At 75.4% G+C, this 115,343-nt stretch carries 91 protein-coding genes, 1 pseudogene, 2 CRISPR repeat arrays and 5 riboswitches (1 of these 99 cut by a window edge); of the genes and pseudogenes, 47 read left to right on the top strand and 45 right to left on the bottom strand.

Annotation, left to right across the window (positions count from 1 at the left end):
• Both BUE45_RS03245 and purB read right to left on the bottom strand, forming a co-directional pair.
• Positions 1–1,053: the 5' portion of an alpha/beta fold hydrolase gene (locus BUE45_RS03245; RefSeq protein ID WP_073374673.1), read on the bottom strand. 429 nt of this gene lie to the left of the window's left edge; 1,053 of the gene's 1,482 nt are visible here — the first part of the coding sequence; it begins with the start codon at positions 1,051–1,053; its stop codon lies beyond the left edge, outside the window.
• A 517-nt stretch (positions 1,054–1,570) separates the two neighbouring features.
• The gene (gene purB / locus BUE45_RS03240) at positions 1,571–3,001 is read right to left on the bottom strand and encodes an adenylosuccinate lyase (RefSeq protein ID WP_073374671.1); all 1,431 of its coding nucleotides are present in this window, start codon (positions 2,999–3,001) and stop codon (positions 1,571–1,573) included.
• A gap of 281 nt (positions 3,002–3,282) precedes the next feature.
• Here purB and BUE45_RS03235 point away from each other — a divergent pair, with 281 nt between their 5' ends.
• From BUE45_RS03235 to BUE45_RS03215, 5 genes are all read left to right on the top strand, one after another.
• A complete protein-coding gene (locus BUE45_RS03235) occupies positions 3,283–4,674 on the top strand; it encodes a sensor histidine kinase (RefSeq protein ID WP_073374668.1) in 1,392 nt (463 codons plus the stop codon).
• On the top strand, positions 4,644–5,324 hold the full coding sequence (locus BUE45_RS03230; protein ID WP_073374666.1) for a response regulator: 681 nt from the start codon (positions 4,644–4,646) through the stop codon (positions 5,322–5,324). Before BUE45_RS03235 ends, BUE45_RS03230 begins: the two co-directional genes overlap by 31 nt.
• Positions 5,325–5,480: 156 nt before the next feature.
• Positions 5,481–6,404 carry an oxygenase MpaB family protein gene (locus BUE45_RS03225; RefSeq protein ID WP_073374664.1) on the top strand — a complete coding sequence of 308 codons (924 nt, stop codon included), beginning with the start codon at positions 5,481–5,483 and terminating at the stop codon, positions 6,402–6,404.
• A gap of 402 nt (positions 6,405–6,806) precedes the next feature.
• Positions 6,807–7,340 carry a GNAT family N-acetyltransferase gene (locus BUE45_RS03220; RefSeq protein ID WP_073374662.1) on the top strand — a complete coding sequence of 178 codons (534 nt, stop codon included), beginning with the start codon at positions 6,807–6,809 and terminating at the stop codon, positions 7,338–7,340.
• Between the two features lie 241 nt (positions 7,341–7,581).
• On the top strand, positions 7,582–9,075 hold the full coding sequence (locus BUE45_RS03215) for an aminopeptidase P family protein (RefSeq protein ID WP_073374660.1): 1,494 nt from the start codon (positions 7,582–7,584) through the stop codon (positions 9,073–9,075).
• Positions 9,076–9,347: 272 nt separating this feature from the next.
• Here the strand turns inward: BUE45_RS03215 and BUE45_RS03210 are convergent, their stop codons facing one another.
• Positions 9,348–10,721 carry a sensor histidine kinase gene (locus tag BUE45_RS03210; RefSeq protein WP_073374658.1) on the bottom strand — a complete coding sequence of 458 codons (1,374 nt, stop codon included), beginning with the start codon at positions 10,719–10,721 and terminating at the stop codon, positions 9,348–9,350.
• Positions 10,718–11,386: a response regulator transcription factor gene (locus BUE45_RS03205; protein WP_073374657.1), complete on the bottom strand. Its 669-nt coding sequence runs from the start codon at positions 11,384–11,386 to the stop codon at positions 10,718–10,720. Before BUE45_RS03205 ends, BUE45_RS03210 begins: the two co-directional genes overlap by 4 nt.
• 166 nt (positions 11,387–11,552) lie before the next feature.
• On the opposite strand from BUE45_RS03205, the gene BUE45_RS03200 reads away from it, so the two are divergent.
• The 9 genes from BUE45_RS03200 to cobM all read left to right on the top strand — a co-directional run bounded on the left by BUE45_RS03200 (position 11,553) and on the right by cobM (position 22,165).
• Entirely contained in the window at positions 11,553–12,293 is a 741-nt protein-coding gene (locus BUE45_RS03200) for a PepSY domain-containing protein (protein ID WP_073374654.1), read from the top strand.
• A gap of 278 nt (positions 12,294–12,571) precedes the next feature.
• A complete protein-coding gene (locus BUE45_RS03195; protein WP_073374652.1) occupies positions 12,572–13,570 on the top strand; it encodes a helix-turn-helix domain-containing protein in 999 nt (332 codons plus the stop codon).
• A gap of 273 nt (positions 13,571–13,843) precedes the next feature.
• Complete coding sequence (locus BUE45_RS03190; RefSeq protein WP_178378430.1) at positions 13,844–16,066, top strand: polyprenyl synthetase family protein; 2,223 nt, start codon at positions 13,844–13,846, stop codon at positions 16,064–16,066.
• An 80-nt stretch (positions 16,067–16,146) separates the two neighbouring features.
• Positions 16,147–16,785, top strand: a complete 639-nt coding sequence (locus tag BUE45_RS32370; protein ID WP_245832743.1) for an ABC transporter ATP-binding protein — start codon at positions 16,147–16,149, stop codon at positions 16,783–16,785.
• Complete coding sequence (locus BUE45_RS03180) at positions 16,782–17,606, top strand: ABC transporter permease (protein WP_245832741.1); 825 nt, start codon at positions 16,782–16,784, stop codon at positions 17,604–17,606. The genes BUE45_RS32370 and BUE45_RS03180 overlap by 4 nt, the downstream gene beginning before the upstream one ends.
• 478 nt (positions 17,607–18,084) lie before the next feature.
• Positions 18,085–18,292: riboswitch (cobalamin riboswitch) on the top strand.
• A gap of 54 nt (positions 18,293–18,346) precedes the next feature.
• Positions 18,347–19,225, top strand: coding sequence for a nitrite reductase (locus BUE45_RS03175; protein ID WP_073374650.1), 879 nt, complete (start codon positions 18,347–18,349; stop codon positions 19,223–19,225).
• Positions 19,222–19,887, top strand: a complete 666-nt coding sequence (locus BUE45_RS03170; RefSeq protein WP_073374648.1) for a precorrin-8X methylmutase — start codon at positions 19,222–19,224, stop codon at positions 19,885–19,887. The genes BUE45_RS03175 and BUE45_RS03170 overlap by 4 nt, the downstream gene beginning before the upstream one ends.
• Complete coding sequence (locus BUE45_RS03165) at positions 19,884–21,407, top strand: precorrin-2 C(20)-methyltransferase (RefSeq protein WP_073374645.1); 1,524 nt, start codon at positions 19,884–19,886, stop codon at positions 21,405–21,407. Before BUE45_RS03170 ends, BUE45_RS03165 begins: the two co-directional genes overlap by 4 nt.
• On the top strand, positions 21,392–22,165 hold the full coding sequence (cobM, locus tag BUE45_RS03160) for a precorrin-4 C(11)-methyltransferase (RefSeq protein ID WP_073374643.1): 774 nt from the start codon (positions 21,392–21,394) through the stop codon (positions 22,163–22,165). The genes BUE45_RS03165 and cobM overlap by 16 nt, the downstream gene beginning before the upstream one ends.
• Positions 22,166–22,409: 244 nt before the next feature.
• Here the strand turns inward: cobM and cbiE are convergent, their stop codons facing one another.
• A complete protein-coding gene (cbiE, locus tag BUE45_RS03155; RefSeq protein ID WP_073374641.1) occupies positions 22,410–23,642 on the bottom strand; it encodes a precorrin-6y C5,15-methyltransferase (decarboxylating) subunit CbiE in 1,233 nt (410 codons plus the stop codon).
• Between the two features lie 87 nt (positions 23,643–23,729).
• Positions 23,730–23,812: riboswitch (cobalamin riboswitch) on the top strand.
• A gap of 45 nt (positions 23,813–23,857) precedes the next feature.
• Between cbiE and BUE45_RS03150 the strand changes: the two genes are divergently transcribed.
• From BUE45_RS03150 to BUE45_RS33175, 3 genes are read left to right on the top strand one after another with little or no spacing between them, the layout of a single operon-like run.
• Positions 23,858–25,957, top strand: coding sequence for a VWA domain-containing protein (locus BUE45_RS03150; RefSeq protein WP_073374639.1), 2,100 nt, complete (start codon positions 23,858–23,860; stop codon positions 25,955–25,957).
• Positions 25,957–26,571 carry a cob(I)yrinic acid a,c-diamide adenosyltransferase gene (cobO, locus tag BUE45_RS03145; protein ID WP_073374638.1) on the top strand — a complete coding sequence of 205 codons (615 nt, stop codon included), beginning with the start codon at positions 25,957–25,959 and terminating at the stop codon, positions 26,569–26,571. Before BUE45_RS03150 ends, cobO begins: the two co-directional genes overlap by 1 nt.
• A gap of 17 nt (positions 26,572–26,588) precedes the next feature.
• Entirely contained in the window at positions 26,589–29,444 is a 2,856-nt protein-coding gene (locus tag BUE45_RS33175; protein WP_245832787.1) for a bifunctional hydrogenobyrinic acid a,c-diamide synthase/histidinol phosphate aminotransferase CobBC, read from the top strand.
• Between the two features lie 58 nt (positions 29,445–29,502).
• Here the strand turns inward: BUE45_RS33175 and BUE45_RS03130 are convergent, their stop codons facing one another.
• The 7 genes from BUE45_RS03130 to BUE45_RS03100 all read right to left on the bottom strand — a co-directional run bounded on the left by BUE45_RS03130 (position 29,503) and on the right by BUE45_RS03100 (position 39,389).
• On the bottom strand, positions 29,503–30,222 hold the full coding sequence (locus BUE45_RS03130; protein ID WP_073374636.1) for a cobalt-precorrin-6A reductase: 720 nt from the start codon (positions 30,220–30,222) through the stop codon (positions 29,503–29,505).
• On the bottom strand, positions 30,219–31,685 hold the full coding sequence (locus BUE45_RS03125; protein WP_245832739.1) for a cobyric acid synthase: 1,467 nt from the start codon (positions 31,683–31,685) through the stop codon (positions 30,219–30,221). The genes BUE45_RS03130 and BUE45_RS03125 overlap by 4 nt, the downstream gene beginning before the upstream one ends.
• A 185-nt stretch (positions 31,686–31,870) precedes the next feature.
• A complete protein-coding gene (gene cobF, locus BUE45_RS03120) occupies positions 31,871–32,593 on the bottom strand; it encodes a precorrin-6A synthase (deacetylating) (protein WP_073374634.1) in 723 nt (240 codons plus the stop codon).
• Entirely contained in the window at positions 32,590–36,180 is a 3,591-nt protein-coding gene (gene cobN, locus BUE45_RS03115; protein WP_073374633.1) for a cobaltochelatase subunit CobN, read from the bottom strand. Before cobN ends, cobF begins: the two co-directional genes overlap by 4 nt.
• Positions 36,181–36,215: 35 nt before the next feature.
• Positions 36,216–36,327: riboswitch (cobalamin riboswitch) on the bottom strand.
• A gap of 166 nt (positions 36,328–36,493) precedes the next feature.
• On the bottom strand, positions 36,494–37,324 hold the full coding sequence (locus tag BUE45_RS03110; protein ID WP_073375369.1) for an ABC transporter ATP-binding protein: 831 nt from the start codon (positions 37,322–37,324) through the stop codon (positions 36,494–36,496).
• 17 nt (positions 37,325–37,341) lie between these two features.
• Positions 37,342–38,358 carry a FecCD family ABC transporter permease gene (locus tag BUE45_RS03105; protein WP_073374631.1) on the bottom strand — a complete coding sequence of 339 codons (1,017 nt, stop codon included), beginning with the start codon at positions 38,356–38,358 and terminating at the stop codon, positions 37,342–37,344.
• Positions 38,355–39,389 carry an ABC transporter substrate-binding protein gene (locus BUE45_RS03100; RefSeq protein WP_073374629.1) on the bottom strand — a complete coding sequence of 345 codons (1,035 nt, stop codon included), beginning with the start codon at positions 39,387–39,389 and terminating at the stop codon, positions 38,355–38,357. Before BUE45_RS03100 ends, BUE45_RS03105 begins: the two co-directional genes overlap by 4 nt.
• Before the next feature lie 57 nt (positions 39,390–39,446).
• Positions 39,447–39,656, bottom strand: a riboswitch (cobalamin riboswitch).
• 80 nt (positions 39,657–39,736) lie between these two features.
• A riboswitch (cobalamin riboswitch) is annotated at positions 39,737–39,958 on the top strand.
• Positions 39,959–39,990: 32 nt separating this feature from the next.
• Here BUE45_RS03100 and BUE45_RS03095 point away from each other — a divergent pair.
• The 6 genes from BUE45_RS03095 to BUE45_RS03070 all read left to right on the top strand — a co-directional run bounded on the left by BUE45_RS03095 (position 39,991) and on the right by BUE45_RS03070 (position 44,504).
• The gene (locus BUE45_RS03095; RefSeq protein ID WP_073374627.1) at positions 39,991–40,776 is read left to right on the top strand and encodes an energy-coupling factor ABC transporter permease; all 786 of its coding nucleotides are present in this window, start codon (positions 39,991–39,993) and stop codon (positions 40,774–40,776) included.
• Positions 40,773–41,159 (top strand): energy-coupling factor ABC transporter substrate-binding protein, encoded by a 387-nt coding sequence (locus tag BUE45_RS03090; protein ID WP_073374625.1) that lies wholly within the window; start codon positions 40,773–40,775, stop codon positions 41,157–41,159. Before BUE45_RS03095 ends, BUE45_RS03090 begins: the two co-directional genes overlap by 4 nt.
• A complete protein-coding gene (cbiQ, locus tag BUE45_RS03085) occupies positions 41,156–41,896 on the top strand; it encodes a cobalt ECF transporter T component CbiQ (RefSeq protein WP_073374623.1) in 741 nt (246 codons plus the stop codon). The genes BUE45_RS03090 and cbiQ overlap by 4 nt, the downstream gene beginning before the upstream one ends.
• A 32-nt stretch (positions 41,897–41,928) precedes the next feature.
• The gene (locus tag BUE45_RS03080; RefSeq protein WP_073374621.1) at positions 41,929–42,786 is read left to right on the top strand and encodes an energy-coupling factor ABC transporter ATP-binding protein; all 858 of its coding nucleotides are present in this window, start codon (positions 41,929–41,931) and stop codon (positions 42,784–42,786) included.
• Between the two features lie 125 nt (positions 42,787–42,911).
• Positions 42,912–43,991, top strand: coding sequence for an RNA ligase (ATP) (locus BUE45_RS03075; RefSeq protein ID WP_073374619.1), 1,080 nt, complete (start codon positions 42,912–42,914; stop codon positions 43,989–43,991).
• Between the two features lie 303 nt (positions 43,992–44,294).
• Positions 44,295–44,504, top strand: coding sequence for a hypothetical protein (locus BUE45_RS03070; protein ID WP_073374617.1), 210 nt, complete (start codon positions 44,295–44,297; stop codon positions 44,502–44,504).
• A 106-nt stretch (positions 44,505–44,610) separates the two neighbouring features.
• Here BUE45_RS03070 and BUE45_RS03065 read toward each other — a convergent pair whose 3' ends face one another.
• The gene (locus BUE45_RS03065; RefSeq protein ID WP_073374615.1) at positions 44,611–47,205 is read right to left on the bottom strand and encodes a serine/threonine-protein kinase; all 2,595 of its coding nucleotides are present in this window, start codon (positions 47,203–47,205) and stop codon (positions 44,611–44,613) included.
• 455 nt (positions 47,206–47,660) lie between these two features.
• Here BUE45_RS03065 and BUE45_RS03060 point away from each other — a divergent pair, with 455 nt between their 5' ends.
• The 3 genes from BUE45_RS03060 (at position 47,661) to BUE45_RS03050 (ending at position 50,050) form a co-directional block, all read left to right on the top strand.
• On the top strand, positions 47,661–48,626 hold the full coding sequence (locus BUE45_RS03060) for a glycoside hydrolase family 16 protein (protein WP_073374613.1): 966 nt from the start codon (positions 47,661–47,663) through the stop codon (positions 48,624–48,626).
• A 119-nt stretch (positions 48,627–48,745) separates the two neighbouring features.
• A complete protein-coding gene (locus BUE45_RS03055) occupies positions 48,746–49,429 on the top strand; it encodes a hypothetical protein (RefSeq protein ID WP_218619477.1) in 684 nt (227 codons plus the stop codon).
• A gap of 81 nt (positions 49,430–49,510) precedes the next feature.
• Positions 49,511–50,050, top strand: coding sequence for an NUDIX hydrolase (locus BUE45_RS03050; RefSeq protein WP_245832737.1), 540 nt, complete (start codon positions 49,511–49,513; stop codon positions 50,048–50,050).
• 170 nt (positions 50,051–50,220) lie between these two features.
• Here BUE45_RS03050 and BUE45_RS03045 read toward each other — a convergent pair whose 3' ends face one another.
• Positions 50,221–51,621: a dihydrolipoyl dehydrogenase family protein gene (locus tag BUE45_RS03045; RefSeq protein WP_073375365.1), complete on the bottom strand. Its 1,401-nt coding sequence runs from the start codon at positions 51,619–51,621 to the stop codon at positions 50,221–50,223.
• Between the two features lie 188 nt (positions 51,622–51,809).
• Here BUE45_RS03045 and BUE45_RS03040 point away from each other — a divergent pair, with 188 nt between their 5' ends.
• The gene (locus BUE45_RS03040; RefSeq protein ID WP_073374610.1) at positions 51,810–52,586 is read left to right on the top strand and encodes a tyrosine-protein phosphatase; all 777 of its coding nucleotides are present in this window, start codon (positions 51,810–51,812) and stop codon (positions 52,584–52,586) included.
• Between the two features lie 196 nt (positions 52,587–52,782).
• On the opposite strand, the gene BUE45_RS03035 is transcribed toward BUE45_RS03040, so the two are convergent.
• From BUE45_RS03035 to BUE45_RS03020, 4 genes are all read right to left on the bottom strand, one after another.
• Positions 52,783–53,013 (bottom strand): hypothetical protein, encoded by a 231-nt coding sequence (locus BUE45_RS03035; protein WP_073374608.1) that lies wholly within the window; start codon positions 53,011–53,013, stop codon positions 52,783–52,785.
• A gap of 52 nt (positions 53,014–53,065) precedes the next feature.
• On the bottom strand, positions 53,066–54,886 hold the full coding sequence (locus BUE45_RS03030; RefSeq protein ID WP_073374606.1) for a BCCT family transporter: 1,821 nt from the start codon (positions 54,884–54,886) through the stop codon (positions 53,066–53,068).
• A 609-nt stretch (positions 54,887–55,495) separates the two neighbouring features.
• On the bottom strand, positions 55,496–55,684 hold the full coding sequence (locus BUE45_RS03025) for a CsbD family protein (RefSeq protein ID WP_073374604.1): 189 nt from the start codon (positions 55,682–55,684) through the stop codon (positions 55,496–55,498).
• 287 nt (positions 55,685–55,971) lie between these two features.
• Positions 55,972–56,355 (bottom strand): hypothetical protein, encoded by a 384-nt coding sequence (locus tag BUE45_RS03020; protein WP_073374602.1) that lies wholly within the window; start codon positions 56,353–56,355, stop codon positions 55,972–55,974.
• Positions 56,356–56,710: 355 nt separating this feature from the next.
• Between BUE45_RS03020 and BUE45_RS33740 the strand changes: the two genes are divergently transcribed.
• Positions 56,711–58,174, top strand: coding sequence for a hypothetical protein (locus tag BUE45_RS33740; protein ID WP_073374600.1), 1,464 nt, complete (start codon positions 56,711–56,713; stop codon positions 58,172–58,174).
• Between the two features lie 209 nt (positions 58,175–58,383).
• On the opposite strand, the gene BUE45_RS03010 is transcribed toward BUE45_RS33740, so the two are convergent.
• The 3 genes from BUE45_RS03010 to BUE45_RS03000 all read right to left on the bottom strand — a co-directional run bounded on the left by BUE45_RS03010 (position 58,384) and on the right by BUE45_RS03000 (position 62,268).
• A complete protein-coding gene (locus BUE45_RS03010; protein WP_342745997.1) occupies positions 58,384–59,538 on the bottom strand; it encodes an MFS transporter in 1,155 nt (384 codons plus the stop codon).
• A gap of 637 nt (positions 59,539–60,175) precedes the next feature.
• Positions 60,176–61,045: an alpha/beta hydrolase gene (locus BUE45_RS03005; RefSeq protein WP_073374596.1), complete on the bottom strand. Its 870-nt coding sequence runs from the start codon at positions 61,043–61,045 to the stop codon at positions 60,176–60,178.
• Positions 61,042–62,268, bottom strand: a complete 1,227-nt coding sequence (locus BUE45_RS03000; RefSeq protein WP_073374594.1) for a metal-dependent hydrolase family protein — start codon at positions 62,266–62,268, stop codon at positions 61,042–61,044. Before BUE45_RS03000 ends, BUE45_RS03005 begins: the two co-directional genes overlap by 4 nt.
• A gap of 100 nt (positions 62,269–62,368) precedes the next feature.
• Here BUE45_RS03000 and BUE45_RS02995 point away from each other — a divergent pair, with 100 nt between their 5' ends.
• Positions 62,369–62,947 (top strand): TetR/AcrR family transcriptional regulator, encoded by a 579-nt coding sequence (locus BUE45_RS02995; RefSeq protein ID WP_073374592.1) that lies wholly within the window; start codon positions 62,369–62,371, stop codon positions 62,945–62,947.
• 256 nt (positions 62,948–63,203) lie between these two features.
• Here BUE45_RS02995 and BUE45_RS02990 read toward each other — a convergent pair whose 3' ends face one another.
• The 4 genes from BUE45_RS02990 to BUE45_RS02970 form a co-directional block, all read right to left on the bottom strand.
• Positions 63,204–64,628: a DUF6177 family protein gene (locus BUE45_RS02990; RefSeq protein ID WP_073374590.1), complete on the bottom strand. Its 1,425-nt coding sequence runs from the start codon at positions 64,626–64,628 to the stop codon at positions 63,204–63,206.
• A gap of 102 nt (positions 64,629–64,730) precedes the next feature.
• A complete protein-coding gene (locus BUE45_RS02985) occupies positions 64,731–65,381 on the bottom strand; it encodes a hypothetical protein (RefSeq protein ID WP_143173241.1) in 651 nt (216 codons plus the stop codon).
• A 13-nt stretch (positions 65,382–65,394) separates the two neighbouring features.
• Entirely contained in the window at positions 65,395–67,167 is a 1,773-nt protein-coding gene (locus BUE45_RS02980) for an ICP22 family protein (protein ID WP_073374586.1), read from the bottom strand.
• A gap of 828 nt (positions 67,168–67,995) precedes the next feature.
• Positions 67,996–68,373, bottom strand: a complete 378-nt coding sequence (locus BUE45_RS02970) for a DUF6507 family protein (RefSeq protein WP_073374582.1) — start codon at positions 68,371–68,373, stop codon at positions 67,996–67,998.
• Positions 68,374–68,924: 551 nt separating this feature from the next.
• Here BUE45_RS02970 and BUE45_RS02965 point away from each other — a divergent pair.
• Positions 68,925–69,230: a hypothetical protein gene (locus tag BUE45_RS02965; protein ID WP_143173240.1), complete on the top strand. Its 306-nt coding sequence runs from the start codon at positions 68,925–68,927 to the stop codon at positions 69,228–69,230.
• Positions 69,231–69,500: 270 nt separating this feature from the next.
• Here BUE45_RS02965 and BUE45_RS02960 read toward each other — a convergent pair whose 3' ends face one another.
• Positions 69,501–70,319 carry a phosphotransferase family protein gene (locus BUE45_RS02960; protein WP_073374579.1) on the bottom strand — a complete coding sequence of 273 codons (819 nt, stop codon included), beginning with the start codon at positions 70,317–70,319 and terminating at the stop codon, positions 69,501–69,503.
• An 806-nt stretch (positions 70,320–71,125) separates the two neighbouring features.
• On the opposite strand from BUE45_RS02960, the gene BUE45_RS02955 reads away from it, so the two are divergent.
• Positions 71,126–72,142: an alpha/beta fold hydrolase gene (locus tag BUE45_RS02955; RefSeq protein ID WP_073374577.1), complete on the top strand. Its 1,017-nt coding sequence runs from the start codon at positions 71,126–71,128 to the stop codon at positions 72,140–72,142.
• A gap of 354 nt (positions 72,143–72,496) precedes the next feature.
• On the opposite strand, the gene BUE45_RS02950 is transcribed toward BUE45_RS02955, so the two are convergent.
• The 7 genes from BUE45_RS02950 to BUE45_RS02920 all read right to left on the bottom strand — a co-directional run bounded on the left by BUE45_RS02950 (position 72,497) and on the right by BUE45_RS02920 (position 82,320).
• Positions 72,497–74,566: a beta-galactosidase gene (locus BUE45_RS02950; protein WP_073374576.1), complete on the bottom strand. Its 2,070-nt coding sequence runs from the start codon at positions 74,564–74,566 to the stop codon at positions 72,497–72,499.
• 89 nt (positions 74,567–74,655) lie between these two features.
• Positions 74,656–76,008: an ABC transporter substrate-binding protein gene (locus BUE45_RS02945; RefSeq protein ID WP_073374574.1), complete on the bottom strand. Its 1,353-nt coding sequence runs from the start codon at positions 76,006–76,008 to the stop codon at positions 74,656–74,658.
• Between the two features lie 57 nt (positions 76,009–76,065).
• Positions 76,066–76,998 (bottom strand): carbohydrate ABC transporter permease, encoded by a 933-nt coding sequence (locus BUE45_RS33735; RefSeq protein WP_073374572.1) that lies wholly within the window; start codon positions 76,996–76,998, stop codon positions 76,066–76,068.
• Positions 76,999–77,001: 3 nt separating this feature from the next.
• On the bottom strand, positions 77,002–77,925 hold the full coding sequence (locus tag BUE45_RS02935) for a carbohydrate ABC transporter permease (protein WP_073374570.1): 924 nt from the start codon (positions 77,923–77,925) through the stop codon (positions 77,002–77,004).
• A 164-nt stretch (positions 77,926–78,089) separates the two neighbouring features.
• Positions 78,090–79,133 carry a LacI family DNA-binding transcriptional regulator gene (locus tag BUE45_RS02930; RefSeq protein WP_073374568.1) on the bottom strand — a complete coding sequence of 348 codons (1,044 nt, stop codon included), beginning with the start codon at positions 79,131–79,133 and terminating at the stop codon, positions 78,090–78,092.
• Positions 79,134–79,355: 222 nt separating this feature from the next.
• Complete coding sequence (locus tag BUE45_RS02925; protein WP_073374566.1) at positions 79,356–80,639, bottom strand: hemolysin family protein; 1,284 nt, start codon at positions 80,637–80,639, stop codon at positions 79,356–79,358.
• Between the two features lie 463 nt (positions 80,640–81,102).
• A complete protein-coding gene (locus BUE45_RS02920) occupies positions 81,103–82,320 on the bottom strand; it encodes a cysteine desulfurase-like protein (protein WP_073374565.1) in 1,218 nt (405 codons plus the stop codon).
• A gap of 322 nt (positions 82,321–82,642) precedes the next feature.
• On the opposite strand from BUE45_RS02920, the gene BUE45_RS02915 reads away from it, so the two are divergent.
• The 7 genes from BUE45_RS02915 (at position 82,643) to BUE45_RS02885 (ending at position 92,026) form a co-directional block, all read left to right on the top strand.
• The gene (locus BUE45_RS02915) at positions 82,643–83,449 is read left to right on the top strand and encodes a helix-turn-helix domain-containing protein (RefSeq protein ID WP_073374563.1); all 807 of its coding nucleotides are present in this window, start codon (positions 82,643–82,645) and stop codon (positions 83,447–83,449) included.
• A gap of 199 nt (positions 83,450–83,648) precedes the next feature.
• A complete protein-coding gene (locus BUE45_RS02910; protein WP_073374560.1) occupies positions 83,649–84,683 on the top strand; it encodes an iron-siderophore ABC transporter substrate-binding protein in 1,035 nt (344 codons plus the stop codon).
• On the top strand, positions 84,680–85,723 hold the full coding sequence (locus BUE45_RS02905) for a FecCD family ABC transporter permease (protein ID WP_084736807.1): 1,044 nt from the start codon (positions 84,680–84,682) through the stop codon (positions 85,721–85,723). The genes BUE45_RS02910 and BUE45_RS02905 overlap by 4 nt, the downstream gene beginning before the upstream one ends.
• 11 nt (positions 85,724–85,734) lie before the next feature.
• Positions 85,735–86,796, top strand: coding sequence for a FecCD family ABC transporter permease (locus BUE45_RS02900; RefSeq protein ID WP_178378451.1), 1,062 nt, complete (start codon positions 85,735–85,737; stop codon positions 86,794–86,796).
• Complete coding sequence (locus BUE45_RS02895; RefSeq protein WP_073374558.1) at positions 86,793–87,602, top strand: ABC transporter ATP-binding protein; 810 nt, start codon at positions 86,793–86,795, stop codon at positions 87,600–87,602. The genes BUE45_RS02900 and BUE45_RS02895 overlap by 4 nt, the downstream gene beginning before the upstream one ends.
• A 604-nt stretch (positions 87,603–88,206) precedes the next feature.
• On the top strand, positions 88,207–89,487 hold the full coding sequence (locus tag BUE45_RS02890) for an ABC transporter substrate-binding protein (RefSeq protein ID WP_073374556.1): 1,281 nt from the start codon (positions 88,207–88,209) through the stop codon (positions 89,485–89,487).
• Positions 89,488–89,728: 241 nt separating this feature from the next.
• Positions 89,729–92,026: an FdhF/YdeP family oxidoreductase gene (locus tag BUE45_RS02885; protein WP_073374554.1), complete on the top strand. Its 2,298-nt coding sequence runs from the start codon at positions 89,729–89,731 to the stop codon at positions 92,024–92,026.
• 249 nt (positions 92,027–92,275) lie between these two features.
• Here the strand turns inward: BUE45_RS02885 and BUE45_RS02880 are convergent, their stop codons facing one another.
• The 6 genes from BUE45_RS02880 to BUE45_RS02855 form a co-directional block, all read right to left on the bottom strand.
• Positions 92,276–92,911 (bottom strand): vitamin K epoxide reductase family protein, encoded by a 636-nt coding sequence (locus tag BUE45_RS02880; RefSeq protein ID WP_073374552.1) that lies wholly within the window; start codon positions 92,909–92,911, stop codon positions 92,276–92,278.
• Positions 92,908–93,609 carry a DsbA family protein gene (locus BUE45_RS02875; protein ID WP_073374550.1) on the bottom strand — a complete coding sequence of 234 codons (702 nt, stop codon included), beginning with the start codon at positions 93,607–93,609 and terminating at the stop codon, positions 92,908–92,910. Before BUE45_RS02875 ends, BUE45_RS02880 begins: the two co-directional genes overlap by 4 nt.
• A gap of 127 nt (positions 93,610–93,736) precedes the next feature.
• Positions 93,737–94,114: a hypothetical protein gene (locus tag BUE45_RS02870; RefSeq protein WP_143173239.1), complete on the bottom strand. Its 378-nt coding sequence runs from the start codon at positions 94,112–94,114 to the stop codon at positions 93,737–93,739.
• Between the two features lie 248 nt (positions 94,115–94,362).
• Positions 94,363–95,199 (bottom strand): citryl-CoA lyase, encoded by an 837-nt coding sequence (locus tag BUE45_RS02865; RefSeq protein ID WP_073374546.1) that lies wholly within the window; start codon positions 95,197–95,199, stop codon positions 94,363–94,365.
• Positions 95,196–96,419: a CaiB/BaiF CoA transferase family protein gene (locus BUE45_RS02860; RefSeq protein WP_073374544.1), complete on the bottom strand. Its 1,224-nt coding sequence runs from the start codon at positions 96,417–96,419 to the stop codon at positions 95,196–95,198. Before BUE45_RS02860 ends, BUE45_RS02865 begins: the two co-directional genes overlap by 4 nt.
• A complete protein-coding gene (locus tag BUE45_RS02855; protein ID WP_073374542.1) occupies positions 96,416–97,210 on the bottom strand; it encodes an IclR family transcriptional regulator in 795 nt (264 codons plus the stop codon). Before BUE45_RS02855 ends, BUE45_RS02860 begins: the two co-directional genes overlap by 4 nt.
• A gap of 306 nt (positions 97,211–97,516) precedes the next feature.
• On the opposite strand from BUE45_RS02855, the gene BUE45_RS02850 reads away from it, so the two are divergent.
• The 3 genes from BUE45_RS02850 to BUE45_RS02840 are packed head-to-tail and all read left to right on the top strand — an operon-like array spanning position 97,517 to position 100,675.
• Positions 97,517–98,509, top strand: coding sequence for a Bug family tripartite tricarboxylate transporter substrate binding protein (locus BUE45_RS02850; RefSeq protein ID WP_073374540.1), 993 nt, complete (start codon positions 97,517–97,519; stop codon positions 98,507–98,509).
• The gene (locus BUE45_RS02845) at positions 98,506–99,114 is read left to right on the top strand and encodes a tripartite tricarboxylate transporter TctB family protein (RefSeq protein WP_073374538.1); all 609 of its coding nucleotides are present in this window, start codon (positions 98,506–98,508) and stop codon (positions 99,112–99,114) included. Before BUE45_RS02850 ends, BUE45_RS02845 begins: the two co-directional genes overlap by 4 nt.
• A 1-nt stretch (position 99,115) precedes the next feature.
• Positions 99,116–100,675, top strand: a complete 1,560-nt coding sequence (locus BUE45_RS02840; protein WP_073374536.1) for a tripartite tricarboxylate transporter permease — start codon at positions 99,116–99,118, stop codon at positions 100,673–100,675.
• 537 nt (positions 100,676–101,212) lie between these two features.
• On the opposite strand, the gene BUE45_RS02835 is transcribed toward BUE45_RS02840, so the two are convergent.
• Complete coding sequence (locus BUE45_RS02835) at positions 101,213–102,229, bottom strand: ABC transporter substrate-binding protein (RefSeq protein ID WP_245832735.1); 1,017 nt, start codon at positions 102,227–102,229, stop codon at positions 101,213–101,215.
• 195 nt (positions 102,230–102,424) lie between these two features.
• Between BUE45_RS02835 and BUE45_RS02830 the strand changes: the two genes are divergently transcribed.
• Entirely contained in the window at positions 102,425–103,594 is a 1,170-nt protein-coding gene (locus BUE45_RS02830; RefSeq protein WP_073374534.1) for a PP2C family protein-serine/threonine phosphatase, read from the top strand.
• 147 nt (positions 103,595–103,741) lie between these two features.
• On the opposite strand, the gene BUE45_RS02825 is transcribed toward BUE45_RS02830, so the two are convergent.
• The 3 genes from BUE45_RS02825 to BUE45_RS02815 all read right to left on the bottom strand — a co-directional run bounded on the left by BUE45_RS02825 (position 103,742) and on the right by BUE45_RS02815 (position 107,225).
• On the bottom strand, positions 103,742–105,022 hold the full coding sequence (locus BUE45_RS02825) for an alpha/beta fold hydrolase (protein ID WP_073374532.1): 1,281 nt from the start codon (positions 105,020–105,022) through the stop codon (positions 103,742–103,744).
• Between the two features lie 243 nt (positions 105,023–105,265).
• Complete coding sequence (locus BUE45_RS02820; protein WP_073374530.1) at positions 105,266–105,949, bottom strand: DNA alkylation repair protein; 684 nt, start codon at positions 105,947–105,949, stop codon at positions 105,266–105,268.
• 31 nt (positions 105,950–105,980) lie between these two features.
• Complete coding sequence (locus BUE45_RS02815) at positions 105,981–107,225, bottom strand: MFS transporter (RefSeq protein WP_084736804.1); 1,245 nt, start codon at positions 107,223–107,225, stop codon at positions 105,981–105,983.
• 281 nt (positions 107,226–107,506) lie between these two features.
• On the opposite strand from BUE45_RS02815, the gene BUE45_RS02810 reads away from it, so the two are divergent.
• Complete coding sequence (locus tag BUE45_RS02810; RefSeq protein WP_245832734.1) at positions 107,507–108,073, top strand: Chromate resistance protein ChrB; 567 nt, start codon at positions 107,507–107,509, stop codon at positions 108,071–108,073.
• A gap of 166 nt (positions 108,074–108,239) precedes the next feature.
• Entirely contained in the window at positions 108,240–109,193 is a 954-nt protein-coding gene (locus BUE45_RS02805) for a GNAT family N-acetyltransferase (RefSeq protein ID WP_073374527.1), read from the top strand.
• Between the two features lie 60 nt (positions 109,194–109,253).
• Here BUE45_RS02805 and BUE45_RS34045 read toward each other — a convergent pair.
• Positions 109,254–109,622 (bottom strand): annotated as a pseudogene (locus BUE45_RS34045) (DUF4274 domain-containing protein); the annotation flags it as partial.
• Positions 109,623–109,988: 366 nt separating this feature from the next.
• Positions 109,989–110,444: direct repeats of the CRISPR family, unit length 29 nt; unit sequence CTGCTCCCCGCGCACGCGGGGATGGTCCC.
• Positions 110,445–110,515: 71 nt separating this feature from the next.
• Here BUE45_RS34045 and BUE45_RS02795 point away from each other — a divergent pair.
• Both BUE45_RS02795 and BUE45_RS02790 read left to right on the top strand, forming a co-directional pair.
• Positions 110,516–110,830, top strand: coding sequence for a 2-C-methyl-D-erythritol 2,4-cyclodiphosphate synthase (locus tag BUE45_RS02795; protein ID WP_073374525.1), 315 nt, complete (start codon positions 110,516–110,518; stop codon positions 110,828–110,830).
• Positions 110,831–110,954: 124 nt separating this feature from the next.
• Complete coding sequence (locus tag BUE45_RS02790) at positions 110,955–111,980, top strand: protein kinase (RefSeq protein WP_073374523.1); 1,026 nt, start codon at positions 110,955–110,957, stop codon at positions 111,978–111,980.
• A gap of 156 nt (positions 111,981–112,136) precedes the next feature.
• Positions 112,137–112,610: a CRISPR direct-repeat array (repeat unit 29 nt; unit sequence CTGCTCCCCGCGCACGCGGGGATGGTCCC).
• A 194-nt stretch (positions 112,611–112,804) separates the two neighbouring features.
• Here BUE45_RS02790 and BUE45_RS02785 read toward each other — a convergent pair.
• Positions 112,805–113,947, bottom strand: coding sequence for an epoxide hydrolase family protein (locus BUE45_RS02785; protein WP_073374521.1), 1,143 nt, complete (start codon positions 113,945–113,947; stop codon positions 112,805–112,807).
• Between the two features lie 63 nt (positions 113,948–114,010).
• Here BUE45_RS02785 and BUE45_RS02780 point away from each other — a divergent pair, with 63 nt between their 5' ends.
• A complete protein-coding gene (locus BUE45_RS02780; RefSeq protein WP_073375354.1) occupies positions 114,011–114,973 on the top strand; it encodes a helix-turn-helix transcriptional regulator in 963 nt (320 codons plus the stop codon).
• Positions 114,974–115,343 lie beyond the last annotated feature (370 nt).

Here is a 115,343-nt window from a genome sequence, read left to right as displayed (position 1 = left end):
CTCCCAGCCGAGCCCCGGCAGGCCCGGGTCCGCGGGCTCCGCGGTGCGCCCGGCCTCGGGGACGCCGCCGTCCAGCAGGGCGGCCAGTGCGGACGCGTTGCGCGGCCACTCGCGCTCGGGCGTGGCCAGCAGCGCCGTCACGGCGTCGTGGTCCACCACCGTCCCGTCGGGACCGGTGCGGGGATCCTCCTCCAGTTCCTCGCGCAGCTCCAGCACCCGCTCCCGCAGCGGCGCGGCCTCTGTGCCCAGGCCGTAGACGGCGTCGTGCGAGGCCGTCCACTCGCTGAACCGGTGGAACACCTCCTCGCCCGCCTCCGCCTGGCCCGCCTCCAGGGTGGAGACACTGGTGTCGGGGGAGACCACCGAGTCCAGCAGCATGGCCTCCACCCGGTCGTCGAACAGGGAGCGGTAGGCCGCGCCCAGCAGCGACCCCCACGAGACCCCGTAGAAGCCGACGGTCTCCGCGCCCAGCGCCTCCCGGACCAGGTCCATGTCGCGGGCGACGTTCTCCACGGTCAGGGACTCGACCAGCTCCGGGTCGGCGGCGTGGCACTCCCGGTTGATCCGGGCGTGCTCCTCCGCGACGCCGCGCGCCCGCTCCCGGGGGCTCAGCTCCGGCGAGGGGTCGGGCACGGCGAAGCCGTACTCGCACTCCAGGGCGTCGCTGTGCCCCACCCCGCGCGGGTCGAACCCGACGAGGTCGTGCCGCAGCCCCAGGTCCCGGGCCTCGCCGTCCAGGATGTGCCCGGGCGTGGCCACCCCCTGGTGCCCCGGACCGCCGGGGTTGAACAGCACCGGGTAGTCGTTGGACTCGGCGGCGGGCACCCGGGTCACCGCGATCCCGAGGGTGCGGCCGCCGGGGTCGGCGTGGTCGAGGGGCACGGTCACGGTCGTGCACAGGGTGCGCCGGTCGTCCTCGTCCCACCCGGCGGCCACCTCCGCGCAGAGCCGCCAGTCCGTCTCGGGGGAGGGCTCCGCGCCCGCCGGGGCGGGGGCGGTGGTGAGCAGCAGGCCGGACACCGCGGCCAGCGCGACACCGCGTACAAGGGGCATGGGGTCTCCACTCGTGGGGGAAGGGGGCGGGTCCGAGGGGGCCGGGGCCCGGAGCGGCCGGACCCGGTGCCTCGGAGTCGCCCCCATGCTACGTTCGGCCACCACGGCGGAACGTGCGCCCGCAGGACGAACCGCCCCGTCTCCGAAGTCCCGGAGCGGCGCCCGCGCGCCACACCCTTGGTCGGTGCCGCCCCCGACTTTCGTCGGCCCCGGGACCGCCGCCCACCGCCGCCGTGTCCGCGCGCGCCGCGTGCCCGGTCCCCGCTCGCCTTGCGCCCGGCCCTCGCCGGTGTGCGCCCGCGGTGCGCCGGGCTCCCGGCCTGTGCGTTGCCCGGCCCCCGGCCGGCGTGTGCCCGCTGTCCGACCGGCTCCCGGTCCGCGCGTGCCCCGTTCCCGGTCCGCGCGTGCGCGTCGGCGCGTGACGCCCCTCCGGCGTGCGCCGGTGCGGGGTGCCGCGCGCACACGAAGGGCCCGGGACCTCCCGGTCCCGGGCCCGAGCCCTCTGCGTGGGGGAGTGCTAGAGGATGGACCCCGGCGTGTACGCCGCCGCCCGCGGGTGCAGCGCCGTGAGCGCGTCGATCCGCTCCACCACCGCGGCGACCTGCTCGGCCGCCGCGCCCGTGAACGTGATCCGGTCCGCCAGCAGCGCCTCCAGCTCCGACCGGCCGAGCGGGAACCGCTCGTCGGCGCCCAGCCGCTCCAGCAGCAGGTTGCCCGCGCCCTCCTGGCGCATGGCCAGGGCCGAGCCCACGGCGTGCTCCTTGATCAGCTCGTGCGCCGTCTCGCGGCCCACGCCCACGCGCACCGCGGCCATGAGCATCTTGGTGGTCGCCAGGAAGGGCAGGTACCGGTCCAGCTCCGCCGAGATGACCGCGGGGAAGGCGCCGAACTCGTCCAGCACCGTCAGCATCGTCTCGACCAGGCCGTCGAAGGCGAAGAACGCGTCCGGCAGCGCCACCCGGCGCACCACCGAGCACGACACGTCGCCCTCGTTCCACTGGTCCCCGGCCAGCTCGCCGGCCATCGACGCGTAGCCGCGCAGGACCACCGTCAGCCCGTTGACCCGCTCGCACGAGCGCGTGTTCATCTTGTGCGGCATCGCGGAGGAGCCCACCTGGCCCTCGGCGAAGCCCTCGGTGACCAGCTCGTGCCCGGCCATCAGCCGGATCGTCTTGGCCAGCGACGACGGGCCCGCCGCCAGCTGCACCAGCGCCGTCAGCACCTCGAAGTCCAGCGAGCGCGGGTACACCTGGCCCACGCTGGTGAACCGGTGCGCGAACCCCAGGTGGGCCGCCACCTCGTCCTCCAGCTGCGCCAGCGCGGCGCGGTCGCCGCCCAGCAGGTCCAGCATGTCCTGGGCGGTGCCCACCGGGCCCTTGACGCCGCGCAGCGGGTACCGGGCGATCAGCTCCTCCAGCCGCCCGAACGCCACCAGCACCTCGTCGGCGATCGACGCGAACCGCTTGCCCAGGGTGGTGGCCTGCGCCGCCACGTTGTGGGAGCGCCCCGCCATCACCGCGGTGTCGTACTCGGCGGCCAGGCGGCCCAGCCGCGCCAGCAGTGCCACCGTGCGGTCGCGCACCAGCAGCAGGCTGTCGCGGACCTGGAGCTGCTCGACGTTCTCGGTCAGGTCGCGCGAGGTCATGCCCTTGTGGACGTGCTCGTGCCCGGCCAGGGCGTTGAACTCCTCGATGCGGGCCTTGACGTCGTGGCGGGTGACCCGCTCGCGGGCGGCGATCGACTCCAGGTCCACCTGCTCCAGGACCTTCTCGTAGTCGGCGGCCACGCCCTCGGGGACGTCCACGCCCAGGCGCTCCTGCGCCCGCAGGACGGCCAGCCACAGCCGCCGCTCGGCGACCACCTTGTACTCCGGGGACCACAGCCGGGTCAGCTCGGCCGAGGCGTACCGGGCGGCCAGGACATCGGGGATTACGGGTTTCGCGCTCACGTTCGTCCACCCTACCGTCCTGGTCAGGGGCGCCCGCGCGCAGAGCCTCCCTCTCGGGCCCCTCGGGGCGCGGACCGCCGGCCGCCGGGCACGTGGCGCCGGGTGCCGCCCCGCCCCCTCGGGGCGCGAACGCGGACGGGCGGCCCGGCCCGGTGCGCCCGCTCCCGCGGACTTCGGGGTGGCCTTCGGGCACGGGGGAGCGGGACGGTAGGGGCACCCCTACCCCCGACCCGGTGGCCGGGCGGATTCCGCTGGGCGTCTTAGCTTCCTAACGTGGAGCCATGACCACAGGCACCGTACGGCAGCGCCCCCCGGGCGCCCCAGCAGACCTCCTCCGGGCGATGGCCCGCCCCCGCTTCCCCTTCTCTCTCTGGTCGCTGCGGGCCCTCGCCTTCTCCGTCACCACGGTGGTGACCGGCGTGATCGCCATGATGCTCGCCTTCCCGCTGTACGCGCCCTGGCTGATGGTCGCCGTCGCCCTGGTGGACCCGCCCACGGGTTCCAACCAGCGGGTGTTCCTGCTGGTCTTCGGCATCCTGGCCGGGCTGTGCATGGTCGTCTGCTTCGGCCCGCTGCTGGCCCTGCCGCTGGGGGCGGTGGAGCGCCGCCGCCTGCGCCTGGTCTCGCCCGGCCCCGCCGACAGCGGCCACCGCGTGCCCCCGCCCGGGCTGTGGGGCTGGGCCCGGACCCGGTACACCGAGGCCGCCACCTGGCGCGAGGTCGCCTACCTGTTCCTGCTCCCGCTCATCTCCTTCTCCCTGCTCACGGTCGGGGGCGCGCTGGTGGCCTTCGCCGTCGTGCTGATGCTGGGCCCGCTCCTGGTCCAGGACGCCCCCGGCTCCCAGATCAGCCTGGGATTCGTCACCGCCACCACCGTCGAGGAGGCGCTGCCGCTGACCCTGCTCTCCCCGGTGGCCCTGCTGGTCGCCGTCTACCTGAGCGGCCTCACCTCCTACGGCCACGGCGTCCTGGGCCGCGCCCTGCTGGTCGGCCCGCCCAAGGAGGAGCTGCGCGCCGAACTCACCGAGGTCACCCACTCCCGGGCCCGCCTGGTCGACGCCTTCGAGTACGAGCGCCGCCGCATCGAGCGCGACCTGCACGACGGGGCCCAGCAGCGGCTGGTGGCCCTCAACATGGACCTGGGCATGGCCCGGCTGGACGTCGACGAGGGCTCGGAGGCCGACCGCCGCCTGTCCGCCGCCCAGCGCAAGGCCGACGACCTGATCACCGAACTGCGCGAACTCGTCCGCGGCATCCACCCGCGCGTGCTCACCGACCGCGGCCTGCCCGCCGCCCTGGGGGAGCTGGCCGACCACTCGCCGGTCCCCGTCACCGTCGAGGCCGACCTGCCCCGCAGGCTCCCCTCCCACGTGGAGGGCACCGCCTACTTCGTGGTCGCCGAGGCGCTCACCAACGTCTACAAGCACACCGAGGCCAACGCCGCCACCGTGCACGCCTCCCTGGCGCCCCGCCCCGGCGGCGAGGCCCTGGTGGTGGAGGTCACCGACTACGGCCCCGGCGGCGCCGATCCGGCCCGCGGCAGCGGCCTGACCGGGATGCGCGACCGGGTGTCCGTCATGGGCGGCACAATGGACCTGTCCAGCCCCCAGGGGGGTCCCACCCGCATCCGCGTGGAGCTGCCGTGCACGATCGACCGGACGGAACCGAGGTGACGCCCGTCCCCACCGTGCTCGCCGAGGACGGCGTGCTGCTGCGGGAGGGCCTGGTGGGCGTGCTGGAGCGCTTCGGGTTCCCCGTGGTGGCCGCCGTCGGCGACGGGGACGCCCTGCTCCGGGCCGTGGACGAATTCCGTCCGGGCCTGGTCGTCACCGACATCCGCATGCCCCCCGACTTCACCGACGAGGGGCTGCGTGCCGCCGTGGAGCTGCGCCGCCGCCACACCGGCCTGGCGGTGGTGGCCCTCAGCCAGTACGTCGAGCTCAGCTACGCCTCCGACCTGCTCGACTCCGGCGAGGGCCGAGGCGTGGGCTACCTGCTCAAGCAGCGGGTGGGCGACGTGCGCGAGTTCGCCTCGGTGCTGCGCCGGGTGGTGGAGGGCGCCACGTTCGTCGACCCCGAGGTGGTCCGCCAGCTGCTGCGCCGCCGCTCCGACCCCCTGGAGCGGCTCACCCCGCGCGAGCGCGAGGTCCTGGCGCTGATGGCCGAGGGGCACTCCAACGGCTCGATCGCCCGCCGCCTGGTGGTCAGCGACGCCGCCGTCGGCAAGCACGTGGGCAACATCCTCGCCAAGCTCGACCTGCCGCCCGACGAGGACGTGCACCGCCGCGTCCAGGCGGTCCTGGCCTACCTGCGCGGCCACTGACCGGGAGCGCCCGACCACCGGCGGCCCCGCCTCCGGCGGCTCCGGGCCGGGGCGCCGCGGGGCCCGCCGAGGGCCGACGTATCGTGGTCGTGCGGGCGTCCCCGGCCCGGCGGGCCGGGTGCCGTACCCCCCGCGCGCCGCCCCGGAGGAGAGCCGATGAGACCGACCGTCGCCGCCCCCGAGAGCGTCACCTGGGCCGTGCACCTGGACCGCGCCATGTGGGTGGCGGGGGTGCGCGCCCTCATGCTCCAGGCCCTGCACCCGGTGGCGATGCAGGGCGTGTGGCAGCGGTCGGACTTTCGCGTCGACCCCACCGGGCGGCTGCTGCGCACCGCCCACTTCGTCGCCGTCACCACCTACGGCTCCCCGGAGGAGGCCGACCGGCTGGGCGCGCACATCCGCCGCGTCCACGCCGCCCTGGCGTTCACCGACCCCGCCACCGGCCGCCGCCACCGCGTCGACGAGCGCGACCTGCTGGTGTGGGTGCACTGCGCCGAGGTGGCCTCCTACCTGGAGACCGCGGTGCGCGCCGGGGTGCCCCTGACCCCCGCCGAGTGCGACCGCTACCTGGACGAGCAGTCCGCCACCGCCGCCTACGTGGGCCTGTCCCGCGACGACGTCCCGCGCTCGGTCGCGGACATGCGCCGCTACCTCGCCGCGGTGCGGCCCGCCCTGCGCGCCACCCCCGAGGCACGCCGGGCGGTCCGGTTCCTGCTGTGGCCCGCGGTGCCCGAGCACCTGTCCGCGCTGGCCCCGCTGCGCCCCCTGTGGTTCCCGGTCGGCGCCCTGTCCTACGCCGTCCTGCCCGCCTGGGCGCGCCGCGAGTACGGTGTCCTGCCCGAGGTCCCGGGCCAGGAGGCCGCGGCCACCGCCGCGCTGCGCCTGCTGCGCGCGGGCCTGGAGGCCGTGCCCGAGCGGTACTACAACCTCGTCTTCGACGAGGCCACCGTCCGCAGCGCGGAGCAGGCCCGCGAACGGCTCCTGGCCGCCGGGTACCGGGTGGAGAACGGGTTCCGCGCGCTGCGCTCGCGCACCCGCTTCCGCGCCCCCGACGATGCGGGCGCCGCCGCCCGGGCGTGAACCCGCCCGCGGCCCGCACCCACGGCCCCGCGGAGGGCCCGCGCGCCTGGTCGGGGCGCCGTGCGCGGGGGTAGCGGGGACCGGTTCCACAGCGGGTTTCGCGTGGGCGGCGGCGCCCGCCGGACAGGCTTCGGACCGTGTGCACGGCCTGGCCGGGGAAGAGGGCCGGGCGGCGGGCGGGCGGCGGGCCCTGTGTGCATGCGATGCGGGGCGGGGAGAGGGGCGTCCGCCGGACAGGCTTCGGGCCCCTGCGCGGGCGGCGGCCTCCCGGTTCCGGGGCACGGCGCATCCCGGCGGATTCCGCCCCCCGGGGGTGACCTTCGACGCGTGGCGGGGCGGTCCGCCCTGTCGGTAGCATTCCCGGCGGGCGCCCGCCGGGCGCCCCGGGGAGGGGGAGCACCGATGACGCGGACGCGGACCGAGGGCGCGGCGGGGGCGACGGACACGGCGGGCGTGCGCGTGCACACCGTCCGCCACGACGACCCCCGGGTGCGCGGCCTGCTCGACGGCCTGCTGGAGGAGTACACCGAGCGCTACGGCGCCGAGGGCGCCGCCGCCGAGCTGTCCCGGTACCCCATCTCGGAGTTCGCCGCGCCCCACGGCCGGGTCGTCCTCGCCGAGATCGGCGGCGAGGTCGTCGCCGGGGGAGCCCTGCGCCCCTACCGGCCCCGCGGCGCCGAGCGCCCCGACACCGCCGAGTTCAAGCGCATCTGGACCTCGGCGCGCCACCGGCGGCGCGGGCTGGGCCGCACGGTCATGGCCGCCCTGGAGGACACCGCCCGGGACCTGGGCTACCGCGGCGTCATCCTGTTCACCGGCCCCAACCAGCCCGAGGCCGTCGCCCTGTACGAGCGCATCGGCTACCGCTGGACCGACCCCGCCGCCATCGACGACCTGCCCTACCCCCGGGCCATCCCCTTCGAGCGCTCGCTCTGACCCGGGCCGGACCCGGGTCCGACCCCCGCGGACACGTTCCCACCTGCGACGACGCAGGTAGCGGGGGTGGCGCCCGGCGTGCCCGCGCGTTATGGGGTTCGCTATGTCCGCGGCACGGCCGCCCCAACGCCCGCCCCCGTACGATGGGCGGCGGGGCCGCCACCAGCGGTCCCGACCGGCCGCCGACCCGCAGCGGCCGACCCGGCCACCCCATGACGACCGCGACGAGGAGAGTCACGACGTGAGCGAGCAGCAGCGCCCCGGATCCGACACGAGCACCTTCGTGTTCACGCCACGCAAGAACGGCCAGGCGCAGTCGGTGTCCGACGAGCTCGCCGCGTGGATGAGCACCGGGTGGGCCGACACCGAGCGCCGCGACCTGGAGCCCATCGAGCAGGCCGGGCACACCGCCCGCCGCCGCGCCGCCGTGAGCGCCGCCTTCCCCGGCGAGCGCCTGGTCGTGCCGGCCGGACAGCTGCTCACCCGCTCCAACGACACCGAGTACCCGTTCCGCGCCGCCTCCGACTACGCCTACCTCACCGGCGACACCTCCGACGGCGGCTGCCTGGTCCTCACCCCGCGCGCCGACGGCGGCCACGACTCCGTGCTCTACCTCAAGCCCCGCTCGAACCGCGAGAACGGCGAGTTCTGGCTCGGCGGGTACGGCGAGCTGTGGACCGGCCGCCGCAACAGCCTCTCCGAGGCCGCCGACCTCTTCGGCGTGGCCACCGCCGACGTCACCACGCTCGCCGACGCCCTGCTCGCCACCGACACCGCCGTGCGCGTCGTCCGCGGCCACGACGCCGCGCTCGACGCCGTCGTCGACGAGGTGCGCGGGGACGCCGACGAGGAGGCCCGCGCCAAGTCCGCCGCCCTGGACGAGGAGCTGGGCGTCGTCCTGGCCGACCACCGCCTGGTCAAGGACGAGTGGGAGGTCGCCCAGCTCCAGCTGGCCGTCGACGCCACCGTCCGCGGCTTCGAGGACGTCGCCAGGACCCTGCCGCAGGCCAAGGACACCTCCGAGCGGTTCATCGAGGGCACGTTCTTCCTGCGCGCCCGGGTGGAGGGCAACGACGTCGGCTACGGCACCATCGCCGCCTCCGGCGCCAACGCCACCACCCTGCACTGGACCCGCAACGACGGCCCCGTCCGCGACGGCGACCTGCTGCTGCTCGACGCCGGCGTGGAGACCACCTCCCTGTACACCGCCGACGTCACCCGCACCATGCCGGTCTCGGGCACCTTCACCGACGTCCAGCGCAAGGTCTACGACCTGGTGTACGCCGCCCAGGAGGCCGGGATCGCGGCCGTCGCGCCCGGCGCCCCGTTCATCGCCTTCCACCAGGCCTCCCAGCGGGCGCTGGCCGAGGGCCTGATCGAGTGGGGCCTGCTGGAGGGGCCGGTGGACCGCGTCCTGGAGCTGGGCCTCCAGCGCCGCTACACGCTGCACGGCACCGGCCACATGCTCGGCCTGGACGTGCACGACTGCGCGGTCTCCCGCCAGGAGGTCCACCTGTACGGCGACCTGAAGCCCGGCATGGTCCTCACCGTCGAGCCCGGCCTGTACTTCCAGCCCGACGACACCACCGTCCCCGAGGAGCTGCGCGGCATCGGCGTGCGCATCGAGGACGACGTCCTGGTCACCGGGGACGGGCGCACCGTCCTGTCGGCGGGCCTGCCGCGCTCCTCCGCCGAGGTCGAGGCCTGGCTGGCCGAGCGCCTGCCGCGCGCGTAGCCGCCGCCCCGCACCGGCCCGCCGGCCCGTCCCCCGCACCGCGGGAGGGCGGGCCGGCTCCTTTCGCGAGCCCCGTCCCGACCGGGACGGCCACGCGCCCGGACTCCGCGAACGCGCGCCGCGGCGGCGCGTGGCCGTGCACCTCCGTGAACCCGGGTACCCCGTGGGACGCCCGCCGCCGGACGGCTCCGCCGCCGCGCGGGCGCGCGCTCCCCTCCCGGACACGGGCCGCGCCCCCCGCCCTCGCTCCGGCCGCGGGGCCGCGGCACGGGTCAGGCGGTGGCCCGGGGCAGGGTGATGGTCACCGACGTGCCGCCCGGGCCGCTGTCCAGGTCCACCCTGCCGCCCTGGGCGGCCACCAGCGAGTGGACCACCGACAGGCCCAGGCCGGCGATCCGCCCGCCCCCGCCCGCGCGGGTGGTCACGAACGGCTCGAACACGCGCGGCAGCACCCCCGGGTCGATCCCCGGCCCGTTGTCGGACACCACCAGCGCCACCTCCCGCGCCGTGCCGTGCGCCGACACCTCCACCCGGGTCCCGGGCGGGTTGTGGTCCAGCGCGTTGCCGACCAGGTTGGCCAGGCACTGCTCCAGCCGGGCCTGGTCGCCCAGGAGGACCTCCGGCGGCGGGTCGGCCACCGCGACCGCCTCCCGCTCGGGCAGCACCCCCGCCCGGGAGCGCACCTCGTCGAACAGGTCGGGCAGGAACACCGGCCCGCGCTCGGCGTCGATCTCGTCGCCGCCGCGCGCCACCGCCATCAGGTCCTCCAGCACCCGCCGCAGCCGCACCAGCTCGGCGCGCACGATCTGCGCCTCCGGCCCGCCCAGCAGCTCCAGGTGCCCCTCGGCGACCGCCAGCGGGGTGCGCACCTCGTGCGAGATCGCCGCCAGGTAGCGGCGCCGGTCGGCGTCGGCGCCCTCGATCCGGTCCAGCATGCCGTTGATCTCCCCGGCCAGCTCGGCGATCTCGTCCCGGGACGCGGGGACGGGCACGCGCGCCGCCAGGTCGCCGGGCGAGACCGCCTGGGCCGCCGCCGACACCTCCCGCACCGGCCGCAGGGTGCGCCGCACCACCGCCCACAGCAGCAGTCCGCCCCCGGCCAGGCCCACCGCGCCCGCCGCCCCCACGCTCGCCAGTACCGCGCCGGCCGCGTCCCGCGAGGGCTCCAGCGACGCCGCCACCGTCACCACCGACACCTGCGCGCCGTCCCCGTCGACGACCGCGGTGTCCAGGACGCGCAGCGCGCCGGCGGGGCCCTCCACCGTGCGCAGCGACCCCGGCTCGACCGGCGGCGCGTCGGGGCCGCTCATCAGGGACGCCACCGCCCCCGGCCCGCCGGTGCTCTGCAACCGCGCCCCGCCCGCCGAGACCAGCGTGACGTGCCGCGCCCCGCTGGGCCGCGTCGCCAGCGCCTGCCGCGCCGCCCGCTCCGCCTCCGGGCCCGACACTACCCCGTCCAGGCCGGCGACCTCGGGCAGCCGGCTCCCCAGCGCGTCGCCCACCAGCTCCGATTCCTCCCGCAGCAGCCGGTCCACGTCGGCGCGGCCCGAGACCCGCACCAGCTCGTAGGTGAGCAGGGCGACCCCGCCGATCACCAGTGCCATGACCAGCAGGGCCCGCAGGACGACCCGGGCGGTGAGGTTCACCGGCCACCGCCGTCGTCGAGCCGGTAGCCGACCCCGCGCACCGTCACGATCCGCCGCGCGCCCAGCTTGCGGCGCAGCTGGCTGACGTACACCTCGACCACGTTCGACGCCCCGTCGAAGTCGTAGCCCCACACCCGGTCCAGCAGCTGGGGCTGGGAGAACACCTGCCCGGGGTGGCGCACCAGCACCTCCAGCAGGGCGAACTCGCGCGCGGACAGGGTGACGGTGGCCCCGGCCACCGACGCGGTGCGCGCCCCCAGGTCCAGCTCGATCCCCCCGGCGGCCAGCACGTCGCCGCGCTCCTGACCGCCGGTGCGCAGCCGGGCGCGCACCCGCGCCAGCAGCTCGCTCACGCTGAAGGGCTTGACCATGTAGTCGTCGGCACCCGCGTCCAGGTTCGCGACCCGGTCGCTCACGCCGTCCTTGGCGGTCAGCACGATCACCGGCACCGAGGGGCGGCGCCGGCGCAGCCGGCGCAGCACCTCCTCGCCCGGGATGCCCGGCAGGCCCAGGTCCAGGACCACCAGCTCCACGTCGTCGGACAGGGCCATGGCCAGCCCGTCGACGCCGTCGGAGGCCACCAGCACCCGGTGCCCGGCGCTCTCCAGCCCGCGCCTCACGAAGGAGACGATGCCCTCCTCGTCCTCCACCACCAGAATCGCCACGCCCCCGCCGCCCCTCTCCCCGTCGTGGGCCCCAGCCTCCCAGCGAGCGCTGAGCCGTCCCTGAGCGGAACCTGAAGGCGGCCTTCAGGTGGCGCTCAGGGCCCCATCATCCCGCCGATCCATGCTGGAGACATCACACCGGACCTCCACGGGTAAGGACACCCCGATGCAGAAGCGCACCACGATCCTCCTCTCCACCTCCGCCGCCGCCGGACTGCTCGCGGTCGGCGCGGTCGGCGGCTACCTGCTGCTCGACGACCCCGAGCAGAGCGTCCGCCCGATCAGCCTCAGCGGCTTCACCTCCGGGACCACCGCGGCGAACGCCCCGGCCGAGGGCGGCGGGGGCGAGGCCGCCGCCACCCGCCCCGTCGAGGGGCTCGAACAGCTCACCGGCGAACTCCGCGCCGATGACGACCAGGACCGGGACCGCGACCACGACGACTGGTCCGTGGCCGGGGTGGACGTGGACTTCGGTCCCGAGGAGTGGCTGCTCACCGACCCGGTGCTGGAGGACTACGACGGCGACGGCACCGCGGCCCCCCTGCTGGAGGAGCTGCGCGGGCTGGAGGGCACCGAGGTCACCCTCGGCGTCCGCTACGAGGAGGACGACGGCGGCGAGCGCGACGACGCCGACGTCTACACCGTCAACGGCCTGAACCTGCGCGACCCCGAGGGCGGGCCCGCCCCCTGGGACAACTCCGGCACCGGCGGCGAGGCCGACCGCGACGCCGTGGCCGCCGCCGCCGAGGCGGCCGTGGGCGAGGGCGCCCGCGCCGCGGACGTGGACCGCGACGACGAGGACGGCCACCAGGTCTGGGACGTCGAGGTGCGCGGCGCCGACGGCCGCGAGTACGACGTCATCGTCGACCTGTCCGGCTCCGTCGTCGACGTCCGCGAGGACGACTGACCCCCGCCGCCCCGGGACCGACCCCGCCCGCGCCCCGCGTCCAGCGGCGCGGGCGGCGCCGTGCCGTCGTGCCGCCGTGCCGCTGGGGCACTGGGACGCCGTGCCGTCGTGCCGCTGTACCGCTGGGGCACTGGGGCGCCGTGCCGTCGTGCCGCTGTACCGCCGGGGTGCCGGGGCGCGGGGCGAAAGCCCGCTGAAAGACGGGTGTCCTAGGCTGCGGCCACGACGGCGGACCGGGCCCGGCCTCCCCCGGGGAGGCGGCCGGAGGAGGGTGACGAGTGATCGCGAGCGAGTTCGACACCGGCACGATCGACGCGGCGGACCGCCACGAGTTCTGCCGCGAGCTGCTGTACACCGTCCCCGCGGCGCCCATGGAGCTGACCGGCCGCGAACCCGCCGACTTCGGCATGTTCCAGCGCGACCTCCACCTGGGCGAGGTGCGGGTGTGGAACATGGCCCTGCGCCCCGCCGTGCTGCGGCGCACCGAGGCCCTCATCGACCGCGCCGACCCCGGCACCTACAACCTCTGCCTCGTGCAGCAGGGGCGCATGGTCAACGTCCAGAACGCGGCCGAGGCCGCCTACGGCCCCGGCGACCTGCACGTCATCGACACCTCCCGCCCCTTCGAGCTGACCGCGTGGAACGACGCGGGCCCGGTGGTGTGCACGGGCGTCGAGCTGCCCCGGCACCTGCTGCCGCTGCCCCGCGCCCACACCGACCGCCTCGCCGGGCGCCGCCTGGCGGGCCGCGAGGGCATCGGCGGACTGCTGACCGGCATGCTCACCGGCCTCACCGAGGAGCCCGGGCCCTACCGCGGAGGCGACGGCCCGCGGCTGGGGACGGCCGTGGCCGACCTGGTCGCCGCGCTGTTCGCGCAGGCCCTGGAGGCGGAGGAGGCGCTGGAGCCGGAGAGCCGGCGGCGCTCCCTGGTCCTGGAGGTCCGTGACTTCGTCCGGCGCAACCTGCACGACCCGGACCTGTCGCCGGGGACGATCGCCGCGGCCCACCACATCTCGGTCGGCTACCTGCACCGGCTCTTCCAGGAGGAGGGGCGCACCGTGGCGGCGTGGGTCCGCGAGCGGCGCCTGGAGCGGGTGCGCGGCCTGCTGGCCGACCCCGCCCTCGCGTCGGTGCCGATCCACCGGATCGCCGCGCGCTGCGGCTTCCCGCAGCCGGAGGCGTTCAGCCGGACCTTCCGCCGGGCGTACGGGCAGGCGCCCCGGGACTACCGGCACGGGGCGCTGCACGGGGCCGGGACGGCGCCCGGCCGCCCGTGACCGCCCCCGCCCCGCACAGGGGCGGACCTTGGTCCCCTAGAGGGCGAAAAAGCTTTCCACCGGACTTTTCGGCGGAGATTATGCGTCCTTTGTGATTCTCTTTCCGGAGTGCTTCCCCGGACCCCGGAATGGCGCCGCGTCCCTTTGCGGAAACGCCGGTAGCGGCGGCTCTCCCTGCCCTAACATCCCACTGTCATGAGGAAAAGGCCCCGGTCCCCGCTTTTCGCGCGCCGGGGCCGAGGCGCGGCCGCGGGGCCGTGGACAGGGGCGGACATGATTCACACGTCGGTGCAGCCGGCGCGGACCTCCGCGGCCGTGCTCCCGGGGGAGGCCGCACCGGTGCGGCGCGGCGGCGCGGAGTGGTGGTGGTTCACCGCCCGGGTGCGGACCGGTGCCGGCCCGGTCGGCCTCGTGGCGGCCTTCCTGAGGCACCGCGCCGCCGGCCCGGAGCCGGGCCTGGCGGACTCCCACGCCGTGCTGTGGGCCCGCAGCGGCCCTGCCGAGGACCACCGCGTCGAGGCCTGGATGGACCGGGGCTGCCTGGACCTCCTCCGCGCGGCCGCCGCCGCGGACCCGGGCACCGACCCCCGCGTCCGCACGGCCCTGGCGGAGACCCTGCTGCGGGAGGGGGACCTGCACCCCGACCGCGTCCTGCCGGCCCCCGTGCGCACCGGAGGCGACCGCCTGGACCTCGACTTCGGGGTGGCCCGGCTCCGGGCGCAGGGCGCCGGCCACGTCGTCGAGGCCGACGGCGAGAACGGCTTCTCCCTCCTGCTCACCCCGGGCAAACCCGCGCTGAGCAGGTCCCGGCCCGGCGCCGGCCGGTGGTCCCCGGCGGACGCCGCCGGCACCCGCGTCCACACCGTCCCGCGCCTGGAGGCGCGCGGCGTGGTCCGCGACCGCGGGCGGGAGGAGCCGGTCGCCGGCGACGGCTGGTACGAGCACATCGACGCCGAGCCCTGGCACCGCGCCGACCGCTCCGCGCCGGCCGACGCCCCGGCGTGGTCTTGGGCGGGGCTGCGCCTGGACGACGGCTGGGAGCTGGAGGTCCACCGCACCGGCCCCGACGGCGCCGCGGGGGCCACCGTCGTGGCCGTCTCACCCGAGGGGGAGCCGGTGGCGGCCCCCGCCCGGGTGCTCACCCGGGACCCCTGGACCTCCCTGTCCAGCCTCAACACCTATCCGACCGCCTGGGAGGTGCAGGCCCCCGACCTGGGCCTGAGCCTGTCCGTGCGCTCCTGGTTCCCGCGGCAGGAGATCCGCTCCCTGGTCCTGGGACCGGGCATGCTCTGCGCGCACGTCGACGCCGAGGGCGCCCTGGCCGGCCGGCGGGTGCGCGGCCACGGCGTGTGGGAGGAGTTCCCCGACAACAGGATCGGCGACTTCGAGCGGTACGTCACCCGGATCCGCGACACCACCCTGGAGGAGATCGACCGCCTCTACCCCGCGCTCCCGCGGGACACCCCGCTGAGCGCCGCCGGGTGCGAGGACCGCCCCGAGCGGTTCTACCCCGGCTCCGCGGACGACCTGCACGCCTCCCTCATCGAGCCGATGCGCCACGCCACCGAGGGCCTGGGCAAGAGCTGGCGCTCCTACGTGGCCGTGGCGGCGATCGAGCTGTGCGGCGGGGACGTCGAGCCCTACCGGCCCCTGCTGGCCGCCACCGAGCTGCTCCACACCGGCTGCCTGGTGGTCGACGACGTCCAGGACGGCTCGCCGCTGCGCCGGGGGCGCCCGGCGGCGCACACGGTGTTCGGCGCCCCCGCCGCCATCAACGCGGGGACCGCCGCCTACTTCGCGTTCGACCGGGTCTTCGACGAGGTGCTGCCCGACGACGACGCGCTGCGGCTGCGGGTCTACCGGACCTACCTGTGGGCGCTGCGCGCGGGCCACGCCGGGCAGGCCCTGGACATCGCCGGGCACCGGCCGGCCATGGACCGGGCGGTCGCCACCGGCGACGCCGGGCCGCTGCTGGAGCGCATCCGCACCGTGCACCGCCTCAAGACGGCGGCCCCCGTCCGGGGGGTGGCCGAGATCGGCGCCCGCATCGCGGGAGCGGACGACGCCCTGGTCCGGGCCCTGGGCGACTACTTCGAGGCCGTCGGCCTCGCGTACCAGATCAGCGACGACGTCATGGACCTGCGGGGCGTCACCGCCCCCTCCTCCTCGGGCGCCAGCGAGCGCACCAAGCACACCGCCGAGGACCTGCGCGCGGGCAAGGCCACCATGCCGCTGGCCCACGCCGTGGCGCTCCTGCCCCCGGAGCGGGTGCGGCGGATCTGGGAGACCGTCCGGGACGGCTGCGAGGACCGGGGCGCCATCGCCTCCGCGGTGGGGGAGCTGGAGGGGTGCGGGGCCGTCGCCGCCTGCGAGGAGGAGGCCGCGCACCTGGTCTCGGCCGCCTGGGAGCCCCTGCGGGACCTCCTGCCCGCCAGCTGGACCGCCGTGCACATCCGCGCCCTGGGCGCCTACGCGGCCCACCGGGAGCCGGAGTGACCCCCGCGGGCCCCGCGGCCGCACCCGGGCCGCCGCCCCTCCCCGTTCCCCCGCCCCGACACCGACGGAGGTCCCCCGCCGTGCCCACGACCACCCTGACGGTCACCGGAGTCCAGAAGTCCTACGGGCGCCGCGCCGTGCTGCGCGGCATCGACATGAGCGTCCCCCCGGGGTGCCTGGCCGGGGTGGTGGGGGAGAACGGGGCGGGCAAGTCCACCCTCCTGCGCATCCTCGCCGGCCGCCTGTCCCCGGACCGGGGCACCGTCGAGCACCCCGACGGCGTCGGCTACTGCCCCCAGCGGCCGGTCCTCAACCCGGCCTTCACCGTCGCCCAGCACCTGCGCTTCTTCCAGGTCGCCTACGACCTGCCCTCCCTGGACCGCGCGCACGGGCTCACCGAGGAGCTCAACTACGCCGCCTACCTCGACGAGCCGGTGGGCACGCTCAGCGGCGGCACCCGCCAGAAGCTGAACCTCACGATCGCCCTCATGCACGACCCGCCGCTCCTGCTGCTGGACGAGCCCTACCAGGGGTTCGACTGGGAGACCTACGAGCGCTTCTGGGAGCTGGCGGCGGGGCTGGCCCGCGGGGGCCGCTCCGTCCTCGTCGTCTCCCACATCGCCTTCGACACCGCCCGCTTCGACGTGCTGTGGCGCATGCGGGGCGGGGTGCTGGCGGAGGAGGCCCGGGCGGCCTCCCCCGACAAGGCGGGTGTGTGACCGTGCGACGCGCCTGGACCCGCTACACCACCGCCACCCGGTACGCCCTCGTGGAGCACCTGCGCAACCGGCTCGCCCTGCTGCTGGTGGTGTTCTTCATCCCGGTCTGGATCACCCTGGTCTACCTGGTGATCGCCGACGCCGACGTGCCGTTCCTGCTGCGCGCCACCGACGAGACCCTCGTCGTCGACGGCAACCACGTCAGCAAGATCTCCGGGGCGGCCAACGCGGTGACGCTGATCGTCGGGTTCATGATGTTCGTCGTCACGTTCCGGTCGGCGGAGTTCGACGAGCGCCTGGCGGTGGCGGGGTACCCCCGCGCCCACCTGCTGGCCGCCAAGCTGACCGCCCTGCTCGCCGCGTCCGCCCTGGTGTGCGCCTACGCGGTGGCGGTCATCCACCTCTACTGGTCGCCCGAGCGCCCCGTGGTGCTGTGGCTGTCGCTGCTGGGCGCGGCCCTGGCCTTCGGGGGGATCGGGGTGATGCTGGCGTCGGTGCTGCGGGGCGAGCTGGAGGGCATGTTCTGCATCATCATGCTGTCGATCATCGACATGGGGCTCCAGAACCCGGTGTCCAACCCGGCCTCGGACAGCGGGGTGATGGTCTTCCTGCCGACCTACGGGACCATGCAGACGGCGGTGGCGGCGGGCTTCGGGGGGACGCTGCCGGCCGCGCACCTGCTGCTGGGGCCGCTGTGGTTCGGGGGAGCGGTGCTGGTGGCCGCCGTCGCCTTCCGGCTGCGCACCCGGGACCGCCGCCGCTCCGCCGCCGTCCCGGCCCCCGCGCGACGGCGGGAGCCCGAACCGGCCGGACCCGCCTGAGCCCGCCCCCGGCGGGGTGCGGACGCACCCCGCCGCCGCGCCCGCGCGGCGCGGAGAAAGGGCGGAGGGCGCGTCCGCGCCCGGCCGCCCCCACGTCCGCACGGTCGGGGTCGACGCCGCCGGGACCGCCGCTCCCGTATCCGCGCGGCGCGGTGGGGGAGCGGGCGGGGGTGGCGCCCGCCTCCGGTCGCCCCCGCGCGGGAACGACGGGGTGGTGGGAACGCGTTGGTGTCCCGCAGTCCCCGCAGTCCCCGCAGTCCCCGCAGTCCCCGCAGTCCCCGCAGTCCCCGCAGTCCCAGCAGCCCCCACGTCCGCACGGTCGGGACCGCCGGGGCCCGGGGATGCCGCCTCCGCGTTCGCCGGGCGCGGTCGGGTAGCGGGCGGAACGGCCCCCTCCTGCGCGAACGCGCCCGTGCGGGCGGCGGCCCGCGCCCCCGCGCGGGAAGCCAAGTCCGCTGGTCGGGGCCGAAGGCGGACGTTGTACGCTCTTCGGGCCAGTCGTACTCCACTTCGTGGGGCAGGGAACCCGGTGCGAATCCGGGACTGACGCGCAGCGGTGAGGGTGACGGGCGGGCACGTCCCGGGGTTTCGCGTCCCGGGCGGCCACTGGGGCGCACGCGCCCCGGGAAGGCGCCCCGTACCGGTCGAACCCGAGTCCGAAGACCTGCTGGCACCGGCGGTGACGGACCGCCGGACCACCCGCGGGCCCCGCGTACGGGCTCCCGAGCCGAAGGACGTGCATGTTCCCCGCGGACGCCTCCGCGCCCCGGACCCGGCGCGACCGCTGCCCCGGTGTCCTCAGACCCTGGCCCGCCGACGACGGCCTGCTGGTCCGGCTCCGCCTCGTCGGAGGCCGCCTGCCCGTCCGCTCCCTGACGGCCCTGGCGGCCGTCGCCCGGGAGTACGGCTCCGGCCGCGTCCACGTCACCGGCCGCGCCAACCTCCAGGTGCGCGCGCTGCCCGGCCGGGACGGCCGGCTGGACCCCGGCGCGCTCCGGGCCCTGGAGGCCACCGGCCTGCTGCCCTCGCGCTCCCACGAACTCGTCCGCAACATCATGGCCTCCCCGCTCACCGGCCTGTCCGGGGGACGCGCCGACCTGCGCCCCGTCGCCGCCGCGCTGGACGCCGCCCTGTGCGCGGCACCGCACCGCGCCGCCCTGCCCGGCCGCTTCCTCTTCGTCCTCGACGACGGGCGCGGCGACCTGGTGGAGCGCCCCTGCGACCTGGGCCTCACCGCGCTCGACGGGGAGACCGCCCGGCTCCGGGCCGGCGGCCTCCACGGTCCCGCGGTGCCCCTGGCCGGGGCCGCCGACGCCCTCGTGCGCCTGGCCGACGCCTTCCTGGAACGGCGCGGCGACGGCCCCGCCGCCCCCTGGCACGTCGCCGAGCTGCCCGCGCCGCTGTGCGCACCGGAGCCGGCCGACCCGCGCCTGCCCGCCCCCGCCCCGCCGCCCCCCTACGGCCCGCTCCCCGGCGGCGGGCACCACGTCCCCGTCCCGCCGGAGGGCCTGGACACCGCCGCCGCCCAAGCCCTGGCCGGGCGGGTCCGCGCCGCGGGCGGCGACGAGCTGGTCGTCACGCCCTGGCGCGGCGTGGTCGTCCCCGGGGAGGCGCGGTGAGCGCCCCCCGCCGGCCGAACCGGCACTACGACTACATCGACGACGGCCCCGCGATCTACACGGACTCCTTCGCGACCATCCGCGCCGAGGCGTCCCTGGGCCACCTGCCCGCCGACGCCGAGCGCCTGGCGGTGCGGATGATCCACGGCACCGGGCAGGTCGACCTCGCCGCCGACCTGGTGGTCCACCCGGGCCTGGTCGGCGCGGCCCGCTCCGCCCTGCGCGCGGGCGCGCCGGTCCTGTGCGACGCGACGATGGTCTCCACCGGGGTCACCCGAGCCCGCCTGCCCGCCGACAACGACGTCCTGTGCCTGCTGGGCGACGAGCGGGTCCCCGAGCTGGCCCGCCGCTGGGGCACCACCCGCTCCGCCGCCGCGGTCTCCCTGTGGGAGCCCCGGCTGGAGGGCGCCGTGGTCGCCTTCGGCAACGCGCCCACCGCCCTGTTCCACCTGCTGGAGATGCTGGCCGACGGCGCCCCGCGCCCCGCCGCGATCGTCGGCTGCCCGGTCGGGTTCGTCGGCGCGGCCGAGTCCAAGCAGGCCCTGGAGGAGTTCGCCGCACGCCACGGGATCGACATCCCCTACGTGCTCGCCCGCGGTCGCCGGGGCGGATCCGCGATGGCCGCCTCGGCCCTCAACGCCCTCGCCAAGGAGGACGAGTGAACGGCAGGTTCCACGGTGTCGGCGTCGGTCCCGGCGACCCCGAGCTGATCACCCTGAAGGCCGCGCGGCTCATCGCGGCGGCCGACGTCGTCGCCTACCACCACGCGGCCGGGAAGGACTCCAACGCCCGCCGCATCGCCGCCGCCCTCATCCCGCCGGCCGCGGTCCTGGAGCCGCTCGCCTACCCGGTGACCACCGGCACCGCCGACCACCCGGGCGGCTACGAGGGCGCGCTCGCCGACTTCTACGAGGAGTCCGCCGCCCGGCTGGCCGCCCACCTGGACGCCGGGCGCGACGTCGTCCTGCTCTCCGAGGGAGACCCGCTGTTCTACGGGTCCTACATGTACATGCACGACCGCCTGGCCGGGCGCTACGAGACCGAGGTCGTGCCCGGGGTCCCGGCCTTCGCCGCGGCCACCGCCGCGGCGGCCTCCCCCCTGGCCCGGCAGACGGACGTGCTCACCGTCCTGCCCGGCACCCTGCCCGAACCCGAGCTGGCCCGCCGCCTGGCGGAGACCGACGCCGCCGTCGTCATGAAGCTCGGCCGGACCTTCCCCGCCGTGCGCCGCGCCCTGGCCGCCGCCGGGCGGCTGGAGCACGCCGTGTACGTGGAGCGCGCCTCCATGGAGGGCGAGCGCCGCCTCCCGGCCGCCGAGGTCGACCCCGGCACGGTCCCGTACTTCTCGCTCGTCCTGGTCCCCGGCGACAGCCGCAACGGGACCCGCTCGCGCGAGCGCGCCAGGGACCGCGCCGCGGCGCCCGCGGCCCCCCGGCCCGCGGGCCCGGCCGCCGAGCTGCTGGTCGTCGGCCTGGGGCCCGGCCCCGACCACTGGCTCACCCCCGAGGCCCGGGAGGCCCTGGCCGGCGTGGACCACGTGGTGGGCTACGGGCCCTACGTCGCCCGGGTCCCGCAGCGCCCCGGGCTCACCCGCCACGCCTCGGGCAACACCGTCGAACTCGACCGCGCCCGCCACGCCCTGGACCTGGCCGCCGGCGGCGGGCGCGTCGCCGTCGTCTCGGGCGGCGACGCCGGGATCTTCGGCATGGCCACCGCCGTGTTCGAGGCCGCCGAGGACCCCCGGTACCGCGACGTGCCCGTGCGCGTGGTGCCCGGCGTGAGCGCGGTGCAGGCCGTCGCCGCCCGCGCGGGCGCCCCCGTCGGCGGGGACTTCGCCGTCATGAGCCTGTCGGACCGCCTCAAGCCGTGGAAGGTCGTCGAGCACCGCCTGCGCGCCGTCGCCGACGCCGACATGGCCCTGGCCCTGTACAACCCCGCCTCGCGCTCGCGCACCGAGCAGATCGCCACCGCGCGCCGCGTCCTGCTGGAGCACCGCGACCCGGACACGGTGGTCGTGGTGGGCCGGGACGTGGGGCGCGCGGGGGAGGCGCTGGAGGTGACCACCCTGGCCGCCCTGGACCCCGCCGCCGTCGACATGCGCTGCCTGCTCATCGTCGGCGCGTCCGGCACCCGGGTCTCCGCGTCGGGCCGGGTCTGGACCCCCCGGTGGGTGCGGCCGTGACCGTCCACTTCGTGGGGGCGGGCCCCGGCGCCGCGGACCTGCTCACCGTGCGCGCCACCCGCATGCTCGGCGCGGCCGACGTGGTGCTCTACCCCGGCACCTACCTGGACCCGCAGGTGCTGTCCCACTGCGCCCCCGGCGCCGACCTCGTGGACACCCAGGGCCTGGACCTGGACGCCATCACCGACCGCCTGGTCGGCGCGCACCGGGCCGGGCACGACGTCGTGCGCCTGACCTCGGGCGACCCCTCCCTGTACTCCGCCCTCGCCGAGCAGGCCCGCAGGCTGGACGCGCACGGCGTGCCCTGGGACGTCACCCCCGGGGTGCCCGCCTACGCGGCGGCGGCGGCCCTGGCCGGACGCGAGCTGACCGTGCCCCTGGTCGCGCAGTCGGTGGTGCTCACCCGCACCCGGGCCCGCTCCACGGCCATGCCGGAGACGGAGTCCCTGGCCGCGTTCGCCGCCACCCGGGCCACCCTGGTGCTCCACCTGGCGGTCACCCGGGTCCGGGCGCTCATGGAGGAGGTCGCGCCGGACTACGGCGCGGACTGCCCCGTGGTCGTCGTCCACCGGGCCTCCCAGCCCGGGGAGGCGCTGCTGCGCGGGACCGTCGCCGACATCGCCGACCGGGTGGAGGAGGCCGGGTTCCGCCAGGCCGCCGTCATCCTCGTGGGCCGGGCGCTGGACCCGGGCGGCGGCGGGGAGTCCTACCTCTACGCCCCGGACCGGCCGCGCCCCGGGCCCGCCCGGGAGCCCTGAGCACGGAGGCAGCCGGCACCGCGCCGCCCCGCATACGCGGGCAGGGCCTTCGGGTGGCGCCTGCACGCGTCGTCCGGCGAGAGGCCGCCGGGAAACAGCTCCCGTCCTCGGGCGCGGGCCGCACCCCCCGGTGGGGCGCCCTCCCGACGCGGGCGCCGCACCGCGCGGGGGTACCCGCCGGGCACGCCCGCACCGGCGGCCCCGGGGCCGCACCGCCGGGAGTGGATTCCAGGGGCCCGGGACCTCAGCGCGTCCAGGACCACTGGGTGACCGTGCGCGCGGGCGTCCACCCGGTGAACCCGCCCACCGGCGCCGCCGTCTCGACGGCGATCCGGGTCAGCTCCCCGCCGCGGTCGCGGTGCGCCTCGGACAGCAGCCGCTCCGTCTCCAGGGTCACCCCGTGCACCACCAGCCGGCCGCCGGGCCGCAGCGCCCCCGCACAGGACTCCAGCACGCCGGGCTGGGTCGCCCCGCCGCCGACGAACACCGCGTCGGGCGCGGGCAGCCCCTCCAGCGCCTCCGGCGCGCGCCCGGCGACCACCTCCAGCCCCGGCACGCCCAGGCGCCCCGCGTTGCGGCCGATCCGCGCGGCCCGGCCGGCGTCGGCCTCCACCGCCGTGGCCGTGCACGCGGGGTGCGCGCGCATCCACTCGATCCCCACCGACCCCGCACCCGCGCCCACGTCCCACAGGTGCAGCCCCGGCGCGGGCGCCAGCCGGGCCAGCGCGGCGGCGCGCAGGTCCCGCTTGGTGAGCTGCCCGTCGTGCTCGTAGGCCCCGTCCGGCAGGCCCGCCGCCAGCCCGTACCCGGGCGGCCCGGCCGCCTCCACCGCAAGGACGTGCAGCGCGGGCACCGACGCGGGGTCCACCCGCGGCCAGTCCCCGGCCGTGCACTCCAGCCGCGACTCCGTGTCCGCTCCCAGGTCCCCGAGCACGGTCATCCGGCTGTCCCCGTACCCGGCGCCGGACAGCAGCGCGGCGGCGAGCGCGGGGGTGCCCGCGTCGGAGGACAGCACCAGCAGCCGCTGCCCGGGGGACAGCCACCGCAGCAGCAGCCGGGGGTCGCGCCCGACCAGGGTCACCACCGCGCACCGCTCCGCGGGCCAGCCCATCCGCGCCCGGGCCAGGGCCACCGAGGACAGGGCCGGCTCCACCCGCACCGCCTCCGCGCCCAGCAGGTCGATGAGCGTGGTGGCCACGCCGGACACCAGCGGGTCGCCCGAGGCCAGCGCCACCACGCCGCGGTCGGGGCAGGAGGCGAGCAGGGCCGCCAGCCCCTCCCGCAGGGGGGAGGGCCACACCTCGCGGCGCTGCCCGGCGCGCTCGGGCAGCAGGGCCAGGTGCCGGCGCCCGCCCAGCACGACCTCCGCCTCCAGTACCGTCCGGCGCAGCCGCCCGGGCACCCCGGGCCAGCCGTCGGCGCCGACGCCGACGACGGTGATACGGGGCTCAGGGACGGGGCGGGTGTCGGTGCTCATGGGACGGACGCTATCGTCGGTCCCTGGTGCGAGGTGCTCCGGCCTCCCCACCATCGGAAACGGTGGGACGGGCGGCCGGGGAGAATCTGGGAAGACCGGTGAGAGTCCGGCACAGGCCCGCTGCGGTGAACCGGGCCCCCGAAGGGGGGACCCGGCAAGTCCGAAGACCGGCCCCGCATCCGTCAGACCCATGGCGAAACGAGCGGGAGCCTCCCATGCCATCGCGTCCATCGCACTACCCCTTCTCGGCGATCGTCGGCTGCGACGCCGAACCCCTGGACGACCTCGGCCTCGCCCTGGTCCTGGCCAGCGTGTCCCCCGAGATCGGGGGAGTCCTGGTCCGCGGGGAGAAGGGCACCGCCAAGTCCACGGCGGTCCGCGCCCTTGCCTCCCTGCTGCCCCCGGTCCGCGTGCACCGCGGAGACCGGTTCTCCACCGACCCCGACGACCCCGCCCAGGAGTCGCCCGACGGCCCCTTCGGCACCGGCGTCCCGGTGGAGGCCCGCCCGGTCCGGCTGGTCGAGCTGCCCGTGGGCGCCACCGAGGACCGGGTCCTGGGGTCGCTGCACCTGGAGCAGGCCCTCACCCACGGCAAGGTCTCCTACGAACCCGGGCTGCTGGCCCGCGCCCACCGGGGCCTGCTCTACGTCGACGAGGTCAACCTGCTGCACGACCACCTGGTCGACCTCCTGCTGGACGCCGCCGCGACCGGCCGGGCCACCGTCGAGCGCGACGGCTTCTCCGTGGAGCACGCGGCCCGTTTCCTGCTCATCGGCACGATGAACCCGGAGGAGGGCGAGCTGCGCCCGCAGCTGCTGGACCGGTTCGGGCTCACCGTCGAGGTCGCCGCGCCCGCCGACCCCGCGGCGCGCGTGGAGGTGGTCCGGCGGCGCATGGCCTACGACGCCGACCCCGCCGCCTTCGCCGAGCGGTACCGCGCCGCCGAGGAGGCCCTCGCGGCGCGCATCGCGCGGGCCCGCGCCGGCCTGGGCCGGGTCCTGCTCTCCGAGGCGGCCCTGCTGAAGATCGCCCAGGTCTGCGCCGCCTACGAGGTGGACGGCCTGCGCGCGGACATCGTCACCGCCCGTACCGCCGTCGCGCACGCCGCCTGGGCGGGGCGCACCTCGGTCACCTCCGCCGACATCCGCCGCGCGGCCCTGCTGGCGCTGCCGCACCGCCGGCGCCGCAACCCCTTCGACGCGCCCGGCATCGACGAGGAGATCCTCGACCGCATCCTGGGCGGGGAGGACCCGCCGCCCGACCCCCCGCCCCCCGGCCCGGACGGCGGCCCCGCCGACGACGGGGGCGACGGCGGCTCCGGCCCGGCGGACCCCGCGGACACCGGCCCCGAGCCCGGGGAGAGCCCCGGCACGGCCGAGGACGGCCCCGCGCCGGGGACCCCCGACGGGCCCGGCCCTGCGGAGCCGGAGGCCTCCCACGGCGCGGACCCGGACCCCGCGACCCCCGCGGAACCGGACGCCCGGGCACCCGCCCCCGCGCCCGGGGCCGCCCCGGTCGGGGCCGCCGCGCCCTACCGGACGCGCAAGCTCACCGTGCGCGGGACGGGCGAGGGGGCCGACGGCCGGCGCAGCCGCGCCACCGGCACTCGCGGACGCCGCGTCGGCGCCGCCCCGCCCGGCCCCGGCACGGGCTCCTCCCTCCACCTCGTGGAGACCGTCCGGGCCGCCGCGCTGCGCCCCCGGGACGGCGGACGCCTGCGCCTGCACCCCCGCGACCTGCGCGTCGCCGTCCGGGAGGGGCAGGAGACCAACCTGGTGCTGTTCTGCGTGGACGCCTCCGGGTCCATGGCCGCGCGCAAGCGCATGACCGAGGTCAAGACCGCGATCCTGTCGCTGCTCCTGGACGCCTACCGCCGCCGCGACAAGGTCGGGCTGGTCACCTTCCGGGGCCGGGCCGCCGAACTCGTCCTGCCGCCCACCCGCTCGGTGGACATCGCCGCCGCCCGCCTCGACGGCCTGCCCGCGGGCGGGCGCACCCCGCTGGCGGAGGGGCTGCTGGAGGCGGCCCGGGTCCTGCGCCGCGAACGGCTGCGCGACCCGCGCACCCGCCCCCTGCTGGTCGTGGTCACCGACGGCCGCGCCACCGGCGGCCCGGGCGCCGTCGGCCGGGCGTTCGGCGCCGCCGACCACGTCGCCGGGCTGGGCGTGACCACCGTCGTGGTGGACGGCGAGTCCGGCCCGCTGCGGCTGGGGCTGGCCGCCGACCTGGCCCGCCGCCTGGGGGCCGACCACCTGCCCGTGTCCGAGGTCAGCGCCGAGGGACTCGGCGCCGCGGTGAAGGAGAGGGCCGCCTGATGCCCCAGGGCAAGCCGACGGCCGTCCCCGACGACGGCCTCACCACCCGCCAGCGCCGCAACCAGCCGGTGCTGGCCGTCCACACCGGCGACGGCAAGGGCAAGTCCACCGCCGCGTTCGGGCTCGCCCTGCGCGCCTGGAACCAGGGCTGGCGGATCGGGGTGTTCCAGTTCGTCAAGTCCGCGAAGTGGCGCATCGGCGAGCAGACCGTGCTCGAACGCCTGGGCCGCCTCCACGAGGAGACCGGCGAGGGCGGCCCCGTGGAGTGGCACAAGATGGGGTCGGGCTGGTCGTGGAGCCGCCGCAGGGGCAGCGACGAGGACCACGCGGCCGACGCCGCCGAGGGCTGGGCGGAGATCAAGCGCCGCCTCGCCGACCAGCGCCACGACCTGCTCATCCTCGACGAGTTCACCTACCCGATCACCTGGGGCTGGGTCGACGCCGAGGACGTCGTGGCGGCCCTGCGCGACCGCCCCGGCCGACAGCACGTGGTCGTCACCGGAAGGCGCGCCGACCCCCGGCTGCTGGAGGCCGCCGACCTGGTCACCGAGATGACCAAGGTCAAGCACCCCATGGACGCGGGCCGCAAGGGGCAGCGGGGCATCGAGTGGTGACACCCCTGCCCCGGATCATGGTCGCCGCGCCCATGACGGGGCAGGGCAAGACCACGGTCGCGACCGGCCTCATGGCCGCGCTCCGCGCCGCCGGGCACGCGGTCAGCGGGCACAAGGTCGGCCCGGACTACATCGACCCCGGCTACCACGCCCTGGCCACCGGGCGGCCCGGCCGCAACCTCGACCCGCACCTGGTGGGGGAGCACCGGGTGGTACCGCTGCTCCTGCACGGGGCGCGCGGCGCGGACGCCGCCGTCGTGGAGGGCGTGATGGGGCTGCACGACGGCCGGATCGGCACGGACGGGTTCGCCTCCTCGGCGCACGTGGCAGCCCTCACCCGGACGCCGGTGGTGCTGGTCGTGGACGTGTCCCGCATGTCGCGCTCGGTCGGCGCGCTGGTGGCGGGCATGGCCGGCTACGACCCGTCGGTGCAGGTCGCCGGCGTGATCCTCAACCGCGCCGGTTCGGCGCGCAACACCGCGGAGATCGTCCGCTCCACCCGCCTGCCGGTCCTGGGGGTGGTCCCCCACGACGAGCGGATCGCCCGCCCCTCCCGGCACCTGGGCCTGGTCCCGGCCGCCGAGCGGGAGGAGTCGGAGCGGGTGGTGGCCCGGCTGGGCGAGCACGTCGCCGCCCACGTGGACCTGGACGCGGTGCTGGAACTGGCCCGCTCCGCACCCGGCCTGGACGCCGGGCCCTGGGACCCGGCCGCCGAGGTCGGGGAGCCGGTGCGGGGGCGGCCGGTGGTGGCGGTCGCCGGGGGGCGCGCCTTCACCTTCCGCTACGCCGAGACCGAGGAGCTGCTCCGCGCCGCCGGGTGCGACGTGCGGGTCTTCGACCCGCTCACCGACGCCGGGCTGCCGCCGGGGACCCGCGGCCTCCACCTCGGCGGCGGCTTCCCCGAGGTGTACGCGGGCGCCCTGTCCGCCAACCGCGCCCTGGCCGCCGAACTCCGGGAGGCGGTGCTGGACGGCGTCCCGACGGCCGCCGAGTGCGCGGGCCTGCTCTACCTCGCCCGGTCCCTGGACGGGCGGCCCATGGCCGGGGTCCTGGCGGCCGAGGCGCGGATGACCGAGCGGCTGACCCTGCGCTACCCCGAGGCCGTCTCCCCGCGGGACACCCTGCTCACCCGGGCGGGGGAGCGGGTGACGGGCCACGAGTTCCACCGCACCCGGATCACCCCGCAGGCCGGGGCGGACGGCCCGGCGTGGGAGGTCGAGGGGACCGCGGAGGGGTTCGCCTCGCCGACCCTGCACGCGTCCTACCTGCACGTCCACTGGGCCGGGCACCCCCGGCTCGCCGCCCGCTTCGCCGCGGCCGTCGCAGCCCGCCCCCTTCCCGTCGGTGGGGCGCACCCGGGCGCCGCCCCGGCGCGGCCCGCCCCCCGGACCGCGCCCGGCGGCGGGGCGGTAGTGGCGGGCGGGGGAGTGGGCCCCGCTGGCCTCGCTGACCACACCGGCCCCGCTAGCCTCGCCGACCCCGCAGGCCCTAACGGCCTCGCCGTCCTTGCTGACCCCGTCAATCCTGCCAACCTTGCTGGTCCCGATGTCCCCGCCAGCCCTGCTGGCTCCGCAGTCCTCGCCGACCCCGCAGGCCCTGACGGCCCCACCCGCCCTCACGGTCCCACCGGCCTCGACGGGCCCGCGGACACCCGGAACACCGCCGTCACGACCGCCGGGGAAGGGGATGCCGGGGAAGGCGGCGACGGCCCCCGCTCCGCGGATCCGCTCCGCGCGGGCCCGCACGGGCGCGCGGCCCTCGTGGACCCGCGCCGCGACCGCCAGCAGGGCCCGGGTTCCTGCGCGGCCCCGCTGCACGGCGCCCCCGCGGACCCACTGCGCCACCATGGCGACGCCGAGACCGGCGAGGGGCTGCTCGACCTGGCCGTCAACGTGTACGCGGGACCGCGCCCCGACTGGCTGGACCGCGCGCTGCACGCGGGCCTGGCCGGGGCCGCCGCCTACCCCGACGCCGGCCCCGCCCGCGCCGCGATCGCCCGCCGCCACGGCCGCGACCCCGCGGACGTCCTGCCCACCGCCGGGGCGGCGGAGGCGTTCACGCTGCTGGCCCGGCTGCGGCCCTGGCACCGGCCGGTGGTCGTCCACCCCCAGTTCACCGAGCCGCACGCCGCCCTCGAACAGGCCGGGCACCGCGTCACGGCGGTGCTCTGCCCCGCGCGGGACGGCTTCGCCCTCGACCCGGCGGCCGTCCCCGAGGACGCCGACCTCGTGGTGGTCGGCAACCCCACCAACCCCACCGGGGTGCTGCACCCCGCGCGCACGCTGCGCGCCCTGCGCCGCCCCGGGCGCCTGCTCGTCGTGGACGAGGCCTTCATGGACGCCGTGCCCGGCGAGCCCGGATCGCTCGCGGGGGAGCGGCTGGAGGGCGTGGTGGTCCTGCGCAGCCTCACCAAGCACTGGTCGATCCCCGGCATCCGGGCCGGGTACGCCGTGGGCGACCCGGCCGCCGTCCGCGAGCTGGCCCGCGCCCAGACACCGTGGTCGGTGTCCGCTCCCGCCGTCGCCGCCATGGTCGCCTGCGCGGCGGACCCGCGCGCCGCGGACGAGGCGGCCGAGCGCGCCCGCGCCCTGGACGGGTGGCGCCGGTCCCTCCAGGGGGGCCTGCGCCGCGCCGGGGCGGACTTCGTCCCCTCCCGTGCCCCGTTCGTCCTGGTCAGGGTCGGGGAGGGCGGGCACGTCCATCTGCGCGGGCGGGGCATCGCGGTCCGCCGGGCCGACACCTTCCCCGGCCTGGACGCCTCCTGGGTACGGGTGGCCGTGCGCCCGCCCGAGACCGCCGCGAGGTTCCTGGCCGCCCTGGAGGGGTGGGACACCGGGGGACGGACGGCGCCGGCCCTCACCGCCCGCGCCTGACCCCGGATCGCGCCCCGGGCGGCGTCGGCGCCCGGCAGCCGGTGCCGCCCGCCCGGGCTCAGCCCAGCCGCCGCACCCAGTCCAGGGCCGAGGCGACGTCGTGCACGGTCGGCACGTTCCCGGGGCCCGGCGGGCGCCGCACCACCACGACCGGCACGCCCAGCAGGCGCGCCGCCTCCAGCTTGGGCCGGGTGTAGGACCCGCCGGAGTTCTTCGTGACCAGCACGTCCGCGCCGTGCCCGGCCATCAGCTCCCGCTCGCCCTCCAGCGTGTACGGCCCCCGCCCGGTGACCAGCCGCCAGGAGGGCGGCGGCTCCTGCTCGGGCGCGTCCACCACCCGGGCCAGCACCGGGTGCCCGCCCAGGGCGGGCACGAACCGGTCCAGCTCCTGGCGGCCCACGGTCAGGAACGGCCGCGAGCCCAGCCGTGCCGCCGTCAGCGCCGCCTCCCCGTGGGTGCCGGCGTGGTGCCAGCCCGGCTCCGGGTCCCACCCGGGCCGCTCCAGCCGCAGCAGCGGCAGGCCGGTGCAGGCCGCCGCCGCGTTCGCGGACATGCCCAGCGCGAAGGGGTGGGTGGCGTCCACGACCGCGTCGTAGCCGGCGAGCGCCTCCCGCAGCCCCGCCACCCCGCCGAAGCCCCCGACGCGCACCCGGCCCACCGGCAGGCGGGGCCGCGCCACCCGCCCGGCCAGCGACGACGTCACATCCACCCCGGCCTCCACCAGGAGCGCGGCCAGCTCGCGGGCCTCGGAGGTGCCGCCCAGCAGCAGGAGCCTCACCGCGCACCCCCCGGGCGGGGCTCGGGCAGCCCCGGCGGCGCCCCCGCGCGGGCCAGCGCCAGCAGCGCGTCCACGTCCAGGTGCTCCTCCACCAGGTCCGCGAGCAAATCCAGGCGTCGCTCCCGGGCCTGTTCGAACCGGACACCGGACGGCTCGTGCCCCAGTGCCTCGGCCAGGAACGCCGACCGGAAGGCGTCGCCCTCCAGGGCGCCGTGCCACAGCGTGCCGAACACCGCGCCGGCGCGCGCCCCGCCGGGGAACGCCCCGGCCCCCGGCCCGCGCGACACCGTCCCGTGGTGGATCTCGTAGCCGGACACCGGAACGCCGAACGCCTCCCCCGAGGGCAGCCCCAGGGTCTTGTCCGCGGTGAACTCCGTGTGCACGTCCAGCAGCCCCAGCCCCTCGGCCGCGCCGCCGCCCCGGGCCTCCACCCCGCGGGGGTCGGCCACCGTGCGGCCCAGCATCTGGAAGCCGCCGCAGATCCCCAGCACCGGGCGCCCCCGGCGGGCGTGGTCGGCCACCGCCCGGTCCAGCCCCCGCGCGCGCAGCCACGCCAGGTCGGCCAGGGTGGCGCGGGTGCCGGGCAGCACCACCAGGTCGGCGTCGGAGAGGTCGCGCGGCCCGGAGGCGAACACCACGTCCAGGCCGGGCTCCAGGCCGAGCGCGTCCACGTCGGTGAAGTTGCTGATGCGGGGCAGCCGCACCACCGCCACCCGCCGCACCCGGTCCCCGTCCGCGCGCCGGCCCTCCAGGTCCAGGGCGTCCTCCGAGTCCAGCCACAGGCCCGGGTCCCATGGCAGGACGCCGTAGACGCGGCGGCCGGTGCGCCGCTCCAGGTCGGCCAGCCCCGGCGCGAGGAGCGCGGGGTCGCCCCGGAACTTGTTGACGACGAAGCCCGCGACGAGGTCGCGGTCGGCCCGCTCCAGCAGGGCCACCGTCCCGTACAGGGCGGCGAACACGCCGCCCCGGTCGATGTCGCCCACCACCACCGCGGGCAGGTCCGCGTGCCGGGCCAGCCCCATGTTGACGTAGTCGCCCGCCCGCAGGTTGGTCTCCGCGGGGCTGCCGGCGCCCTCGGCGACGACGACCTCGTACCGGGCCGCCAGGTCGTCGAAGGCGGCGTGCGCGGCCCTCGCCAGGTGGCGCCGGCCCGCCTCCCAGTCCGCGGAGGACACCTCGCCCCCGGGGCGGCCCATGAGCACCACGTGGCTGCGCCGGTCGCCGCCGGGCTTGAGCAGCACCGGGTTCATGGCCGGCTCCGGCTCGGCGCGGGCGGCCAGCGCCTGCACCCACTGGGCCCGGCCGATCTCCGCGGGGCGCCCGTCCGGGCCGCGGCAGACCATGGAGTTGTTGGACATGTTCTGCGCCTTGTAGGGGGCCACTCGCACGCCCCGGCGGGCGAACGCCCGGCACAGGCCGGTGGTGACGACGCTCTTGCCGGCGTCGGAGGTGGTCCCGGCCACGAGCAGTCCCGCCCGCCTCCCACCGCCGTTCGCCGGGGGTGTTTCGCGCGGGTTCGGGTTCTCGTCTTCGGTGACGGACCGCGGTCCGGTTCCGCCCGCCCGCCCCCCGCCACCGTCCGGGAGAGGCACCGCGCGCCGCTGCGCGCCCCCGCTCCCGGCGGATACCCCGGACCCCGCCCCCTCCCTCACCGCGGCCTCCGCAGCAGCGCAGTGTCCATGACCCATCCCGCCCTCTCCCTCGCCCGCAGCCGGGCCGCGCCGATCTCCTCCAGCACGTCGCCGACCCGCCCCGCGACCAGCTCCTCGGTGTCGGTGCCGAGGTTGGCGCCCCACCACACGGACCAGTCGGCCAGCTCGGCGAACCCGTGCCGCCCGCCCAGCATGACGACGATGTCGCGGTGCCCCGCCGCCACCGCCTCGGGGAGGCGGCGGGCCGGGGTGACGTGGACCGGCCCGCCCACCCCGTGTAGCACGATCCGGTGCCGGGCGGCGAGCATCTGCGGGGCGCCGATCCCCGGCAGCACGTCGTACTCCACCGGCACGGCCCCCCGCGCGGCCACGGCCTCCACGATCCGCAGCGTGGAGTCGTACAGCGACGGGTCGCCCCAGACCAGGAACGCCGCCGTGCCGCCGCGCTCGGCCAGCACCCGCTCGTAGGCGGCCGTGCGCTCCGCGTGCCAGTCGGCGACGGCCGCCGCGTAGTCGGCCGCGCCCCGGTCCCGCGCCGGGTCGGGCACCTCCACCAGCGGCACGCCGTGCGCCGCGCACACCGCCCGCCGCAGCGCCAGCAGCCCGTCGCCGTCGCCCTTGCGGGCCGCGACCGCGTAGTCGCAGCCCCGCAGGGCCTGGGCGGCCTCGCCGGTGAGCTGGTGCGGGCCCATGCCCATCCCCAGGATCCGCACCCTCACTCGTCCCGCTCCTCCAGGTCGCCCTCGACCTCCAGGTACACCTCGGTCAGCGCCTGGAGCGTCGCCGGGTCCGGCTCCGCCCACAGCCCGCGCCGGGCCGCCTCGTGCAGCCGCTCCACGATGCCGTGCAGCGCCCACGGGTTGGAGCGCCGCAGGAACTCCTGGGTCTCTTCGTCGAGCACGTACTCCGCCGCGAGCCGCTCGTACATCCAGTCGTGGACCACCCCGGCCGTCGCGTCGAACCCGAAGAGGTAGTCCACGGTCGCGGCCAGCTCGAACGCCCCCTTGTACCCGTGCCTGCGCATCGCGGAGATCCAGCGCGGGTTGACCACCCGCGCCCGGAACACCCGCGCCGTCTCGTCGGCCAGCGGCCGGGTGCGCACCGCGTCGGGCGAGGTGGAGTCGCCCACGTACGCCTTGGGATCGGACCCGGTGAGCGCCCGCACGGTCGCGATCATGCCGCCGTGGTACTGGAAGTAGTCGTCGGAGTCGGCGATGTCGTGCTCGGCGCTGTCGATGTTCTTGGCCGCCACCTTGATCCGCCGGTAGTTGGCCCGCATGTCGTCGGCCGCCGGCACCCCGTCGAGCCCGCGGCCGTAGGCGAAGCCGCCCCACGCCGTGTACACCTCGGCCAGGTCGCTGTCGTCGCGCCAGTTGCCCGACTCCACCACCTGGAGGATGCCCGCCCCGTAGGAGCCGGGCGCCGAGCCGAAGATCCGGGTGGTGGCCCGCCGCAGGTCCCCGTGCGCCTCCAGGTCCGCCAGGGTGTGCGCCCGCACGAAGTTGCGGTCGGCGGGCTCCTCCAGCCCCGCCGCCAGGGACACCGCGTCGTCCAGCAGCGCGACCACGTGCGGGAAGGCGTCCCGGAAGAACCCGGAGATGCGCACCGTGACGTCGATCCGCGGGCGCCCCAGCTCCTCCAGCGGCACCGCCTCCAGGTGGGAGACCCGGCGGGACGCCTCGTCCCACTCCGGCCGTACCCCCAGCAGAGCCAGCACCTCGGCGATGTCGTCCCCCGACGTGCGCATCGCCGACGTCCCCCACACCGACAGCCCCACCGACTCCGGGTAGGCGCCCGTCTCGTCCAGGTGGCGGCGCAGCAGCGAGTCGGCCATCGCCTGGCCGGTCTGCCAGGCCAGCCGGGAGGGCACCGCGCGCGGGTCGACCGTGTAGAAGTTGCGGCCGGTGGGCAGCACGTTGACCAGGCCCCGCAGCGGGGACCCCGACGGGCCCGCCGGCACGAACCCGCCCGCCAGGGCCCGCAGCACGTGCTCCGTCTCGTCGGTGGTGCGGGCCAGCCGGGGCACGACCTGCGCGGCGGCGAAGTCCAGGACCGCGCGCACCCCGGGGTCGTCGTGCAGGCCCTCCACCGCGGCCGGGTCCCAGCCCGCCGCTTCCATCCGCTCCACCAGGCCCCGGGCCAGGGCCTCCACCGCGTCCACCTCGGCGGTCGGCGCGCCCTCCTTCAGGCCCAGCGCCGCGCGCAGCCCCGGGACGGCCCCGCCGACCCCTCCCCAGACCTGCGCCGCGCGCAGCACGGACAGCACCAGGTTCACCCGGGCCTCGCCCTCCGGGGCGGCGCCGAGCACGTGCAGCCCGTCGCGGATCCGGGTGTCCTTGATCTCGCACAGCCAGCCGTCGACGTGCAGCAGGAAGTCGTCGAACTCCTCGTCGCCCGGCCGGTCCGCCAGCCCGAGGTCGCGGTGCATCTCCGCGGCGCGCATGAGCGACCAGATCTCGCCCCGCACCGCGGGCAGCTTGGCCGGGTCCATGGACGCGATGTTGGCGTGCTCGTCCAGCAGCTGCTCCAGGCGGGCGATGTCGCCGTAGGTCTCCGCGCGCGCCATCGGCGGGATCAGGTGGTCCACGATCGTGGCGTGGGCGCGCCGCTTGGCCTGGGCGCCCTCGCCCGGGTCGTTGACCAGGAACGGGTACACCAGCGGCAGGTCGCCCAGGGCGGCGTCGGTGGCGCAGGCCGCGGACAGCGCCGCGTTCTTGCCCGGGAGCCACTCCAGGGAGCCGTGCTTGCCCAGGTGGACGAGGGCGTGCGCGCCGAACCCGCGCTCCAGCCACCGGTAGGCCGCCAGGTAGTGGTGGCTCGGCGCCAGGTCCGGGTCGTGGTAGATCGCGATGGGGTTCTCGCCGAACCCCCGCGGCGGCTGGACCAGGACGACCACGTTGCCCGCCCGCAGCGCCGCGAGCACGATCTCGCCGGAGTCGTTGACGTAGAGGCCGCCCGGGGCCGGCCCCCACGCCTCGGTCATCGCGTCCCGCAGCGCGGCGGGCAGGTCGCGGGTCCAGTCGGCGTACTCCCGCGCCGTGATGCGCACGTGGGCGTCGGTGAGCTGGCCGGAGGTCAGCCACTCCTCGTCCTGGCCGCCCGCTGCGATCAGGGCGTGGATGAGCGCGTCGCCCGCCTCGGCCTCGTCCTCCAGGTCCAGGCCGGGCAGCGCCCCGGGGCCGCCGAGGTCGTAGCCCTCCTCCCGCAGCCGGCGCAGCAGCCGCACCAGGGAGCGCGGCGTGTCCAGGCCGACCGCGTTGCCGATCCGCGCGTGCTTGGTGGGGTAGGCGGACATCACCACCGCGATCCGCTTCTCGGCGGGCGGCACGTGCCGCAGCCGGGCGTGCGCGACCGCGATCCCGGCCAGCCGCGCGCAGCGCTCGGGGTCGGCGGCGTAGCGGGGCAGGCCGTCCCGGTCGATCTCCTTGAACGAGAAGGGCACGGTGATGATGCGCCCGTCGAACTCGGGGATGGCGATCTGGCTCGCCGAGTCCAGCGGCGTGACGCCGTCGTCGGACTCCTCCCACGCGGCGCGCGGGCTCGTCAGGCACAGCCCCTGGAGCACCGGGACGCCCAGGGCGGCCATGCGCTCCACGTCCCAGGCCTCGTCGTCCCCGCCCGCGCCGGCCGTGGCCGGGGTGCTGCCGCCCGCCGCCAGCAGGGTCACCACCAGGGCGTCGAACCCGCCCAGCGCCGCGTACAGCTCGTCGGGGGCCGAGCGCAGCGACCCGGCGAACACCGGGACGCCCACCGCCCGGCCGGTGGCGTCCACCGCGTCGGCCAGGTCGTGGACGAACGCCGTGTTGCCCCCGGCCTCGTGCGCCCGGTAGTACAGGATGCCGATCCGGGGCAGGCCCGGCGCCGTGTCGCCGTCCCGCTCGGCCAGGCCCCACGCCGGCAGCTCCAGGGGCGGCTCGAACCCCTCGCCGGTCACCAGCACGGTGTCCGACAGGAAGGCGTGCAGGCGCGCCAGGTTGGCGGGGCCGCCCTGGGCCAGGTAGCGGTGGGCGTCGGTGGCCACACCGATCGGCACGGTGGAGTGCTCCATCAGCTCCGCGCTGGGCTGCTGCTCGCCGCTGAGCACCACCAGCGGCGTGCCCCGCTCCCGGACCGCGGCCAGGCCCGGCCACAGGTCGTGCGGGGAGCCCAGCAGGCGCACCACGACGAGGTCGGCGCCCTCCACCGCCGAGGCGAGCTCGCCCTCCGGGGCGCGGGACGGGTTCGCCCAGGTGTAGGCGGCCCCGCTGCCCCGCGCGGAGAGCAGGTCGGTGTCGGACGTGGACAGAAGTGCGATCCGCACGGTCATGGCCGGATTCCTCCCTCGGGGTTCTCGCCCCGTCGGTGGTCGGAACGCTCGGAGCCGGTGTCTGGCTGCACCCCGCCGGGGGTGTCACAGTGGCGGAACCGCCCCGGACTCGCACCGGGTTCCCGCACTTCGAGCGAAGGGTTTCGTCGGGGCGCCTCCCCGGAGCGGCGCGGGCCGGGCGGGGTACCGGGCGGCGGCCCCGTGCAGGGGGCCGCGCCGGACGACCGGTCCCGGGTCCGCGCGCCGTTCGGCGGGAGCCGTACCGGTCCACACCCTAGCGGGGCGCCCCGCGTCGGCCGCGGGTGCGGCGGGCTCACCGGGCGCCCCCCGGCCGGGCCGGGGCCTGGCGCAGGAAGCGGATCACCGGGTGCCCGGGTCCCTGGGCGACCTCCGCGCGCACCCCGTACACCTCGCCGATGAGGGCCGGGGTGAGCACCTCCCGGGGCGTGCCCTCGGCGACCGCCCGGCCCCCGCGCAGCACGAGGAGACGGTCGCAGTACATCGCCGCCAGGTTGAGGTCGTGCATGGCGATCACCGTGGTCACCGGCAGGCCGACCACTAGTTCCATGAGGTCCAGCTGGTACTGGATGTCGAGGTGGTTGGTGGGCTCGTCGAGCAGCAGCTCGCCGGGCTCCTGGGCCAGCGCGCGGGCGATCTGGGCGCGCTGGCGCTCGCCGCCCGAGAGCGTGTGCCAGGACCGGTCCGCCATGCCGGTGAGCCCGGTGGCCTCCAGCGCCGCCGCCACCGCCGCGCCGTCGGCCGCGGACACGGGCGTCCACGGCCGCCGGTGGGGGATGCGCCCCAGCGCCACCACGTCGCGGACCCTCAGGTCGGTGGAGGTGTTCGCGTGCTGCTCCACCACCGCGACCCTGCGGGCCACCGTCCGGCGGGCGGTCCTGCCGAGCGGCCTCCCGTCCAGGACGACGACCCCCGCCGAGGGGGCCAGGACGCCGGACAGCAGCCGCAGCAGGGTCGACTTGCCCGAGCCGTTGGGGCCCAGCAGCCCCACGGTCTCCCCGGGGCGCGGGGCCAGGGTCACGCCGTCCACCACCAGGCGGCCCCCGGCCAGGCGGCCCACCCGCTCGGCCCGCAGCCCGCCCTCCCCGCCGGGGGAGGGGGCGGGCGGGGCGGGCCGCCCCGCCACGGCGGTCTCACGGTCGTTCACGAGGCCCTCCTGACCCGGTACAGCACGACGATGAACGCGGGCACCCCGATGAGCGAGGTCACCACGCCCACCGGGATCTCCTGTGGGTCCAGCAGCGTGCGCGCCGCCGTGTCCACCCACACGAGGAAGACCGCGCCCGCCAGCGCGGTCACCGGCAGCAGCCGGGCGTGCCCGGACCCGGTGAGCAGCCGGGTGATGTGCGGCAGCACCAGCCCCACGAACCCGATCGCCCCCGCCACGCTCACCATCGCGGCGGTGAGCAGGGCCGTCGCGGTCAGCAGCAGCAGGCGCGCCCGGGCCACCCGTACGCCCAGGTGCGCCGCGGCCTCCTCCCCGAACGCGAACGCGTCCAGGGTCCCGGTGTGGGCCAGGCACACCGCCAGCACGGCGGCCAGCACCAGCGCGCACAGCACCACGTCGGACCACTGCGCGCCCGCGAGCGAGCCCAGCAGCCAGAACAGCACCCCGCGCGTGGTCTCGGCGTCCGCCGAGGTCAGCACGATGAACGAGGTCAGCGCCGAGAAGAGCTGCATGGCCGCCACCCCGGACAGGACCACCCGGTCCATCGTCGCGCCCAGGGTGTGGGACAGCAGCACCACCAGCCCGAAGGACAGCACCGCCCCGACGAAGGCGCCCGCCGACAGGGACACCGCCCCCGCGCCCCAGCCGAGCACGATCACGACCACCGCGCCGGTGGAGGCGCCCGAGGACACGCCCAGCACGAACGGGTCCGCCAGGGGGTTGCGCAGCAGCGACTGCATGACCGCCCCGCACAGGGCCAGCCCCGCCCCGCACACCGCGGCCAGCAGGGCCCGCGGCATGCGCAGGTTCCACACGATGCCCTCGCGCAGCACCGACAGCGGGCTCTCCCCGTACCCGAGGCGGGCCAGGGTGGACCGCGCGACCTCGGACGTGGTGATGTCGGCGGGGCCGATGGTCACCGCGACCGCGACCGACACGGCCAGGACGGCCAGGCCTGCGCAGGAGAGCAGCGCGAGACGCGCGCCCGTCACCCGCCGAACCCGAGTTCCCCGAGCCCGGCGGCGACCTGCTCCACGCCCTCGACGGTGCGGATCGACGGGTTCATGGCCTGGCCGCTCAGCAGGATGTAGCGCTCCTCGCGCACCGCGGTGAGGTTGCGCGTGGCGGGGTTGCCCTCCAGGAAGTCGATCTTGGCCGCGGCGGTCTCGGCCGTCTGCGACTCGCGGGTCAGGTCGCCCAGCACGATGACGTCGGGGTCGCGGTCGGCGACGGTCTCCCAGTTGATCTGCGGCCACTCGTCGTGGGTGTCGTCGAAGGCGTTCTCCGCCCCCACGGCCCGGGTGATCGCCCCGGGTGCCCCGCAGCACCCGGCCAGGTAGGGCGCCTCGGAGTTGGCGAACCAGTACATGAGGGACACCCCGGAGGAGTCCAGGTCCGCGGTGGCGTCCGCCACCCGGCCCTCCAGACCGGCCACGACCTCCTCGCCCCGCTCCTCGACGCCGAAGACCGCCGCCAGGTCGCGGATCTCCCCGTAGACGACGTCCAGGGTCAGCGGCTCGCTGCGCGAGCCGTCGCCGGTGCCGCCGTTGTCCTTGCCCGCGGCGCAGTCCGTGGGCGACACGTACGTGCCCACCCCCAGCTCCTCGAAGCGCTCCCGCTCGGCCACCCCGCCGGTGCCCAGGGTGGACACGAAGGACGCCGTCACGAAGTCGGGCTCGGCCTCCAGCACGCGCTCGAAGGACGGGTTGTTCTCCGCCAGGCGCGGGACGCCCTCGTCGGCCTCCTCCAGGCCCTCCATGATCGGGTCGGTCCAGGTGGCGGTGCCCACGACGCGGTCCTGCAACCCCAGGGAGTACAGGATCTCGGTGGTGCCCTGGTTGAGGGAGACCACCCGTTCCGGGGGAGCGCCGAGGGGCACCTCGTGCCCGCAGTTGTCGAGGGCGGCCCCCTCCGCGGCGGAGCCGGGGGCGTCGGCGCCCTCCCCGGCCGGCGGGGAGCAGGCGGTCAGCAGCAGGGCGGGGACGAGCAGCAGGGAGCCTCTGAGGGGCGTGGTGCGGGACATGGGGATGCCTTGCCTGTCGGGGCTCGTACGCGGAGCCTGGCACGGTCACCCGCGCGGGGTCGGCGCGCGGGGCCAGCAGGTCTTCGGACTCGGGCTCACCCGGACGGGATGCCTTCCCAGGCCGGACCGCGCGGCCGTTCCCGGCCCCGCTCCCGCCCCAGTGGCGCACTACCCCGCCCGTCCCCCTCACCGCTGCGCGTCAGTTCCGGATTCACACCGGATTCCCTGACCACCGGAAGTGGTACGACTGGCCCGGGCAGGATAGCAACGCCGTTCCGGGCGCCCGCGGCCCGGTCCGCCCGTTGCGCCCGCCGTCCTGGGCCCCTTGCCCTTCCCCACCCCAGGGCCTACCTTCGGGGTGCCGTGGTGTTCGGGAAGTCCGGTGGGAATCCGGCGCGGCCCTCGCCACTGTGCACGGGAAGTCGTTCCGCCCCGTGCTCCGCACCCCCGCGGGGGCGGAGCACGGACCACGCCACTGGGAGCGCACCCCCTCCGGGGTGCGGCCTGGGAAGGCGGGCGGGACGGCGCGGCCCGGCAGCCAGGAGACCGGCCACGGCACCGATGACCGTCCACGAGGTGCTGGAGATAGGTCCCCCCACTCATGCACATACCCGAAGGCCTGCTGCCCCCCTTGCACGCCGCCGCCTGGACGGCGGCGGCAGCCCCGTTCGTCGTCCACGGCGTGCGCTCCCTGACCCGCGAGGTCCGCGCGAACCCCGAGGCCAAGCTCCTGATCGGCGCGGCGGGAGCGTTCTGCTTCGTCCTCTCGGCCCTGAAGATCCCCTCCGCCACCGGGACCAGCTCCCACCCGGTGGGCGTCGGACTGGGCTCCGTCCTCTTCCGTCCCCCCGTGATGGCCGTGCTGGGCACCGTCACCCTCCTGTTCCAGGCCCTGCTGCTCGCGCACGGCGGGCTGTCCACGCTGGGCGCCAACGCCTTCTCGCTCGCGGTCGTCGGGCCCTGGGTCGCCTACGGGGCCTTCCGCCTGGTGCGGGCGCTCACCGCGCGGCTGCCGGAGGGCACCTCGCTGTCCCTGGCGGTGTTCACCGCGGCGTTCTCGGCCAGCCTGGGCACCTACACCGTGACCAGCCTCCAGCTCGCCCTGGCCCACCCCGACCCCGAGGGGGGCGTCCTCGGGGCGTTCGCCAAGTACGCGACGGTCTTCTCCGTCACCCAGGTCCCCATCGCCGTCATCGAGGGCCTGGTCACCGTCGTGGCCGTCCGGCTCCTCACCTCGGTGAACCGCGGCGACCTCGTCCGGCTCGGGGTGCTGCGGCCCGCGCCGGCCCCGGTGCCGGAAACGGCGCCGCGGGAAGCGGCGGACCGGGAGGCCGGCACCGCGGACACCGCGGCCGCGGGCGGGGACGACAAGGAGAAGAACGCATGAGCGACCGTTCGACACCCCGCGCGTGGGTGACCTGGGCCCTGCTGGCGGCGGTGGCGGTCCTGGCGGTGCTCCCGCTGGCGACCGGCGCGGGAGAGGGCATGGAGGAGCCGTTCTCCGGGGCCGACGGCCAGGCCGAGTCCCTGGTGGGCGAGCTGAACCCCGACTACGAGCCGTGGATGGCGCCGCTGGTCGAGCTGCCCTCGGGCGAGGTCGAGTCGGGGCTGTTCGCCCTCCAGGCCGCGATCGGCGCCGGGGTGGTCGGCTACGCGCTCGGCGTGGCGCGCACCCGCTCCCGGCCCGGGGACCGCGCGGCCCCCGGGCCGGGCGCCCCGTCCGCCGGCCCCGAGGCCTCCGACGCCCCCGGCGGTCCCCGGGACCGGTGACGCCGATCGACACCGCCGCCTACCGCAGCCGGTGGCGGCGGTACCACCCCGCGGTCAAAGGGGTCCTGTGCGGCGGGCTGCTGGCGTGCGCCCTGATGCTCCCGCCCTGGCCCGCCGCCGCCCTGGTGGCGGCCGCGACCCTCGGGTCCGCGGTCGCCGCCGGCGTCCCCCTCGGCCTGATGGCGCGTGCGGCGGCCGGCCCGCTGGTGCTCATCGCCACCAGCGCCGCCGCCCTCCTGGTCTCCGTGGGCGGCGCAGAGCCGGTCGGCTGGGCCCCGGGCGGGCCCGCCCGCGCGGCCGAGGTCGCCGCCCGCGCCTCGGCCGCGCTGGGGACCCAGCTCCTGTTCGTCCTGACCACGCCCGTGGCCGACCTCCTCGCCCGGCTGTCCCGCACCCGGCTGCCCGCCGCGCTGGTCGAGGTCGTGGCCCTCACCTACCAGATGCTCATGGTCCTGCTCGGGACCGCCCACCGGGTCGCTTCCGGCCAGGCGGCCCGGCACGGGTACCGGTCCCGACGGGCGGGACTGCGCTCGGCCGGGGCCCTGGGCGGCGTCCTGTTCCTGCGCTCCCTGGACCGGGCCCGCCGGCTCCAGGAGGGCCTGGCCTGCCGCGGGTACACGGGCAGGCTCACCGTCCTGGTGGACGAGCGCCCGGTGCCCCCGGTGGAGTGGGCCGCCGCTGCCGCCCCGCCGCTGCTGGTCGCGGCCCTCACCCTCACGTCCACGGCCCTGCGGTGACCCCCGTCCCCGCCGACCCCCAGGAGACGCCCGTGCCCCCACGTGCCCCCGGCCCCGCCGCCCCGCCCGTCCTGGAGGGCCGCGGCCTGCACTACGCGTACGACGACGGCGGCGGACCCGCGGTGGCCGGCGCGGACCTCGCGGTCGGCCCCGGCGGCCTGCTCGCCGTACTGGGCCCCAACGGCGGCGGCAAGACCACCCTGCTACGGCTGCTCTCCGGCGGGCTGGTGCCGGACCGGGGAGAGGTGCTGCTGGACGGCGCCCGGCCGCCCGCCGGGCGCCAGGGCCGCGACCTGCTGCGCCGCCGGGTGCAGATGGTCTACCAGGACCCCGACGACCAGCTGTTCTCGGCCACCGTCGGCCAGGACGTGTCCTTCGGACCGCTCAACCTGGGCCTGCCCGCCGCGCAGGTCCGGGAGCGGGTGGAGTGGGCGCTGGACGCGCTCGGTGTCACCTCCCTGGCCGACCGCCCCACCCACCTGCTGTCCTACGGCCAGCGCAAGCGCGTGGTCCTGGCCGGGGCGATGGCGCTGCTGCCCGGCGTCCTGCTCCTGGACGAGCCCACGGCGGGACTGGACCCGGCGGGGGTGGCCGGGCTGGTCGCGACCCTGGACGGCCTGCGGGACCGGGGCACCGCACTGGTCGTGTCCACCCACGACCTGGACCTGGTCCACGGCTGGGCCGACCGCGCGCTGGTGCTCGACCGGACGGTCCTGGCCTCGGGCCCGGTGCGGGAGGTGCTCGCCGACACCGCCCTGCTGTCCCGCGCCCGGCTGCGGCCCGCCTGGGGCCCCGCCGTGGGCCGGGTGCTGCGCGCGGGCGGGCTGCTGCCCGCCGACGCCCCCGACCCCTCCTCGCCCCGGGACCTGGACCGGCTCCACCCGCGCTGAGGCGGACGCGGGCCGGCCGGGGCCGAAAAGGCCTTGGCGTTCCTTCGGAGATTCGGACATAGTGGCCGGGTCATCCCGCCCCCTGCCCCCGGCGCACCCCGCCCCCTCCACAGGAGAGGAAGCCCATGTCCACCCTCCGGGTCACCGCGGAGCGGCTCACCGTCCACCCCCACCCCGACGCCGACGCGCTCGAACTGGCCCAGGTCGGCCTGTTCCGCGCCGTCGTCGCCAAGGGCGCCTACCGCACCGGTGACTGGGCCGTCTACATCCCCGAGAACGCCCTGCTGCCCGACGCCCTCATCGAGGAACTCGGGCTCACCGGCAGGCTCGCGGGGTCCAGGCGCAACCGGGTCAAGGCCATCCGGCTGCGCGGCGAGGTCTCCCAGGGCATCGTCTGCCGCCCGCGCGCGCTGGCCGGACGCGACCTGGAGGCGGACCACGGCGCGGACGCGGACTACGCCGCGGAGCTGGGCATCACCAAGTGGGTCCCCGAGGTCCCGGTGCACATGGGCGGCGAGGTCGTCGCCGCCCCGGACCTGATCCGGTGGATCGAGGTGGAGAACGCCAAGCGCTACCCGGACGCCTTCACCCCCGGGGAGCCCGTCGTGGCCACGGAGAAGATCCACGGCACCGCCTGCCTGTACACGCTGGTCGCCGCGACCGGCGAGGAGTTCGTCTCCTCCAAGGGGCACGGGTCGCGCAACCTGGCGCTGGCCCGCGCCGAGGACAACCTGTACTGGCGCTCGGTGGCGGTCCACGGCGTCCCCGAGGCCGCCCGCCGCCTCGCCGCGAGGTTCGGCGCGGACCGGGTGGGCGTGTTCGGCGAGGTGTTCGGCACCGGCGTGCAGGACCTGGGCTACGGCGAGCAGGGGCGCAGCGAGCGCCCCGGGTACGCCGTGTTCGACATCCGCCTGGACGTCGGCGGCGCCCTGGCCTGGATCGACGCCGCGGACCTGGCGGGCGTGCTCGCGGAGGTCGGGCTGCCCGCCGCGCCCGAGCTGTACAGCGGCCCCTACGACGAGGCCGCGCTGTTCGGGGCGGCGCAGGGCGAGGAGACGTGGAGCGGGCGCGCCGCGCACCTGCGCGAGGGCGTGGTCGTGCGCCCGGCCCGGGAGCGGTACTCCGCCGTCCTGGGCGGGCGCGCCATCGCCAAGTTCGTCTCGGACGCCTACCTCACCCGCAAGGGCGGCACCGAGTACGAGTGACCCGCCGGGCCGCCGGGTGTCCACGACACGCGGCGGCCCACGCCTCTTTTCCGGCCGGTCCGCCGCGGGGCGCGCCCGGCCCCGCCCCGGGGGCCCGAAATGTCCCGGACGCCCGTGTGCGCAGCGGATCCCGGCCCGCCCGGTCGCCGTGCCGACCCGCGGCGGAGGGACCGGAAACGATGACGGAAAGTCATATCCGCACGCCACACCTGGTGGCGGAGAGTTTCAATCCGTGATCAAAAGGTTATTCTCCCAGGTGGGCGCTGTGACGAAGCGTCGGAGCAACAGAGGAACGGGGAGAATATGCGTACCGCTGTCAAGTTCGCCATCACGGGTCTGTTCGCCGCCGGTCTGATCGGCGCGGGTGCGGGGGTGGCCGGCGCCGCCCCGGCCGCCCCGGCGGGCGGCTCGTCCTACCAGGCCTGCATCGACGAGCAGAACGCGCTGGGTCTCATCAACCTGGACCTGAACCTGCTCAGCCAGTGCATCGCGAACTACAACGACGTCAACTGACGTACGGGGCCCTCCCGGTGCGCTGCGCCCGGGACGGCTCCGACCAGGTCGCGTCCGGTCCCTCGGGGCCGGGCGCGACCGCCTTCTCCGGCCCCCGCCCGTCCGCTCAGCCGTAGACGACGCGGTATTCCTGCACCGTGGTCAGGTCCGCCTCCAGCAGGGCCAGGCCGTACGGTTCCCCCGCGGCGACCGGGCGGAAGGAGACGAGCAGCCGGCCGTTGCCGCCGGTCCCGTCGACCGACACGAACTCCCGGGCCGACCACTCCCGGGCCAGCACGCTCTCCTGGGCCCAGTCCCACACCATGAGGAACCCCCGGTCCCTTTCGGAGTCCGTCCCCGCGACGACGACGCCGTCCCCGTAGTGCGAGAAGGACACGTCCCCGATCACCGCGTCCGACCCGTCGTCGGGTGTCGGCCGGGGGCGGAACTCCCTCGGGGGCCCGTCGGATTCCAGGCGCCACAGCAGCACCGAGCCGGCGGCGGCCACGGCGACGAGGGCGCCGGCCTCGCCGGTGTGGGACACCGAGGCCGGGCCGAGGAGCTCCTCGGGCGCCTCCCGGAACCCGGTGCGGGGCGAGGCCGCCTCCCCGGTGGCGGCGTCCCACACCATCAGGCCCGTGTCCAGGGTGACGACCAGCAGCTCCTCCGTCTCCCGGGTGACCGCCAGGTCCAGTACCTCGGGCCGGTCCCCGCCGCTCGCGGGAACGGTGGAGGTGTACAGCCGGGCGCCGGTGCTCACCCGGTAGGCGCTCACCTCCCCGCCGCCGGTGGCGGCGAACAGGGTCCCGCCGTCGGCCGAGAGCGCGATGTGCCCGTCGTCGCCCGACCCGTCGGGGAGGGCGACCGCGTAGCGCTCGTCCCCGGCCACGTCCCACACGTGGACCACGGACACGCCGTCGCCGGCCGCCTCCGGGGCCTGGGCCGCCAGGACGGTGCCCTCCGGGGTGGCCGCGAGTTCGGAGTCGCGGAAGTCCCGCCTCTCGTCTTGGAGGGTCAGTTCCCGGACCCGGTCCTGCCGGTCGCTCTCGAACAGGTGCAGCCCGGCGTCGGACAGGGCCGCGAACCTGGAGGAGGGGGCCATGGGGGAGGTGTCGACGACCCGCGCCCCGGCCGCCACGGTCGGTCCGCCCGGCACCGGGGCGGGGTCCTCCTCGGCGACCGGGCCCTGCGGGGCCGCATCCCCGGTCCCGTTCACGACGTACTGCGCGGTGGCCAGGCCCACGGCCAGGGCCGCGGCGGCGAGGGCGCCCCGGCGGCGGCCGGGGGTCGACAGGAGCCCGGAACGGCGCGGCGCGGCCCCCGCCCGGCTGTGCCCGCCGGCGCCGGGCACGTTCTGTCGCGGGCGCTCGGCCGGGGCCGCTCCTTCCGCTCCGTCCGCGCGCGCCGGGTCCCCGGTCCGCTCCACCGCGGGGGTCTCGGGGACGCCGGCGCCGGGCGCCGTGTTCCCGGACACCGGTCCGGCGGCGGGGGACCCCGCCTGTGCGGCCCCGGCCGCGTCCCGCTCCGCGCCGCGGGCGGATGCCGCCTCCGGTTCCCCGGCGGGCTCCTCCGCACCCCCTCCGCCGCGGGAGGGGAACACCGCCTCCGGTTCCTCCGCGGCCCCGTCCCGGGGCCCGGGGCCGTCCGCCGCCCGTGCACCGCCTCCGTCCGGGGCCGTCTGCGGCGCCTGGGCGGCACCGCCCGCGGTACCGGGTTCTGGGGCGGCCCGCCCGCCCCGCACCCCGGTGCCGCCCTCGCGCGGACCGTCCGGAGCCCGCCCCAGTGCGTCGGCGGAGTCCGCCGGCAGGACCGCCGTCGGGTTCAGCCGCGTCGCGGCCACCACGGTGCGCGCGACCTCGTCGGCGACCCGCGGCGGCAGCCACACCGTGGCGTCCCGGGCCCCCGCCCCCGGCAGGTCCGTGCCGGCCAGGTCGGCGGCCACCCCGTCCAGGGAGGGCCGCTCCCGCGGGTCCTTGGCCAGGCACGCGCGCACCAGGGGGAGCAGGGGCGCGGGCACCCCGTCCAGGTCCACGGGTTCGTTGACGACCCGGTAGAGCAGGGCGGCGGGGTCGCCGGTGCCGAACGGCGGCCGCCCGGTGGCCGCGAACACCAGCACGCCGCCGAAGGAGAACAGGTCGCTGCGGGGCCCCAGCCCGCGCCCGGTGGCCTGCTCCGGCGACATGTACGCGGGGGTGCCCAGGGACTGGCCGGTGCGGGTGAGGGCGGTGGCGTCGGCCGCGCGGGCGATGCCGAAGTCGATGACCTGGGGTCCGCGCGGGGACAGCAGGACGTTGGAGGGCTTGAGGTCGCGGTGGACCAGGTCGACGGCGTGGATGGCCGCCAGTGCCTCGGCGAGCCCGGCGGCCAGCACCCGCAGGGACTCCTCGGGGAAGGGGCCGCTCTCGCGCACCGCGTCCTGGAGGGAGGGGCCCGCGATGTACTCGGTGGCCAGCCACGGCGTGGGGCCCTCGGTGTCGGCGTCCAGGACACGGGCGGTGTAGGGGCCGCGCACCCGGCGGGCCAGGGCCGCCTCGCCCGCGAACCGGGCGCGGAACTCCGCGTCGGACGCGTATTCGGGGCGGATGGACTTCACCGCGGCCAGGTCCGCCCCGTCCCCGTCGGTGACGGCGAGGAAGACGACGCCCATGCCGCCCGCGCCGATACGGCGCAGGGTGCGGTAGCGCCCGAACGCGCGGGGGTCGCCGGGGTGCAGGGGTTCCATCAGGGGATCGTTTCCGGGGGAGGGGAGCCGCGGGGGCCGGAGTACCGCAGGGAAGCGTAGCGGACGCCCCGGACCCGCCCGCACCGCCCCCGGGCCCGGAACCCGCCCGCTCCCCTTGTCCCGCGGGCGGAGAGGCGGCATGCTCTCCCCGGCATCGATTCTTCGGGGAGGGCCATGGCGACGGACCGCGGGACACGGGGCCCGGCGACGGTGCACGGCCCGGCGGAACGGGGACGGCACAGGCCCCCCGCAGCACCTGGGGGACCGCACCCCGGCGGCGCCGCCGGGGTCCTCCCCGTCCATGCCCCCCGTGCCGCCGGTCCTCCCGGTCCTTCGGGGCCGTGGCGCCGCCGGCCCGGTCCCGGGACGGTGAAGGGGTGACCCCGCCCGCGGCCCGTGCCCCGCCCTCCGGCCGGCGCCTCCCCCCGACCTCTACCCGCTGTGAGGAGACCCCCATGCCAGCACGCACGCACCGGGCCGCGACCGGCCCGGGCACCAAGACCCTGCTCCGCGTGGCCGTCCCGGCCGCCGGACTCGCCCTCGTCGCCGGGGCCGCGACGGCGCTGACCGCGGACCACGACGCCCCCGCCGCCCCCGCCGCCCTCGCGGCCTCGGACTCCCCGAGGGCGCTGCTCTTCGACGACTTCCACTACACCGCCCACGACGACCCCGGCCTGTCCGCGCACGGGTGGACCGTCCGCTCCGGCGGTGGCGGCCCGGGTGTCCCCGGCGCGGTCTGGGACCCCTCCAACGTCACCTTCCCGGACGCGGACGGCGAACCGGTGATGCGCCTGGAGTCCTCCACCGACGGGTCGGCCACCGAGCAGACCGAGGTGTACCACGCGCGCAAGTACCACGAGGGCACGTACGCGGCCCGCGTCCGGTTCACCGACTCCCCGGTCACCGGGCCCGACGGCGACCACGTCGTGCAGACCTTCTTCACGATCACGCCCCTGGACCACCCGATGGACCCGGACTACGGCGAGGCGGACTTCGAGTACCTGCCCAACGGCGGCTGGGGCGGGGACGCGCTGTCGATGTACCTCACCACCTGGGAGACCTACCGCCCCGACCCCTGGGAGGCGGTGAACACCCACGACGTGGTGGTCCGCAGCTTCGAGGGCTGGCACGACCTGGTGATGACGATCTCCGGCGGCGAGGTCGCCTACTTCATCGACGGCCGGGAGGTGGCCCGGCACGGGGAGCCGTACTACCCGGAGACACCGATGTCGGTGAACGTCAACCAGTGGTTCATCGCCGACGGCCTCACCGGGGCGGGGGAGTACCGCGCCTACCACCAGGACGTCGACTGGGTCCTGCACGTCAAGGACGAGGTTCTCACCCCCGAACAGGTGGCGGCCGAGGTCGGCGCGCTGCGCGAGGCGGGTACCGGCTTCACGGACACCGTCCCGGCGGTCTGACCCGCGCCCGGCGGGCGGCCCCGTCCGCCGGGCCGATCCCGCTTGCCCGCGGACCCGACCGGGTGCAGGCTCGGGGGTGGGGACACGCCCCGGGGATCGGACGGGGAGGCGGCGGAGCGGTGCGGCGCGAGCGGATGCGGGTCCCGGTGACGGTGCACCGGGAGCGGCCCGGCGGCGGCGCCCGGGTCCTGCGGATGGCGCCGGGCCCGGGACGCCTCGCCCTGCACGGCTCCCGCCACGGGTTCTCGATGTACGCCGACCACGCGGGGGCCGAACGCCTCGTCGGGCTCTGGGCGCCGGCCGCCCGCTCGCCCCGGTCGATCGTGCACCTGCCGCTGCGCGCCGCCGCACCGCCCGAGGGCCTTCCCCGGGAGCCCGGGGAGGAGGACCCGCCCGGCCTGGACCTGGTGCTGGTCCACCGTACTCCGGGCCTACCGGCCTCCGCGTGGAAGCGGCTGCGCGCGCGGCTCGACGCCGGGCGGCCCCACACGGCGGTCCTGCCCGCGGACGCGCTCCCCGAGCCGCGGGAGGTCGACCACCGCAGGCGCGGGCACCGGGAGTACCGCGACCACCTGCGGTACGGCACCGCCGCCCGCACGCTGGTGGTGGCGGGCAGCGGCGCCGCGTTCCGCGAGAGCGGGTCCGCGCTGCGCGGGCTCCTGGACGAGGGGCCCTCCTACCCGCTGCGGTACCCGCTGGCCGGGCACTACTGCGTGGAGCCGGCGGCGGGACCCGCGGCGTCGGCCTCCGGTGCGGGGGCCCCGGTCCTGCACGTCCGGTACTGCGACTCCTGGCGGCTGTGACACGCGACGTCGCAAGGGCCTTGTCGCACAGGGGCCTGTGGACAACGCCCGCGACCCCCGCCGATGCGCCAGGATGGAACCATGGCTGAACAGATGTTCGAGAAAAAGGCGCCCGTGGCCTCCACCAGGGTCGCCGTACACGTCTTCCTGCTGCGGGAGGACCGGGTCCTGCTGACCCGGCGGGGGCCCGGGGCCGCCTACGCCGCGGGCAGCTGGCACGCGGGCGTGGCCGGCAAGGTCGACCCGGGGGAGGACGTGGTGTCCGCGACCGTGCGCGAGAGCGGGGAGGAGCTGGGGGTGGGGGTGGACCCGGTGGACCTGGAGTTCGCGCACGTCCTGCACAGCGGGGAGGGGGGACAGGACTGGGTCAACTTCTTCTTCTCGTGCCGGAACTGGTCGGGGACCCCCGTCAACAACGAGCCGCACAAGCACGCCGAGATCGGCTGGTGGCCGGTCGGGCGGCCACCGCGGGACATGGTCGGGTACTGCGCCCGGGCGCTGGAGCACACGCTGGCGGGAGTGCCGTTCTCCCTGTACGGCACGGCCGCCGCCTTCCCGGTGCCGGCGGTGCCCGACGCGCACGCCGGCGGGCGCCGACCACCGGCCCCCTCGGGCCGGTGACCCGGACCGTGCCGGTGGCCGGCACGTGAGGGGCCGACCACCGGGCGGCGGCCCGCCCGTGGGAGGGGGCGCCCTTCGGGCACCGGGCACGGCAGGGAACGGACCGCGGGAACAGGAGGTGGAAAGGGGCGGGCGGCGCCCCGGCCGCCGGGCCGGGGCACCGGACCGGGTCAGACGCCCAGCGCGTCGAACAGCTGGAGCCAGATCTCACTCCGGGTGGGGAACGCCGGGACCGCGTGCCGGAGCCTGCGCACCGGCACCTCCCCGACGACGGCGATCGTCGCCGCCTGGAGCATCTCGGCGACCCCCGTCCCGGTGATGGTCACACCGACCAGTACGCCGCGCCCCTCGTCCACGACGAACCGTGCGGTGCCGCGGTCGGCGCCGGTGAACGCGCCGCCCGCGTTCCCGTCCGTGGGCACGTCCACCGTGCGCACCTCCAGCCCCGCGTCCCGGGCGCTGCGCGCGGTGTGCCCGACCGAGGCCACCTGCGGTTCGGTGAAGATCACCCGCGGCGCGCCGCCGCCGTCCCCCAGGTGGTCGACCGAGATGTCCGAGCCCAGGATGTCGGCGGCGGCGATCGCCGCCTGGTACTTGGCCATGTGCGTGAACAGGGCCCGCCCGTTGAGGTCCCCGATCACGTAGAGCCAGTCCAGCGCGGGCACCCGCATCCGCTCGTCGACCCCGACGAACCCGTCGGTCCCGACGCCGACCTCCGCCAGCCCCAGCTCCGCGGTCTGCGGGGTGCGGCCGGCCGCGACCAGCACCTCGTCGGCGTGCAGCTCCGTGCCGTCGCCCAGGGTCACGGTCACCCGGTCGCCGCCCCGGCGCACGGCCGAGGCCCGGGGGCCGCGTCGGATGTCCACGCCCTGCTCCTCCAGGGCCTCGCCCACCTGCTCGCCGACGAAGTCCTCCTCCCGGGGCAGCAGCCCCCGGTCGCCGGTCACCAGGGTCACCGCCGCGCCCAGCGACCGGTAGGCCTGGCTCATCTCCGCGCCCACCACCCCGCCGCCGACCACGATCAGCGACTCCGGGACCTCCCGGGCGGTCGTCGCCTCCCGGTTGGTCCACGGCCGGGCGTCGGCCAGCCCGTCGATCGGCGGCAGCGCCGCCCGGGTGCCCCCGGCCAGGACCACGGCGCGCCGGGCCCGCAGCTCCGTGCCCCCCACCGCGACCCGCCGCTCGCCGACCAGGCGCCCCCGGCCGCGGAACAGCACGATGCCCCGCTCCTCCAGCCACGGCAGCTGCCCGTCGTCGTGCAGCGCGCCGTCCTCGCCGCGCGCCACCAGGTCGTCGCGGCGGCGCAGCACCGCGTCCACGTCGACCGTGCCGGTCACCGCCTCGGCGGCGCCCGGGATACGGCGCGCCTCGATGAGCAGCTCGCCCGGGCGCAGCAGCGCCTTGGAGGGGATGCAGGCGTAGTAGGAGCACTCGCCGCCGACCTTGTCGACCTCCACGATCGCGACGCTCAGTCCGGCGTCGGCGAGTTTCCCGGCGGCCACCTCTCCGCCGGGCCCCGCACCGATCACCACCGCGTCGAATTCGGTCTCTTGGACGTCCGTAGCGTTCATGAAGCCCATCATCGTCCCCCATGCGCCCCGTCGGCGCCCGGGAACCGCCGTGCCGCGGCGAGCGGGGCCGCCCCGTGCGCTCCGCCCCCGGTCGGGGGCGGTCACAGCGCGCCCCCGCCCGGTGATTCGTCCGGAATCTGACCGAAGGACTTTCCTTTCCCCGCGGCGGGACGGTATCCCTGTGATCCATGAGCGAGAGCCGACAGGTGGCCTGGGACGGGTTCTTCAACGCCCGCGACCTCGGCGGCCTCCCCGTCCGCGGCGGCGGCACCACCCGGACCGGGGCCTTCATCAGGTCCGCCGACCTGCGCTTCGTCACCGCCCGGGGGTGGCGCGCGGCCCACGACGCGGGCGTGCGCACCGTCGTCGACCTGCGCAACCCCCACGAGATCCGGCCGGTCGAGGGAGAGGGGCCCACGGCCCGGGGAGGGGCCGCCGCCTTCCCCCCGGAGGAGGGCGGGACACCGCACCCGCCGGGGATGACGCGCCTGGAGGTGCCCCTGGACGACGTGGGGGACACCGCCTTCCGGCAGGACCTCGACCGCAGGGGCCTCAACGGGACCCCGCTCTACTTCCGGCCGTTCCTGGACCGCAAGGCCGAGCGGTGCGCCGCGGTCCTCACCGCCCTGGCCCGGTCCGGGCCCGGCGGCGTCCTGTTCCACTGCGGCGCCGGGCGCGACCGCACCGGGCTGGTCGGTCTGCTGCTGCTCGCCCTGGCCGGGGTCGAACCCGAGGCGATCGCCGACGACTACGCGCTCTCCACGGCCGCACTCGGACCCCTGTTCGCCGCCCTGGGGCGGCCCGACCAGGGGCCGGCCGCCGAGGCCCTGATGGCCGGACGGGGCCTCACCCCGCGCGGCGCCGTCCTGGACGTGCTCCACGGCCTCGACGCACGGGCCTACCTCCTGGAGGCGGGGGTTCCGGAGGCCGACCTCGCCCGGATCCGCTCCCGGCTCCTGCCCTGACCTGCCGGGCCGCCGCCTCCCCGGGCCCCGGTGCACCCGTGCCCGCGGCCAGGCCCCGCCAGGCCCCGACCGGAGCACCCGGCCCTCGGCCGGAGCCCCGGGGGCCCGTCTCGGGCGCCGGGCGTCGCCGCACGGTGCCTCGCACGCCGGGACGGGCCTCCAGGGCAGGAGGGCTCCGGCAGGGCCCGGGCCGGAACTACTCCGGAGGGGTGGGCCCGGACCAGGACTCGGCCTCCCGCAGGGCGGCGGTGACCACCGGGACGTCGATGGTGACCACGGCAAGCTCCCACGTCCGCGCCCCCGACCGGAAGCCGATGACGCGTACGTCCCTGAGCCGCCGCTCCCCGAAGGAGGACCGGGCCCGGGGACGCCGCCCGCGCGCCGGTCGCGAGCGGGCGGTGGCCGCCGTCGCCGGAACCGCCCGCACGCGTCCACCTCCGGGCGGGCGCGTGCGGGCGCGTGGGCCCGCGGCCCGTCCCCTACTCGGTGTCCTCCCGGTCCCGCGGCTCGGGCCGCGGCGAGGGGTCCGACCCCTTGGACCGCCGGCCGGAGCGCTTGGCCGAACCCGTCCGCGCCGACAGCGTGCCGGGCGGCCCGGTCACCCGCTCGCGGTCGACGTAGGGGTCGCGCAGCACGGGGGGTTCGTCCACGGCCTCGGGCTCGACGACGACCTCCGAGGTGTCGTGCTCGTCCTCGTCCTGGCGGCGCTCGTACTCCTCCGGGGGCAGGACCTTCTTCCACGTGCGCGTCCGCATCGGCGGCAGCTCCCCGGCGTCCTCCCGCAGGGCCCGGTACACGGCGTACATCTGGAAGTACCCCATCACGAAGAACGGCAGGCCGACCAGGACGATGATCTTCTCCAGCGCCTCCAGCCCCCCGGACCCGGAGAACACCAGCAGGGTCGCGGTCACCACGGCGATCGCCACGGCCCAGAAGATCCGCTGCCCCAGCGGGTTGAAGTCCTCGTGCCCGTTGGCCATCGTGTCGGTCACCAGCGCCGCGGAGTCCACCGAGGTGATGAAGAAGACCACCACCAGGACGATGGCGATCACCGAGACGAACGTGCTGGCGGGGTAGTACTCCAGGAACGCGAACAGCGCCCCGGGTATGTCCTCCTGCTCCACCACGCTCTCGACCAGCCCGCCCCCGCGGTTGAGCTCGATGTCGAAGGCGGAGAGCCCGAAGACGCCGAACCACAGCACGGAGAAGCCGGCCGGGACGAGGAGCACCCCGAACACGAACTCGCGGATGGTGCGGCCCTTGGAGATGCGGGAGATGAAGATCCCCACGAACGGCGACCAGCTGATCGTCCAGGCCCAGTAGAACACCGTCCAGTCGGCCTGCCAGCCGCTGTCCGCGAACGCGTCGTTCCACAGGGCCAGCTCCGGCAGGTTCATCAGGTAGCTGCCGAGCGCCTCCAGCGTGCCCCGGAGCACGAACAGGGTGGAGCCCGTGAGCAGGATGAAGACCAGCATCGCCACGGCCATCCAGATGTTCACGTTGGACAGCACCTTGATGCCCCGGTCCAGCCCCAGCGCGACGGAGATCATCGCGACCCCGCCCACGACGCCGATGATCACCAGCTGCCAGACGGCGCTCTCCGGGATGCCCAGGACGCGGTTGATCCCGCTGTTGATCTGTAGGGCGCCCAGGCCGAGGGAGACCGCGACGCCGAACACCGTGCCGACGATGGAGACGATGTCGATGAACCTGCCGATCGGCCCGTGGATCCGCTCGCCCAGGATCGGCTGGAAGATCGAGCTGACCCGCGGGGGCAGGTTCCGCTTGTGGATGAAGTAGGCGAAGCACAGCGCCGGCAGGGTGAAGATCGCCCAGGTGTGCAGGGTGAAGTGGTAGAAGGTGAAGTTCATCGCGTCCGCGGCGGCGCCGGTGCTCTCCGGTTCCACGCCCAGGGAGGGTCCCCGCGGCGGGTCGCCGAAGTGGCTGATGGGCTCGGCCACGCCCCAGAACATCAGGATGCTGCCGATGCCCGCGGCGAACAGCATGGCGAACCAGGCCGGACCGGAGTGCTCGGGGGCCTCGCCGTCCGGGCCCAGCCTCACCCGCCCGAACCTGCCCAGGGCGATGCAGATCAGGAAGACCAGGAACAGCGTGAGGCCGAGGATGTAGAACCAGCCCAGGTTGGTGTACAGCCAGTCCGAGGCCACGGTGACGGCGGCGTCCAGCGGGTCGGTGAAGACGATGGTGACGAGCACGAACGCGATGATCACCCCGGCCGAGCCGAAGAAGATCGGCGGCGATGTCCGCAACCGCAGGACGTCGTGCAAACGGTTCAGCATGTGGGCGGCTCCTCTGACCGGGGCCTGCGTCGAAGCCGGATGTCTCTCCCGCCCCGGCCGGGTGTTGTTCGGAGTTGTCGAGTCCGGATATGGGGGAGGCCTCCGACAAAGGGTTCATCGACCGAGAAGAACCTGAAAGCCCGGAGACCCGGTGCACACCCTAGCGGTGACGGAGCGGGGCCGCCCGGTCGACGCGCAGTCATCACTTCGGCGCCGTTCGCCCCTGACGTCCCCTGATGCGCACCGCCGTCGCACACCGCACCCGGCCCCGGCCACCGCGGCCTCCTCACGGCCCGGGGCCGTGGCGCGCGGGCTCCCGGGAACGGGGGGCGGCGGAGACCACCGGGACACGGCCGACGGGCCCGTGCGGGGCTCGGACGTAGCCGTGCGCGGGGTGATCCGTTTAGCCGGCCGGTGACGGGTACAGGATGGGTGCGCGCATCCGCGCACCTCCCCGGTCCTTTCCCCGGGCCGGAACCCCGGGTGCCGCACGGACCGAACGGCGCCGTGCGGCACCTGACCCCACCCCCCGGAACACGGCGGCGCCCCGCGGCCCCGGAGAGTACGTCGTCCGGAACCACGGGGCGCGCACGCCTTGCGGGTGTGGGGTCAGGGGCGCTTGTCGTCGGAGGTGAAGGCGTCCTTGACCTTCTCACCGGCCTGCTTGAGCTTGGACGTGTTCTGCTCGATCTTGCCCTCGGCCTGCCACTGCTCGTTGCCGGTGGCCTTGCCGAGCCCCTCCTTGGCCTTGCCCTTGGCCTCGTCGAACTTGTTGCGGGCCTTGTTGTCCTCGGTCATCGTGAACTCCCCCTCGCATTCGTTCGCGTCTGTGGGGTTCTTCTTGTCCGATCTGAGACCATCCATGCATTCCGGCCCCACCGAATGCGCCTTTCGTGACCAGCGCCACGTCGTCTCCGTTGACCGTTTCAACCTTCTGACCTGCACTTGGTCCGCACGAGCACACGTTCGACACCAGCCCGAAAACAATCCGGCTGGAGTCCGGTGGTTCTCCCCCCAGGGCCGTTCCGCCGAGAGGGACCCTCGGCGACCGACCGACCGAGCCCGTGCCCGGATGCCGGTGCCGCTCAGCCGTCGATGAGCCAGACCTCGCCCGAGCACAGGGGCGGCTCCCGGGTCCAGGTGCGTCCGTCCTCGGAGTGGACGTGGAGATAGATATCGTCCCTGCACACTCGGGGAGCCCACTCCCGGAACGGCCACACGCGCCGGTACCAGGGGCGCCTCTCGGATTCGAGGAGGCCCTGGAACCATGCTTCGCCCGGCTGCACACCCCAGTCGAAACCCCCCGGTCCGGGGGCGAAGGCCTCGGGGGAGTCGGATCGCTGGACGATGGCCGGGACGTCCAGCCCGTTCTCCACGACGAAGTACTCGTTGTAGGACTGGCAGGAGGTGCAGACCAGGACCGAGCAGGCCGCGAGCACCGCCGCCCCCCTCGTGAAGCGTTTTCTCATCCGTCCGCCTCCCGGTGCGGTGCGAGGGTCCGAGAACGCATGTCCCCCCAGGAGCATCACACGCGGCCCGCCGCACCAGGTGTCCGATCGGCTCCGCCCGGGATCGTCGCCGGGGCCCGCCTCCGCGGAGGCGGCGGTGCGGGGACCGGGTCTCCCCGAGCCGTCCTGCGCCGGGACCGCGTCGGCCGGGGCCCGGACCCGGCCCGCACGGAGACGGCCCGTCCGCCACCGCCGACGGGCGCACTGCCGTGGCGGTGGCGGAACCGGCGATCCACCGCGCGGAGCCGCGGCACCCGCACCCCCGCAGGCGTGGAACCGCGAGCCCGCCCGCGGTCCTGTGCCAGAGTTCTCGGGTATGAGCCCCCGAACCCCCGAGCCGCCCGGCCCCGCCCTCGCCGCGCTGGGCGCCCTGCTCGACCGCTCGGTCCTGCTGATCGCCGAGGCCGCCCGCGACGCGCGCACGTTCGACCGCGAGACCGTCCGGGCCGTCGCCGACATGTGGGACGACACCACCCTCCCCCTGTTCCGGGCCGCGACGGGCGGGGCCGGCGGTACGCGGGAGCGCCGCGCCCTGGCGGCCCTGGAGTGGATGCAGCGCCTGCGGCCCGGGCGCTGGGACTGGATGGTCGAACAGGGCGCGGTCGACGGGCACCGGATCGACACGCTGATCCGACCGGTGCCCGACCGCTCCGACACGCCCTTTCGCGACTACCGCGGGGTGGTCCGCCCGGCGTACTCGCGCTGGACGCCCGGAACACTGTCCGAGCTGGCCGCCGACTACGCCCTGGAGGAGGGCACCGTCCGCCAGGTGCACCTCGAACGCGCCGGTACCCGGCTCTGCGGCTTCCTCGCCGTGGACCTCGTGCGCTCCTACCGCACCGGGGACGACGCCCCCCGAACGCCTCCCGAGCTGCACGTGTACCTGGAGGACGTGACCGAGGCCGACGTCGACACCGCCGCGGCGCCCGGGGTGCGCCTGGAATCCACCCCGGACGGGATCGCGATCGGCCTGGGAACGCACGGGGTCCTGCGGGCGCGGAGCGCGTCGCTCGGCCTGCGAGACGGCACTTGGCACCTGTCGGGCGCCGGCCGCCGGGCCGACGCCCTGGTCCCGCCCCCGGCCCCTCGGGAGGGCGCCCGGCCCCCCGGGGCGCCCGAGGAGGGTGAGCTGGACGGCTCCATCCGGGGTGCGGCGGACTTCGTGCGCTGGGCCATGCTGCTGATCCGCTCGGTCCGCCACCCCCCGGAGGTCGCCCGGGTCCCGCTTCAGGCGTACTGCCGCGCCCTGGAGGGCGCCGGAGGGGACATCCTGGCGGCGGGCGCGCTCCCCGGACGGGAACGCGAAGCGGCCTTCCGCTCCCTGGTCGCCACCTGGTTCCGGCGCGGGGGGACCGAGCCGGCCTCGAACTGGAAACTGCTGCTCCAGAGCGTTCCCAACGCCCGGGAGTCGGCCCGCGGTGTCCGCGGGGAGCCGGCCGAGGAGGGGGCCGTCCCGCCCGTGCCCGCCCGCCGGCTCACGGACGGTCCGGGGCGGGCCGAACCGCGCATGGTCTCCTACACGGCCGGGCACGCCGTCGCGGGGCGGCGCCGAGCGGCCTCGGCCGTGGCCCACCTGGCCGTGCCCGGTCCGGACGAGAACGCTCCGTGGCGGATGGAGGTGCTCCAAGCGGCCGAACCCGTCCGGCTCCGGGTACGGGCCGAGGCGTTCTCGGGGGCCGGTCGCGCGGGGATCGACAGGAACGGGGACGAGGGGGAGACCCTCGTGGCGGAGGGCGGCACCCTGGCCCTGGGCGCCCGCGCCTGGAGCCCGGTCACCTGAGGGTGCCGAGTCGGGAGGCCGCCCGCGCGCACGAAGGCGGAGGGGACCGGTCACGGGCGCGCGTCCGGTGCGGGCCCCGGTGATCCCCCTGGGACGGGAGGGCTCCGTCCTCCGTCCCAGGGGCCGCCTCGGTACCCGCCCAGGGGCGAAAGGAGGCGGGTTCTCCCCGGCGCGGCCCGGCCCCGCGGTCCCGCCGAAGGAGGCGGCCCCTAAAGGTCCCGGCTCCCGCCGGGGCCGGGAGGTGTGTCCGAGCCCGCCGTCCTGCGGTTCCGCAGCAGGTCGGAGATCCCGGCGGAGAGCGCCACGGCGAGCGCGACCGCCGCGCACGCGATGACCGCCCAGGCCGGTCCGACGGCGGCGATCGCGGCTCCCGCGGTCAGCCCCGCGGCCCCGTGGCCGATGCCCTTGGCGGCGTACAGCGCCGAGAAGGCGAAGCCCCAGTCCCGCCGGGGCACCTGCCCCTGGACCACGAGCGCGCGCGACATGAGGGCCGGGACCTGGACGACCCCCGCGGCGATGAAGAGCGCACCCGCCAGGTACGCCTCGTTCAGGAGGCCCACGCCGCCCACACCGCCCACCAGGGTGCAGTAGAGCAGGAGCAGCCCGGTGGCGTGGGCGCGCTGGCGGGGCCACCGCCGTGAGCCGTAGGCGAGACCGCCGACCACCCCGGCGGCCGACGCCGCGCCCAGGATGAGGCCGGGGAGCGCCGCGCCGGTCCCCGTGTCCATGAGCAGGGCCGGCAGGCAGACCGCGGCGGCCCCCAGGGTGAACACCGCGGCGCCGTCCTGGGCCAGCGAGGGCCAGAACAGCCGCAGGAGGCCGCCGCTGCGCCTCCTCCGCCCCGCCCCGGCCCGGTCGGGGGCCGGGAGGGGGGAGCGGTGCGGCAGGGCCAGGGCGGTGAGGCCTCCCAGGAACGAGGCCAGCGCCATCGCGCCGACCGGCCAGGTGCCCGACCCCACGGCGATGAGCACGCCCGCCAGCGCGGGGGAGGCCGCCCAGACCGTTGCGCTCGCCGTCTCCTCCAGCCCCAGGGCCGCCGGTCGGGAGTGCCCGGGGACCATGTGCTGCAGGAGACTGCGCAGCCCGCCGTAGGTCCCGGCGGACACCGCGCCGCCCAGGACGGCCAGCAGGATCATCAGGGGCAGGGAGAGGTGGTGGGCGAAGGCGAACAGGAGCAGGAAGAACACGCCCTCGGCCCCCAGCACGAGCGCCGTCTCCCGCCGGGCCGGCCGCCGGTCGAACCTGCGCCCCATCCACCCGGCCGCCGCCGCCTCGGCCAGGGCGTGCGCGCTCACCAGGAGCCCGCCGACGAGGAAGGATCCGGTCACCGCGTACCCCAGGTAGACCAGGGCGAGGGGTGCCATGGCCACGGGCACACGCTGTAGGACCAGGACGAGGAGCCAGACGGTCAGGCCCGGCGTGCGCAACACGCTCGCGTAGCCGGCGAGACCGCGCCGATCCGGGCCCGGCGTCTCCGGAGAGCGGGGCCCGCCGCCGGGGGAACCGGCCTCGCGGTCATCCACGGGCGCGGATCCCCCGCCCCGGGGCCGGCGCGGGTGCGGCCTTCCGTGACTCCTCCCCCGGCACGGGCGCGGGCGCGGGTGGTCCCGAGCCGGGGTCGGGGGGCAGGGCACAGGGGCGTCGTCGTGAGCGTCGGGGATCCACGCGTCCAGGCTCCCGCCCGCCGCGGAGGCGGTCAAGACCCGCGCGTCGCCGCGCTCCGGGCCCGCATCGACGGTCGGGCCCCGGGGGCCCGACTCCTCGCCGGCGGGGGCTCCTCGTCCACCCGCGGCGCGCCGCACCCTCGCCGCCGGCCCGCCCCCGGGGCGCGGCGGACCCTGCCCCGCTCCGCGGCACCGCCCGCCGACCACCGCACAGCGGGGCCGGAGGCCGGATCCCCCCGGACCCCCGGCCCCGCGGGTGCGCCGCCACGGCCCGGCCGAACCGGCCGCCGGGCCCCCGCCCGCGGTCGGGGGCGGGCCGCGGAACGCTCACGGCCGGTCACCGTGTGTGGCACGTCTTCAGGTAGCTGAGGAACGACGCCTGCAACCCCGTGACGTGCGTTTCCCGCAGTACCGCGTGCGACACCTGCGCCGACCGCCCCCGTGCGTGCAGCCGCTCCACCGCCGCGAGGACGTTGCGCGACATCCCGCGGTAGAACGGAATCCCTCCCAGGATCTCGGCCTCGTTCAGCGTGATGTGCAGCAGTGGGGCGGCCGTGTCCCCGCCGGGCTCCGGCAGGGCGTCGACGAGGTCGAAGACCTGGCTCTGCGCACTGGCCACACCGGGGCTGCCCGCACCGACGCTCGCGAAGGGCCCGGTCCCGCGCAGCCACGCGTAGAGGGCGAAGAGTCCCCCGTAGGAGTAGCCGAAGAGGCCGTGCCCGGACTCGCCCACACGCCACCTCGACCGCAGCAGCGGGTGGAGCTCGTCGGTCAGGAAGTCGAGGAAGACGTCGGCGCGGGCCTGCCCCAGCTCCGCCAGGTAGGCGTCGATCTGCTCCTGGGTCATCGTGCCCGACTCGCGGGCCGCCGCGAGGGTGGCCAGCGTGTCGTCGCCGGCGGGTTCCCCCGGCGGCACGAGGTCGCGGTTGCGGACCTGTGCCCAGGCCTGGGCCTCCTCGCCGGTGTACCCGACGGTGACCTGGATGTAGGGGGCGACCGTCAGGAACGGGTCCGCCTGGGTGACGATGAGGGGCGCGGTGAGGCCGACCGTCCAGTTGCCGTCCAGCACGTAGATCAGCGGCAGGGGGTCCGCGGAGTCCGTGTGGCCGGGGGGCGTGGTCACCCAGACGCCGTAGCGGTGCCCCGACCGGGCGGTCACCTCCAGGTACTCCGTGTCCTGCAAACAGCCGTGCAGCATCCCGCTCATCGGGATTCTCCCTTCATCATGAGGCCGTCCTTGAAGACGAGGGCGGCCATGTCCGGATCGGCGAACACCGCCGGGTCGTGGAGCGGGTCCCGACGCCAGGCGACCAGGTCGGCGCGCATCCCGACGCGGATCATCCCGACGCTCCCGCCCAGGCCGAGGATGTCGGCGTTCACGCTGGTGGCCGACACGAGCGCCCGCATGGGCGATTCCAGTGCGGCACGCAGGCTCAGCTCCCGGCCCCGGCGCCGCTGGTCCGGCCCGATGAGGTCCGAGCCCAGGCCGATCCTGAGCCCCGCCGCGCGGGAGACCTCCAGCGCCGCCTCCATGCGCCGGCGCACTCCGTGGAGGCGGTTCCGCGTCCGGGGGTCCAGGTCCATGCCCTCGGCGTCCGTGAGCTGCTCGACCACGGCGAAGGTGGGGACCAGTGCCACGTCGTGCTCCCGCATCAGCCGGGCCGTAGGCTCGTCGATGGCGGTGCCGTGTTCCACGCAGCGCACGCCGGCCCGTACGGCGTTGCGGATGCCCGCGTTGTTGTGCGCGTGCACCGTGACGTAGGTGCCGCGCGCCCGCGCCTCCTGCACCGCCACGGCGATCTCCTCGTGCGTGAACTGGGTGTCGTCGAGGCGGTCGTGCCCCCCGACGACGCCGCCCGTGACGCACAGCTTCAGGAAACCCGCGCCGCGGCGGAACGACTCGCGCACGTTGCGCCGGAGCTCGTCGGCGTTGCCCGACATCAGCGACAGGGCGCAGAGCCCGGGCACGTGGTGGGCCTCCCACAGCTCCGTCGGCTCCCACGCGGCCCCGTAGTAGCCGTGGCCCCCGGTCTGGCACTGCACCGGGCCGCACGAGAGCACCCGCGGACCGCGCACCTTGCCCTTCGCGATGACCCCGACGACCCCGCCGTCGATGCCGCCGGTGTCGCGCACCGTGGTGAACCCCGCGTCGAGGGCCTGGCCCGCGGCGGCGAAGATGTCGGCGGCGAGCTCGGCGGCCGGGATCCGGAACCCGAACTGCGCCCTGATCGGGCTGGACAGGCCCAGATGGACGTGGGCGTCGATCAGTCCCGGGGTCAGGACCATGCCCCCGAGGTCGACGACCGCCGCACCCGAGGGCGCCCGACCGATCGCGGTGATCACGCCGTCCCGCACGCACACGTCGGCCGCGACGGGGTCGGCGCCCGACCCGTCCGCGACGATGCCCCCGACCAGCCAGGTTCCGGTCATCGGACCCCCTCCTGACAGCCGTCGGCCACTGTACTCAACAGTGGTGAATTGGATATGCGGTAACGTACTCAACAGTGGTGAAACTGTCAACGGAGGCAACGTGAGATCGCCGGTGGGGGAGGGGAGGCAGCGCCTCCTGAAGGCGCTGTTCGACGAGTTCGGCGAGAACGGCCCCGGCCCGAACCTGTCGATGCGCCAGGTGGCCGAGCGCCTCGGCGTGCACCACACGCTGCTGACGTACCACTTCGGGTCGCGGCCGGGCCTGCTGCGCGCCGTGCTGCTGGAGGCGCGCCGCCGCGACAACGTCCTCATCGCCGCGACCGGCGACGAACTCGGGTTCGCGGCCCTGTGCAGGGCGATCTGGACCTTCTACTCCGACCCCGCGCACGAGGACCGCACCCACGCCTTCTTCCACCTGGTCGGACTCGCGGTCTACGAACGCGACGCCTTCCAGGAACTCGTCGTCGACATCGACGGCCTGGCGAACCTGCTCGAAGCGGCGGCTCTGCGCGAGGGCGCCACGGCGGCCGAGGCCGGGCAGCGGAGCCTCATCGCGACCGCGTGCCTGCGGGGCCTCCTGCTGCAGAGGCTGCTGACCCCGACCGCCGAGGTCGACGCCGCGGCCGAGCGCTTCATCGCCTCGCTGGCGGCCTCCGAGGGCGAGAAGCGCGCGTCGTAGACCACCGCGCCCCGGACCGGCCGGACGGCCGGTCCCGCCGGCGTGTCCTCCGGCGCACGGGGCACCCGTGGCGGTCCGCTGACGCCGGAAGCGGATTCGCCCCGCCCGCCCCGGCGCTGTGCCGGGGTCGTGCCGGAAGCCGATCGGATACGGGGGTCTTCCGAAACCAGAGCCCCCGGACCTTCCGGCGTGCCGTCCCGTCCCCCGTGGCGCCGTGTCCGGCGCGAGAGGCGGGCCGCAGGGGTTCCGTCGGTCCCTACCGGCGTTCGGGCCCGATACCCCCGGGGCGCAGGTGGTCGAGCAGGCTCCGCTGGACCGCCAGGTCGGCAGGGGCGGTTCCTTCGCCGATGGCGTACCAGACGGAAGGGGCCGTCGGCGGCCCGAACGGGATACCCCGCACCGGCGCCGACAGGACGTGGTCGACCCCCAGCCCGGTCGTCGCGGCGGGACCGATCCCCAGCCCCATCGGAATGACCGGCGCGGCCGTGCCCGCCGTGTGGGTCAGGTCCGGCCTTCCCCGGGTGCGGTGCACGGTGAGGCGATGGAGGTCGCCCTCCTCGGCCAGCTGCTCGACCAGGGGAATGAGGGAGTCCGGGGCGCAGGCGGTGTCCTCGGGAGCGCCCACCGCCAGGGCGACGTCCTCTCGGACCCCTTCGGGAACACGGCTCACGCGCAGGGTGCCGGTGAACACCCGTGAGCCTTCGCCCTGGCCGGTGGGGCCGTTGAAGACCGTCCAGGTCGCTTTGGGGGCCCGGCGACGTGCCAGCCCGGTGAGGTCCTCGGGGCTCCACGCCAAGGGAGCGGGCTCGCTCGTGCCCCACACGGTGGGAAGAGTCCCCGTCAAGCCCCGGCCCAGTGTCTCCAGGCCGGTACCCAGGACAAGGCCCTGTTCCGGAGGACGGATCACGCTCAGGTCCACCAAGAGGACGGACCGCTCGTCCGGGTCGTTTTCCCGCGCCTCGGTCCACCTGTCGTCCGGTGCCCCCTCCGCACGGACGAAACCCATGTCCTCGTGCCAGGCCAACGGTGCGCCGGAGAAGCCGTCCCGGTAATCGCCCCGGGGGGTGCGCACCACCCAGCGGGTGAGGGGACCGGTCAGCGCCGACCGCAGGATGTGGGTGAGGCGTGAGGTGGAGGGAGTGACCAGTTGGAAGGCGCGCCGTGCATGGGCGTGCGTGTACAGGGCGTCGACCATCCAGGCGTCCATGGCCACCACGGGGCGGTCCTGGACGGCGACGGCGACTCCGGTCGTGGTGAGGGTGACGGCGGGGTGCTCGGTGGCCCCGGTGAGCAGCGGGTCGTCCCATTCCGGAGTGGTCTCGGGCGACCAGACGACGCCGCCGAACTGCTCGACCAGGGCATCGGCGAACCTGCGCACGATCTCGCGGGTGTCCGGCCCCCGGGCGCCGGTACGGGCGCCCCTGGCCTCCACCCAGTAGGGCTGTGCGGGCAGTGCGGGGCCCAGGCCGGGCGCCAGGAGCCGGCCGACCTCGGTACGGGAGGAGAGCCGCTGCGCGGCCTGGACCGCGGCGACCATCCGGCCGGTGCCGTCCCGGAGCTGAACGAGTGCCCCGTCCGCGACCGGGCGCACGCGCAGCTCCGGGCCTGCGTGGACCAGGGCACGTGTCATACCGCGCAGGGTGGGCGCCCTGTCGAGCAGAGCGACGACATCATGGGTCATACGGGTCCTCGCGTCGAAAGCGATCGGTCACAGCGAGACCCACCTCACGCGATCCGCTGCGGTGAGCTTTCACGTCGCGCGCACCTTTTGCTGTCACGTGATTCAGAGCCGGTCTGTCGCATCGAAACCGAGGCCTTCTGCTTCAGTGGTGGGAGTCAGAATCCCATATTTTTCCGGCGTTGCGAAGTAGGTGGGTTCACCCTCCTCGATCTCAACGTCCAGCGAGGTTTCGATTTCCTTGAGAACGGAGGCCAGGCGCGGCGCGTTGTTGTTGTAGACCTCAGGGTGCGGCTGCCCGGAGAAATCATAATAGGACCAGATGTCGTGCATGACCCAAAGTGTGCCCCAGACCGCGAACTCGTCCATGGACAAGAAGGCGCCAATCAGCTTTTGCTCCCGCTTGGTATGGCCTTCGTTGTTTATCCATACTCCGGGGCCTAGGAGTTCGAGTTGACCGGCGAGAGCATCCGTGTACCCGGCCGGTCGGCTCGCTGAAATCATCTGCACCAGATCATCCGGAGAGGTGCTCGCACCTTCGTGCATCGAGATGAGAGATCGAAATCCAATGGGCCCGACTCCTGCCCGGTGCCACGAGACCATCATCTGAGACAGATCCAGCAGTCCGTGTTTTTTGAGAATTTCTGCCATGGAGAGCGCCGCACGGGCGCCGCGCCCAAGATTGCCGTTCTCTCCATCGCTTTCCGTCTCGATCTCCCAGTTCCATGCTGCAGTGGTCTCTGGAGAGCTCAGCAATCGCGTCATTTTCCTACTCCGGGTAGATCTGGGTGTCAGGTGGAACTGTCATCACGCCATCCGTGAAGTATAGCCTGAATGCTACTCCGGAACTCATCGACCTGTCGCTCAACCTGCGCACCATGGCTTCGGGGAGTTCGTTGATCGACTGATTGACCTCAAATATGCCGACCCTCCTGGTTCCATCTGCCGTCGGTCCTGAAAGCTGGTCGACGACGGTGTTGTAAAATTTCCTGACTCCATTCTTACTTTCCACATCTTTGATCTGGTAAGAGAACTGATTCTCCCTGGTTTCGGACTTGATGACGACGTCAACATCATCTCCTGGAACTCCCGAGTTTGGCGGGAACTCGATGTCCCTTGCCGAACGCCCTTCCAGTACCAGGTCGTATGCGAACCGGAGTTCAGCTGCCGCACCCCTGAATTTGTGATCCTTGCTGGACCCGAATTTGGCCAGCAAATCACTGAAACTGTCTGCTGCGTTGAGTTTGCCCGATTGGATGATCTGTGTGACCTGCCGACCTTCTCCAGTGAGGGTTTCCTGTAGTTTTCTTATGATCTTGTCTTTCTGGCTCTCGCTCAGGTCGAGTTCGTCCAGGCTGCTTCTGACATCTTCGATTCTCAGTTCCGGATCGTTCGGATCCAGGTTTCCACTGTCGTCCCTCCTAATGGAGAATCCGGACCCACTGCTTCTCTCTGAGATCGAAGAGAGCTCCTGGATCTCAGACGTTCCATCCGGGTCGATCGACTCTGGGTCGCCGTTGTCGGGACCGGGGCCCGGTGGGCGGGGAGGTTCAGGCGGACCTCCAGAGGAGGACCCACCGGCGTCCGGTTCCTCGGTTTCGCGGATGGTGACGGGGTTCTCGTCGCGGTCCGGCTGTGGTGCGGGGCCGCCGTTGTCGGTGTTGTCGGTGACCTCGTCGTCCGCCCGTAGTTCGGCGCCGTCGGGGGTGACGGGGATCCGGGATCCGTCTTCGGGGCCGTCACCGCCTCCTGTGGTGGTCTGGGCGGGGTTGATGGTCCAGGCCGCGTCCGGATCGAGGTCGGCCATCCGTCCGCCGTCCTGGCGGTCCATCCGGTCGGCGAGGTCTTCGTTGTCCCGAGCCATCTCCGCGAAGGCCTGGTCGATCTCCTGGGCGGTCGGGTCCGGTTTCTGTTCTTGGCCGGTGTGCTGCTGTGGGGCATCGTCAGTGGTGGCCGTGTCCGGGGAACGGTCCGGTACCACGGGCTCGGGCCGGGGCTCTGGAGCCGGGTTCTCGGGCCGTGCGTCCGGCCCCCGTTCCGGCGCGGGGGGTGGACCGTGCGCTGCCTCCAGGTCGGACAGGGCGGTGTTCATGTCCTCGATATCGGAGGGCGCCCACTCCCCGTCGGAGGAGAAGGCCCCCTCCCCGGGAGCGGAGGGAGAAGAGGAGTGCGCACCGTTGCCGTGAACACCGGAGCCGGAGCCGTTGCGGTCCCGCCCGCTCTCGGCGCCGTCATCCCCCGACAGGTGGGGCCCGCTTCCGTCGCCGACGCCGCCGAAGATCCGCATCACGCGGCTGACCGTCAGGGGCACGCCCACGACCGCGCCGGCGCCGGTGGCGGTCAGCGCCACCCCGGCACCGATGAGTGCCGCGTTCGTGCCCAGCGTGCCGAAGGCGTAGCCGGGACGCTCCTCCAGCTCCGTCCACGGGAAGAACCCGTGCACCGCGTCCAGGCGGGCGTTGGTGTAGACCTCGACGCCCTCCCTGAAGCCTCCCACCCAGTCGTCGGTCTGCGGGTTGTAGACACCGGCCCAGGCGCCCATGCCGACCAGTGCGTCGCCCCAGTAGGCCTCGGCGTTGGCCCCCAGTCCCCGGTGAACCAGCCGGGATCCCCGTACGCTCCGACCATGCCGCCGAGGTCCTCGGCCCCGCCGCGTACCACGTCCCACGCGGCCAGGGCGGCGTCCATGGTCCAGTAGTAGTCGGTGCCCTGCGGGGTGCCCCACGGGGTCGCGACGTTCTCCAGCGGTTCGTCGAAGCCGTAGAGGACCTCCCCGGGGCGGGCTGTGCGGTGCCTTCGAGGTCGCCTCCGATGAAGGTGGTGCCGCCGAAGGTCCGGGTGATCGTGTTGGCGCAGTCCCGTTCGGCCTGCTGGTACTCCTGGACCAGGGCGTTCACCTTGCCGAGCAGGCCGTCGTGCTCCCTCCCCTTCTCGCTCACGAAGTCGAAGGGGTGCTCGCTGCTGTTCCAGTCCTCGTCGCTCCTGATCTCGGCGACCAGTTCGCGTGCCTGGGCGCGCAGCGCGATCAGTTCGCCGCGGATGCGCTGTGCGGTTTCGGCGAAGTCCTCCAGCGCGCGGGCTGCGGTGTTCAGGGCCTGGTCGGTGTCCTCGCCCTTGGTGGGGACCGGGTCCACGGCGACGAAGAGCGTCTCGGCCTCCGGGGCGCTGTAGACCCCTTGGAGGCCGGCCCAGGAGGAGGAGATGTCCGCTCCGGCCTGGGAGATGCCCTCGCCGTCGGCCTTCATCCCGGCGGCGGCGCTCTGGAGTTCGTAGACGTTCGCCTCGGGGAGGGGAATGGCGTCCGGGTCGATGAGGCCGTCGCTCACAGGGGGGTCTCCACGCGGGGGTCGGAAAGAACGGGGGCGAGGGGTCAGAAAGCGGAAGGAAGGTCTCCGCCGTTCCCGTTGCCGTCCACGGGGGTGAAGGTCTTCCCGGCGTTGGCCTGGGCTTCGGCCGCCATGTCGAGGTCGCCGTTGACGTAGTGCGTGGTGGCCTCGCCGGCCCCGGTGACCGCGCTGGTGGTGAGGGCGACCATGTCGCCGACCTCTGCGAAGAAGTGCCCTGCGAACTCACCCAGCGCCATCTCGATCGGTGGGCTGTGGGCTCCGGAAGCGGCGTCGGCCAGGTGTCCTTCCAGGGACGTCAGGTGGCCGGTGAGTCCTTCGGTTCCTTCTTCGTCTCCGACGTGTCCGGAAACGGTGCCCAGGATTGCGCCGACCTCGGGGGGCCGGATGTTCCATGTGGACACGGGGATCCTCCCGGGGCGGTGATGGGGGACGCAGCGGGTTCGTGCGCTGCCGTTGTGTGACCGATCATGTCATCGATGGCGCAAAAGCCCCAGCGGCCCCCAGAGCGGTGGAGGTAGAAGCGGAGGCGTGTTCTTCCTGGCAGAGGGCGCCGTCACCGGATCCGGGCAGGTGTGCGCGTGGCATTCCCCGCTGACCGGAACCGGTCACGCCGCCGGGGGCCGCGTTCCCGAGGGCCGCGCCGGACGGACACGTGGCCGGCGGCGTCCGATGACGCCGCGAGGAATTCTTGAAGGGGCGTTCGCCCGCCCCGGAGCATGCGCCCGGGCCGTCGACCCCGGGGGGTTCCGGGATGCCGCGGACACGGGGTGGGGCCTGGCCGCGCACCCGACGCCGTGGTCGTGCGTGACACGACGGGGTGTCCGCCTCCGTGCCTGGAACGCCCTGGTGGCCGGGGATTACATCTTTGGCCGCACATGGCCGTTTTTCACCACAAAGAGATCATGAGTGCCACGATGACCGATGCAAACACTGTTGAGAGAACGGACTGTTGATGCTGAAGTCTCGCGTGGTCGTCCTGACGGCACTGCTGGGAGCGGGCGGCGTCCTGCTCGGCGCCGCACCCGCAGCGGCCTCCGACGCCGCACCGGCGGGTGTGGTCGTGGAACGGACCGCGGTCGCTCCGGCTCCCACCGCCGCGGACCGGGGCCCGATCGTCGCCGCACCGCCGGAGAAGGTCATCGGCGAATACCCGACCCAGCGCGCGTGCAACGAGGCCGGTCGCCGCCTGGGCGGGGAGTCCTACCGCTGTGCCAGGAACCAGCACGGTGACTGGATGCTCATCGTTCCCCGCGTCTGACCCCTGCGGCCGAACACCCCGGAGGGAGACCCCGTCCGCGGCGCCCGGGATGCGGAGGTACGCCGCCCGGGCGTCCATCACCTCCCAGGGGAGGGCCCCCGCCGGCGTCGCCCTCCTCGAACGCGGCCTCCCCGGCCGGGACCGGCTTCCAGGTCCGCAGCGCCCCACCGAGGCCCGCCCGGGCCACGGCGCGCCCCCGGGGAACACCACGGGCAGACGGCCTTGCCACCACGGGCCCGCCCGCCTCACCGAGGCCGGTCCCACCGCCCCTCAGCCGAGCACGGCCAGAAGGCGTTCGGCGACGCGGCGCGCGGTTCCGGGCGGGTTGTGCGGGGTGGCGGCGCCGGCGGGGCCGAGCTGGAGGAGCCAGCACAGCGCGACCAGGCGGCGGAACCCGCGCACCCGCTCGGCCTCCCTGGGGGCCAGGTCCAGGCGGGCCAGCAGGGCGTCGGGGTCCAGGGTGCCGTCGAGACGGGAGATGTGCTCGGTGAGCTCGCCGAGTTCGAAGGCCCGGTCGTTGCTCCCGGAGTCCTCCCAGTCGACCAGCCGCACCTGCTCCGTCCGCGCGTCGTAGAGCAGGTTGGCGTGGTTGCCGTCGGCCGGACCCAGGACGGGAGGGTGGGTGGCGTCCAGCAGGCGGTCGGGGTCGGTGGTGGCCATCCACGCCGCCCCCTGTTCGTGGGCCTTGCGCACGAGGGGGTCCTCGCCGGGGTCGGGGCGGGCCGCGAGGAACCGGCGGACCTTGGCCACGGCCGTCCGCGGCCCCCACGGCGCCGGGGCGAGCGCGGTGACCGTCCCGGCGGGGATCCGGTGCAGCCGGTTCAGGGCGCGGGCGATCGCGGCGACGTGGGCGTCGGTGGCGTCCTCGCCGCGCAGGACGCGGCCGGGCAGGCGGCTCATGGTGATGGCGGGCGGCTCGGCGTCCAGCTCGGCGTGGAGCGGACACGGCGCCAGGCCGGGCGCGTACCGGTCCAGGACCTGGAGCGCCGTCCACTCCCGCTGCGGCTCGCCCCGGCCCCAAGCGCTGTAGCGCTTGACCACGACGTCGTCGCGGAGGTCGATGTGGTGGGTGTGGAATCGGGTGGTCATGCGCTCTCGGCTCGCCGTGGTCGCTGCGGGGCCGTTCGGCCCGGCCCCCGGTGCGGGACACCGCGAGGCTACCGCGGCCCCGCCCCCGCCGGCAGGCGAACGGGCGGCTGACAGGCCGCGACGGCGCTCCGGTCCTGCCTTCCCGGAGGCGGGGAGGGGGCCGATCACCCGGAGGGTCCGGTCGGCGGCCACGGCCGGGGAGGAGGGGAGGGCCGCCGGGTGCCCTCGACCGTTCCCGCCACGGGACGGGATGCGAGGCGTCCGTGTGCGGAGCACCGACGGGGCCGTCCAGGGGGATGTCTCCGGCACGTGTCGGCGGCAGCGGCAACCGCGCGGCGCCGACCGCTCTCCGACCGGGACAGGGAGCCTGCCGACCCCCGACCGTCACCGCGAGGCCGGCCGGGGTGACGCCCCGGGCGCGACGCGGCGCACGAAGCCGTGGCCCCGCGTCGAGCACGTCTTCCGTTGCGGAGTCCGTGCCCGCACCTTGCACAACCGCAAGACCGCGTGCCATATCGCGGCGGTTCGGTGAGGCTGGGCGCATCCCGATCACAAGGAGTCCCGATGGGCACGAAAGACGCCATCGCCTTCCGGGACGGCGTCCACGCGGCCCGGCCCGTGGCCACCGGCCCCCGACCGGACCGGGCGGCCGTCCCGCCGAGGCCGCCGCCCAGGTCCCGCTCATCCGCCGCACCGCCCGGCAACGGCCGCTGCGCGGGCCACGCCGACATCCCCCGCGAACAAAGAGACGGAGCGGTCGGACGCCGACCGCGGCGCCTCCTCCAGTCCTCCACGAAAAGGAACACATGACCACCGCACCACGGCCGTCACCGCGCCGTTTCCCCAGGCCCACGCGGGCGCTCGCGGCGCTCCTGTTGACGGTCGGCCTCGCCGCCTGCACCACACCGGCCACCGACGAGGTCCCCGCGTACGCCACCGCCACCGAGGGCGAACCGGAGTTCGAAGGCACCTTCCGGCACGAGTTCGCCGACGTCGACGGCGTCCGCATGCACTACGTGACCGGCGGCAGCGGACCGCCGGTCGTGCTGCTCCACGGCTGGCCGCAGACCTGGTTCGGCTGGTGGCCGATCATGCCCGAACTCGCCGAGCACCACACCGTCTACGCCGTGGACCTCCCCGGGCTGGGTGACAGCACCGGGTCCCCGACCGGCTACGACAAGGCCACCCTCGCCCGGTACGTGCACACGCTGATCGCCGATCGGCTCGGGGTGGAGGACGCCGCCGTCGTCGGACACGACTTCGGCGCCGCGGTGGCGTTCCAGTACGCCGCCCAGTTCCCGGACGACACCGCACGCCTGGGCTACCTCGACCTGCCGCTGCCCGGGCCCGAGCTGGACGCGTCCACGTACCGCTCGCTGAGCTGGCACATCGCCTTCCACTCCCAGCCCGAGATCCCCGAAACGGTGGTCGGCGACGACGTCCGCGACTACCTGGCGCTGTTCTACCCCCAGGTCTCCTACAACGGGACGGCGTTCGGCGGCACCTCGACCCGGTCCCCGTTCACCGACGCCGAGATCGACGAGTACGCGCGGACCTACGACGACCCCGACGCCCTGTCGGGCGGCTTCGAGCTCTACCGCGCCCTCGACGAGGACGTCCGCGACGTCGTGGAGGCGGAGCCGGTGGACGTTCCGACCCTGCTCATGGCCGCCGAGGGCCAGCTCGACCCGATCCGGGCCACGGTCGCCCCGCGCCTGACCGACATCGTGCGCGCGGTGGACGTACCGAACGCGGGGCACTGGCTCATCGAGGAGAACCCCCGGTACGTCACCGCGGAGTTGCTGCGCTTCCTCGACGCGTGACCTGAACCACCGTGGGCCCGCGGCCGGCGGCCCCGTGTTCCGCTGGAACCGGGGCCGCCGGCACCGGCGCCGATCAGCCGAGGACGGCGTACGCCTCACCGCCTTCGAGCGCCTTCGCCCCCGACCGGGTGCTTCCGTCACCGGGTCCGGCGGCGAGCGGCACAGGGGCGCGACGGCCTCCACGGGCCCGTCGACCGTCGTGACGGGGGAGGCGCCCGCGCCAGCAAGGCACGGAAGGAGATTCCGCGTGCCAGGGCCACCGGGGCCGGTGCTGCGGGTGTGTCCGGCGCGAGTACCGCCCCGCGGGCCCCTCCCCGCCCGGACCGGCGGGGAGGGACCCGCGGGGCGGCGGCCTCAGCCCGCCCCGGCGCCCCGGCCGGGGACGCGGCGGACCGCGATGCCGCGCGGCGCGAGCACCCCGTCCGCCTCCCCGGCGGACCCGGTCAGCGGGGTGCCGGGCAGGCCGTCCAGCACGACCGGCTCCTCCGTGCGGTTGGCCAGGAAGTGGTACTCCACGCCCCCGCCCCCGTCCCCGCGCACGGCCAGCTCCACCCGGCCCCGCAGGTGCCCGGGCAGCTCCGCGCCGACCCCCGCCGCCTCCAGCAGGCGGCCCAGCAGGGCGGTGCGGTGCTCCTCGTCCAGGCGGGTCGAGACGTAGGCGGCGCTGCCCCCGCCGGGGACCGCCCGCCGGGTCACGGCCGCCCGCCCCGCCAGGTGCCCGTCGGCGTAGCGGGCCAGGACCTCGGTCGCGGGATCCGTCACGGTGATCCGGTCCGACCACACCGTCCCGGCGGACCCGTCGTCCAGCGCCGCGGACACCCCCTCGTCCAGCGGCGCGAACTCGTCCACGCGCAGCCCCAGCAGGTCCCGCAGCGGCCCCGGGTACCCGCCCGGGTGGACGTGGTCGTCCTCGTCGACGATCCCCGAGAAGTACGTGGTGACCAGGTGGCCGCCGCCGGACACGTAGTCCTCCAGCCGGCCGGCCGTCGCCTCCGGCAGCACGTGCAGAAGCGGCGCGACGACCAGCCCGTACCCCTCCCAGGAGGCGCCGACCGGCAGCACATCCGCCCGCACGCCCGCCCCCAGGAAGGCGGTGTACCAGTCCAGGGCCTCGCGCTGCGCGTCCAGCAGCGAGCTGGGCAGGGAGTCCCGGCGCACCGCCCAGCCCGACTCCCAGTCCACGACGACGGCGGCCCGGGCCGGCAGCCGCGGCGTCCCGGCCACCTCCGCCAGGTCCTCGGCCAGCACCCGGCCCAGCTCGGCGGCGTCGGCGAACACCGGGCTCTGGGGCCCGGCGTGCGGCACCATCGCCGAGTGGTACTTCTCGGCCCCCGCCGCCGACTGCCGCCACTGGAAGAAGCACACGGCGTCGGCGCCGTGCGCCACGTGCAGCAGCGAGTCGCGCGCCAGCTCCCCCGGCGCCTTGGGCGGGTTGACGGCCCGCCAGTTGACCGCGCTTGTGGAGTGCTCCATCAGGTACCACGGACGGCCCCCGGCCAGCCCGCCGGTCAGGTTGGCGCTGAAGGACAGCTCGTCGGCGCCGCCCGGCCCGGGGCGCACGTAGTGGTCGTTGGAGACGAAGTCCACCTCGCCCGCCCAGTCGGCGTAGTTCATCTCCGAGACGTGGCCCATCACCATGAAGTTGGTGGTCACCGGGACGTCCGGGGTGATCCGCCGCAGCACCTCCCGCTCGGCCCGCAGGTGGTCGCGCAGCGCGTCGGAGGAGAAGCGCGTGAAGTCCAGCTGCTGGGTGGGGTTGACGTGCGAGGCCGCCAGCCGGGGCGGCAGGACCTGCTCCCAGTCCCCGTAGCGCTGGGACCAGAAGTCGGTGGCCCAGGCCCGGTTGAGCCCGTCCACGCTCCCGTAGCGGTCGCGCAGCCACACGCGGAACGCCGCCGCCGCGTCGTCGGAGTAGTCGTAGAAGTTGTGGCAGCCCAGCTCGTTGGACACGTGCCAGGCGGCCAGGGCCGGGTGGCCGCCGTAGCGTTCGGCCAGCGCCTCCACCAGCTCCAGCGCGTACCTGCGGAACACCGGCGAGGTGGGGCGCCAGTGCTGGCGGGCGCCCGGCCACACCGTCTCCCCGGTCCGGGTGACGGGCAGGACCTCGGGGTGGGCGGTGGTGAGCCAGGCCGGGGGAGAGGCGGTGGCCGTGGCCAGGTCGACGGCGGTGCCGTTGCCGTGCAGCAGGTCCATGACCTCGTCCAGCCACCCGAAGTCCCAGGTGTACGGGTCCGGCCGCAGCCGGGACCAGGAGAACACGCCCACGGTGACGATGGTGACGCCCGCCCGTCGCATCAGGCGCAGGTCCTCCTCCCACACCTCCCGCGGCCACTGCTCGGGGTTGTAGTCGGCGCCGTAGCCGAAGCGGCGGCGGTCGGGGTCGCGCGGCCAGCGGAGCCAGTCGCGTGAACCTGCCAGGGGCATGGTGGGGTCCCTTCGCGGGGTCGGGGCGGTCGTTTCCTCGTGTGCTCTGCGCCGTCCGGCGCCCCGGGCCCGGGGCGCCGGAGGGGCCCTCAGCCGCCCTCGGTGACGGTGAAGCCCTGGTCCTCGCCGTAGCGGACCGAGGCCGCCTGCCAGTCGGCCAGCCCCTCGGCGAGGGTGGTCCCGGAGACGTAGGCCTGCCCGACGGTGTCGTTGAACAGGGAGTTGGCGTGCGCCTGGTAGGGCAGGTAGGACCACCCCTGGCCCACGTTGGCGGCGGACTCGGCGTAGACCTCGTTGACCCGCTGCCCGCCGAAGTACTCCGACTCCGCGGACGTGAACTCCTCCGACTCCAGGTCGGCGGTGGTGGCGGGGAACGCCCCGCCGCCGATGCGGGTCCCGACGCCGTCCCCGGCGTTGGCGTACTCGATGAACGCGTAGGCCAGCGCCTCGTTCGGCGCCCCCGCCGGCACGGCCAGGGAGCTGCCGCCGTTCTCGGCGCTGGAGGGGTCCCCCTCCTCCCAGGCGGGCGGCGGGGCCACCCGCCAGGCGCCCGCGGCGCCGGGCGCGCCCGCCTCCAGGTTCAGGCCCATCCAGGCGCCGGTGACCAGGGTGGCGATGCTGCCGTCGCCCAGCGCCTGGTACCACTCGTCGGTCCAGGCGCTGACGTCCATGAGCAGGTCCTCGTCGATCATCCGCTGCCAGGTCTCGGTGTAGCGGACGGTGCCCTCGTCGGTGAAGTCGATGGACACCTCCTCCCCGGCCACCCGGTAGGGGCGGCCCCCCGACTGCCAGATGTAGGTGGTGGTGCTGCCCGCGTCGCCGTTGTCGGCGGCGATGTACACGTCCGGGTCGGCCTCCTTGAGCTCCCGGGCGGCCTCGACGTACTCCTCCCAGGTCGTGGGCACCTCCACCTCCAGCTCCTCGAACACGTCCCGGTTGTAGAACAGGGCGATGGGCCCGGAGTCCATGGGCAGGGCGTGGACCGCGCCCCGCCCGTCCGAGACGGCGTCCCACGGCCCCGGGGAGTAGGAGCCCTCCAGGCCGGCGGCGCCCAGCGGGGCCAGGTCCAGGAGGTTCCCGGCGATGGTGAACTGCCCCAGCGCGTAGTACTCGACCTGCGCGACATCGGGCAGCCCGGACCCGGCGGACAGGGCGTTCTGCAGGGCGGTGTACTGCTCGTCCCCGGTACCGACGTTGACCAGGTCCACGGTCACGCCCGGGTGGGCGGCCTCGAAGTCCGCCACGACCTGCTCCAGGGTGGGCTCCCAGGCCCAGACGGTGATCTCGCCGCCCTCCTCCAGGGCCGCCCGTACGTCCTCGGCGGAGACGCCGGGCGCGGTGTCGCCGCCGGAGCCGCAGGCGGTCAGCGCCAGGCACAGGGCCCCGGCCGCGGCGGCGGCGCGCGTCCGGAGCCGGGGGCGGGGGGTGGGTGGAGTGTTCACGGGGGGTCTCCTCGGTCGGGGTGGTCCGGTGTGGGGGAGGGGCCGCGGGCCCGGGGCTCAGCCCTTGAGGCTCCCGGCGGTCAGCCCCGACCGCCAGTAGCGCTGGAGCAGCAGGAAGGCGGCGATCAGCGGGACGATCGTCAGGAACGACCCCGTGATGACCAGGTGGAACACCGGCTCCCCGCCGGCCGTCGCCGCCTGGGCGTTCCAGGAGTTGAGGCCGACGGTGAGCGGGAACCAGTCGGGGTCGCGGATCATGATCAGCGGCAGGAAGTAGTTGTTCCAGGTCGCCACCATCGTGAACAGCAGGACGGTGGCGGTCCCGGGCGCCAGCAGCGGCAGCGCCACGGTGAGGAAGGTGCGCAGCTCGCCGGAGCCGTCGATGCGGGCCGCCTCCAGCAGCTCCGCCGGTACGGCCTGGGCGGCGAACACCCACATCAGGTACAGGCCGAAGGGCGAGATCAGCGAGGGGACGATCACCGCCCACGGGGTGTCGGTCAGGCCCAGGCGGCTGAACATCAGGAACGTGGGCACGGCCAGCGCGGTGCCGGGCACCGCCGCCGCGCCCAGCACCGCGGCGAACACGGCCCGGCGGCCGGGGAAGTCGAACCTGGCCAGCGCGTACCCGCCGAGCACCGCCAGCAGGGTGGCCCCGCCCGCGCCCAGCACCACGTAGAGGACGGTGTTGAGCAGCCACCGCACGAACACCCCGTCGCCGTAGGCCAGGGTGGCGGAGACGTTGTCGAACAGGGAGAACTCGGGGCCGAACCACAGGCCGAAGGTGCCCAGCAGGGACTCCTGGCTCTTGGTGGCGTTGACGAACAGCCACACCAGCGGGACCAGGGAGTACAGCAGGGCCAGGCCGGTGACCAGGGTCAGGGCGGGACTGCGGCGGGGGCGGCGCGCTCCCCGGCCCCAGCGGGCGCGGGGCGGGCGCAGCGGGCTGGGCGCGCGGCGGCGGGGCGGGCGGGCGGGAGCGGAGGTGCCCACGGGTCACACCGCCCTTCGCATGCCGAACAGCTGCACGGCGTAGGCGACGGCCATCGTCAGCAGCCCCATGATGACCGCCACCGCCGCCGCCTGGTTCTGCTGCTGGCCGGAGAAGGCCAGCGAGTAGGTGTAGAGGTTGGGCGTGTACCCGGAGGTGATGGCGTTGGGCGCGAGGTTGCGCAGGATGCTGGGCTCGTTGAAGAGCTGGAAGCTCCCGATCACGGAGAACACGGCGGCGATCACCAGGGCCCCGCGCAGGGCCGGGAGCTTGACGGCGGTGATCACCCGCAGCTGTCCGGCCCCGTCGACCTCGGCCGCCTCGTACAGCTCGTGGGGGACCGTGCGCAGCGCCGAGTAGAGGATGAGCATGTTGTAGCCGACGAACTGCCAGGTGACGATGTTGCCGATGGAGGCAAGGACGAGGCCCGGCGAGAGCGGGTCGGGCAGGGTGATGCCCAGCAGGTCGTTGGCGTTGCCCACCAGCCCGAACCGGGTGCCGTACATGAAGCCCCACATCAGGGTGGCCACCACGGCGGGGACGGCGTACGGCAGGAAGATCGAGATCCGGAAGAAGTCCCGCCCGTAGAGCCGGCCGCTGTCCAGGGCCAGCGCCAGCAGCAGCGCCAGGAACAGCATGATCGGCACCTGGACGGCGAGGAAGAGCCCCACCCGGACCACCGCGTCCCAGAACACCGGGTCGGTGAAGGCGGTGCGGTAGTTGTCCGCGCCGACGAAGGAGGTGCCGCCCACCAGCCGGTTCCGGTAGACGCTGAGGTACAGCGAGTAGGCGATCGGGGCGACGAAGACCAGCGCGAAGACCGTCATGAAGGGGGCGAGGAAGCCCCACCCCGCCCAGCGCCGGCCCGGTCCGCCGCGGGGCGGCGGCCTGCGTGCGGGCGGTGCGGGCGCGGTGGCCGTCGACGTCATGGGCATCCCTCGTCGAGCACTCCGTGCCGACCCGCCGCGGCGGCCCCGCGCACGGGGGACGGCCGGTGGGCACCGGGTCATGTTTACGCAAACATTTCGGTGTCGGGAGTGTTGCACCGCCGTTGCCGGGGGTCAAGGGGGGTTGGGGGGGCAACCCCGGAGGGTCACCGCCGCGGCGGCGCGGTGCTCTCGCGCACCACCAGCCCGGTGGGGACCACCGCGGCCCCCCGCGGGGCGGCCCCGCCGCGCAGCCGGTGCAGCGCGCCGGCCACGAGCCGGCGCCCCACCTCGGCGAAGTCCTGCCGGATGGTGGTCAGCGGCGGCAGGAACGACGCCGCCTCGGGGATGTCGTCGAACCCCACCACGCTCACGTCCCCGGGCACCGACCGCCCGCTCACGTGCAGGGCGCGCAGCAGGCCCAGCGCCATCTGGTCGTTGGCGGCGAACACCGCCGTGCACGCGGGGTCGGCCGCCAGCTCCAGCCCCAGGCGGTAGCCGCTCTCGGCCGACCAGTCGCCGTGCAGCGGCGCGGGCACGGGCAGGCCCCGCTCCCGCAGCGCCGCCCGCCAGGCACGGGCGCGGCGCTCGGCGGCGATGGACCGCTGCGGCCCGGCCAGGTGCCACACGGTGCGGTGGCCCAGCTCCAGCAGGTGCAGGACCGCCGCCCGGGAGCCGCCGGCCTGGTCGGTGTCCACCGCGGTGTAGTGCTCGTCGGCCTCGGAGTCGGCGACGACCACCGGCAGCCCGGGCGGCAGCCGGACCACGGCGTCGTCGACCAGGTGGACCTCCATGACCACGATGACGGCGTCCACCGCCAGCTCGCCCAGCCGGGTGAACGCGCCCAGCACCTCGTCCTGGGTCTGCGCGGACACCGGGATGAGGGTGATCGCGTACCCCTCCTCGGCGGCGGAGGCCGCGATCGCCTCCAGGGTGCGCACGCTGCCCGTGGTGTGCAGGGTGAACACGATGACGCCGAGCGTGCGGAACTCGCCGCGCTTGAGGGCGCGGGCGGCGCTGTTGGGGCGGTAGCCCAGCTCGCGCATGGCGGCCAGGACCCGTGCGCGCGTGCGCGGGTCCACGCTGGGGCTGCCGTTGGAGACCCGGGACACCGTCTGGGAGGAGACGCCCGCCAGCCGTGCCACGTCGGCCATGGAGACCCGGGCGCCGCGCCCCCGCGCCCCCGCGGTGGCCCCACCGCCCTCGGACATCCTCACGCCCCGTACCCGCTGCCGCGCCCCGGACGGGCGCCACCTGTGCTCGACGGCGCTCAGTTTAGGGGACCCGCCGCGGTCCGCCGTGGTCGCGGCCCCGCGCGGCGGCCCGGGGGCCGTCCGCCCTGCGCCCTCCGGGGCCGCGGGCCGCCCGGACCCCGGACCGCCGACGGCCGCACCGGTGGGTCCGGTGCGGCCGTCGGACGGCGGGGCGGCGGGTCACTCCGCCGGAACGGCCCGCGCCTCCCGGCGCACCCTCACCTCGGTGACGGTGCGGCCGTTGGTGCCGGTGACCTCCGCGGTCCAGCCGTCGAAGGGCACGGTCTCCCCGGCCTCCCGGGGGATGTGGCCCAGGACGGCGATGACCAGCCCCGCCACGGTGACGTAGTCGCCCTCGGGCGCGTCCCCCAGCGCCAGGTCGAGGTCGGACAGGTCGTGCACCGGGTAGGTGCCCGGGAGCGTCAGCGTGCCGTCGTCGTTGGAGACGACGGTGCGGATGTCGGAGTCGGTCTCGTCGTAGATCTCCCCGACGATCTCCTCCAGCAGGTCCTCCAGGCTGACGATGCCGTCGATGCCGCCCATCTCGTTGACGACCACGGCCAGCTGCTGGTGCTCGGCCGTCATCTGGCGCAGCGCCATGGACACGACCAGCGAGTCGGGCAGCAGTATCGCCTCGCGGGCCACCTCGCGGGCGGAGCCCGTGCCCTGGACCAGGTCGGACCAGTGCACGATGCCCAGCACGTCGTCGAGGTCGTCGTCGGCCACGACCGGCGCCCGCGAGTGCCCGTGCTCGGCGAGCATGCGTACCGCGTCGGCGGTGGGGGTGGCGGCCGGGATGGTGAAGACGTCGCCGCGGGGGACGACCACCTGGCGCAGCCTGCGGTCGTCGATCTCGAACGCGCCGCTGATGATGGTCCGCTGCTCGCGGGTCATCCCGCGCTGGGCGCTGAGCATGTCGCGCAGCTCCTCCTCGCTGACCTCCTCGCGCGCCGCGGAGGGGTCGCCGCCGGTGAGGCGGACCACCAGGTCGGTGGAGACGCTCAGCAGCCACACGACCGGCCGGGACAGGGTGGCGAGCAGGTTGAGCGGACGGGCGACCATGAGCGCCCACCCCTCGGCCCGCTGCATGGCGATGCGCTTGGGAGCCAGCTCGCCGAAGACCAGGGTCACGAAGGTCAGGACGACGGTGACCAGGACGACCGAGACCGGCGCCGCCGCGGAGCCGAGGAAGCCCAGCGGCTCGACGAGCGGCTGGGCCAGCGCCACCGCCGCGGTGGCCGAGGCCAGGAAGCCCGCGAGGGTGATGCCGATCTGGATGGTGGCGAGGAAGCGGTTGGGGTCGCGGGCGAGGCGGGCGACCGCCCTGCCCCCGGGGCCGCGCTCCTCCAGTTGTTTGATCTGGCCCTCGCGCAGGGTGATCAGGGCGATCTCGCTGCCCGCGAACAGGGCGTTGACCAGGACGAGGACCAGGACGAGGCCGACTTGAACCCCGTAACTCTCCATGACTGCTTTCGTCTCCGATACGGATGGTGATGGTGGTGGCGCTGGGGCCGTTCCCGTGCGGGTTCACCCTTTCACAGGGTGTGTCGCGCCGCGGTGAGCGGAGGGTGCGCCTTTGCCCACGCCCCCTTCCCCACGAGAGCCGGAAGACACCTCCCGGGTGTCCCGGGCGGATGTTCCCGTGCGCTCCGGTGCCCGCCCCGGAGGCGGGGGCGGTCTCCCCGGGCTCTCCCGTAGGGCGGCCGGGGCCTGTCTTCCAGAGCTCTCGCGCACGGCGGCCGGTGAGGCCGGACGGGCGCGGTGGCCGCCCCCCGCCCACGGCGCGGCGGGCCGGTGCGGGCCGGTCCGGGGCGTCGGCGCGGGGCACCGGGGTAGCGGGGCGGTCGGTGCGGACCCCGCGGTCCGCACCGGCACCGGCGCCCTCCCCGCCCGTGTCAGGCGGGGAGGGCCCCACCGGCCCGCGCGGTCAGTACTCCCGGACCCGCAGGGCGTCGGCCAGCCCGGACAGCAGGCGGTCGACGTCCTCCTCGCTGCTGTAGGGCGCCATGCCCACGCGCAGCCCGGCGGTGTCGTCCGGGGCCAGCCGGGCGAACGCCTCGTAGGCGTAGAAGCTCCCCGCGGGCGCCAGCACACCGCGTTCGGCCAGGAACCGGGACACGTCGGTGCTGCGGCGGCCGGGGAAGGTCATGAACAGCGTCGGGGTCCGCTCGGCCGCGCGCGAGTGCACCCGCACCGCGCCGCCCAGCCCGGCCAGGCCCGCCTCCACCCGGTCGCGCAGGGCCGTCTCGTGCTCCTCCAGCAGCAGCCGGGCGGCGGCCAGCCGCGCGCGCCGGCCGTCGCCCCCCGGCGCCAGGTCGGCCAGCACCTCCACCGCCTCCGTGGCCCCGGCCATGGTCTCGTAGGGCAGCGTGCCGAACTCGAACCGCTCGGGCACCGCGTCGGTGGAGGGCACCAGCTTGTCGGGGACCACGGTCTCCAGCAGCGCCGGGGCGGCGGCCAGCACCGCGCAGTGCGGCCCCAGGAACTTGTAGGGCGAGCACACGTAGAAGTCGGCGCCCAGCTCCCGCACGTCCACCACCGCGTGCGCGGCGTGGTGGACCCCGTCCACGTACACGAGCGCCCCGACGGCGTGGGCGCGGTCGGCGACCGCCCGGACCGGGAACCGGGTGCCCAGCAGGTTGGAGGCGGCGCCCACGGCGACCAGGCGGGTGCGGGGGTTGACCACCGCGTCCAGGTCGGACAGGTCGGGCTCGGCGGTGGCCGGGTCGAAGTCGATCCACCGCACCGTCGCGCCGGTCCGCTCGGCGGCCTGGACCCAGGGGCGGACGTTGGAGTCGTGGTCCAGCCGGGTGACCACGACCTCGTCGCCGGGGCCCCACCCCTGGGACAGGTGGCGGGAGAAGTCGTAGGTGAGCTGGGTGGCGCTGCGCCCGTACACGACCCCCTCGGGGGCGCAGCCCAGCAGGTCGGCGTAGGCGCGGCGGAACGCCGCCACGGCCGCCTCCGCGTTGGCCTCCGACGCCACCGACCCGCCCCGGTTGGAGAGCGGCCCGGTCAGCGTGCGGGCGACCGCCTCCCCGACCCGGGCGGGGGTCTGGGTGCCCCCGGGCCCGTCGAAGTGGGCGATCCCCGATTCCAGGGAGGGGAACTGCGCGCGGAACGCGGTGGGGTCGAACGCCGTCATGGAGCTCCTCCGTCGAGTGCCTGCGGGACGGCCCTCGCTCCGCCGCCCCGTACAGGTGTATCCCTGGTACCCCGCCCCGCGAAAGCCCCGCGCCCCGGCCGGGACCGCAGGAGGCGGACGGCCCGCCGCCGGGGGCGCGTCCGGACGTGCCCCCTTCCGGCGGGGCGGCCGGTCGCCGGACGGGCGTCCCACGGACGCCCTCCGGGATTTGCCGGTGCCGGTCGGGTCCGGGGACGCGTGCGCCCCGGTACCGCCGGGCCCCGGAGCCCTTCGGCCGCACCGGTCGGGGAGGGGCCCGGGACCGGGCCGTACCCTTGACGACGTGGTCATACGAGACGTCCTTCCCGGCGCGGACCCGGGTTTCGACAACCGCCGCCTGCCCGTCTACGAGGCCGGCGAGATCGACGTGCCGTTCGTGGTGCGGGGCTCGGACGAGGTCATCGCCCGCGACACCTTCTGGGAGGAGCACGCCCACCCCACCCACGAACTCCTCTGGAACGCGCGCGGTGCCTCCTCCGCGACGGTCGGGGCGCGCGTGTGGACCATCACCTCCACCGTGGGCCTGTGGATCCCCGCCGGGGTGCGCCACAGCGGGTGGACGCCCGCCGGGACCCGGCACCGGGCCGCGCACTTCGGGGTGCACGCGGTGCCCGCGATCGCCGACCGGGCGGTGGCGGTGGAGGTCACCCCGCTGCTGCGCCTGCTGCTGGACCGGCTGTCGGGGGAGGGGCTGTCCGGGGACGAGCGCACCCGCACCGAGGCCATGGTCGTGGACCTGATCGCCCCGGCCCGCAACGAGATCCTGCTCCAGCTCCCCGACTCCCCGCTGCTGGCGCCCATCGTGGCGGCCGTGCTGGAGGACCCCGCCGACACCACCACCCTGGCGGCGTGGGCGGCCCGGCTGGGGGTGAGCACCCGCACCCTCACCCGGGCGTTCCGCTCTGAGACGGGGCTGGGCTTCCACCGCTGGGTGACCACCGCGCGGGTCCGCCACGCCATCGCCCTGCTGACCCGCGGGGAGGACATCGAGGAGGTGGCGGTGTGTGTCGGCTATCACTCGGCGAGCGCTTTCGGCACGGCGTTCCGCCGCATCACGGGCACCAGCCCCGGCCGTTTCCGGGCCCGGTGAGGGCGATCCGGCGGCCTGATGTCCGTTTTGCGACAAAGACTGTCGCTTCTACGTGATTGCGCGTCGGGTAAATGCACCCTAAGTTCGGTTAGGCAACCCTTATCTCCCGTTGTCGCGGGCCCCTGCCCTGCGACGACGCCCCCGGCGGGACGCTCGGCCGCGTCCCGCCGGGCGCGGTCCCCCTGATCGGAAGGACACCATGTCCCGCGTTCTCCTCAAGCCCGCCGCCGTCGCCGCGGTCGCGCTGCTCACCGCCGGGCTCGCCGCCTGCTCCTCCTCCGAGCCCGCCGGCCAGGGGGGCGGCGAGGCCTCCGGCGACTGGACCCCCGTCACCATCGAGCACGCCCTGGGCACCACCACCCTGGAGTCCAAGCCCGAGCGCGTCGCCACCGTCGCCTGGGCCAACCACGAGGTCCCCCTCGCCCTGGGCGTGGTCCCCGTGGGCATGGCCGCCGCCAACTTCGGCGACGACGACGGCGACGGCCTGCTGCCCTGGGTCGCCGAGAAGCTCGAAGAGCTCGACGCCGAGACCCCGGTGCTGTTCGACGAGACCGACGGCATCGACTTCGAGGCCGTCGCCGACACCGCGCCCGACGTCATCCTCGCGTCCTACTCCGGCCTCACGCAGGAGGACTACGACACCCTCAGCGAGATCGCGCCGGTCGTCGCCTACCCCGAGACCGCCTGGGGCACCCCCTGGCAGGACATGATCGCCTTCAACAGCCAGGGCATGGGCATGGCCGAGGAGGGCGAGGCCCTCATCGCCGACCTGGAGGAGGAGATCGCCGCCGCGGCGGCCGAGTACCCCTCCCTGGAGGGCGCCTCCGCCATGTTCCTCACCCACGTGGACACCTCCGACCTCAGCGAGGTCAGCTTCTACACCAACCACGACACCCGCGCCCTCTTCTTCGAGGACCTGGGCCTGTCCACCCCCGAGAGCGTGGCCACCGCCTCCGCCGAGACCGACGCCTTCTCGCTGACCCACAGCGCCGAGCAGGCCGACACCTTCGGCGACGTCGACATCATCGTCACCTACGGCGGCGACGAGCTGGTCGAGGCCCTGGAGGGCGACCCGCTGCTGTCCCAGATGCCCGCCGTGGAGAACGGCGCCATCGTCCCGCTGCCCGGCACCGACCCCCTGGGCACCGCCGCCAACCCGACCCCGCTGGCCATCTCCTGGGTCCTGGACGACTACCTGTCGCTGCTGGCCGAGGCCGCCGACAAGGCCGAGTGACCGTGGTCGAGACCGCCACCCCCGAGGGCGCCGCCGCCGTGCGGCGCCCCCGGCGCGCCAAGGGCCTGTGGCTGCTCCTGCTCGTCGCGGTGCTCCTGGGCCTGATGTTCGCCTCGATCACCGTGGGCTCGCGCCACGTCTCCTGGCCCGACATCGTCGCCGCCCTGGGCGGCGACACCGAGGGCTTCGGCCGGGCGGCCGTGGCCAAGCGCATCCCGCGCACCCTGCTCGCCGTGCTCGCCGGGGCCGCGCTGGGCCTGGCCGGGGCCGTCATGCAGGGCGTCACCCGCAACCCGCTGGCCGACCCCGGCATCCTCGGCGTCAACATGGGCGCCTCGCTGGCCGTGGTCACCGGCATCGCCTACTTCGGGCTGTCCTCCTCCACCGGGCAGATCTGGGTGGCGATCACCGGGGCGGCGGTCACCGCCGTCGCCGTGTACGTCGTCGGCTCGCTGGGCCGCGGCGGGCCCACCCCCCTCAAACTCGCGCTGGCCGGGGCCGCCACCTCGGCCGCGCTGGCGTCGTTCATCACCGCCGTGGCGCTGCCGCGCGGCGACATCGCCGAGAGCGTCCGGTCCTGGCAGATCGGCGGCGTGGGCGGCGGCACCTTCGACGCCATCTCCCAGGTCCTGCCCTTCCTGGCGTTCGGCGGCCTGGTGTGCCTGCTGTCCGCGCGCGGCCTGGACCTGCTCGCCCTGGGCGACGAACTCGCCGCCGGGCTGGGCACCCGGGTCGCCGCGGCCCGCGCCGGGGCCTCCCTGGGCGCCGTCGTCCTGTGCGGGGCGAGCACCGCCGTCACCGGCCCCATCGCCTTCGTCGGCCTGGTCGTGCCGCACGCCTTCCGGATGCTCATCGGCGGCGACCACCGGTGGCTGCTGCCGTTCTCCGCCCTGGGCGGCGCCGCCCTGCTGACCGCCGCCGACGTGCTCGGCCGCATCGTCGCCCGGCCCGCCGAGGTCGACGTCGGCATCGTGACCGCGCTCATCGGCGCCCCCGTCTTCATCTCCATCGTCCGCCGACACAAGGTCCGTGCACTGTGAGCGGTTCCGCCATCGACACCACCCGGCCCCACGCCGCGCCCGACGCGGACGTCGTGGCGGCCGTCGCCCGGGGGCGGCGCGGCCGGGGACGGCGGCGCCTGGTCGTCATCGCCCTGCTGAGCGCCCTCATCCTCGGCGGGTTCGCCGTCACCCTCATGTTCGGGCGCACCTTCTATCCGCCCGCCGACGTGGTCGGCGTGATCCTGGGCCGCGACGTCCCCGGCGCCACGTTCACGGTCGGGCGGCTGCGGCTGCCCCGGGCGGTGCTGGCCGTGGTCGCCGGGCTGTGCTTCGGCATGGCCGGCGTGACCTTCCAGACCATGCTGCGCAACCCGCTGGCCAGCCCCGACATCATCGGTATCAGCGCCGGGGCCGGGGCGGCGGCCACGTTCGCGATCGTGGTGCTCTCCCTGGAGGGCGTCGGCGTCTCGGCGTTCGCCATCGTGTCCGGCCTGGCCGTGGCGCTGCTGGTGTACGTGCTGGCGTACCGCAACGGGGTGGCCGGCGGGCGGCTGGTCCTGGTGGGCATCGGCATCGCCGCCATGCTCCAGAGCGTCACCGACCACATCCTGGACCGGGCCGCCCAGTGGGACCTCCAGGAGGCGCTGCGCTGGCTCACCGGCAGCCTCAACGGCACCACCTGGGGCGACGTCGTCCCCGTGGTGATCGCCCTGGCGGTCCTGGCCCCCGTGCTGCTCGCCAGGGGCGGCGACCTGGACGCGCTGCGGCTGGGCGACGACACCGCCGCCGCGCTGGGGGTGCGGGTGGACCGCACCCGGCTGCTCCTCATCGTCGCGGCGGTGGGGCTCATCGCGTTCGCGACCGCCGCCGCGGGCCCGATCGCGTTCGTGGCGTTCCTGTCCGGGCCGATCGCGGCGCGCCTGGTGGGCCCGGGCGGCTCCCTGCTGCTGCCCTCGGCCCTGGTCGGCGCGCTGCTGGTGCTGGTCGCGGACTTCGCCGGGCAGTACCTGCTCGGCACCCGCTTCCCCGTCGGCGTCGTCACCGGCGTGCTGGGCGCGCCCTACCTCGTCTACCTGATCGTCCGCACCCACCGCGCGGGAGGCTCCCTGTGACCACGGAACACTCACTCCTCGTCGAGGACCTGACCCTCGGGTACCAGGACCGGGTCGTCGTCGAGTCCCTGGCCCTGGAGGTCCCGCCCGGGGCCGTCACCGTCATCGTCGGCGCCAACGCCTGCGGCAAGTCCACGCTGCTGAAGGCGATGTCGCGGCTGCTGTCCCCCAGGGGCGGCCACGTGCTGCTGGACGGGGAGCGGGTGCACAAGATGCCCTCCAAGGAGGTCGCCCGCACCCTGGGGCTGCTGCCGCAGTCGCCGATCGCCCCCGAGGGGATCGCGGTGAGCGACCTGGTGGGCCGCGGACGCCACCCCCACCAGGGGATGTTCTCGCGGTGGACCCGCGAGGACGACGAGGCGGTGGCCGCCGCCCTGGTGGCCACCGGGACCCTGGAGCTGGCGGACCGCCCGGTGGACGAGCTGTCCGGCGGGCAGCGCCAGCGGGTGTGGATCGCGATGGCGCTCGCCCAGCGCACCGACTTGCTGCTGCTGGACGAGCCGACGACGTTCCTGGACGTCAGCCACCAGGTGGAGGTGCTGGACCTGCTCACCGACCTCAACCGGTCGATGGGCACGACCATCGTCATGGTGCTGCACGACCTCAACCTGGCCGCCCGCTACGCCGACCACCTCATCGCCCTGGCCGACGGGGGCCTGCACGCCGCGGGCACCCCCGAGCAGGTGCTCACGCCCGAGACGGTGGAGGCGGTGTTCGGTCTGCGCAGCCGCATCATCACCGACCCCGTGTCGGGACGGCCGCTGATGCTGCCCATCGGCCGCCACCACGACGCCTCCGCCGACTGACCGCGGGGCCCGCCCGCCGGGGCGTGTCCTCCACGTCGAGGACACGCCGGGAGGCGTGGGGAGGCCCGCCCGCGGCGCTCTCGCGCCCCGCCCGCCGGTACCGCCCGGTGCCCCCGGCCACGGCGTCCCCCTCCGGAAGCCGGGCCGACGCCCGCCCCGGCGCCTCCTTCGCGCGCTGCCGGTTTCGCCACGGCCGGGCCGTGCTGTGCGGTGTGCACGGCCCGCCTCCGGGTGCCCGCGCCGGCCGGTCGGCGGCGCACACGTGACGGGCATGCCCTGGACCGGGGCCCGCGACGTGCGCCGGGGGAGTGGCCGCCCGCCCCCGGCGCCTTCTTCGGCCGCCCGCCGAGCGCGTCCCTGCCGGGGCGTCCGCGCGGCGCGCGGCGCGCTAGAAAGCGCTTTCCGACCAGAGGCCCTCCGGGTCGCGCGCCCTCACTCCCGGTGTCGGGACCGTGTCCCAGGGTGGGAGATCAGGGGCCCCTGCGCCCCGTGGGGGCCGAAAAGTATTGACGGCGCCTGTGAATCGCTGTTAAAGATGAACACTCCCGCGTTATGGATAGCGCTTACCAGCCACGGTCCCCGTGCTGCCGAAGGGACGTTCCCCATGTCCGCCTTCCCCTCCGCGCGTCTCCCCCGCCTCACCGCCGCGGCCCTCGCGGTCCTGGCCGTCGCCGCCTGCTCCGGCAGCCCGGGCGAGGGCCCCGTCCAACTCCGCTTCTCCTGGTGGGGCTCGGACGAGCGCCAGGCCACCATGCTCCGGGTCATCGAGGAGTTCGAGGCCGAGAACCCCGACATCTCCGTCAGCGGCGAGAGCACCGACTGGTCCGCCTACTGGGACCGCCTGGCCACCTCCACCGCCGCGGGCGACGCCCCCGACGTCCTCATGCAGGAGGACCGCTACCTGCGCGAGTACGGCGACCGCGGCGCCCTCCTGGAGCTGACCGACCTCGACGTGTCCGGGATCGACCCCCTCGTCGCCGAGAGCGGCGAACTCGACGGCCGGGTGTTCGGCATCGCCAGCGGCGTCAACGCCTACGCGATCCACGCCGACCCGGTGGCCTTCGAGGAGGCCGGGGTGGAGATGCCCGACGACGACACCTGGACCTGGCAGGACTACGCCGAGATCTCCGCGCGGATCTCCGAGGGCTCCGACGGCGCCTACGCCGGGTCGCAGAGCATGGCCTACAACGAGACCGGCTTCCAGGTCTTCGCCCGCCAGCGCGGCGAGGCGCTCTACACCGAGGACGGCCGGCTGGGCTTCTCGGAGCAGACCCTCACCGAGTGGTACGAGATCGTCGAGGAGATGGCCGACAGCGGCGCCCAGCCCTCCGCCGAGCGCGGGGTCGAGATCCAGGCCGGCGGCGTGGAGCAGTCGGTGGTCTCCACCGGCCAGGGCGCGATGGCGCACTTCTGGAGCAACCAGGTCGGCAACGTGAGCGAGTCCGCCGGGCGCGACATCGAACTGCTCCGCTACCCGGGCGAGACCGAGCACGAGCGGACCGGGCTGTTCTTCAAGCCCGCCATGTTCTACTCCGTCTCGGCCCGCAGCGAGCACCCGGAAGAGGCGCTGCGGTTCGTCGACCACATGCTCAACGACCCCGCGGCGGCCGAACTGCTCAAGGCGGACCTGGGCCTGCCGGCCAACCTGGAGGTCCGCGAGGCGATCGCCGGGGACCTGTCCGAGGGCGACGCCCGCATGGCGGAGTTCATGGCCGGGATCGAGGACACCATCGTGGACGGCAACCCGGCCCCGCCGATCGGCGCGGGCGGGGTCGTCGACATCGGCTCCCGCGTCGCCGACCGGCTCGCCTTCGGGGACATCACCCCGCAGGAGGCCGCGCGCGAGTTCATGACCGAGGTCGAGCACGCCATCGGGGCCTCCTGACCGGTCGGCGGCCCGGTCCCGCCCGACCGGGGCGGGCCGCCGACCCGCCCCGGCGGTCGTTGTCCGGGCCGCGGCCCGATCGTAGGATGGCGGCGCCGTGAGCTGCGGTTTCGCGGTTCACGAGCGCCGGTCCGGCGTTCCCGGGCAGCCCCCGGGCCCGGTGCCGGCCGATCCACGAGTCCGCGGGGAACGCCCCTTTGCCGGCGGCGCAGGGGCGGCGGACGGCGACGGGGAGGGCCCCATGGCGGACGAGAACGATCAGTGGTCCCAGCGCGACTACCGCCACCCGGCGGCCGGGTGGGGTGCGGCCGGGTCGGTGCTCAAGATCCTGGCCAAGGAGGGCGAGTGGGTCGACGGCCCCCGCGCCGTCTTCAGGATGAACCACGAGAACGGCGGCTTCGACTGCCCCGGCTGCGCCTGGCCCGACGACCTCAAGGGCCTCAAGCTGGACATCTGCGAGAACGGCATCAAGCACGTCACCTGGGAGATGACCCGCGAACGCGCCGGCAAGGAGTTCTTCGCCGCGCACACCGTCTCCGAGCTGCGGACCTGGAGCGACCGCGAGCTGGAGGCCCAGGGGCGGCTGGTGGGGCCCCTGGCCTACGACGCCGCCTCCGACAGGTACGTCCCGGTCTCCTGGGAGGACGCCTTCACGCTCGTGGGCCGCCACCTGCGCGGCCTGGACTCCCCGGACGGCGCCGCGTTCTACACCTCCGGGCGGCTGGGCAACGAGGCGAGCTTCCTCTACCAGCTCATGGCCCGCGAGTACGGCACCAACAACCTCCCCGACTGCTCCAACATGTGCCACGAGGCCTCCGGCCGCGCCCTCACCGCGGCGCTGGGGACCGGCAAGGGCACCGTCGACCTCAAGGACTGGGAGACCGCGGACGCGCTGTTCATCATGGGGGTGAACGCGGCCTCCAACGCGCCCCGCATGCTCACCGCCCTGGCCGGGGCCCAGCGGCGCGGCGCCAAGATCGTGCACGTCAACCCGATGGTCGAGGCCGCCGCCCGCAAGACCATCGTCCCGCACGAGTTCGTCGACATGGCGCTGATGAAGGCGACCCCCACCGGCGACCTGAACCTCCAGGTGCGGCCCGGCGGCGACATGGCCCTGATGCGCGGTATCGCCAAGGTGCTGCTGGAGCGCGCCGGGAGCGATCCCAAGGCGATCGACCCGGAGTTCGTCGAGCGGCACACCGCCGGGTTCGAGGAGTACCGCGCCCTGTGCGCGGACACCCCCTGGGAGGAGCTGGAGCGCCAGTCGGGGCTGTCCCGGGAGCGGATCCTGGCCGCCGCGGAGATCTACCACCGGTCGCGGCGCACGATCGTCAGCTGGTGCCTGGGCATCACCCAGCACGAGCACGGGGTGGACACCGTCCGCGAGATCGTCAACGTCCTGCTGCTGCGCGGCAACCTGGGCCGCGAGGGCGCCGGGCCCTCGCCGGTGCGCGGGCACAGCAACGTCCAGGGCAACCGGACCTGCGGCATCGACCACCGGCCCAAGCCGGAGTTCCTGGACCGGCTGGCGCAGGTGTGCGGGATCGACCCGCCGCGCGAGCCCGGCCTGGACACGGTGCGGGTGGTGCGCGCGATGCACCGGGGGGAGGTGAAGGTGTTCGTCGGCATGGGCGGGAACTTCGCCATGGCGGCCCCGGACCTGCCGTACACCGCCCAGGGCCTGCGCAAGTGCGACCTCACCGTCCATGTCAGCACCAAGCTCAACCGCAGCCACCTGGAGCACGGCCGGGAGGCGCTCATCCTGCCCTGCCTGGGCCGCACCGAGCGGGACGTGCAGCACTCCGGCCTGCAGTCCTCCTCCGTCGAGGACTCCATGAGCATGGTCCACCTGTCGGTGGGCATGAAGCGCCCGGCCTCCCCGCACCTGCTGTCGGAGCCGGCGATCATCGCGGGCATCGCGCGGGCGGCCCTGCCCGACAGCGTCGTGCCCTGGGAGGACTACGTCGCGGACTACGACCGCGTCCGCGACACCATGGCGCGGGTTCTGCCGGGGTTCGAGGACTTCAACCGCCGGGTGCGGCTGCCGCTGGGGTTCCGGATCAAGCAGCCCGCCCGCGAGCTGGTCTTCCTCACCCCCTCGGGGCGGGCGGAGTTCTCCTGCGCGGAGCTGCCCGACGTGGTCCCCGCCGAGGAGGGGGTGCTGGTGCTCCAGACCATGCGCTCCCACGACCAGTGGAACACCACGGTCTACTCCGACGACGACCGCTACCGGGGTGTGAAGAACCTGCGCACCCTGGTGCTGATGCACGCCGGGGACATGCGCTCCCGCGGCATCGGCGAGGGCGACCCGGTCGACATCGAGTCGGTCTCCAAGGACGGCACGCGCCGCCGCCTGGAGGGGTACCTGGCCCTGGCCTACGACCTGCCGCGCGGCAGCGCCGCCGGGTACATGCCGGAGATGAACGTGCTCATCGGCGCGGCCGACCACAGCACGCAGAGCGACCAGCCGCTGATGAAGAACGTCCTGGTCCGGATCACCCCGGCCGCCGCCGGCCGAGCCGCCGCGCCGGCGGGGTGAGCACGCGCCCGGCCGTGATGGCCGGGACGCGGGGGGCGTCCGCGCCGCGCCCGGTCGGCGGGAACACCGTGGTGCCCCGCGGCGCCGGTGCACCGGTGGTGCCCATGAGCCCGCGCCGCACGTATGCCGGGTCGGTGCCCGGTGCCCGGTGCCCGGTGCCCGGTGCCCGGCCGGCGGGAGCGCCCCGGCACGGCCGGGCGCACGGGGTGCCGCCGGGGCCCCGCCCCGGCGGCACCCGGAGGCAGGCGGTCAGAGCAGCGCGGCCCAGTGGTCGCGGAACGTCCAGGCGGCCAGCAGCGCCACCCCCACCGCCCACAGCGCCGGGACGGTGCTGTGGAACCGGGACAGCGCCCGGGCCGTCCGCCGCGCCCGGGGCCCGGCCCCGGGCAGGTGTCCCTCCCGCAGCCCGTCCAGGGCCGTGTACCAGAACAGCGGCACCGTCACCGCCCACACCGCCATGCAGTACGGGCACAGCGCCCCGATCCGGTACAGGCTCTGGAAGATCAGCCAGTGCACGAACACCGCGCCGAACAGCGTGCCCGCCCACAGCCCCAGGTGGAACCAGCGCGGGAACCGCGCCCCCGCCAGCAGGGCCACGCCCACCGTGGTCACCACCGAGAACCCGACCACGCCCAGCACCGGGTTGGGGACGCCGAACACCTCCGCCTGCCAGGTCTGCATGACCGTCCCGCAGGACAGCACCGGGTTGATGCTGCACGAGGGCACGTGCCCGGGGTCCTGGAGGACGCGGACCTTCTCCACCAGCAGGGCGGTGGCGGCCAGCAGCCCCAGCGCCCCGCCCGCCGCCAGCAGCCAGGGCAGCAGGCGGGCGACGGGCCCCGCGTCCGGGGCGTCCGGGGTGTCCGGCGCGCTCGCGGCGCTCATTCGGCCAGCTCCGCGTCGATCATCTCCGTGAGCACCCCGTAGGAGGGCATGCTCGGGGTCCGCACCCCGTTGACGAAGATCGTCGGGGTGCCCTGCACGCCCAGCGCGACGCCGTCGTCGAAGTCCGCCTGCACCCGGGCGGCCACCTCCTCCGACTCCACGTCCGCGGTGAACTCGTCCATGTCCAGGCCCAGCTCCCGGGCGAACCCGGCGAACACCGCGCTGCGGTCTTCCGTGGACTCGCCCCACTCGGCCTGCGTCTCGTACATGCGCGCGTACATCTCCTCCAGCGCGCCCTGGCGCGCCGCCGCCTCCACGGCCGCCGCCGCGGGGCGGGAGTTGGCGTGCCCGGGCAGCGGGAAGTAGCGGACGACGACGTCGATGCGGCCGTCGTACTCCTGGCGGACGCGCTCGATCACGGGGAACTGGGCGCGGCAGGCCTCGCACTCGAAGTCGAGGAACTCCACGACGGTCACCGGCGCGTCCTCGACGTCGTCGAGGTGGCGGCTGTCCTCGCGCACCAGCAGGGCGGGGTCGGCGGTCGCGGAGGCCTCCGGTGCGCCGGGGCCGGAGGGGGAGGCGGAGGCCGGTCCGGCGCCCTGGGCGTCCGGCGGCCGGTTCGACATGTACACGAGGGATCCCACGAGCAGGCCGAGCACGGCCAGCAGGACGAGGGTGAAGGCGAGGTTCTGGTTCACGGGTTCTCTCCGTTCCACGGGCGCCGCGCGCGGGGCGCGGCGGGGGACCACGACGGGACCGCCGGTCGGGGCGGTCCGGGGAGGGCGGCGGCGCCGGACGCGCGGGGCGCCGGCGCGCGGCGGTGGTCTACACCCGGTGAACGCAGAGCAGGGTCAGCAGCCCGTACCCGTGCCGGGGCGCCGCGGGGGCCTCCTCGGCGGGCGGGGCGGGGGTGTGCGCGGCGTGGGCCAGCGCCCACAGCAGGGGGAGCGGCGCCACGGGCAGCGGCGCGGACACGGCGGCGGCCGGGGCGGTGGCGGGGGCGCAGGAGTGGTCTCCGTGCGCGGCTTCGGGCTCCTGCGCCGCGGGCCCGGGGGTCGCGCTCGCCGCGGCGGCGGGGCCGGGGGCGGCGGTGCCCGGGGCGGTTCCGGCGTGCGCCGGGGCGCAGGCCAGGCAGGCGAGCACGAGGACGGCGAGCAGCACCGCGAGGGTGTGCGCGCCGCGTCTTCGGGGGTGCCCGTCCATGGTCGGCACTGTAGCGGCGCCCCGGCCGGCCCCCGCCCCGGGGTCCCCCCGGGGGGAGAGGGGCCGCGCCCCGCCGGAACCGGGAAGCCGCGTACCGGCCGCCCCGCCGGAAAGCGGGGCCCGGGACCGCCCGGCCGCTCCGCCGGAACCGGCCGCGCGGGGACGGGGCGCCCTTGCCCGGCCCCGCCCCGGCCCATGCCCCGCCGGAACCGGGGCCCGCACCCGGGCTCACCTCCCGCCCGCCCGCCTCACTCCGGCAGGTGGCGCGTGTCCGGCCCGTGGTACCCGGCCAGCACCCGCCGGGGCAGCGGCCCCTTGATCCGGGCGCCGCTCCCGGTCTCCTCCCAGGCGTGCGCCATGATCCCCACGGACCGGGACAGCACGAACAGCCCGCGCCCCAGCTCGGCCGGGAACCCCAGCGAGGCGTAGACGATCGCGGTGGCGCCGTCGATGTTCATCGGGACGGGGCGGCTGCGCCCCCGCGCCAGCGCCGCCTCCAGCGCCAGCCCCGACTCCAGGTGCGTCGGCTCCACCAGGCCCCGGTCGGCCGCCTCGCGGACCCGGTCCACCAGGGGGTCGCGGCGCGGGTCGAGGGGGTGGAACCGGTGGCCGAACCCCGGGACGTGCGCCTTGCGCGCGCGGTGGTCCTCCACCACGGCCCCGGCCGCCTCGTCCGCGGACGCGCCCTCACCGCGCAGCGCCGCCATGTGCTCCAGCACGGCGATGCACTGCTGGCCCGCGCCCCCGTGCACGTCGCCCAGCAGGTTGACCCCGGTGGCGACGGCGTTGTTGAGCCCCACACCGCAGGTCGCGGCCATCCGGGCGGCGGCGATCGAGGGCGCCTGCGGACCGTGGTCCACGGCCGCCACCAGCGCGGCCTCCAACAGGCGGGCGTGCCCGGGGTCGGGCAGCTCCCCGCGCAGCATCAGCCACACCGTCTCCACCAGGGAGACCCGTCCGATCAGCTCCTGGACCGGGTAGCCGCGCAGGTCGATCTCACCGGGGGCGATGCGGGTGACCCCGGTCGACCACCACGCGCCGATCTCCTCGTCGGTCATGGACCGGTCCGCGTCCGTACCGCTCATACCGCACCTTCCTCTCGCAGGGCCTCGATTTCGGCCTCCCTGAATCCGGCCTCGCGCAGCACCGCCGCGGTGTGCTCGCCCAGCAGCGGCGGGGGCCGCCGCGGGCCCAGGGCCGCGCCGTCCACGTGCACCCCGCTGCCCAGCACCCGCAGCTCGCGGTCCTCGGCGCCGGGGAAGGGCAGGGTGTGCACCAGGCCGCGGTGCACCACCTGCTCCGACTCCAGGGCCTCGCGCACCCCGAGCACCCGGCCCGCCGGGACGCCCGCGCCGGACAGCTCCCGCTCCCACTCGGCGGCGGTGCGCCCCTTCAGGCGCTCCTCCAGCGCCTCGCGCAGCTCCTCCCGGTGGGCCTTGCGGTCCTCGCGCCGGGCGAACCGGGGGTCCTCGCGCAGCTCGGGGGCGCCGACCACGCCGCACAGGATCTCGAACTGCTCCTGCTTGTTGGCGGAGATGTTGAGCGCCCCGTCGCCGGTGGCGAACGCGCCCGAGGGGGCGGCGGTGGCGTTCTCGTTGCCGATGCGCGAGGGCTCGACCCCGGTGGACAGGAAGTTGGACACGCCCCAGCCCATGGCGGTGATCGCGGTCTCCAGCATCGACACGTCCAGGTGGGCGCCCACGCCGGTGCGCTCGCGCTGGACCAGCGCGGAGGAGACGGCGAAGGCGGCGGCCAGCCCGCCCAGCACGTCGGCGATGGGGAAGCCGGCGCGCAGCGGCCCGGTGTCGGGGGTGCCGGTGGCGCCCATCATCCCCGACAGGCCCTGCACGATCTGGTCGTAGGCGGGCCGGTCGCTCAGCGGGCCGTCGGCGCCGAACCCGGAGATGGCGCAGTACACCAGACCCGGGTTGGCCTCGCGCAGCACGTCGGGGCCGAACCCCAGGCGCTCCAGCACCCCGGGGCGGAAGTTCTCCAGCAGCACGTCGGCCCCGCCCAGCAGCGAGCGCATCACCCGCCGCCCCGAGTCGGACTTCAGGTCCAGGGTGAGCGAGCGCTTGCCGCCGTTCTGGGCGAGGAAGGAGGCGCCCATCCGCTGCTCGTTCAGCTCGGCCGAGGCGCCCAGCCTGCGGGCCAGGTCGCCGCTGCCGGGGACCTCGATCTTGACGACGTCGGCGCCCATGAGGGCGAGCTGGTACCCGGCGTAGGGGCCGGCCAGCACGTTGGTCATGTCCAGGACCCGCACGCCCGCCAGGGGCAGGGCGCGGTCCTCGTCGGCGGCGGTCATCGCGGCTCTCCAGGGAACGGGGCGGCCGGGGCGCCGCCGGTGGGGTCCAGGCCGATCTCCGAGATGCGCCGGGCGGCCCGCACGACGGACCCGGTGAACCCGCGCACGGCGGCGTCGGTGAAGCGGGCGGTGGGCCCGCCCACCGCCAGTGCGGCCACGGGGGTCTGGCCGGTCCGCCCGAAGACGGGGGCGGCCACGCCCGAGGCGCCGTGCTCGCGCTCGCCGTGGCTGACGGCGTGGCCGCGCTCGCCCGCGTCCCGGACCTGCGCGCGCAGCCGGTCCACGTGGGCGGGGCCGTAGGGGGAGGCGGCGGCCACCCGCAGCAGGGTGGCGTCGTCGGCCCCGATCAGCAGGACCTTGCTGGCGGCGCCGCCCCAGAGCACCATCTCGTCGCCGGTGTTGACGACGTGGCGCAGCCGCTGGGGGCCCTCCTCCTGGGCCACGCACACGCGGACGGCGTCGGCGCGCACGTAGAGGTTGACGGTCTCGGCGGTGTCGGCGACGAGTTCGCGCATGACGGCGCGGGCCGCCTCGGGCACCTGCCAGACGGCGTGCGCCAGGCGGGCCCAGCGCAGCAGGCCCGGCCCGGCGGCGATCCGCCCGTCCGGCCCCGTCCACAGCAGGCCGCGCTGCTCCAGCGTGCCGACCAGGCGCAGGACGGTGGTCTTGGCCAGGCCGGTGCGCTCCACCAGCTCGCGCGTGGTGTAGCGCAGGTTGCGCTCGTCGAACAGGTCGAGCATGTCGATCGCGCGCATCACGCTCCGCACGCCCCCGTCCGGGTCCCCGGGCATGCGCCCTCCTCTCCCGTGGTCCACCAGGTGGACCGGTAAGACCATCAAGTGGACTTTCGGGTCAGCGTAACGCATCACCCCCCACCCCGCCAGAGCGGTCGCGCGGGCGCCCGCGACCCGCGCGCGAGAGGGGTGGAATCATCCGCCACCAGCGGTTCACCCCTCCTTTCCGGCAGGAGGCCGGAATGTTGCACAAAGGTTTCGCGGTCCCATTGACACGGGCAAACGTGATCCGCATCATTTCCTGAACCGAACAGCGGCCCGGTTGGTCCGCCAGGCGGACCAATAGGTCGAGAGGGAGTGAAGATGGACAGGCAGCGGGCCCTTCGGGCGACCGGGGCCGTGTGCGCGGCCCTGGTCGTGGGCGCCGCCGCGGTGAACGCCGCGCTTTCAGGAACGCACGAGTCCGAGGCGCGGGCGAGGATCGACATCCTCGTCCCCGCCGACCCCGGCGGCGGGTGGGACCTGGTGGCACGCGAGACCCAGCACGCGCTGCGGGTCAACGACATCGTCGCCAACACCCAGGTGCTCAACCTGCCCGGTGCGGGCGGCACCATCGGACTGGCCCAGACGGTGCGGCGCGAGGGCGAGGCCACGACCCTCATGACCACCGGGACGGTCATGATCGGCGGCATCATCGTCAACGACTCCGCCCAGACGCTGGAGGACGTCGTCCCCATCGCCCGTGTCGCCGACGACTACGAGGTGTTCGTGGTCCGCGAGGACTCCCCGCTCCAGGACATGGGCGACCTCGTCCAGGCCTGGCAGGACGACCCGGGCGCGGTCGCCGTCGGCGGCGGCTCCCTGGGCGGCACCGACCACCTCCTCGCCGGGCTGGCCGCCCGCACCCAGGGCGTCTCCGCCGACCAGGTCAACTACATCCCCTTCGCGGGCGGCGCCCAGGCGCTGACCTCCCTGCTGTCGGGCAGCATCGACGTCGGCGTCTCCGGCTACAACGAGTTCCGCGACCAGGTCGAGGCCGGGAACCTGCGCGTGCTCGGCGTCTCCGCCGAGGAGCGCGTCGAGGGCCTGGAGGAGCACCCCACCCTGCCCGAGCAGGGGGTGGACGCGGTCCTGCCCAACTGGCGCGGCTTCATGGCCCCGCCCGGCATCTCCGAGGAGGAGCGCGCCGAGCTCACCGCCATCGTCGAGGAGATGGTGGCCACCCCCGAGTGGCAGGACACGCTGGAGCGCAACCGGTGGGACGACACCTACCAGTCCGGCCCCGAGTTCGAGGAGTTCCTCGCCGCCGAGATCACCCGCATCACCGAGGTCACCGAGGAGCTGGGACTGTCATGACCACCCACCGCACGACGGACGCCGCGCAGGGCGCCGCGACCGCGACGGGCGGCGCCCGCGCCTGGTGGCGGGGGCGCAGCGAGATCTTCGTCGGCCTGCTCACCGTCGGCATCGGCGCCTTCCTCGCCGTCCAGACCGCGTCCATGCACGTGCCCGACAACTCGGCCTCCCCCGGCCCCCAGCTCTTCCCGGCCCTCGTGGCCGCCCTCATGATCGTCCTGGGGTCGGCCCTGGCCCTCCAGGTCGCCCGCCGCCCCGCCCCCGAGCCGGACGACGGCGGGGCCGACCGGCCCGAGGGCGCCGGGGTCGTCGGCGACCTCGTCGAGGGCGAGAGCCCGCACACCGCCGCGCCCGCCACCCACAGCGACTGGCGCACCGTCGGCACCGTGCTCGGCTCCGTCGTCCTGTTCGCCCTGCTCCTTCAGCCGGTCGGGTGGCTGCTGTCCGGGGCGCTGCTGTTCTTCGGCGTCGCCTGGGCCTTCGGCGGTCGTCGCCCCCTGTTCGAGGCGACCGTCGCCCTCGTCTACTCGTCCGTCGTCCAGCTGGCCTTCGTGGCCGGCCTCGGACTCAACCTGCCCTCCGGCATCCTGGGAGGCGTGCTCTGACATGGAGACCTTCGGACTCCTGGCGGGCGGCTTCGCCGCCGCGCTGACCCCCGAGAACCTGCTGTGGGCCTTCATCGGCGTCCTGCTGGGCACCGCCGTGGGCGTGCTGCCCGGCCTGGGCTCGGCCATGGCCGTGGCGCTGCTGCTCCCGGTCACCTTCAAGCTCGACCCCACCGGGGCGTTCATCATGTTCACCGCCGTGTACTACGGCGGCCTGTTCGGCGACTCCACCACGTCGATCCTCATGAACACCCCCGGCAACAGCTCCGCCATCGCCACCGCGATCGAGGGGCACCGGATGGCCAAGCGGGGCAGGGCCCCGCAGGCGCTGGCCACCGCCGCCATCGGCGCGTTCCTCGGGGCGGTCGTCTCGACCACCGTCGTCGCGTTCTTCTCCGGCGTCATCATCGACATCGCCCTGCGGTTCGGCCCGGCCGAGTACCTGGCGCTCGCGGTCTTCGCCTTCCTGGCCACCTCCGCGGTGGTCGCCCAGTCCATGGTCCGCGGCACCATCGCCCTGACCATCGGCCTGGCCATCGCGATGGTCGGCATCGACGCGCAGAGCGGCGCGGCCCGGTTCACCCTGGGCATCCCCTCCCTGTTCGAGGGCATCAGCGTCGTGACCGTGACCGTGGGCCTGCTCGCCCTGGGCGAGGTCCTGCACGTGGCCTCGCGCATCCACCGCGGCGGACACCAGGGCGCCTCGCCCGTCAACGCGGGCGGCACCCCCTGGCTGGGCCGCGGCGACCTGCGCCGGGCGGTCCCCGCCTGGCTGCGCGGCATCGGGTTCGGCCTGCCCTTCGGCGCCGTCCCCGCGGGCGGCTCGGAGATCCCGACCTTCCTCGCCTACGGCACCGAGCGCAGGCTCGCCCGGTTCCGCGCCCGCCGCGGCAAGGGACCCGACGAGTTCGGCGACGGCGCCATCGAGGGCGTCGCCGCGCCCGAGTCCGCGGCCAGCGCCACCGCCGGCACCGCGATGGGCGCCCTGCTGGGCCTGGGCCTGCCGACCTCCGCGACGGCCGCGATCATGCTGGCCGCCTTCCAGCAGTACGGCATGCAGCCGGGCCCGCTGCTCTTCGAGCGCAACGCGGACCTGGTCTGGGCGCTGCTGGCCAGCCTGTTCGTGGGCAGCGTCATGCTGCTCATCCTCAACCTGCCGTTCGCGCCGCTGTGGGCCAAGCTGCTGCTCATCCCGCGCCGGTACCTGTACGCGGGCATCACCGGGTTCGCGGTGCTGGGCGTCTACGCCGCCTCGTACTCGATCACCGACCTGTGGCTGCTGATCCTGCTGGGTTTGCTGGGGTTCATGATGCGCCGCTACGAGATCCCGCTCGCCCCGGTGCTCATCGCGGTCATCCTGGGGCCGCTGGCCGAGACCGAGCTGCGGCGCGCGCTGGCCATCGGCCAGGGCGACGTGGGCGTGCTGTTCGCCGGGCCGATCACCCTGGGCATCTACACCGTCGTCCTGGCGGCCGTCGCGTTCGTGGGGATCGCCCGCATGCGGGCCCGCTCCCGCGCCGCCGCGCAGGAGGAGACCGGCGAGGACGCCCCGGTGGGGTGAGGCGCCGCGGCGGGGCGCGACCGGACCGGGCGCGCCCCCGCCGTTCACGGTCCGGGAGGGGGTCGCCGCCGCACGGCGACCCCCTCCCGCCGTTCCCGGGGCGCCCGCCCCACCCGAGCGGGCGCCCCGGGAGTCTCCACCCGCCGGTGTCCGGCGGCCCCGGTCGCGGCCCGGACCCGCGGTGCGGCACCGCCGTGTGATCACCGCGCGGCGGCGTGCGCGCGGGCCTGCGACCTTTCGGTACCCCGGTCCCCGGACCCGTGCACACCGTGCGATCACCGCCGGGCGGCGTGCGTGCGGTCCCCTCCGGGCCGCGCCGCGGCAGGGGACCGGAAGGCGCGTTCGGCCGTGCGCGCGGGCCTGCGACCTTTCGGTACCCGGACCCGCGCGGTCCCACCCGTCCGGCCGCCCGTGCCGGGGTGCGTGCGGTGACCCGCCCCGAGGGGGCCGGAGGCGTGTGCGGTCGCGGACACCCCGCCACCGTGCGGCCTCCGCCCGCCGGACCGCCCTGTTCCCGCCCCCGTCAGGCCGGGCCACTCACTCCAGGGCGCCGACCACCGGCGCCAGCTCGTCGCGGAGCCAGCGCAGGGAGATCGGCGCGGGGGAGTTGATGGCGTTGGCGAAGTCCAGCCCCGCGAAGTACACGGTCCCCGCCTCCACCGACGGCAGCTCCTGGAACAGCGGGTCGGACTCCAGCTCCTCCCGGCGCTCCCCGGACGGCGCCCACACCGCCAGCAGGTCCGCGTCCAGGTCGGCGGTGTTCTCCAGGGAGAGCGACGCCGCGGTCTGGGTGTTGTCCTGGTTCTCGGCCGGCCGCATCCCGAACAGGTCGAACAGCGAGCCGTTCCCGAACACGTATCCCGTCTCGTCGGCCCGGACCCATTGGTAGGTCCGCTCCCCGATCCCCGGCACCTGAGCGCCCACCTCGGCGAACTCCGCCTCCAGGTCGGCGATCAGCTCCTGCGCCCGCTCGGTGCGGTCCAGGGCCGCGGCGGTGGACAGCAGCCGCTCGTCCCAGTCGGGGTTGAGGGCGTCGGTGTCGGGGGTGACGGTCGGGGCGATGGCGTTGAGCCGCTCGAACGCCGCCGCGTCCTGCACCTGGTACGCCTCCGCGATGATGAGGTCGGGCCGCGCGTTGGCGACGGCCTCCAGGTCGACGCCGCCGTCGCCGGTGACCAGCTCCGGCGCGGTGACGGCCTCCAGGCCGCCCTCCCCGCCGGCCTCGGTGAGGGGCCCGACCAGCCAGGGGGCGTCCTCCTCCAGGGTCGCCGGGTCGACCGCCACCGCGACCGGGTCCACGCCCAGGGAGATCAGCTCGTCGGCGGGGGAGAAGCCCAGCGCCACCACCCGCTCGGGCGCGGACCCGATGGTCACCTCGCCCTGCGCGGTGGCCACGGTGATCGGATAGGCGCCGCCGCCCCCGTCCCCGCCCTCCGCCGCTCCCGGGCCCCCTGCACCGGCGTCCGCGCCGCAGCCGACCAGCAGGGCCGCCAGCAGTCCGGCCGCCGCTCCGACGCCCCCGAGCCGGGCGGTGCGCCTGTGTGCTCCCGTCACGATGTTCCTCCTCGACGTGATGTGTGAGGTGAGCCTAACCTGACCTTTTCCGGATTCGTGCGGCGGGGTTGGTCGAAATATGTGTTTTGTGGGTATCTGTGCCTGGTGTGGCGAACGTGCGACGATGGACGTTCGCCCGCCGACACACCGCGGAGGGGAGGGCCGACGGGCCCTCGGGGGGAACGGGGTGCATCCATGCCCGCACAACACGCGTCCAACGACCTGATGGTCTCCCTGGTGAGGGCCGGTCACCTGGCGACCTTCGAGGAGTTGCCCGCGCTCGTGGCCAAGAAGGCCGACGCCGCAGGCCTGCCGGAGGCCCGCTTCTACCTGGCCGACCACCAGCAGCAGGTCCTGCGCGAGGTCACCGGCGAGGGCCCCGACGCCCGCCGGGGCGGCGAGGAGCTGCCCGTGGACCGCTCCGCCGCCGGCCACGCCTACATCACCGGGGTGGCGGTGCGCGACGGCGACGAGCCGCGCTACTGGGTGCCCATCCTGGAGGGCGCCGAGCGCCTGGGCGTCCTGCACGTGATGTGGACCGGCGACCCCGACCGCTCGGCCATGCGCGACCTGGCCTCGCTGGTGGGCCTGCTCGTCATCGCCAAGCGCTCCAACAGCGACTCCTACGCCCGCCTCATCCGCACCGAGCCCATGTCGGTCTCGGCCGAGATGCAGTGGACCCTCATGCCCCCGGGCACCTTCGCCGACGCCCGCGTCACGATCTCCGCCGCCGCCGAGCCCGCCTACGAGAACGCCGGCGACTCCTTCGACTACGCCATCGCCGGGGAGACCGCCCATCTGGCCATCTTCGACGCCATGGGCCACGACAACACGGCCGGCCTCATCGCCAACCTCGCCGTGGGGGCCTTCCGCAACCAGCGCCGCCGTGGCACCCCGCTGGCCGAGATCCCCCAGGGTGTGGAGTCCACCCTCATCCAGGAGTTCGTCCGCACCCGGTTCGCCACCGCGATCCTGGCCGAGATCGACCTGACCACCGGCGAGATGGAGTGGGTCAACTGCGGCCACCTGCCGCCCATCCTCATCCGCGGCGAGGGGGTCCGGGAGCTGGACTGCGCGCCCACCCACCCGCTGGGCATGGACCTGGGCCTGCCGGTGAACGTGTGCCGCGAGCGGCTGGAGCCCGGAGACCGGCTGCTGTTCTACACCGACGGGATCATCGAGGCCCGCGACGCCGAAGGCAACCAGTTCGGCGTCCAGCGGTTCGTGGACTTCATCATCCACCACCAGGTGGGCAACCAGCCGGTCCCCGAGACCCTGCGGCGCCTGGTCCACGCGGTGCTGGACTACCACCACGACTCGCTCAACGACGACGCCACGGTGCTGTTCTTCGAGTGGCACGGCTGACCCCGGGCGGGACGATACGGGGGCGGACTTCCCGAAGCTCCAGTGGCGGCTGCGCCGGGCCGGGGGCGCCGCGCCCGCCCGCGGAGCGCGGGTGGGCGCGGCGGGCGGGCGCTCGACGCGCTGACCCCTCCCGCCCCGCCCCGCCCCTCAGCGGGGCTCGCCGCCGCGGTCGCGCATCGACGCCCGCAGCCGCCCGAACACCCGGCCGGAGTGGATGCCGTCGTGCTCGAACTCGTTGGTGACCCACGCCCACGAGTTCCCCACCCCCTCCAGGGTGTCCAGCTGCAACCCCGCGTCCACGTACAGATCGTCGTGGTACACGGCCGCGGCCACCGGCACCCCGTTGGCCGCCAGGCGCTCCCGGTCGTACAGCGGCGGCCAGTCGGTGCGCCGGGCCAGCTCCTCCATCGCCGGGCGCAGGGGCCGCAGCAGGCGCACCTCCTCGAACATCCACGGGAACGCCATCTCCCCGGTGAACGCCAGCGGCCGGGCGTCCTCCGCGAACGCCGGGCGCCCCTCCCGCTCGCGCTGGGCCGCCCACGCGGTGGCCCTCCCGGGCCGGTCGGCGTAGATGGCCTCCTGGAGGGTCCAGTACAGCGGGGCGTCGGCGCTGGAGGTGCGCACCATCACCTCCTGGAGGAACCCGTCCGACAGCCGCCCGGGGCGGACGAACGCACCCTCCACCAGCCAGTGCATCCGCTCGAACCCGGGCTTGCGGCCGAACTCGATCCCCAGCGTCTGGAACCGGCGGACGGTCAGCCGATCCCCGTCGGGCAGGCGCACGTCGTTCGCGGCCAGGTGGTCGGCGATCGCCGCCACGGCCGCCACGTCCTGCGGGTAGCGGCGGCGGTACTCTGCCGTCTTGCGCTCCACCTGCGTGAAGGTGCGCCGGTACACCTCCTCCACGTCGGCCGGGACCCCGGGCACCCCGCCGCAGACGTAGCAGGCGTTGAGCGCCTCGGGCGCGTGGGAGAGGTAGGTCAGGGTCAGCCAGCCGCCGTAGCTCTGGGCGAGGGTGGTCCACCGCCTGCCGCCGTAGACGGTGTCCCGGACGTGCTCCATGTCCCGCACGATCGAGTCCGCGCGGAACCGGGACAGGAAGTCCGCCCCGGCCGCGGCGTCGCCGCGCTCGACGACCGCCCGCGCGTCCAGGGGCGTGCTGCGGCCGGTGCCGCGCTGGTCGACCAGGACGATCCGGTACTCGCCGATCGCCTCCCCGATCCAGCCGGAGGGTTCCAGCGGGCGGGGGTTGGCCCCGCCGGGTCCGCCCTGGAGGAAGGCGAGCAGGGGGAGGTCGTCCCCCTTGCGCTCGGGGTCGACGAGCTCGCGCACGAAGAGCTCGATGCGCTCCCCGCCCGGGTCGGCCCAGTCCAGGGGGACGGTGACCGTGTGCTCGGTGACCCACAGCCCGGGCATGGAGTAGCCCATCAGTGATCTCCTCGGTGTCGGCCGCTTCCCGGGATTGGCGGATACGGGGGGATTCGGGAAGTCGGCCCGAACATCGTAAGGGAGTTTTCGTCCCCACTGTCCGATCCTGCGGGGAAACCGTCCGCCCTGCGGACGTGGGTCGTAACCGTCCCGCGCAGCGGGGACCGGCGGACGCCGCCCCGCGCCTGCGCGCCCGCAGCCGCGGGATCGCGCGCGTCCCCGGGGCCCGCCCCGGAGAGGACCTCAGGCCTCCTGCCGCCGCACCATCTCCGCGATCCAGGCCGGCGCGAACGGCGACGTGCAGCCCGGGGGAGTCGGGTAGTCCTTGAGGACCTCCAGGCGCTCCCCGATCGCGACCGCCCGCTCCCGGTACGCGGGGTGGTCGATCCCGATCCAGGCCAGGCACTCGTTCATCGCCCACTGCAACCGGTCCGGGGCGTCCCTCATCCGTGCCTCGACGGTGTCGAGCAGCCCGGACAGGTCCAGGCCCTCCGGCCGCCTCCCCACCCGGTCGGTGGTCAGCGCCCACCCGGCGCTCGCCACCACCGGGTCCGGGTCGGCGAACCAGGCGAGGCGCAGCTCCTCGGCGTGCGGGCTCTTCTTGACCACGTAGTTGACGAGCCAGTCGTGCACCTTGGGCGTGCGCGCCCCGCGCAGCATGGCGTCCAGCTCCCCGCGCCCGAACGCCCTGGGCCGGCAGACCAGCAGCGCCACCAGGCGCGCGGCGGTGTCGCCGGTCTCCCACAGCCCGACCGCCAGGTCCTGCTGCCTGCCGAGCCGCTTGGCCACCGCGCGCAGCCGGGTCAGGTTGACCCCGTGGTCGTCGCCGTGCCGCTCGTTGACCCGCCGGATCCTCGGGTCCTCCAGCTCCGCCAGTTCGGCCAGCACCTCGGCCGCCGTGGTGGCGGGCGGTGTCGTCGCGGGCATCGCGGTCCCCTCTCTCACGTGCGGGTTCAGCCTACGGCGCGGGTCGGACGCCCGGCGGGTCCGCGGGGCGGTCGGGCGGGCCGGGCTCCCCGGAACCGCCGGGACCCCCGGGCCCGCCCGGGGCCCGCAGGGCGGCCCCGCTCAGCGCGCCCGCGCCCAGCCCGGCGGCGGCCAGCACCGCCAGTGCGACCGGCAGCGTCGTGGCCGTGGCCACGACGCCGACCAGCAGCGGTCCGCCCGCGTCGCCCAGCTCCCGGCCGAGTTCGGCGTTGCCCATGGTCCGGCCCATGCGCTCCTCGGGGGTGGCGGCGGCCAGGTGCGCGAAGGCCAGCGGGGTGACCGTGCCGACCGTCAGCCCGATCACCGCCGCGGCGGCGAACAGCGTGAGCGCGTGCGGGAACAGCGCCAGCAGCACCAGCGCGACCGCCGCCCCCCACAGCCCCAGCACGCCCCCGGCCCGGGTGGTGACGCGCTCCTCGTCGCGCAGGCGCCCCACCACCGGCTGCACCAGGGTCGAGGTGAGCGCCAGCAGGGCCACCGCGGCGGCCCCGGCCAGCGGGTGCAGCCCCAGCCGCACGGCCAGCAGCGGCAGGAACCCGACGGCCACGCCGAGGATCGCGGTCGTGGTGGCCAGCAGCAGCGTCGGGACGAGGAAGCCGCGCTCGGTCGTCTGCCGGACGAGGTCGGCCAGGGTGTACCGGGGGCGGGGCACCACCGGCAGCGCCGGGACGCAGATCAGCACCCACACCGCCGCGGCGGCCGACAGCAGCCCCAGCGCCGCGTACAGGGACTGGATGCCCCACAGGTGCGCCAGGCCCACGCCCAGGAGCGGGCCCAGGACGTAGCCCAGGCTCTTCCACGCGCCGTACCGGCCGAAGGAGCGGCCCAGCCGCTCCCTCCCGGCCAGGCGGGCGACCGCCGCCGAGGAGGCGGGGGAGAACGCGGAGGCCGCCGCCCCCTGCCCGAGCCGGGCCAGGCCCAGCACCAGCGCGGAGGGCGAGACCAGGGCGATCAGGGACGCGGCGGTGAAGGCCGCCAGGCCGCCGACGATGACGGGCTTGGGGCCGATCCGGTCGCTGAGCGCGCCGAAGACCGGCTTGAGGACCACCTCGGCCACGTCGTAGAGGGCCAGAACCAGCCCCAGGCGGATCAGGGACAGGCCGATGTCGTCGCTCTCGGCGCCGAGCACGCTGGCGACCCCGTGGGCGCCGAACGCGGTGGTGAAGCCGGCGAGGTACAGCGGCGCGACGGAGCGCAGGGAGGAAGTTAGGGTCACAGAAGAGAAAGTAACACGTGTTACCCAAGGCGTGGTGTCCCGGAGGTGGAACGGCGGTGGCGCGCAGACGGCCCGGCGGCGGTCCGGAGACTGCCCGGCGGTGGTTCGCCGGGCGGTCCGACGACCGGGTTCGGCGGGCGGGTTCATCAGCCGGGCCCACCGGGCGACGCGCCGGACGGCCCGTGGGGCGGCCCACCGGGCGGTGCGGGCCGCCCCGACCCGCGGCCGGGCCCTCTCACGGCCGTCCGCCCGGTGCCGCGAAGGGTGTTACCGTCGGCCCTGTGACAGACGATGCGGTGGGATGGATGCTCGCGGTGGTCCAGGTCCCGGCCAAGCCCTCCCGGCACCGGGTCGCGGTCTGGCGGGAGCTGCGGCGCGCGGGCGCCGTGCCGGTGTCCCAGGGGACGTGGGCGCTGCCGGTGGCGGAGGTCTTCCGGGAGGCGGCGCGGCGGGCCGGGGAGCTGGCGGCCGAGGGCGGCGGGCAGGTGGCGGTGTTCGAGGTCGAGCCGCGCGACGACGCCTCCCGTGCCTTCCTCGTGGACGCGTTCCGGGCGGCCCGGACCGACGAGTGGAACGAGTACACCGCCGACTGCGGCAAGTTCCTGGACGAGATCGCCCGGGAGATCGCCAAGGCCAAGTTCACCTTCGCGGAGCTGGAGGAAGAGGAGCAGAGCCTGGAGCGGCTGCGCCGCTGGTTCCGCGACCTCCGCAAGCGCGACGTGCTCGCCCTGCCGCAGGCCCGCGACGCCGCAGAGCGGCTGCGCGCGTGCTCCGACGCCCTCGACGACTACGCCGAGCGCGTCTACGCGGCCGTCCACGGGGGCGGGCCGGGGTCACCCGGGGGCTGAGGGCGCGGGGACGGGGAGCGGGGGAGCGCGCCCCGGGGACACCGCGAGGGCGTGCGGGCGGCGGCGCCGCGGACACCGCGCCCGGGGAGCGGCGAGGCGGCGAAGCGGGCGGGCCGGTCGGAAAACCCTTCGACCGCGCCGCCGGTGTGCTGCCATCGTGTGGCCCATGACGAGCGCAGAACTCTTGACCGCCGCCGACGTGGAACTCATGCAGGGCCTGGCGCAGCGCGTCACCGCCGTGCGCCCCGAACTCGTGAACAGCGACGCCTCCTACGGCGAGCTGGCCTGGAACTGGGGCCGGGGCCACGCCGACTTCCACGCGAGCTGGCGGCGCCGGCTGTGGTTCGACGGCGGGGCCCTCGTGGCGTGGGGGTGGGCGCAGCTGCCGCGCCGGGCACGGCTCAACGACGGCTCGGTCAAGGAGGTCACCGGCGCCTACCTGGCCTACCAGGTCCACCCCGACCACGCGAAGCTGCTCGACGAGGTCGTCGACTGGTACGACGCCACCGCACCGGGCCTGGAGCGCACGGTGCTGCCCGGGGCCGACGACGCGTTCGCGCTGGAGCGGTGGGCGGCGCACGGGTACGTGACCGACCCCGAGTCGCTCGGCGACACCGGGTCCTGGACCCAGCTGAACGAGCGGGACCTCACCGACATCGAGGAGCCGGAGCTGCCGCAGGGGTACCGGTTCCGCACGGCGGCCGAGGCCGGGCCCGACGCCGCGGTGCGGGCCCACGTGGACGCGTGGGGGCCGTCGGCGTACTCGATCGACGCCTACGAGGGCGTGCGGGCGGCGGCCGGGTACCGGGGGGACCTGCACCTGCTGGTGGAGGCGCCTGACGGGACGATGGCGTCCTCGGCGATCATGTGGCTCGACGAGGAGAACCGGACCCTGGAGTTCGAGCCGGTCGGGACGCACCCCGACCACCGGCGCAGGGGGGTGGCGCGGGCGATGCTGCTGCACGGGCTGCGCCTGGGCCGGGAGGCCGGGGCCGTGCACGCCACCGTGGCGTGCCTGGGGGCGCCGGGGCACACGTCGGCGCGCGGGCTGTACTACGGGGTGGGGTTCCGCAAGGTGACGTGGGACGTGCCGCTGCTCAAGCCCGCGGACGCGGACTGAGGGGCCGGAGCACCCCGGCCCCGGTGAACCCGGCGGCCGACGCGGCGTCCCGACCCCTGGCTAGGCGGGCGGGACGTTCTGTTCTTCCGGGACCGGGCGCAGGAAGCCGTCCTCGTGCTCGCGCTGCGCGCGCCGGGTGCGCGCGGCCCGCAGTGTGCGTTGCCGGTCGGTGAGCCCGGGGTCGTCCAGGTTGAAGAAGCCGGTGTCGAAGGTGTTGAGGCCGATCGGAAAGGTCTCCTCCCGCAGGCCGCGGACCAGGGCGGAGCAGTAGCGGACCAGGCGGTCGAACTCCTCGGGGTGGTGTTCGGCCTCGGCGGAGTAGGCCTCGTGCAGGGCGGCGTTCTCGTCGGAGTGGTGGAGCTGGGCGGAGTCGTCCAGCTCCCAGTACAGGCGCAGCGCGAGAGCGCGGTCGCAGCGGGGGTGGGTGACGACGGCGAGGGGGGACCTCGAATCCGTCGTCCCAGTTGTAGGCGCTCATGAGTGCCCAGAGCCGCCGCTCGTCGGAGAGGGCGGTGACCCGCTCAGCGAGGGAGCCGTGGTCCTCCGCGTCGTGGGAGAGGATGCGCTCGATCGAGGGGTCCATGGCGCGGTTCTCCTGGTCGGGGCGGTGGCGGCTTCACCGTACCGAGCCCTGCCGTCAGATGGCCGCCGTCGATCCCGGGTTCCCATTGCCGTGGACCGGCCCGTCCGGTAGAACTCCCTGAGAGCCCACGAAGATGCCTGCGTGTTTTGTCCGTTTCTTGAGAAGTTGTAAAAACGGTTGGTTGACGCTGGAATCCTTGCAGGTCAGTTACTCTGCTCCCCGCGCACGCGGGGATGGTCCCAGGATCCGGACCAAAGCGACGTTGGTCAGGGCCTGCTCCCCGCGCACGCGGGGATGGTCCCTGGGAAAGGGACCTGTGCGTCCCGGCCCTGGACTGCTCCCCGCGCACGCGGGGATGGTCCCCGGCCCGCCGCGGCGCCGTCCCCGGACATGGGCTGCTCCCCGCGCACGCGGGGATGGTCCCACCACCCGCCGTATCACGGAAGCCATCGCCGGCTGCTCCCCGCGCACGCGGGGATGGTCCCCAGTCCAGGCGGGCCCGGCAGATCACCCCGGTCTGCTCCCCGCGCACGCGGGGATGGACCCTTGTGGTCGGGGGTCACGAGCCGGATCGGCATCTGCTCCCCGCGCACGCGGGGATGGACCCCGGCCTCCACCATCGGCCAGACCTACCAGACCCTACTCCCCGCGCACGCGGGGATGGATTGGGCGCTGCCCATCACCCGCCCGTGAGCCCTGCGCTTTGGCCACTGTCAGTGGCCTGCGCGATCCTGGTTCCATGACCGACCGAACCGAAACCGCCACCGCTGCCGAGTCCGCACCCGATATCGAGCACCTGGCCGCGACCCTGCGCCGCCGCCGCGAGGAGCTGGCCGGTGCCGCCGGGGTCCGGATCGGACACGGCCAGGTGGTACACCGCCTGGCGACGCACCTGTGGGCGGGCGTGGAGATCCCAGCGGTCGGCTGTCACGCGGCGGTCGACCCGCTGCGACTGCTGGCGTCGGCCGGCCCGGTCACCTGCCGCCGGTGCCTCGGGGCCGGACGCACCGGCCGGGAGCAGGTACCCGGGCAGACCAGCCTCCTGGAGGAGTGAGCCGTTCGGCAGCCGCCGACCGGCCCGGGGGCGGTCGGCGGGGACGCCTCCCCGGGCGTCGGTCCGGTGCGAACCTCCGCCTGCCGCGCGGGACTCTCACCGGTATCCGCAAAGAGGAGGCGACATGGCGGGTGTCGGCGCGAGCGTGGGCGGATACCGGCTCGTGGAGGACCTGGGCGCGGACTCCCGTGGCGCGTGCTTCCGGGTGCTGGACGACGGGGGCACACCGCACCTGCTCGCGTTCGCGTCGGCTGAAGCGGCGGACGTGCCCGGCTTCCGCGACGGTCTGGGCCGGTCGGTGGACCTCTCGGCGCGGGTGTCCTCCTTCTCCCTGCTGACGGCGGTGGACGCCGACCCGTGGGCCGCCGCGCCGTGGGTTGCCTTCCGGCACGTCGAGCACGTCGTGCCCCTGGACGAACGGCTCGCCGGCGGGAACCCGCTCGCGGGGCGGGAGCTGTACCGGTTCGCGGTGCACACCGCCACCGCGCTGGCGGTCCTGCACGACGCGGGCGTCGTCCACCACGCGGTGAACTGGGAGAACGTCCTGGTGGGCGATGGCGGCGTGATCGTCGTCGACGGTGTCCACGCCCGAGCCGTGGAGATCGCGTCGGACGGCCGCAGGTCACTTTTGGAGCCCCGGCAGCGGGTGCCGGAACCCGGGGACGGCTGTCGGACCACCAGGGCCGACGACGTCTTCGCGTGGGCGGTGACCGCGGTCGGGGCGGCCACGGGGCGGTCGGCGTTCCCCGGTTCGGCCCCCCGGCATGCGGTCGCCCGCCCGGTGGGGGAGGGGCCGGACCTGCGCGGTGTGCCCGCCCCGCTGTCGTCGGTACTGGCGGCCTGCCTGAACCGTGACGCTGGGCGTCGGCCCAGCGCCCGCCGGGTGCTCGCGGTCCTGCTCGGATACACCCGGGACGATGTCCTGCCGGAACCGGGGGAGCTTCACGAGCGGTCCGGCCGGTTCGGGACCAGGAAGAGGTGGATGCCTCTGGAGGTCGATCCCGGAGCACTGGAGAGCGGGTTCAGGGCTCCCTTCCGGGAGGGGCGGCGGCCGACTCGGGTGTCGGAGACGGAAGGGTTCGGCTCCGGTGGTGGTGGTCTGAACCTGATCTGGCAGCCGCCGGATATGGAGGGCGGCGACGGGGACTGAACCGGTCTGACGGGTGCGGGAGAGGGGAGTTGCCTCCTTTCTCGTCGTTCGGTAGAAAACCCTGGGACCTTCGAACGCGGGCAGGGTGTTTTGTCCGTTTCTTGAGAACTTGTAAAAACGGCTGGTTGACGGTGGAATCCTCGCAGGTCAGTTACTCTGCTCCCCGCGCACGCGGGGATGGTCCCACGGTGTTGACCCTGGTGTCCCAGAGCGCCGCCTGCTCCCCGCGCACGCGGGGATGGTCCCTGTTCATCCATGACGCACACGATTTCAATGGGCTGCTCCCCGCGCACGCGGGGATGGTCCCATGACGATGCGCTCCCGGTCCTCCACCACGATCTGCTCCCCGCGCACGCGGGGATGGTCCCATGTTGGTCTCCTTGGGGTGTGGGGCCCGGCGCTGCTCCCCGCGCACGCGGGGATGGTCCCCATGACCACGAACAGCCCCGAGGGGGACCCCGCTGCTCCCCGCGCACGCGGGGATGGTCCCCGGATCGCCCCGCACCACCCCCACGACGGGCCCGACGAGAGCGACCAGGACTGCTCCCCGCGCACGCGGGGATGGTCCCACCCTCGCCGCCACTGTCGCCACCGCCCTCGGCTGCTCCCCGCGCACGCGGGGATGGACCCACCGCCCGCGCGGACATGACCGCTCTGGAGGACTGCTCCCGCGCACGCCGGGATGGGCCCACGGCAAGGCAACGGGCCGCCGTCCGCCGCCCGCCGTCCGCCGCCGCATCATCCCGTCATCGACGGGTTCCTCGACGTGCCGGGCCGGTCGGGCCCTGACGGTTCTTCACGGCCCGCCGACCCCGGCACAGAATTCAGGAGATATCGCGGAAGAAGGCACGGATATCGCCCGCGAGCAGCTCCGTCGCCTCCATCGCCGGGAAGTGGCCGCCCTCGGTGAACTCGCTCCAGTGGCCGATCGCTTTCCACGGGTCCACCGCGCGGCGCATGACCGGACGGGCGTCGAATACGGCCCATCCGGACGGCACGTCCGATGCCATCGCCAGGTCGATTCCGGAGTGCGCGGACTCGTAGTAGAACTGCGCGCTCGACTCCCCGCTGCGGGTGAACCAGTACAGGCTGATGTTCGTGAGGAGCTGGTCGCGGTCGACCGTCTCGTCCGGCGTCCGGTGGGCGCCGCCGTTCCGGGGCCTGAACTTCTCCGCGATCCACGCGAGCTGCCCGACCGGCGAGTCGGTGAGCGCCGCGCCGATCGTGTCGGGACGGTGTTCCTGCATGAAGAGGTACCCGCGATCGGCCGCGTCCTCGGCGCGCACTGCCTCGACCAGGGCGGTCTCCTCCTCGGACAGGCCCTCGGGATAGGGGAACTTCTCCCCGAGGAACCCGAGCAGCCGGGGGTCGCTGCCGATGTGCGTGCCGATCACGCGCTCCGGGTACAGCGCCGCGAGGCGGCCGGCGGTGCCCGAGCCGATGTCGGTGCCGTGGGCCCCGAACCTCGCATAGCCCAGGCGCGTCATGATCTCGGCGTAGGCCTCCGTCGTCCGTGCCAGCTCCCAACCGGTCCCCGACAGGGGCGTGGAGAACCCGAACCCGGGCGGCGACGGAACGACCACGTGGAACTCGTCGGCCAGCAGCGGGATGAGCCGCTGGTACTCGACGAACGACCCTGGCCAGCCGTGGTTCAGGAGCAGCGGCGTGGCCCGCGGGTTCGTCGACCGCACGTGGACGACGTGGAACCGCTGGCCGTCGACCACCGTCGTGAACTGGTCGTACTCGTTGAGCCTCGCCTCCTGCTCGCGCCAGTCGAACCCGTCGCGCCAGTACTCGGCCAGCTCCTTGAGGTACACCGGCGGGATGCCGCGGCTGAAGTCGGCACGGTCGTCCCGCCCCGGAACGGGGACCGGCCGGCGGGCGCGCGCCAGCCGGCCGCGCAGGTCGTCGACGTCCGCCTGCGGGATGTCGATGCGGAACGGGGTGAGTGCCTTGTTCTCGTCCATGCCGCCGACGCTCCCAGGAGATGCGGAAGGTTCGCTTCCGCAATGGCTGGGATGCTGGAGAACATGTTGGAGACCTCGGCCCGCCTGCTCGAATTGCTGTCCCTGCTCCAGCTCAAGCGGGACTGGACGGGCTCCGATCTGGCCGACCGGCTCGGTGTGAGCACGAGGACCGTGCGCGCCGACGTCGGCAGGCTGCGGTCGCTCGGCTATCCCGTGGACGCGCGCCCCGGCGTCGCGGGCGGGTACCGGCTGGCCGCCGGGACGGCGATGCCCCCGCTGCTGCTCGACGACGACGAGGCCGTCGCCGTCGCGGTCGGACTGGGTGCGGTCGCCACCCGGCGGCTCGGCGTCGAGGAGACCTCGCTCACCGCGCTCGCGAAGCTGGAGCAGGTGCTGCCCTCGCGCCTGCGCCGGCGCGTGGAGGCGGTACGCGAGGCGACGAGCGTGGTTCCGGGGGCGGATCCGCCGCTCGATCTCTCGGTTCTGGGGGCGGTCGCCGCCGCGATCCGAGGGCGTGAGCGACTGCGGTTCGGCTACACGAAGTCCGGGGGCGGCGAAGGCTCCCGCCACACCGAACCGCACCGGTTGGTGGGCTGGGGGCCGCTCTGGTACCTGCTCGCGTGGGACCTCGACCGCGACGACTGGCGGATCTTCCGTGTCGACCGCATGGCCGCGCAGAGGGCGACGGGTGTGCGGTTCGGGCCGCGTACGGTTCCCGGGGGCGATGCCGTCGGGTACGTGGTCGGACGCGTCAGCAAGGCGGGCTGGAGGTACCGGGCGCGGGTACTCGTGCATGCTCCGGCCGCTGAGGTCGCCGCGAAGATCCCCGTCCCGGTCGCCATCGAGGTGGTCGACGCGTCCACGTGCCGCGTGGAGATTGGTTCGGAGGACCCGGAGCGGCTGGCGCTTTGGATGGCGCAGCTCGACGTCGACGTCGAGGTGGTCGACGGGGACGAGTTGGCGGCGGCGTTCGAGCGGCTGGCGCGGAGGTTCCGCCGCGCGGCGGGGGGAGTGTCCGCGATTTGAGTGTCGGCTGTCGGCTGTCAGCTGGCGGTCATGCGGCGGGCGGTGTCGTTGAGGGTCGGTGCGCGGGGACGGCGGTCTTGGTGCCGTTGCGGTCGGGACGTGTGTTCGGTCTCTCGGCGGGGTGGTGTTGTCGGGGTGTTCGGGAATGCGTTGCCTTGGTCGTGCGGGTCCGGTAGAAAGCTCTGGAGCCCGTTGTGAAGGCCTGCGCGTTTTGTCCGTTTCTTGAGAAGTTGTAAAAACGGCTGGTTGACAGTGGAATCCTTGCAGGTCATTTACTCTGCTCCCCGCGCACGCGGGGATGGACCCACCCCGGCCGCCCACCCGGCAGGGCCGTTACCCTGCTCCCCGCGCACGCGGGGATGGACCCACC

This window comes from Nocardiopsis flavescens, from assembly GCF_900141985.1.
GTDB classification, from domain to species: Bacteria; Actinomycetota; Actinomycetes; order Streptosporangiales; family Streptosporangiaceae; genus Nocardiopsis; species Nocardiopsis flavescens.
The sequence above is the reverse complement of the archived record's forward strand: the minus strand, read 5'-3'. Positions and strand labels throughout refer to the sequence as shown.

What these genes read in the sequence shown, in the direction of transcription:
- BUE45_RS02855 (WP_073374542.1), bottom strand. Translation starts at nt 97,210, where the DNA reads ATGCCCGGGGACCCGGACGGGGGCGTGCGGAGCGTGATGCGCGCGATC.
- BUE45_RS02920 (WP_073374565.1), bottom strand. Translation starts at nt 82,320, where the DNA reads ATGACGGCGTTCGACCCCACCGCGTTCCGCGCGCAGTTCCCCTCCCTG.
- BUE45_RS03200 (WP_073374654.1), top strand. Translation starts at nt 11,553, where the DNA reads ATGCAGAAGCGCACCACGATCCTCCTCTCCACCTCCGCCGCCGCCGGA.
- BUE45_RS02780 (WP_073375354.1), top strand. Translation starts at nt 114,011, where the DNA reads ATGTTGGAGACCTCGGCCCGCCTGCTCGAATTGCTGTCCCTGCTCCAG.
- BUE45_RS03045 (WP_073375365.1), bottom strand. Translation starts at nt 51,621, where the DNA reads ATGAACGCTACGGACGTCCAAGAGACCGAATTCGACGCGGTGGTGATC.
- BUE45_RS03040 (WP_073374610.1), top strand. Translation starts at nt 51,810, where the DNA reads ATGAGCGAGAGCCGACAGGTGGCCTGGGACGGGTTCTTCAACGCCCGC.
- BUE45_RS02805 (WP_073374527.1), top strand. Translation starts at nt 108,240, where the DNA reads ATGACGAGCGCAGAACTCTTGACCGCCGCCGACGTGGAACTCATGCAG.
- BUE45_RS02865 (WP_073374546.1), bottom strand. Translation starts at nt 95,199, where the DNA reads ATGAGCGGTACGGACGCGGACCGGTCCATGACCGACGAGGAGATCGGC.
- BUE45_RS02990 (WP_073374590.1), bottom strand. Translation starts at nt 64,628, where the DNA reads ATGACCCATGATGTCGTCGCTCTGCTCGACAGGGCGCCCACCCTGCGC.
- BUE45_RS02910 (WP_073374560.1), top strand. Translation starts at nt 83,649, where the DNA reads ATGTCCCGCGTTCTCCTCAAGCCCGCCGCCGTCGCCGCGGTCGCGCTG.
- BUE45_RS02845 (WP_073374538.1), top strand. Translation starts at nt 98,506, where the DNA reads ATGACCACCCACCGCACGACGGACGCCGCGCAGGGCGCCGCGACCGCG.
- BUE45_RS02965 (WP_143173240.1), top strand. Translation starts at nt 68,925, where the DNA reads ATGCTGAAGTCTCGCGTGGTCGTCCTGACGGCACTGCTGGGAGCGGGC.
- BUE45_RS02930 (WP_073374568.1), bottom strand. Translation starts at nt 79,133, where the DNA reads ATGTCCGAGGGCGGTGGGGCCACCGCGGGGGCGCGGGGGCGCGGCGCC.
- BUE45_RS03070 (WP_073374617.1), top strand. Translation starts at nt 44,295, where the DNA reads ATGCGTACCGCTGTCAAGTTCGCCATCACGGGTCTGTTCGCCGCCGGT.
- BUE45_RS33175 (WP_245832787.1), top strand. Translation starts at nt 26,589, where the DNA reads ATGGTCGCCGCGCCCATGACGGGGCAGGGCAAGACCACGGTCGCGACC.
- BUE45_RS02825 (WP_073374532.1), bottom strand. Translation starts at nt 105,022, where the DNA reads ATGGGCTACTCCATGCCCGGGCTGTGGGTCACCGAGCACACGGTCACC.
- BUE45_RS02885 (WP_073374554.1), top strand. Translation starts at nt 89,729, where the DNA reads ATGGCGGACGAGAACGATCAGTGGTCCCAGCGCGACTACCGCCACCCG.
- BUE45_RS03010 (WP_342745997.1), bottom strand. Translation starts at nt 59,538, where the DNA reads ATGGCACCCCTCGCCCTGGTCTACCTGGGGTACGCGGTGACCGGATCC.
- BUE45_RS03075 (WP_073374619.1), top strand. Translation starts at nt 42,912, where the DNA reads ATGTCCACCCTCCGGGTCACCGCGGAGCGGCTCACCGTCCACCCCCAC.
- BUE45_RS02795 (WP_073374525.1), top strand. Translation starts at nt 110,516, where the DNA reads ATGACCGACCGAACCGAAACCGCCACCGCTGCCGAGTCCGCACCCGAT.
- BUE45_RS03060 (WP_073374613.1), top strand. Translation starts at nt 47,661, where the DNA reads ATGCCAGCACGCACGCACCGGGCCGCGACCGGCCCGGGCACCAAGACC.
- BUE45_RS03150 (WP_073374639.1), top strand. Translation starts at nt 23,858, where the DNA reads ATGCCATCGCGTCCATCGCACTACCCCTTCTCGGCGATCGTCGGCTGC.
- BUE45_RS03065 (WP_073374615.1), bottom strand. Translation starts at nt 47,205, where the DNA reads ATGGAACCCCTGCACCCCGGCGACCCCCGCGCGTTCGGGCGCTACCGC.
- cobN (WP_073374633.1), bottom strand. Translation starts at nt 36,180, where the DNA reads ATGACCGTGCGGATCGCACTTCTGTCCACGTCCGACACCGACCTGCTC.
- BUE45_RS02860 (WP_073374544.1), bottom strand. Translation starts at nt 96,419, where the DNA reads ATGACCGCCGCCGACGAGGACCGCGCCCTGCCCCTGGCGGGCGTGCGG.
- BUE45_RS03100 (WP_073374629.1), bottom strand. Translation starts at nt 39,389, where the DNA reads ATGTCCCGCACCACGCCCCTCAGAGGCTCCCTGCTGCTCGTCCCCGCC.
- BUE45_RS03090 (WP_073374625.1), top strand. Translation starts at nt 40,773, where the DNA reads ATGAGCGACCGTTCGACACCCCGCGCGTGGGTGACCTGGGCCCTGCTG.
- BUE45_RS03025 (WP_073374604.1), bottom strand. Translation starts at nt 55,684, where the DNA reads ATGACCGAGGACAACAAGGCCCGCAACAAGTTCGACGAGGCCAAGGGC.
- BUE45_RS02950 (WP_073374576.1), bottom strand. Translation starts at nt 74,566, where the DNA reads ATGCCCCTGGCAGGTTCACGCGACTGGCTCCGCTGGCCGCGCGACCCC.
- BUE45_RS02955 (WP_073374577.1), top strand. Translation starts at nt 71,126, where the DNA reads ATGACCACCGCACCACGGCCGTCACCGCGCCGTTTCCCCAGGCCCACG.
- BUE45_RS03050 (WP_245832737.1), top strand. Translation starts at nt 49,511, where the DNA reads ATGGCTGAACAGATGTTCGAGAAAAAGGCGCCCGTGGCCTCCACCAGG.
- BUE45_RS02790 (WP_073374523.1), top strand. Translation starts at nt 110,955, where the DNA reads ATGGCGGGTGTCGGCGCGAGCGTGGGCGGATACCGGCTCGTGGAGGAC.
- BUE45_RS03225 (WP_073374664.1), top strand. Translation starts at nt 5,481, where the DNA reads ATGAGACCGACCGTCGCCGCCCCCGAGAGCGTCACCTGGGCCGTGCAC.
- BUE45_RS03095 (WP_073374627.1), top strand. Translation starts at nt 39,991, where the DNA reads ATGCACATACCCGAAGGCCTGCTGCCCCCCTTGCACGCCGCCGCCTGG.
- BUE45_RS03005 (WP_073374596.1), bottom strand. Translation starts at nt 61,045, where the DNA reads ATGAGCGGGATGCTGCACGGCTGTTTGCAGGACACGGAGTACCTGGAG.
- BUE45_RS03020 (WP_073374602.1), bottom strand. Translation starts at nt 56,355, where the DNA reads ATGAGAAAACGCTTCACGAGGGGGGCGGCGGTGCTCGCGGCCTGCTCG.
- BUE45_RS03030 (WP_073374606.1), bottom strand. Translation starts at nt 54,886, where the DNA reads ATGCTGAACCGTTTGCACGACGTCCTGCGGTTGCGGACATCGCCGCCG.
- BUE45_RS02840 (WP_073374536.1), top strand. Translation starts at nt 99,116, where the DNA reads ATGGAGACCTTCGGACTCCTGGCGGGCGGCTTCGCCGCCGCGCTGACC.
- BUE45_RS03175 (WP_073374650.1), top strand. Translation starts at nt 18,347, where the DNA reads ATGTTCCCCGCGGACGCCTCCGCGCCCCGGACCCGGCGCGACCGCTGC.
- cobO (WP_073374638.1), top strand. Translation starts at nt 25,957, where the DNA reads ATGCCCCAGGGCAAGCCGACGGCCGTCCCCGACGACGGCCTCACCACC.
- BUE45_RS02785 (WP_073374521.1), bottom strand. Translation starts at nt 113,947, where the DNA reads ATGGACGAGAACAAGGCACTCACCCCGTTCCGCATCGACATCCCGCAG.
- BUE45_RS03235 (WP_073374668.1), top strand. Translation starts at nt 3,283, where the DNA reads ATGACCACAGGCACCGTACGGCAGCGCCCCCCGGGCGCCCCAGCAGAC.
- BUE45_RS02980 (WP_073374586.1), bottom strand. Translation starts at nt 67,167, where the DNA reads ATGGGCGCCTGGGCCGGTGTCTACAACCCGCAGACCGACGACTGGGTG.
- BUE45_RS33740 (WP_073374600.1), top strand. Translation starts at nt 56,711, where the DNA reads ATGAGCCCCCGAACCCCCGAGCCGCCCGGCCCCGCCCTCGCCGCGCTG.
- BUE45_RS02890 (WP_073374556.1), top strand. Translation starts at nt 88,207, where the DNA reads ATGTCCGCCTTCCCCTCCGCGCGTCTCCCCCGCCTCACCGCCGCGGCC.
- BUE45_RS02830 (WP_073374534.1), top strand. Translation starts at nt 102,425, where the DNA reads ATGCCCGCACAACACGCGTCCAACGACCTGATGGTCTCCCTGGTGAGG.
- BUE45_RS02925 (WP_073374566.1), bottom strand. Translation starts at nt 80,639, where the DNA reads ATGGAGAGTTACGGGGTTCAAGTCGGCCTCGTCCTGGTCCTCGTCCTG.
- BUE45_RS02870 (WP_143173239.1), bottom strand. Translation starts at nt 94,114, where the DNA reads ATGGACGGGCACCCCCGAAGACGCGGCGCGCACACCCTCGCGGTGCTG.
- BUE45_RS02880 (WP_073374552.1), bottom strand. Translation starts at nt 92,911, where the DNA reads ATGAGCGCCGCGAGCGCGCCGGACACCCCGGACGCCCCGGACGCGGGG.
- BUE45_RS02960 (WP_073374579.1), bottom strand. Translation starts at nt 70,319, where the DNA reads ATGACCACCCGATTCCACACCCACCACATCGACCTCCGCGACGACGTC.
- BUE45_RS03000 (WP_073374594.1), bottom strand. Translation starts at nt 62,268, where the DNA reads ATGACCGGAACCTGGCTGGTCGGGGGCATCGTCGCGGACGGGTCGGGC.
- BUE45_RS02820 (WP_073374530.1), bottom strand. Translation starts at nt 105,949, where the DNA reads ATGCCCGCGACGACACCGCCCGCCACCACGGCGGCCGAGGTGCTGGCC.
- BUE45_RS02850 (WP_073374540.1), top strand. Translation starts at nt 97,517, where the DNA reads ATGGACAGGCAGCGGGCCCTTCGGGCGACCGGGGCCGTGTGCGCGGCC.
- BUE45_RS02935 (WP_073374570.1), bottom strand. Translation starts at nt 77,925, where the DNA reads ATGACGTCGACGGCCACCGCGCCCGCACCGCCCGCACGCAGGCCGCCG.
- cbiE (WP_073374641.1), bottom strand. Translation starts at nt 23,642, where the DNA reads ATGAGCACCGACACCCGCCCCGTCCCTGAGCCCCGTATCACCGTCGTC.
- BUE45_RS03220 (WP_073374662.1), top strand. Translation starts at nt 6,807, where the DNA reads ATGACGCGGACGCGGACCGAGGGCGCGGCGGGGGCGACGGACACGGCG.
- BUE45_RS03190 (WP_178378430.1), top strand. Translation starts at nt 13,844, where the DNA reads ATGATTCACACGTCGGTGCAGCCGGCGCGGACCTCCGCGGCCGTGCTC.